The 114655-nt window shown below is 71.8% G+C and carries 98 protein-coding genes (2 of these 98 cut by a window edge); 43 read left to right on the top strand and 55 right to left on the bottom strand.

Going from position 1 to position 114655, the window contains the following annotated elements; translation table 11 throughout:
- From HNR67_RS20905 to HNR67_RS20895, 3 genes are all read left to right on the top strand, one after another.
- Positions 1-40 carry the end of a GOLPH3/VPS74 family protein gene (locus HNR67_RS20905; RefSeq protein ID WP_185003928.1) on the top strand. It extends 584 nt beyond the left edge of the window, so only the last 40 of its 624 coding nucleotides appear in the window; the start codon falls outside the window, past its left edge; its stop codon occupies positions 38-40.
- A complete protein-coding gene (locus HNR67_RS20900; RefSeq protein ID WP_312987724.1) occupies positions 41-3211 on the top strand; it encodes a BTAD domain-containing putative transcriptional regulator in 3171 nt (1056 codons plus the stop codon). It abuts the gene before it with no gap.
- A 63-nt stretch (positions 3212-3274) separates the two neighbouring features.
- Positions 3275-4438, top strand: a complete 1164-nt coding sequence (locus HNR67_RS20895; RefSeq protein ID WP_185003927.1) for a serine hydrolase domain-containing protein — start codon at positions 3275-3277, stop codon at positions 4436-4438.
- Positions 4439-4490: 52 nt separating this feature from the next.
- Here the strand turns inward: HNR67_RS20895 and HNR67_RS20890 are convergent, their stop codons facing one another.
- Both HNR67_RS20890 and HNR67_RS20885 read right to left on the bottom strand, forming a co-directional pair.
- The gene (locus HNR67_RS20890) at positions 4491-6932 is read right to left on the bottom strand and encodes a Tex family protein (protein ID WP_185003926.1); all 2442 of its coding nucleotides are present in this window, start codon (positions 6930-6932) and stop codon (positions 4491-4493) included.
- A 66-nt stretch (positions 6933-6998) separates the two neighbouring features.
- Positions 6999-7769, bottom strand: coding sequence for a siderophore-interacting protein (locus HNR67_RS20885; RefSeq protein WP_221489989.1), 771 nt, complete (start codon positions 7767-7769; stop codon positions 6999-7001).
- Between the two features lie 141 nt (positions 7770-7910).
- Between HNR67_RS20885 and HNR67_RS20880 the strand changes: the two genes are divergently transcribed.
- The 3 genes from HNR67_RS20880 (at position 7911) to HNR67_RS20870 (ending at position 10292) form a co-directional block, all read left to right on the top strand.
- On the top strand, positions 7911-8597 hold the full coding sequence (locus HNR67_RS20880) for a hypothetical protein (protein ID WP_185003925.1): 687 nt from the start codon (positions 7911-7913) through the stop codon (positions 8595-8597).
- 110 nt (positions 8598-8707) lie between these two features.
- Entirely contained in the window at positions 8708-9619 is a 912-nt protein-coding gene (locus HNR67_RS20875) for a phytoene/squalene synthase family protein (protein ID WP_185003924.1), read from the top strand.
- Positions 9620-9716: 97 nt separating this feature from the next.
- Positions 9717-10292 carry a hypothetical protein gene (locus tag HNR67_RS20870; protein WP_185003923.1) on the top strand — a complete coding sequence of 192 codons (576 nt, stop codon included), beginning with the start codon at positions 9717-9719 and terminating at the stop codon, positions 10290-10292.
- On the opposite strand, the gene HNR67_RS20865 is transcribed toward HNR67_RS20870, so the two are convergent.
- The 3 genes from HNR67_RS20865 to HNR67_RS20855 all read right to left on the bottom strand — a co-directional run bounded on the left by HNR67_RS20865 (position 10289) and on the right by HNR67_RS20855 (position 13338).
- Positions 10289-11515 carry a cytochrome P450 gene (locus HNR67_RS20865; RefSeq protein ID WP_185003922.1) on the bottom strand — a complete coding sequence of 409 codons (1227 nt, stop codon included), beginning with the start codon at positions 11513-11515 and terminating at the stop codon, positions 10289-10291. The two genes, HNR67_RS20870 and HNR67_RS20865, sit on opposite strands and share 4 nt — an antisense overlap.
- Positions 11512-12648 (bottom strand): zinc-dependent alcohol dehydrogenase family protein, encoded by a 1137-nt coding sequence (locus HNR67_RS20860; protein ID WP_185003921.1) that lies wholly within the window; start codon positions 12646-12648, stop codon positions 11512-11514. Before HNR67_RS20860 ends, HNR67_RS20865 begins: the two co-directional genes overlap by 4 nt.
- 273 nt (positions 12649-12921) lie before the next feature.
- A complete protein-coding gene (locus tag HNR67_RS20855; RefSeq protein WP_185003920.1) occupies positions 12922-13338 on the bottom strand; it encodes an acyl-CoA thioesterase in 417 nt (138 codons plus the stop codon).
- Positions 13339-13414: 76 nt separating this feature from the next.
- Between HNR67_RS20855 and HNR67_RS20850 the strand changes: the two genes are divergently transcribed.
- Both HNR67_RS20850 and HNR67_RS20845 read left to right on the top strand, forming a co-directional pair.
- Positions 13415-13600, top strand: a complete 186-nt coding sequence (locus tag HNR67_RS20850; protein WP_185003919.1) for a hypothetical protein — start codon at positions 13415-13417, stop codon at positions 13598-13600.
- Positions 13601-13866: 266 nt separating this feature from the next.
- Positions 13867-14520 (top strand): DUF4360 domain-containing protein, encoded by a 654-nt coding sequence (locus HNR67_RS20845; protein WP_185010910.1) that lies wholly within the window; start codon positions 13867-13869, stop codon positions 14518-14520.
- Positions 14521-14610: 90 nt separating this feature from the next.
- Here the strand turns inward: HNR67_RS20845 and HNR67_RS20840 are convergent, their stop codons facing one another.
- A complete protein-coding gene (locus HNR67_RS20840; RefSeq protein ID WP_185003918.1) occupies positions 14611-16125 on the bottom strand; it encodes a carboxylesterase/lipase family protein in 1515 nt (504 codons plus the stop codon).
- Positions 16115-17152 carry a LacI family DNA-binding transcriptional regulator gene (locus HNR67_RS20835; protein ID WP_312987721.1) on the bottom strand — a complete coding sequence of 346 codons (1038 nt, stop codon included), beginning with the start codon at positions 17150-17152 and terminating at the stop codon, positions 16115-16117. The genes HNR67_RS20840 and HNR67_RS20835 overlap by 11 nt, the downstream gene beginning before the upstream one ends.
- 73 nt (positions 17153-17225) lie before the next feature.
- On the opposite strand from HNR67_RS20835, the gene HNR67_RS20830 reads away from it, so the two are divergent.
- The 4 genes from HNR67_RS20830 (at position 17226) to HNR67_RS20820 (ending at position 20182) form a co-directional block, all read left to right on the top strand.
- Positions 17226-17894, top strand: a complete 669-nt coding sequence (locus tag HNR67_RS20830) for an MmyB family transcriptional regulator (protein WP_185010909.1) — start codon at positions 17226-17228, stop codon at positions 17892-17894.
- A gap of 28 nt (positions 17895-17922) precedes the next feature.
- Complete coding sequence (locus HNR67_RS20825) at positions 17923-18366, top strand: SDR family NAD(P)-dependent oxidoreductase (protein WP_281403245.1); 444 nt, start codon at positions 17923-17925, stop codon at positions 18364-18366.
- Between the two features lie 85 nt (positions 18367-18451).
- Positions 18452-18553: a hypothetical protein gene (locus HNR67_RS45740; RefSeq protein ID WP_281403244.1), complete on the top strand. Its 102-nt coding sequence runs from the start codon at positions 18452-18454 to the stop codon at positions 18551-18553.
- Between the two features lie 675 nt (positions 18554-19228).
- Positions 19229-20182 (top strand): asparaginase, encoded by a 954-nt coding sequence (locus HNR67_RS20820; protein WP_185003916.1) that lies wholly within the window; start codon positions 19229-19231, stop codon positions 20180-20182.
- Here HNR67_RS20820 and HNR67_RS20815 read toward each other — a convergent pair.
- The 4 genes from HNR67_RS20815 to HNR67_RS20800 form a co-directional block, all read right to left on the bottom strand.
- The gene (locus tag HNR67_RS20815; protein WP_185003915.1) at positions 20127-21467 is read right to left on the bottom strand and encodes an amidohydrolase family protein; all 1341 of its coding nucleotides are present in this window, start codon (positions 21465-21467) and stop codon (positions 20127-20129) included. The genes HNR67_RS20820 and HNR67_RS20815 overlap by 56 nt on opposite strands.
- A gap of 51 nt (positions 21468-21518) precedes the next feature.
- Positions 21519-22901 (bottom strand): serine/threonine-protein kinase, encoded by a 1383-nt coding sequence (locus HNR67_RS20810; protein ID WP_185003914.1) that lies wholly within the window; start codon positions 22899-22901, stop codon positions 21519-21521.
- Between the two features lie 64 nt (positions 22902-22965).
- On the bottom strand, positions 22966-23982 hold the full coding sequence (locus HNR67_RS20805) for an MBL fold metallo-hydrolase (RefSeq protein WP_185003913.1): 1017 nt from the start codon (positions 23980-23982) through the stop codon (positions 22966-22968).
- Positions 23983-24081: 99 nt separating this feature from the next.
- A complete protein-coding gene (locus HNR67_RS20800) occupies positions 24082-25041 on the bottom strand; it encodes a formylglycine-generating enzyme family protein (RefSeq protein ID WP_185003912.1) in 960 nt (319 codons plus the stop codon).
- A gap of 119 nt (positions 25042-25160) precedes the next feature.
- Here HNR67_RS20800 and HNR67_RS20795 point away from each other — a divergent pair, with 119 nt between their 5' ends.
- Positions 25161-25613, top strand: a complete 453-nt coding sequence (locus HNR67_RS20795; protein WP_185003911.1) for a nitroreductase/quinone reductase family protein — start codon at positions 25161-25163, stop codon at positions 25611-25613.
- 12 nt (positions 25614-25625) lie between these two features.
- Here the strand turns inward: HNR67_RS20795 and HNR67_RS20790 are convergent, their stop codons facing one another.
- On the bottom strand, positions 25626-26777 hold the full coding sequence (locus HNR67_RS20790; RefSeq protein WP_221489988.1) for an MFS transporter: 1152 nt from the start codon (positions 26775-26777) through the stop codon (positions 25626-25628).
- Between the two features lie 98 nt (positions 26778-26875).
- On the opposite strand from HNR67_RS20790, the gene HNR67_RS20785 reads away from it, so the two are divergent.
- Entirely contained in the window at positions 26876-29992 is a 3117-nt protein-coding gene (locus HNR67_RS20785) for a BTAD domain-containing putative transcriptional regulator (RefSeq protein WP_185003910.1), read from the top strand.
- Positions 29993-30005: 13 nt separating this feature from the next.
- Entirely contained in the window at positions 30006-31550 is a 1545-nt protein-coding gene (locus HNR67_RS20780; RefSeq protein ID WP_185003909.1) for a nucleotidyl transferase AbiEii/AbiGii toxin family protein, read from the top strand.
- Positions 31551-31552: 2 nt separating this feature from the next.
- Here the strand turns inward: HNR67_RS20780 and HNR67_RS20775 are convergent, their stop codons facing one another.
- From HNR67_RS20775 to HNR67_RS20750, 6 genes are read right to left on the bottom strand one after another with little or no spacing between them, the layout of a single operon-like run.
- Complete coding sequence (locus tag HNR67_RS20775; RefSeq protein ID WP_185003908.1) at positions 31553-33451, bottom strand: hypothetical protein; 1899 nt, start codon at positions 33449-33451, stop codon at positions 31553-31555.
- Complete coding sequence (locus HNR67_RS20770) at positions 33448-35628, bottom strand: hypothetical protein (protein ID WP_185003907.1); 2181 nt, start codon at positions 35626-35628, stop codon at positions 33448-33450. Before HNR67_RS20770 ends, HNR67_RS20775 begins: the two co-directional genes overlap by 4 nt.
- Positions 35625-38765: a tubulin-like doman-containing protein gene (locus HNR67_RS20765; RefSeq protein WP_185003906.1), complete on the bottom strand. Its 3141-nt coding sequence runs from the start codon at positions 38763-38765 to the stop codon at positions 35625-35627. Before HNR67_RS20765 ends, HNR67_RS20770 begins: the two co-directional genes overlap by 4 nt.
- Before the next feature lie 34 nt (positions 38766-38799).
- Positions 38800-40983: a vWA domain-containing protein gene (locus HNR67_RS20760; protein ID WP_185003905.1), complete on the bottom strand. Its 2184-nt coding sequence runs from the start codon at positions 40981-40983 to the stop codon at positions 38800-38802.
- Positions 40980-43511, bottom strand: a complete 2532-nt coding sequence (locus HNR67_RS20755; protein WP_185003904.1) for a CHAT domain-containing protein — start codon at positions 43509-43511, stop codon at positions 40980-40982. The genes HNR67_RS20760 and HNR67_RS20755 overlap by 4 nt, the downstream gene beginning before the upstream one ends.
- A complete protein-coding gene (locus tag HNR67_RS20750) occupies positions 43508-46249 on the bottom strand; it encodes a hypothetical protein (protein WP_185003903.1) in 2742 nt (913 codons plus the stop codon). The genes HNR67_RS20755 and HNR67_RS20750 overlap by 4 nt, the downstream gene beginning before the upstream one ends.
- A 312-nt stretch (positions 46250-46561) precedes the next feature.
- On the opposite strand from HNR67_RS20750, the gene HNR67_RS20745 reads away from it, so the two are divergent.
- A complete protein-coding gene (locus HNR67_RS20745; RefSeq protein WP_185003902.1) occupies positions 46562-47377 on the top strand; it encodes a hypothetical protein in 816 nt (271 codons plus the stop codon).
- Positions 47374-49056, top strand: a complete 1683-nt coding sequence (locus tag HNR67_RS20740) for a hypothetical protein (RefSeq protein WP_185003901.1) — start codon at positions 47374-47376, stop codon at positions 49054-49056. The genes HNR67_RS20745 and HNR67_RS20740 overlap by 4 nt, the downstream gene beginning before the upstream one ends.
- A gap of 81 nt (positions 49057-49137) precedes the next feature.
- Here the strand turns inward: HNR67_RS20740 and HNR67_RS20735 are convergent, their stop codons facing one another.
- Positions 49138-51408, bottom strand: a complete 2271-nt coding sequence (locus HNR67_RS20735) for a hypothetical protein (protein ID WP_185003900.1) — start codon at positions 51406-51408, stop codon at positions 49138-49140.
- Positions 51409-51508: 100 nt separating this feature from the next.
- Here HNR67_RS20735 and HNR67_RS20730 point away from each other — a divergent pair, with 100 nt between their 5' ends.
- A complete protein-coding gene (locus HNR67_RS20730) occupies positions 51509-52504 on the top strand; it encodes a hypothetical protein (RefSeq protein WP_185003899.1) in 996 nt (331 codons plus the stop codon).
- A gap of 37 nt (positions 52505-52541) precedes the next feature.
- Here HNR67_RS20730 and HNR67_RS20725 read toward each other — a convergent pair whose 3' ends face one another.
- The 3 genes from HNR67_RS20725 to HNR67_RS20715 all read right to left on the bottom strand — a co-directional run bounded on the left by HNR67_RS20725 (position 52542) and on the right by HNR67_RS20715 (position 55054).
- On the bottom strand, positions 52542-53120 hold the full coding sequence (locus tag HNR67_RS20725) for a DinB family protein (protein ID WP_185003898.1): 579 nt from the start codon (positions 53118-53120) through the stop codon (positions 52542-52544).
- 87 nt (positions 53121-53207) lie between these two features.
- Positions 53208-54641, bottom strand: coding sequence for a substrate-binding protein (locus HNR67_RS20720; RefSeq protein ID WP_185003897.1), 1434 nt, complete (start codon positions 54639-54641; stop codon positions 53208-53210).
- Positions 54623-55054, bottom strand: coding sequence for an ArsR/SmtB family transcription factor (locus HNR67_RS20715; RefSeq protein ID WP_185003896.1), 432 nt, complete (start codon positions 55052-55054; stop codon positions 54623-54625). The genes HNR67_RS20720 and HNR67_RS20715 overlap by 19 nt, the downstream gene beginning before the upstream one ends.
- A 143-nt stretch (positions 55055-55197) precedes the next feature.
- Between HNR67_RS20715 and HNR67_RS20710 the strand changes: the two genes are divergently transcribed.
- Positions 55198-56760: an amidase gene (locus HNR67_RS20710; protein ID WP_185003895.1), complete on the top strand. Its 1563-nt coding sequence runs from the start codon at positions 55198-55200 to the stop codon at positions 56758-56760.
- A complete protein-coding gene (locus HNR67_RS20705; protein ID WP_185003894.1) occupies positions 56757-57143 on the top strand; it encodes a zinc finger protein in 387 nt (128 codons plus the stop codon). Before HNR67_RS20710 ends, HNR67_RS20705 begins: the two co-directional genes overlap by 4 nt.
- A 282-nt stretch (positions 57144-57425) precedes the next feature.
- Here the strand turns inward: HNR67_RS20705 and HNR67_RS20700 are convergent, their stop codons facing one another.
- Positions 57426-57896, bottom strand: a complete 471-nt coding sequence (locus tag HNR67_RS20700) for a hypothetical protein (RefSeq protein WP_185003893.1) — start codon at positions 57894-57896, stop codon at positions 57426-57428.
- Between the two features lie 67 nt (positions 57897-57963).
- Between HNR67_RS20700 and HNR67_RS20695 the strand changes: the two genes are divergently transcribed.
- Positions 57964-58695 (top strand): class I SAM-dependent methyltransferase, encoded by a 732-nt coding sequence (locus tag HNR67_RS20695; protein ID WP_185003892.1) that lies wholly within the window; start codon positions 57964-57966, stop codon positions 58693-58695.
- Entirely contained in the window at positions 58692-60233 is a 1542-nt protein-coding gene (locus HNR67_RS20690; RefSeq protein WP_185003891.1) for an FAD-dependent oxidoreductase, read from the top strand. The genes HNR67_RS20695 and HNR67_RS20690 overlap by 4 nt, the downstream gene beginning before the upstream one ends.
- Before the next feature lie 5 nt (positions 60234-60238).
- On the opposite strand, the gene HNR67_RS20685 is transcribed toward HNR67_RS20690, so the two are convergent.
- Positions 60239-61210: a DUF5914 domain-containing protein gene (locus HNR67_RS20685; protein ID WP_185003890.1), complete on the bottom strand. Its 972-nt coding sequence runs from the start codon at positions 61208-61210 to the stop codon at positions 60239-60241.
- 134 nt (positions 61211-61344) lie between these two features.
- Between HNR67_RS20685 and HNR67_RS20680 the strand changes: the two genes are divergently transcribed.
- The 3 genes from HNR67_RS20680 to HNR67_RS20670 all read left to right on the top strand — a co-directional run bounded on the left by HNR67_RS20680 (position 61345) and on the right by HNR67_RS20670 (position 65405).
- Positions 61345-62100 (top strand): 3-hydroxybutyrate dehydrogenase, encoded by a 756-nt coding sequence (locus HNR67_RS20680; RefSeq protein ID WP_185003889.1) that lies wholly within the window; start codon positions 61345-61347, stop codon positions 62098-62100.
- A gap of 168 nt (positions 62101-62268) precedes the next feature.
- Positions 62269-63570 (top strand): MFS transporter, encoded by a 1302-nt coding sequence (locus HNR67_RS20675; protein WP_185003888.1) that lies wholly within the window; start codon positions 62269-62271, stop codon positions 63568-63570.
- Positions 63567-65405, top strand: coding sequence for a helix-turn-helix domain-containing protein (locus HNR67_RS20670; protein WP_185003887.1), 1839 nt, complete (start codon positions 63567-63569; stop codon positions 65403-65405). The genes HNR67_RS20675 and HNR67_RS20670 overlap by 4 nt, the downstream gene beginning before the upstream one ends.
- Here the strand turns inward: HNR67_RS20670 and HNR67_RS20665 are convergent.
- The 3 genes from HNR67_RS20665 to HNR67_RS20655 all read right to left on the bottom strand — a co-directional run bounded on the left by HNR67_RS20665 (position 65379) and on the right by HNR67_RS20655 (position 67638).
- Positions 65379-66107 (bottom strand): DUF2071 domain-containing protein, encoded by a 729-nt coding sequence (locus tag HNR67_RS20665; protein WP_185003886.1) that lies wholly within the window; start codon positions 66105-66107, stop codon positions 65379-65381. The two genes, HNR67_RS20670 and HNR67_RS20665, sit on opposite strands and share 27 nt — an antisense overlap.
- Positions 66104-66436: a metalloregulator ArsR/SmtB family transcription factor gene (locus HNR67_RS20660; RefSeq protein WP_185003885.1), complete on the bottom strand. Its 333-nt coding sequence runs from the start codon at positions 66434-66436 to the stop codon at positions 66104-66106. The genes HNR67_RS20665 and HNR67_RS20660 overlap by 4 nt, the downstream gene beginning before the upstream one ends.
- Before the next feature lie 173 nt (positions 66437-66609).
- On the bottom strand, positions 66610-67638 hold the full coding sequence (locus tag HNR67_RS20655) for a hypothetical protein (RefSeq protein ID WP_185003884.1): 1029 nt from the start codon (positions 67636-67638) through the stop codon (positions 66610-66612).
- A gap of 166 nt (positions 67639-67804) precedes the next feature.
- On the opposite strand from HNR67_RS20655, the gene HNR67_RS20650 reads away from it, so the two are divergent.
- Positions 67805-69019 carry a cytochrome P450 gene (locus HNR67_RS20650; protein ID WP_185003883.1) on the top strand — a complete coding sequence of 405 codons (1215 nt, stop codon included), beginning with the start codon at positions 67805-67807 and terminating at the stop codon, positions 69017-69019.
- On the opposite strand, the gene HNR67_RS20645 is transcribed toward HNR67_RS20650, so the two are convergent.
- Positions 69009-70088, bottom strand: a complete 1080-nt coding sequence (locus tag HNR67_RS20645; RefSeq protein WP_185003882.1) for a GNAT family N-acetyltransferase — start codon at positions 70086-70088, stop codon at positions 69009-69011. The genes HNR67_RS20650 and HNR67_RS20645 overlap by 11 nt on opposite strands.
- Before the next feature lie 117 nt (positions 70089-70205).
- Between HNR67_RS20645 and hrpA the strand changes: the two genes are divergently transcribed.
- Positions 70206-74090 (top strand): ATP-dependent RNA helicase HrpA, encoded by a 3885-nt coding sequence (gene hrpA, locus HNR67_RS20640; RefSeq protein ID WP_185003881.1) that lies wholly within the window; start codon positions 70206-70208, stop codon positions 74088-74090.
- An 857-nt stretch (positions 74091-74947) separates the two neighbouring features.
- On the opposite strand, the gene HNR67_RS20635 is transcribed toward hrpA, so the two are convergent.
- The 6 genes from HNR67_RS20635 to HNR67_RS20610 form a co-directional block, all read right to left on the bottom strand.
- On the bottom strand, positions 74948-76471 hold the full coding sequence (locus HNR67_RS20635) for a CYTH and CHAD domain-containing protein (protein ID WP_185003880.1): 1524 nt from the start codon (positions 76469-76471) through the stop codon (positions 74948-74950).
- 72 nt (positions 76472-76543) lie between these two features.
- Positions 76544-76948 (bottom strand): RidA family protein, encoded by a 405-nt coding sequence (locus tag HNR67_RS20630; protein WP_185003879.1) that lies wholly within the window; start codon positions 76946-76948, stop codon positions 76544-76546.
- Positions 76945-77604 (bottom strand): DNA-binding response regulator, encoded by a 660-nt coding sequence (locus HNR67_RS20625; protein ID WP_185003878.1) that lies wholly within the window; start codon positions 77602-77604, stop codon positions 76945-76947. The genes HNR67_RS20630 and HNR67_RS20625 overlap by 4 nt, the downstream gene beginning before the upstream one ends.
- Entirely contained in the window at positions 77586-78770 is a 1185-nt protein-coding gene (locus HNR67_RS20620) for a hypothetical protein (protein ID WP_185003877.1), read from the bottom strand. The genes HNR67_RS20625 and HNR67_RS20620 overlap by 19 nt, the downstream gene beginning before the upstream one ends.
- Positions 78767-79900, bottom strand: a complete 1134-nt coding sequence (locus tag HNR67_RS20615; RefSeq protein ID WP_185003876.1) for a sensor histidine kinase — start codon at positions 79898-79900, stop codon at positions 78767-78769. Before HNR67_RS20615 ends, HNR67_RS20620 begins: the two co-directional genes overlap by 4 nt.
- Before the next feature lie 10 nt (positions 79901-79910).
- The gene (locus tag HNR67_RS20610) at positions 79911-80837 is read right to left on the bottom strand and encodes a GlxA family transcriptional regulator (RefSeq protein WP_185003875.1); all 927 of its coding nucleotides are present in this window, start codon (positions 80835-80837) and stop codon (positions 79911-79913) included.
- Between the two features lie 91 nt (positions 80838-80928).
- Here HNR67_RS20610 and HNR67_RS20605 point away from each other — a divergent pair, with 91 nt between their 5' ends.
- A complete protein-coding gene (locus HNR67_RS20605; protein WP_185003874.1) occupies positions 80929-81351 on the top strand; it encodes a Rid family hydrolase in 423 nt (140 codons plus the stop codon).
- A gap of 160 nt (positions 81352-81511) precedes the next feature.
- On the opposite strand, the gene HNR67_RS20600 is transcribed toward HNR67_RS20605, so the two are convergent.
- Positions 81512-82465 carry a DMT family transporter gene (locus HNR67_RS20600; RefSeq protein ID WP_185003873.1) on the bottom strand — a complete coding sequence of 318 codons (954 nt, stop codon included), beginning with the start codon at positions 82463-82465 and terminating at the stop codon, positions 81512-81514.
- On the opposite strand from HNR67_RS20600, the gene HNR67_RS20595 reads away from it, so the two are divergent.
- A complete protein-coding gene (locus HNR67_RS20595; RefSeq protein ID WP_185003872.1) occupies positions 82464-83864 on the top strand; it encodes an aminotransferase-like domain-containing protein in 1401 nt (466 codons plus the stop codon). The two genes, HNR67_RS20600 and HNR67_RS20595, sit on opposite strands and share 2 nt — an antisense overlap.
- A 26-nt stretch (positions 83865-83890) precedes the next feature.
- On the opposite strand, the gene HNR67_RS20590 is transcribed toward HNR67_RS20595, so the two are convergent.
- Positions 83891-84067, bottom strand: coding sequence for a hypothetical protein (locus tag HNR67_RS20590; protein WP_185003871.1), 177 nt, complete (start codon positions 84065-84067; stop codon positions 83891-83893).
- Between the two features lie 121 nt (positions 84068-84188).
- Positions 84189-85145: a DUF3048 domain-containing protein gene (locus HNR67_RS20585; protein WP_185003870.1), complete on the bottom strand. Its 957-nt coding sequence runs from the start codon at positions 85143-85145 to the stop codon at positions 84189-84191.
- A gap of 115 nt (positions 85146-85260) precedes the next feature.
- Between HNR67_RS20585 and HNR67_RS20580 the strand changes: the two genes are divergently transcribed.
- Entirely contained in the window at positions 85261-85944 is a 684-nt protein-coding gene (locus HNR67_RS20580) for a DJ-1/PfpI family protein (protein WP_185003869.1), read from the top strand.
- Positions 85945-86792: 848 nt separating this feature from the next.
- On the opposite strand, the gene HNR67_RS20575 is transcribed toward HNR67_RS20580, so the two are convergent.
- The 6 genes from HNR67_RS20575 to HNR67_RS20550 are packed head-to-tail and all read right to left on the bottom strand — an operon-like array spanning position 86793 to position 91178.
- Entirely contained in the window at positions 86793-87233 is a 441-nt protein-coding gene (locus HNR67_RS20575) for a MarR family winged helix-turn-helix transcriptional regulator (RefSeq protein WP_221489987.1), read from the bottom strand.
- 13 nt (positions 87234-87246) lie between these two features.
- Complete coding sequence (locus tag HNR67_RS20570) at positions 87247-87579, bottom strand: hypothetical protein (protein WP_185003868.1); 333 nt, start codon at positions 87577-87579, stop codon at positions 87247-87249.
- A gap of 44 nt (positions 87580-87623) precedes the next feature.
- Positions 87624-88436 carry a class I SAM-dependent methyltransferase gene (locus tag HNR67_RS20565; protein ID WP_185003867.1) on the bottom strand — a complete coding sequence of 271 codons (813 nt, stop codon included), beginning with the start codon at positions 88434-88436 and terminating at the stop codon, positions 87624-87626.
- An 11-nt stretch (positions 88437-88447) separates the two neighbouring features.
- Entirely contained in the window at positions 88448-89821 is a 1374-nt protein-coding gene (locus HNR67_RS20560) for an NAD(P)(+) transhydrogenase (Re/Si-specific) subunit beta (RefSeq protein ID WP_185003866.1), read from the bottom strand.
- Positions 89818-90108 (bottom strand): NAD(P) transhydrogenase subunit alpha, encoded by a 291-nt coding sequence (locus HNR67_RS20555; protein ID WP_185003865.1) that lies wholly within the window; start codon positions 90106-90108, stop codon positions 89818-89820. The genes HNR67_RS20560 and HNR67_RS20555 overlap by 4 nt, the downstream gene beginning before the upstream one ends.
- Positions 90105-91178, bottom strand: coding sequence for an NAD(P) transhydrogenase subunit alpha (locus tag HNR67_RS20550; protein ID WP_185003864.1), 1074 nt, complete (start codon positions 91176-91178; stop codon positions 90105-90107). The genes HNR67_RS20555 and HNR67_RS20550 overlap by 4 nt, the downstream gene beginning before the upstream one ends.
- Positions 91179-91345: 167 nt before the next feature.
- On the opposite strand from HNR67_RS20550, the gene HNR67_RS20545 reads away from it, so the two are divergent.
- Both HNR67_RS20545 and HNR67_RS20540 read left to right on the top strand, forming a co-directional pair.
- Complete coding sequence (locus tag HNR67_RS20545; protein WP_185003863.1) at positions 91346-92104, top strand: SDR family NAD(P)-dependent oxidoreductase; 759 nt, start codon at positions 91346-91348, stop codon at positions 92102-92104.
- Positions 92105-92112: 8 nt separating this feature from the next.
- Complete coding sequence (locus HNR67_RS20540; RefSeq protein WP_185003862.1) at positions 92113-92565, top strand: cupin domain-containing protein; 453 nt, start codon at positions 92113-92115, stop codon at positions 92563-92565.
- Here HNR67_RS20540 and HNR67_RS20535 read toward each other — a convergent pair.
- Positions 92556-93695 (bottom strand): GDSL-type esterase/lipase family protein, encoded by a 1140-nt coding sequence (locus HNR67_RS20535; RefSeq protein ID WP_185003861.1) that lies wholly within the window; start codon positions 93693-93695, stop codon positions 92556-92558. The two genes, HNR67_RS20540 and HNR67_RS20535, sit on opposite strands and share 10 nt — an antisense overlap.
- Positions 93696-93869: 174 nt before the next feature.
- Between HNR67_RS20535 and HNR67_RS20530 the strand changes: the two genes are divergently transcribed.
- From HNR67_RS20530 to HNR67_RS20520, 3 genes are read left to right on the top strand one after another with little or no spacing between them, the layout of a single operon-like run.
- The gene (locus HNR67_RS20530; protein WP_185003860.1) at positions 93870-94286 is read left to right on the top strand and encodes a YciI family protein; all 417 of its coding nucleotides are present in this window, start codon (positions 93870-93872) and stop codon (positions 94284-94286) included.
- Between the two features lie 15 nt (positions 94287-94301).
- Positions 94302-95576: an RNA polymerase sigma factor gene (locus tag HNR67_RS20525; RefSeq protein ID WP_185003859.1), complete on the top strand. Its 1275-nt coding sequence runs from the start codon at positions 94302-94304 to the stop codon at positions 95574-95576.
- Between the two features lie 49 nt (positions 95577-95625).
- The gene (locus HNR67_RS20520; RefSeq protein ID WP_185003858.1) at positions 95626-96390 is read left to right on the top strand and encodes a class I SAM-dependent methyltransferase; all 765 of its coding nucleotides are present in this window, start codon (positions 95626-95628) and stop codon (positions 96388-96390) included.
- Here the strand turns inward: HNR67_RS20520 and HNR67_RS20515 are convergent.
- The 5 genes from HNR67_RS20515 to HNR67_RS20495 all read right to left on the bottom strand — a co-directional run bounded on the left by HNR67_RS20515 (position 96383) and on the right by HNR67_RS20495 (position 101256).
- The gene (locus tag HNR67_RS20515; protein WP_185003857.1) at positions 96383-96625 is read right to left on the bottom strand and encodes a response regulator transcription factor; all 243 of its coding nucleotides are present in this window, start codon (positions 96623-96625) and stop codon (positions 96383-96385) included. The genes HNR67_RS20520 and HNR67_RS20515 overlap by 8 nt on opposite strands.
- 605 nt (positions 96626-97230) lie before the next feature.
- On the bottom strand, positions 97231-98193 hold the full coding sequence (locus HNR67_RS20510) for a 2-hydroxyacid dehydrogenase (protein ID WP_185003856.1): 963 nt from the start codon (positions 98191-98193) through the stop codon (positions 97231-97233).
- Entirely contained in the window at positions 98190-99359 is a 1170-nt protein-coding gene (locus HNR67_RS20505) for a lactate 2-monooxygenase (protein WP_185003855.1), read from the bottom strand. The genes HNR67_RS20510 and HNR67_RS20505 overlap by 4 nt, the downstream gene beginning before the upstream one ends.
- Positions 99360-99374: 15 nt before the next feature.
- A complete protein-coding gene (locus HNR67_RS20500; RefSeq protein WP_185003854.1) occupies positions 99375-100022 on the bottom strand; it encodes a response regulator in 648 nt (215 codons plus the stop codon).
- 13 nt (positions 100023-100035) lie between these two features.
- Positions 100036-101256, bottom strand: a complete 1221-nt coding sequence (locus HNR67_RS20495; RefSeq protein WP_185003853.1) for a sensor histidine kinase — start codon at positions 101254-101256, stop codon at positions 100036-100038.
- Between the two features lie 89 nt (positions 101257-101345).
- Here HNR67_RS20495 and HNR67_RS20490 point away from each other — a divergent pair, with 89 nt between their 5' ends.
- Both HNR67_RS20490 and HNR67_RS20485 read left to right on the top strand, forming a co-directional pair.
- On the top strand, positions 101346-102071 hold the full coding sequence (locus HNR67_RS20490) for an ABC transporter ATP-binding protein (protein WP_185003852.1): 726 nt from the start codon (positions 101346-101348) through the stop codon (positions 102069-102071).
- Between the two features lie 3 nt (positions 102072-102074).
- The gene (locus HNR67_RS20485; protein ID WP_185003851.1) at positions 102075-104585 is read left to right on the top strand and encodes an ABC transporter permease; all 2511 of its coding nucleotides are present in this window, start codon (positions 102075-102077) and stop codon (positions 104583-104585) included.
- On the opposite strand, the gene HNR67_RS20480 is transcribed toward HNR67_RS20485, so the two are convergent.
- Both HNR67_RS20480 and HNR67_RS20475 read right to left on the bottom strand, forming a co-directional pair.
- The gene (locus HNR67_RS20480) at positions 104582-105160 is read right to left on the bottom strand and encodes a WD40 repeat domain-containing protein (protein ID WP_185003850.1); all 579 of its coding nucleotides are present in this window, start codon (positions 105158-105160) and stop codon (positions 104582-104584) included. The two genes, HNR67_RS20485 and HNR67_RS20480, sit on opposite strands and share 4 nt — an antisense overlap.
- Positions 105161-105257: 97 nt before the next feature.
- A complete protein-coding gene (locus tag HNR67_RS20475) occupies positions 105258-105836 on the bottom strand; it encodes an HD domain-containing protein (RefSeq protein WP_185003849.1) in 579 nt (192 codons plus the stop codon).
- Positions 105837-105892: 56 nt separating this feature from the next.
- Between HNR67_RS20475 and HNR67_RS20470 the strand changes: the two genes are divergently transcribed.
- The 4 genes from HNR67_RS20470 to HNR67_RS20455 are packed head-to-tail and all read left to right on the top strand — an operon-like array spanning position 105893 to position 109911.
- Positions 105893-106579 (top strand): FadR/GntR family transcriptional regulator, encoded by a 687-nt coding sequence (locus HNR67_RS20470; protein ID WP_185003848.1) that lies wholly within the window; start codon positions 105893-105895, stop codon positions 106577-106579.
- Positions 106576-107340: a creatininase family protein gene (locus HNR67_RS20465; protein ID WP_185003847.1), complete on the top strand. Its 765-nt coding sequence runs from the start codon at positions 106576-106578 to the stop codon at positions 107338-107340. Before HNR67_RS20470 ends, HNR67_RS20465 begins: the two co-directional genes overlap by 4 nt.
- Before the next feature lie 47 nt (positions 107341-107387).
- On the top strand, positions 107388-108356 hold the full coding sequence (locus tag HNR67_RS20460; RefSeq protein WP_185003846.1) for an alpha/beta hydrolase family esterase: 969 nt from the start codon (positions 107388-107390) through the stop codon (positions 108354-108356).
- Positions 108357-108372: 16 nt separating this feature from the next.
- Positions 108373-109911: an AbgT family transporter gene (locus HNR67_RS20455; protein ID WP_185003845.1), complete on the top strand. Its 1539-nt coding sequence runs from the start codon at positions 108373-108375 to the stop codon at positions 109909-109911.
- 45 nt (positions 109912-109956) lie between these two features.
- Here the strand turns inward: HNR67_RS20455 and HNR67_RS20450 are convergent, their stop codons facing one another.
- Complete coding sequence (locus tag HNR67_RS20450) at positions 109957-110376, bottom strand: nuclear transport factor 2 family protein (RefSeq protein ID WP_185003844.1); 420 nt, start codon at positions 110374-110376, stop codon at positions 109957-109959.
- A gap of 82 nt (positions 110377-110458) precedes the next feature.
- Between HNR67_RS20450 and HNR67_RS20445 the strand changes: the two genes are divergently transcribed.
- Positions 110459-110899: a MarR family winged helix-turn-helix transcriptional regulator gene (locus tag HNR67_RS20445; RefSeq protein ID WP_185003843.1), complete on the top strand. Its 441-nt coding sequence runs from the start codon at positions 110459-110461 to the stop codon at positions 110897-110899.
- Between the two features lie 689 nt (positions 110900-111588).
- Positions 111589-112434, top strand: a complete 846-nt coding sequence (locus HNR67_RS20440) for an alpha/beta fold hydrolase (RefSeq protein ID WP_185003842.1) — start codon at positions 111589-111591, stop codon at positions 112432-112434.
- Here HNR67_RS20440 and HNR67_RS20435 read toward each other — a convergent pair.
- The 3 genes from HNR67_RS20435 to HNR67_RS44595 all read right to left on the bottom strand — a co-directional run.
- A complete protein-coding gene (locus HNR67_RS20435) occupies positions 112431-113192 on the bottom strand; it encodes a dioxygenase family protein (protein ID WP_185010904.1) in 762 nt (253 codons plus the stop codon). The genes HNR67_RS20440 and HNR67_RS20435 overlap by 4 nt on opposite strands.
- A 5-nt stretch (positions 113193-113197) precedes the next feature.
- A complete protein-coding gene (locus HNR67_RS20430; protein ID WP_185003841.1) occupies positions 113198-113830 on the bottom strand; it encodes a GTP cyclohydrolase II in 633 nt (210 codons plus the stop codon).
- A 78-nt stretch (positions 113831-113908) separates the two neighbouring features.
- A protein-coding gene (locus tag HNR67_RS44595) for an IclR family transcriptional regulator domain-containing protein (RefSeq protein WP_185003840.1) crosses the window boundary here: on the bottom strand, positions 113909-114655 show its 3' portion. It continues 705 nt past the right edge of the window; the window shows 747 of its 1452 coding nt (coding positions 706-1452); its start codon lies off the right edge, out of view; it ends in the stop codon at positions 113909-113911.

Below are 114655 nucleotides of genomic sequence, written 5' to 3'. Positions count from 1 at the left end.
GGACCTCAAGGCCGCGGCCGCCAACAGCTCGAGCGGCTGAGTGGCACTCCGGGTCGAGCTGCTGGGACCGGTCCGGGCGGTCGCCGCGGACGGCACACCGGTGGCCATCGGCGGCGCCCGGCCGCGGATGCTGCTGGGCAGGCTCGCGCTCGCCGCGGGCCGGACGGTCGCCGCGGACACGCTGATCGAGGACATCTGGGGCGCCGAGCCGCTGACCGGGGCGGCGAACACGCTGCACGCGCTGGTGCACCGGCTGCGTCGGGCACTGCCGGTGGCCGGGCTGGTGGAGTCCTCGCCGGTGGGCTACCGGCTCGCGCTGGACGCGGACACCGTGGACGCGCACCGGTTCGAGGCCCTGGCCGCCCGCGGCAGGCGCGAACTCGCCGCGGGCGAGGCTGGGTTGGCCGCGGCCACCCTGGCCGACGCGCTCGCGCTCTGGCAGGGCGAGGCCCTGGCCGACGTGCGCGCGGCCCCCTACGCCGAGACCGCCGCGGCACGGCTGGCCGAACTGCGCGCGGCGGCCAGGGAAGACCGCTTCGACGCCGAACTGCGGCTGGGACGGCAGGCCGAGGTGCTCGCCGATCTGGAGGCGGCCCTGGCCGAGCACCCGCTGCGGGAACGCCTGGCCGCACTGCGGATGCGGGCGCTGTGCGCGGCCGGTCGCCAGTCCGAGGCCCTCGCTGTGCACGAGGAGATCCGGGCCCGGCTCGCGGACGAACTCGGCGTCGACCCCGGCGCCGAACTGCGCGAGACCCACCTGGCCGCGCTACGCGGCGAACTCGACCGGCCGGTGGCCCGCACCGGACCCGCACCCGGTCGGCTGCCCGCCCGGCTGACCTCCTTCCTCGGCCGCGCCGACGAGCTGAAACTCGTGGCCGAGCTGCTGGACACGGCCCGGCTGGTCACCCTGACCGGACCCGGCGGCGTCGGCAAGACCCGGCTGGCCACGGAGGCCGCCGCCGCGCACCGGGCCCACCGCGGCGGCCGGTTGTGGCTCGTCCCCCTGGCCGGGGTGGACCATCCGGACGGTGTGGCGGGCGCCATCCTCGGCACGCTCAGCACCGGACCGGGGCTGCACACCGGCGCGCCAACCGAACCCCTGGAGCGGGTGGCCGAACTGCTCGGTGGCGACGAGGCCGTGCTGGTGCTGGACAACTGCGAGCACGTGGTGGCCGAGGTCGCCCGGATCGCCCAGCACCTCCTGGAACACCGGCCCCGGCTGCGGATCCTGGCCACCAGCCGGGAATCCCTGGACATCCTCGGCGAGACACTGTGCCGCCTGGACCCGCTGCCCGTGCCACCCGAACACGCCGATGCCCACGACGTGGCCGAGTCCGTCGCGGTGCGGCTGTTCCTGGACCGCGCCGCCGCCGTCCGGCCCGGCTTCGCCCTCGATCCGTCCACAGTGGACTCGGTCGCGGAGGTGGTGCGCTGCCTGGACGGCCTGCCACTGGCCCTGGAACTGGCCGCGGCCCGGCTGCGCTCGATGACCATCGGCCAGATCGCCCGGCGCCTCGACGACCGATTCCGCTTGCTGGACAGTGGGAACCGGGCCGCCCAGCCCCGGCAGCGCACCCTGCGCGCGGTGATCGAGTGGAGCTGGGACCTGCTCACCGAACCGGAACGGGTCCTGGCCAGGCGACTGTCGATCTTCCCGGCGCACACCGAGGCCGAGGCGGTGGCGGCGATCTGCGCCGACGGAGACGCGCTCGTGCCAGGCGAGGTCGGCTACCTGCTCGGCTCGCTGGTGGAGAAATCCCTGCTGCAGCAACACGCCGAGGGCTACCGGATGCTGGCCAGCATCCGCGCCTTCGCCGCCGGGGAACTGACCGCGGCGGGCGAACGGGAGAGCATCCGGGACCGTTTCACCGCCCACTTCGCCGCGCTGGCCGCCGAGTACGAACCCCAGGCCCGCTCACACGGACAGCCCGCCGTGCTGGCCGGGATCGCCGCCGAGTACGACAACCTGGTCTTCGCCCTGCGCTGCGCCCTGGAGCGCCGGGACGGCGAGGCCACCGCGCGGCTGCTCGGCCTGCTGCACTGGTACTGGTACGCCGCCCGCTACGACGCCCGCACCGAATCCTTCCTCGCCGAGGCGCTCACCCTCGGCGACGCGCTGCCCGCCGCGGCCAGGGCCGCCTACACCGCCATCGACGCGCTGATCGGCCGGCACTCCCCCACCATCGACCCGGACCGGGTGCGCGCCCTGCTCGCCGACTGCACGCGCACCGGGGCCTACCAGCGTTATCCACTGCTGCTGACCGCCACCCTGCCGGTGGCCAGGCAACTCGGCCTGCACGACCTGGTGGCCGCCGAGATGGCCGTGGTGCGCGACGGCGGCGACCCCTGGGCCAACGCCTGCGTGTCCATCCTCGAAGCCGGCATCGCCGGGGAACGCGGCGACTGGGCCGGACTGGCCGCCGCCAGGGCACGGGCGGCCGAGCAGTTCGCCGCGGCCGGGGACCGGCTGTGGACGGCGGTGGCACTGGCCGCGCTGGCCGAGGTGCACGGCGTCGCGGGTGAGCAGGCCGCGGCCGTGGCCGGACTGGAACGGGCCATCGCGCTGACCGCCGGACTCGGCTCCCAGGACGAGGTCTCCTACCGGGTCGGCCTGGCCGTCCTGCGCGGCCGCACCGGCGACCTGACCGCCGCGGCCGGGGACCTGGACGCGGCCGAGCAGCTGACCAGAACCCGCGGCCTGGGCTACATGGAGATCGAGGTGCTGCGCGGCCGCGCCGAGATCCACCGCCGCACCGGCGAGTACCCGCGGTCGGCCCAGGCCCTGGACCGGCTGGCGGAACTGGTGGGGCAGTTGAGCATCGGGCAGCCCGACGGCCTGCTGGCCCCTGGCCGGATGGCATTGCTGCTGCGCACCGGCGAGATCACCGCCGCCCGCGCGCTGCTGCCCACCGTGATCACCGCGGCCCTGGCCGACAACGACCCGGCCCCGGCCGCCCAGCACCTCGCCTGGCTGCGCAGCCGGGAAGGCGACCATCCCGGCGCGGCCACCGCGCTGGGGCTGAGCCAGGTCCTGCGCGGCGCCTTCGACCAGGGCGACCCCGAACTGCGCGACCTGGTCGCCGACCTCACCGACCGGCTCGGCGAGTCCGGCTACGCCGCGGCCTACCGCGCGGGCGCCAAGCTGCCCAGGCCGGACGCCCTGCGTGAGCTGGCCTTACTCGGACCGTCAGCGGCTGTCAGCGCGCTATAAGCCGCCTGTCACCGCCGCCGCGCACAGTTGGCCCCAGCGAAGCCAACGGTGAGAGGACACGAGATGACTGAGTTCGAGAGCCCCGGCCGGGACGGGGTGCGGGCGGCCATGGACACCGTGGTGCGGGAGCTGGGCGCGCCCAGCATCGCCGTCCGGATCCAGGACGAGCACGGCGCCTGGTTCGGCTCCGCCGGATCGGCCGACACCGTCACCGGCGCGCCCCGGGTGCCGGGCGAGCGGCTGCACACCGGCAGCATCTCCAAGGCGTTCACCGCGGCCACCGTGCTGCGACTGGAAACCGAGGGCAGGCTGGACCTCGAGGACACCGTGCAGGACTGGCTGCCCGGCTCGATGGACGGCAGCGAGTACGACGCCGCCAAGATCACCATCCGGCACCTGCTGAACAACTCCAGCGGCCTGTTCGCCACCGGCATGGCCACCGAGATCCAGCGCCGCGCCATGTTCCGCTCCGCCTTCGACGCACACCGCTTCGAGGTGTGGCCGCCCGCGGAGGTGCTCCGGGTCGCCCTGTCCCAGCCGCCGGTCGGCGCGCCGGGTGAGCGATTCTGGTACTCCAACGGCGGTTTCGCCTTCGCCGCGGCCATCGTGGAGAAGGCCACCGGCAACAGCTTCGAGTCCGAAGTGGACCGCACCGTGATCGCACCGCTGGGGCTGCGGCACACCTTCACCCGGCACCGCGAGGAGACCGGGTACCGGGGCAGGCACCCCAGGGCCTACGCGAAGATCTTCCTCCGCGAGGGGGTGCGGCCGGAGGACGTGCGGCCGGACAACTGGGGTGAGCTGATGGAGGATGCCGGCCTGCCGCCGCTGGATGTCACCGAGGCCAACACCTCCTGGGGCTGGGGCGCGGCCAACGTGGTGTCTACATTGGACGATCTGACCACGTTCTTCCACGCCATGATCACCGGCGGTCTGCTGCCCGAGCGGCAGCACCGGGCGATGTGGACCACGATCCCCACCGCGGGTTCGCACTGGATCGCCAACACCGGCTACGGCCTCGGCCTGTACGAGCTGACCCTGTCCAACGGCCTGAAGCTGCGCGGCAGCGGCGGGCAGAGCTTCGGCACCTGCACCCTGGTGCTGGGCACGCCGGACGGCAGGCACACGATCGCCATGCACACCAACAACGACTGGGCGCCCTTCCCGATCCTGGACAAGATCATCGAGGCGGAGTTCGGCGCCTCGGGCTTCGCGTTGCAGGGCTGAGGAAAGGAGAACGGCCGGGCTCCCGAGGGGGGAGCCCGGCCGTTTGTCGTTGCTAGCGGCCGAGTTTCTTGTCCAGGCCCGCGCGGCGCAGGGCGTCGGCCATCGCGCCGCCCATACCGCCGCCGGAGCCACCGGAACCGCTGGAGCCACCGCCGTCGCGCCGGTTGCCGCCGCCGGAGCCGCCCTGGCGCTGACCGCCACCGGAGCCGCCACGCTGACCGCCGCCACCGCCGCCACGGTTTCCGCCACCCTGCGGACGGCCGCCGCCGCGCTGGCCACCGGCCTCGCGCGGGTTGCCGCCGCCGCCCTTCTCCGGCTCGTCCTCCAGCCGCAGGGTGAGCGAGATGCGCTTGCGGGCCGCGTCGACCTCCAGGACCTTGACCCGGACGATGTCGCCGGACTTGACCACGTCGCGCGGGTCCTTGACGAAGGTGTTCGACATGGCCGAGACGTGCACCAGGCCGTCCTGGTGCACACCGACGTCGACGAAGGCGCCGAACGCGGCCACGTTGGTGACCTGGCCCTCCAGGATCATGCCGGGCTGGAGGTCGCCGAGCTTCTCCACGCCCTCCTTGAACACCGCGGTCTGGAAGGCCGGTCGCGGGTCGCGGCCGGGCTTGTCCAGTTCCCTCAGGATGTCGGTGACGGTGGGCAGGCCGACGGTGTCGTCGACGAAGTCCTTGGGCTGCAAGGAGGTCAGCACCCGGGTGTTGCCGAGCAGTTCCTTCAGCTCCAGCTTGGCCGCGCCGGCGATCTTGCGCACCACCGGGTAGGACTCGGGGTGCACGCTGGAGGCGTCCAGGGGGTCGTCACCATCCGGGATGCGCAGGAAGCCCGCGCACTGCTCGAAGGCCTTGGGGCCCAGGCGGGCGACCTTCTTGAGCTGGCCGCGGGAGTTGAACGGCCCGTTCTCGTCCCGGTGCAGCACGATGTTCTCGGCCAGGCCCTCGCCGATGCCGGAGACCCTGGTCAGCAGCGGGGCGGAGGCGGTGTTGACGTCGACGCCGACGGCGTTCACACAGTCCTCGACCACCGCGTCCAGCGAGCGGGACAGCTTCACCTCGGACAGGTCGTGCTGGTACTGGCCGACGCCGATGGACTTCGGGTCGATCTTGACCAGCTCGGCCAGCGGGTCCTGCAGGCGGCGGGCGATGGAGACCGCGCCGCGGATGGACACGTCCAGCTCGGGCAGCTCCGCCGAGGCGTAGGCCGAGGCCGAGTACACCGACGCGCCCGCCTCGGACACGGTGGTCTTGGTGAGCTTGAGCTGCGGGAACTGCTTGATCAGGTCCCCGGCGAGCTTGTCGGTCTCCCGGGAGGCGGTGCCGTTGCCGATGGCGATCAGCTCGACCTTGTGCTTGTCCGCGAGCCGGGCCAGCACGGCCAGGGACTCGTCCCAGCGCTGCTGCGGCACGTGCGGGTAGATGGTGGCGTGTTCGACCACCTTGCCGGTGGCGTCGACCACCGCGACCTTGACACCGGTGCGGAAGCCGGGGTCCAGGCCCATGGTGGCGCGGGTGCCGGCTGGCGCGGCGAGCAGCAGGTCGCGCAGGTTGGCCGCGAAGACCCGGACGGCCTCGTCCTCGGCGGCCTGGCGCAGCCGCATCCGCAGGTCGATGCCCAGGTGCACCAGGATCTTGGTGCGCCAGGCCCAGCGCACGGTGTCGGTGAGCCACTTGTCCGCGGCCCGGCCCTTGTCCTCCACACCGAAGCGGGCGGCGATGGCGATCTCGAACCGGCTCGGCCCGGTGGGGGCGTCCTCGGCGAGTTCCTCCGGCTCCAGGGTGAGGTCGAGGACCTCTTCCTTCTCGCCGCGGAACATGGCCAGGATGCGGTGCGAGGGCAGCTTGGTGAACGGCTCGGCGAAGTCGAAGTAGTCGGCGAACTTGGCGCCGTCGGTCTCCTTGCCCTCGCGCACCTTGGCCAGCACCCGGCCACGGCCCCACATGTCCTCGCGCAGCGAGCCGATCAGGTCGGCGTCCTCGCCGAAGCGCTCGACCAGGATGGAGCGGGCGCCGTCCAGGGCGGCCTGCACGTCGGCCACGCCCTTGTCGGCGTCGACGAAGACCGCGGCGGCGGCCTTGGGGTCGGTCTCCGGGTTGTCCAGCAGGCCGTCGGCGAGGGGTTCCAGCCCGGCCTCGCGGGCGATCATGGCCTTGGTGCGGCGCTTGGGCTTGTACGGGAGGTAGATGTCCTCCAGCCGGGCCTTGGAGTCCGCGGCGAGGATCTGGGCTTCCAGCGCCTCGTCGAGTTTGCCCTGACTGCGCACGGATTCGAGTACGGCCGCGCGCCGTTCCTCCAGCTCGCGCAGGTAGCGCAGGCGCTCTTCGAGCGTGCGCAGCTGCGTGTCGTCGAGCATGCCGGTCGCTTCCTTGCGGTACCGGGCGATGAACGGCACGGTGGATCCGCCGTCGAGCAGCTCGACCGCCGATCGCACCTGCCCTTCCCGCACACCGATTTCCTCGGCGATCCGCTGATGAATCGAGGTGGTCACAGGGACAGCCTGCCTGACGACGGATCCGGGCGGCACAACTACCCCCCGTGACGTGCCCGGCGGGGCTCAGTCCAGCACGCCGCCGTGCCGCCAGTAGCCGGAGAAGTAGATCCGTCGCTTGTCGAGGCCACGGCCGTTGACCAGGTGCCGCCGCAACTGCTTGACCAGCGTGGATTCCCCGGCGATCCAGGCGTACGGCAGGCCGTCGGGCAACTCGGCGGCGGCCACCGCGGCCAGCAGCGCCGCACCCACCCCGGCACCTGCTTCACGCGGCAACCAGGTGATGTCGACGTCGCCGAGGGTGTTCAGCGGACGCACGTCGCCGGGGTCGGGCACCTCGGCGAAGACCACGGCGCGTTCACCGGGTCCGAGTGCGTCCACAATGGACATCATCGCGGGCAGTGCGGTCTCATCGCCGGCGAGCAGCCGGTAGCCGGTGTCGGCCGGCGGGTGGAATTCGTTGCCCAGCACCGGGAAGTGCCGCGCGTCCGGCCCGCAGACGGCGGCGTGGTCGCCGACGGCGGCGCGCAGGGCCCAGGCCGAGGCGGGGCCGGTGTCGCCGTGCAGCACGAACTCGATGTCGATCTCGGCGCGCTCGGGGTCGTGGCGCCGGATCGTGTAGGAGCGCATGGGTGGCCGGACCGAGGGGTCGAGGTTGAGGTACTCCTCGTACCAGTCGCCGCCGGTGGGCAGCTGGAAGTCGGTGCGCTCGGGGCGGGGGAAGAAGACCTTGCACCGCTGGTCGTTGCCGCCACTGGCGAAGCCGGCCAGGTCCGCTCCGCCGAAGGTGATCAGCCGGACACTGGGCGAGAGCTGGACGACACGGCGTACCACCACCTGGAAGATGGTGTACGGGCGAACCGCGGAACGCCCCAGGGCTTCAGTGCTCACAGAACCCCCACTTGGATTGCTTAGCCTAACCTTACCAAGATCACCTGTGCGGGGACAGCGTCAGAACTGTCGGTAGAATTCGGCGACATGCAGTGGCGACGTGGCGGATGGGAACGGGAAGCACCCCCCACCCAGGTGAATCCCGTGCTGACCGATCCGACCAAGCGGTCAGCGACCCGGCAGATGGCCGCACCCAAGGTGGCCAACCCGCTGGCCTACGACCTGGACTTCGGCGCGGCCAGCGCCCGCTGGCTGCTGCTGGCGGGCGCGGTGTTCGGACTGGCCACCGTGGCCTGCGCGGCGGTGATCGCCAACGGCGACGCCAAGGGCACCACCTGGCTGGCCCAGCTGATCTTCGCCGCGCTGTTCATCTGGAGCGTGTTCAGCATCCGCGGCACCCTGCGCGGCCGGGGCGTGATCGCCACCGGCGACGCGCTGTCCTGGCGCAGCGACGGCTCGGTGCACCGGATCCCCTGGTCGGAGATCGGCGCCATCGGCGTGGGCACCCTGCCCTGGTTCAACCACGCCAGCCTGGTGCACCCGGAACAACGCGAGGCCCTGGAGTTCTTCCCGGCCGACCCGTCCTTCCCGGCCCGCAACCCGGCACTGGACCGGTGGCGGGTGGAGGAGGAACCGCCCATGCCGGGCATGCCGGGCACCCGGTACCGGTTCCCGTTCCCGCCGTTCACCCGGCTGCCCAAGCGGATCGAGCAGGCGGTGCAGGAGATCCAGCCCAAGCGGTGGCACGGCAGGTACCCCAGGACGCACGCCTAGGCACAATCCAGTGAACATCGCCCGCGAGCCCGTACCCGGGGCGCGCGGGCGTTCTACTGTCGGAGGTAGCTGATCTTCGTTTCCCTCCTCACGCAAGGTGGTGACGAACGGTGTACCTGGACAGTCGGGCCCTGGACGCGGCCGGGGTCGAGAACAAGGTCCTGCGCGAGTCCTACGAGTTCTGCCGCCGGTTGCTGATCACCATGGACGGCCGGTCGTTCTGGGCGGCGAACCTGCTGCTGCCACCACGCAAGCGCCCGCACATGTGCGCGATATACGGCCTGGCCCGCTACGCCGACCAGATCGTGGACAGCGGCGATCCCCGACATCGGGCCGAGGAGTTCGAGACCTGGAGTTCCCGGCTGCTGGCCGATCTGCGATCCGGGGTGGGCGGCGACCCGATCGGCCGAGCGCTGGGGCACACCATGCGCACCTGGGGCATAGCCCTGGCTGATATCGAGGCGCTGCTGGCCGGCATGCGGATGGACCTGACCATCACCGAGTACGCCACCTACGCCGACCTGGACCGCTACCTGGAGACGCTCAACGGTTCCATCGCCCGGCTGATCCTGCCGATCATGGAGCCGGTGGACCCGAGGGCCGAGCAGCACACGGTGGCCACCAGCAAGGCCGCCCAGCTCACCAACTTCATCCGGGACATCGGCAAGGACCACCGCCGCCTCGGCCGCTGCTACCTGCCGCTGGAGGACCTGGAGCGCTTCGGCGTGCCCCGGTCGGACCTGGGTGAGCGCAGCACCAGCCCGGCCCTGCGCGAACTGGTCCGCTTCCAGATCGCGCGCGCCCGGGAGATGTGGGCGCTGGGCTCCGCCGGGGTGGAGTACCTGCCGGCGAGCAGCAGACCGGCCTCCCGGCTGGCCACCGCGCTGTACTCGGGCATCCTGGACGAGATCGAACGCCGTGACCACGAGGTCCTGGACACCAGGGCCAGGGTCAGCACCCGGCGCAAAGCCGCGCTGGTGCTGCGAGAGTACCTGCCCGCACCGCGGCCGATGGCCGCCTAGTCACGCACAGCGGCCGATGGCCGCCCAGTCACACGTCGTGGTGAACCGCTCCGGTGCGGGGTTGCCGGGCCGGAGCGGTCCCCCAAGGGTCGAAGGCATGGATCATGCTGGACTTCCATCCATCCCGCTGTTCGCCGCAACCGCCCTGCTGCTCCTGGGCACACCGGCCCTGGCGCACCCGGCCGACGCCGACATCACCTGTACCGCGGCGGCCGTGGCCGGCACGTCCACCGGCCTCACCATGGCCGGGCCGGCCAAGTTCGAGATCACCGTGGCGCCGACCACCGCGGGCTGCACCGACAAGCGCAAGGACCTCGCCCCCGGCAGCCGGATCACCGGCGCGCTGATCACCGTGCCCACCCCTGGCAGCGGCCGGGGCAACTGCGGGGAGCTGGACGCCAAGGTCTCCGCGCAGCTGGCCTGGCTGCACGCCGACGGCAGCACCGGCGCGGCCACCGAGCTGGACGCCGAACTGAGCCTGCGCGGCAGCGAGCTGAGCGCGGCGGCGGAGCTGTCCGGCGGCGAGCTGGCCGGGTACCGGGTCAGCGGCGACCTGGCCAACCGCTCGGAACTGCAGGAACACCTCACCGCGGCCTGCGCCACCGAGGCGGGCGCCGGCACCGCCACCGCGTTGCTGACCCTGGGTTTCAGCAACAAGCCCTGGGGCCGCTAGTCCACTGACCGGACCCGCAGCCGCAGCCCGCCCCTGGGCCGCATCGCGGTCAGGGTGATCGGGCGGACCGGCCCGGCGGGCGGGTCCAGTTCGGCGCGTTGCACCAGCCGGTCCAGCAACGCGGTCAGCTCCACCATGGCGAAACTCGCGCCGATGCAGCGGTGCACGCCACCGCCGAAGGGCAGGAACTCGGGCGGCCCCGGCCTGCGGAAGCCGGGGCGGTCCGGGTCCCAGCGGTCCGGGTCGAAGCGCAGCGGGTCCGGGTACAGCTCGGGCAGCCGGTGGGTGACGTACGGGCTGATCACCACCAGGCCGTCGGCGCTGATCCGCTGACCGGCGAAGTCGAAGGCGCGCACCGGTTTGCGGGCGCTGATCACCGCGGGCGGGTACAGCCGCAACGCCTCGGTGACCGCCCACTCCCGGTAGTCGGCGGAGGTCCTGGCCCGCGCCCAGGCCGCCGGGTCCCTGGCCAGTTCGAGGATCACCCAGGCCATGGCGGCGCTGGTGGTCTCGTACCCGGCCGCGATCAGGCTGATCACCTGGTCCACGATCTCGGTCTCGGTCAGCGTGGAGCCGTCCTCGTCCCTGGCCGCGACCAGCATGGCCAGCACGTCCCCGGCCGCGGTGTCCCGGCCGCGGCGGGCGATCTCCCCGCGTACCCGCTCGGCCACCTCGGCCCTCGCCCTGGCCGCGCGCCGCCTGGCCAGCGGCGAGAGCTGCTGGACCAGCGGCGGGCGTTCCACCAGCGACAACCCGATCTGCAGCAGCCTGCCCAACTCTGGTTCGTCGGCGGCCAGGTGCGGACCGAACAGGGCCTGGATGGTGCTGCGCCGCACCACGGTGCGAAAGGCCTGGTAGACGTCGACCACCTGGCCGGGTCGCCAGGTGTCCAGCTCGGCGTCGGCGTTGGCCCGCATCAGCTCGGCGTGCCCCTGCACCTGCCGGTGGTGGAAGGCGGGCTGGACGAGGCGCCGCCGACGCCGGTGCGGTTCCCCGTCGCTGACGATCAGCCCGGTCTCCCCGCTGACCGGGATCAGCACCTTGAAGGCCTCCCGCCAGCGGAACATCTCCGAGTTGGCGAAGACGAACCGGTTGGCCTCCGGCCCCAGTAGATAGGTCAGCCGCAACGGCGCGCCGACCTTGGTGACCGGCCCGTTCTCCCGGTGCAGGCGTTGCAGCTCACGGTAGGGATCGCGCCACATGGCCAGCATGTGCCTGATCACAAGGTCACCACCTGGCGCACGGCCTCGCCGCAGGCCAGCCGGTCGAAGCCGGTGTTGATCTCGTCCAGGGTGAGCCGGTGGCTGAGCAGCCGGTGCACCGGCAGGCGCCCGGCGGCGTGCAGTGCGATGAAGCGCGGGATGTCCCGGCCCGGCACGCTGGAGCCGAGGTAGCTGCCGCGCAGGGTGCGTTCCTCGGCGACCAGGCTGAGCGCGGGCAGGGTGAGCTGGTGGTCGGGGTGCGGCAGGCCGACGGTGACCGTGGTGCCCCCGGCGCGGGTGGCCGCGTAGGCCTGTTCGAGGACCCGCACGCTGCCGGTGGTGTCGATGACCTTGTCCGCGCCACCCCCGGTCAGCTCCCGCACCGCGGCGACCGCGTCCGGCCCACCCACCACAGTGTCACTGGCCCCCAGCTCGGCGGCGAGGCTCCGCTTGCCCTCCACCAGATCCACGGCGACCAACTGCCCGGCCCCCGCCACCAGCGCACCGAGTACCGCCGCCAGCCCAACCCCGCCAAGCCCGAACACCGCGACCCGCTCCCCCGGCTCGATCCGCGCCGAGTGAATGGCCGCCCCCGCCCCCGTCAGCACCGCACACCCGAACAACGCGGCGGTCTCGAACGGCAGTTCCTTGGGCACCAGCACCGCGGACCGCGCCGAGACCACGGTGTATTCGGCGAAGGCGGACACCCCGAGGTGGTGAAACGGCTGCTCGCCACCAGCGTCCCGCCACCGCCGAGCCCCGCTGAGCAGATGGCCACCCCGATTGGCCACCGCCCCCGGCTCGCACAACGCGGGCCGTCCGCCCAGGCAGCGCGGGCAGTAACCGCAGGCGGGCACGAAGGACAGCACGATGTGATCGCCCGGCGCGAACCCGGAGGTCTCCGGCCCCACCTCGACGATCTCCCCGGCGGCCTCGTGCCCGAGCACCATGGGCACCGGTCGCGGCCGGGAGCCGTTGATCACCGAGAGGTCGGAGTGGCAGAGCCCGGCGGCGCGGACGCGTACCAGCAGCTCACCGGGCCCGGGACCGTCCAGACCCAGCTCGACGACTTGCAGGGGCTGGGATTCCGCGTACGGCCCAGCGGCCCCGATCTCCCGCAACACCGCGGCCCGAACCCGACCGACTCCACTCATGCACCCTCCCCGCCTCGCCCAGCCCAGGTACGACAACGACCAACATGGCGTCCCACTCCGGCCAACACACCGTACGAGACCGGCCAACACACCGTCCCACAACGGCCAACACGCCGGTCGCCGACCAACGACGCCCAGTACGACAACGACCGACCTGCCGTACCGCAACGGCCAACGTGCCGTACGAGATCGGCCAAGACACCGTCCCACTTCGGCCAACACGCCGTACAAGAACGGCCAACACGCCGGGCGGGGGCTTCGCGGGCGGGGGGGCTAGGGGCGGAGGAGTTTTTCTAGGGCTGGGCGGAGGGGGGTGGTGATTTCGGCGGGGCGGCGGGTGTGGCGGTTGACGAAGACGTGGGTGAAGGTGCCCTCGGCCGCCGGTGTGTCCGTGCCGGGGGCGAACAGGCCGATCTCGTACCGCACGCTGGACCGGCCGAGGTGCGCCACTCGCAGCCCGGCCTCCACCGGCTCCGGGAAGGCCAGTGGCGCGCGGAACTCGCAGCTGGACTGCACGCACAGACCGATGTTCGCGCCGCCGTGGATGTCCAGGCCGCCCTCGGCGATCAGGTAGTTGTTGATCGCGGTGTCCATGAAGGCGTAGTAGACGACGTTGTTCACGTGCCCGTACACGTCGTTGTCGCCCCATCGGGTGGGGATGGTCAGCCACCGCACGTATCCGTCGCGCATGCGCCCAGTTTGCCCTGCGGTCCAGCCAGTCGTTATCGTGCGTCCGCATTGGAACGACGTCTTCTTGGGGGAAGTCATGATCGTGCTCGGCGTCCTGCTGATCTTCCAGGGTTTCGGCGGCGCGCTGGCGCCGGTGCTCTGGGGCGGCAATCTGGGGCTCATGCACCTGATCGACCTGCCGATGTGGTCGCGCTACGCGATCGGCGTGATCGGGGTGGCCTGCCTGCTCATGGGCCTGAACAAGCGCAAGGCCGTCAACTGATCAAGTAAACAACCTTGCCGAACTCGGTGGGCGGGGCTACCGTATCTGCACCGCCACCGATGTAATCCTTTGACCTTCCACGGCGCCCGAAAAATGCATTTCCGTGTACATGCATAGTGTTTACCAAATTTATACCGAAAACCGGTGAACATCCCACCTATGGAGTTCAGCCATTTAGCGGCCGATCCCCATAAACATATACGCTAGCCTATCCCAGACGCTCTCCCACATATAGCGTAGCATTGGGAAGGACCCCTATGTTCCGTATGATGGCTGCTGTCGGCGCGGCATTTGCGTTAATCACTTCGTTTACCCCTGCGGCATTTGCCGACGAGTCCGTGCCTCCGCCCACCGGGAAAATCACCATCGATCTGCTCACGGTGAACGGGTCGGGCTGCCCGCTCGGCACGGCCGCAGTGGCCGTCTCCCAGGACAACACTGCGTTCACCGTCACCTACAGCGAGTACCTCGCGCAGGTGGGTGTCGGCGCCAAGCCGACCGACATGCGCAAGAACTGCCAACTGAACATGCGTGTCAACGTGCCCTCCGGGTTCACCTACGCCATCGCGCAGGCGGACTATCGTGGGTACGCCAACCTCGCGGCCGGCGCCAAGGGCACCGAGCGCGCCAACTACTACTTCCAGGGAATGTCGCCCACGGCCTTTATCAGCCACAACTACAACGGGCCGTACGACGACAACTGGCAGTCGACGGACAAGGTCGATATCGCCTCCCTGGTCTACGCCCCCTGCGGCGAAAAACGCAACTTCAACATCAATACCGAGCTGCGCGTGGACAAGGGCACCTCGAATCCCTTGACCACGACCAGCTTCATGGCGATGGACTCCACCGATGGGGCCATCAACACCACGTATCACTTCGCCTGGCAGAAGTGCCCGAAGCCGTGGCGGCCGTGGTGATCACACCCTGACCGTTCTGCTCCCTGCGCAGCGCACGGCGACGCCTCAGGTCGCCGTGCGCTTGCCTGCCGCCGCCGGTCGATCGAACCGCTAGTCGAACCAGGTGCCCGAGGCCCAGGTGCGGCCATCCCACACCTTGCGCTCGGCCGCGCCCGGATCGGTCACCGCCCCGCGCTGCTCGTCGAAGATCCAGGTGGCCCGCTCGGTCTCGGTGTAGCCGGGCCATTCCGGCTGATCCGGCAGCTGGGGTGAGCCGGTGCGGGCGAAGGCGGCCCAGCGCGCGTGCATGTCCGCGGACAGCCCGGCCGCGACTGAATCGGTGTTCAGCGGACTGCCCCGGCGTTCGGCGCCGTGCGCCCACACGTAGGGCATCTCGGTCCCGTGCGCGGCGGCCAGCATCGGGGACAGCCAGGGCGCGGCGGCGGCGAAGCGGAACCGCCACACCGGCGCGTGCCTGCTCTGCGCGTCCAGCAACCGCACCGTGGGCACGCCGTAGCGCTCGTCGGTCATCACCGCGGCGTTGACCTCCCTGGTGGAGGCGGCGGGCCGGTTGGCCCGATAGGCCGAAAGCACCTCCTGCGCGCCGGTCTCACCGAAGGCCGCGGCGAGCACCTGCGGCGCCCGGTCGCCTGCCCACGGGTCCAGCGCCAGGTACAGCGCGGACTCCTCGGCGTTGCTGCCCGCCAGCAGCGGCACCCCGGCGGCCGAGCCGTCCGCGATCCGGCGCACCGGCACCTCGGGCAGCACCGAACCGTCCACGGTGGGCCGCCACACCCACAGGCCACGGCCGAACGGGCTCAGCTCGGTCTGCGCGGCCAGCAGTTCGGCGGCAGGCACCTGGCTGACCCGGTTGGCAGGCACCCCGAGCAGGCCCAGCAGCCGGGCCGCCAGCGCGGCGCTGACCTCCTCGGCCGCCACGTGGTCGCCGCCGCCGCTCTGCGAGATCACCCGGTGGAACAGCCCGGTCGCGGCCGGCGCGGACATCAGGTTGGCCACGCTCTTGGCGCCCGCGGAGTTGCCCGCGATGGTCACCCGGCCCGGATCGCCGCCGAACGCGGCGATGTTGTCCCGCACCCAGCGCAGCGCGGCGATCTGGTCCAGCAGCCCGCCGTTGGCCGCGTGCGGGTGCGTCTCGCCGAGGTTGAGGAAACCGAAGGCGCCCAGCCGGTAGTTGAGGGTGACCACGACCAGGTCGTCCCGGCGGGCGAAGGTGTCGCCGTCGCCGACGTTCTCCGGCCCGGCCCCGACCACGTACCCACCGCCGTGCAGCCACACCAGCACCGGGTGCGGGCCGGGGGTCACCGGCGCGCACACGTTGAGGTACAGGCAGTTCTCGCTGATCCGGCTGGGTTCGTCCATGGCCGCCGGGGTCGGCACCGGCACCGGGGCGGGCATCGCGGGCAGCACCGGCTGCATGGCGCGGGCGGCGAAACGGCGCGCGCCGCGCACCCCGGTCCATGCCTGCACGGGTTGCGGCGGGCGGTGCCGCAGTTCACCCAGCGGCGGTTCGGCATAGGGCAGGCCGCGCCAGGCCAGCACGCCGTCGAGGTCAAGGCCGCGGACGGTGCCGGTGGCGGTGTCGACAACGGTGCGGTCAGTGCTCACTGTGTTCCCCTCGCCGGTGGGCCAGTGCCTGATCAGGGCGGGCCGGGCTGGAGGCGCGCACCACCAGCTCGGGTCGCAGCCGGGCGGACTCGGCCGAGCCGCCGTCGAGCTGGTCCAGCAGCCGGGCCACCGCGGTCCGGCCCATCTCCCGCATCGGCGAGCGCACCGTGGTCAGCGGGACGGTCAGCGCGGAGACCATCGGGATGTCGTTGAAGCCGACCAGCGCGAAGTCCTCGCCGATCCGGCGGCCGTGATCGCGCAGCGCGCCCATCGCGCCGATCGCGGCCTCGTCGTTGACCGCGAACGCGGCGGTCACCGGGCGCCCGGTGCGCAACACGCGGTCCATGGCCAGGTAGCCGCCCGCGGAGTCGTAGCCGCTGTGCGCGATCAGTTCCTCCGGCACCGGGTGGCCCGCTTCGGCGCAGGCGCGGCGGAAGCCGGTGGTGCGGTCGGCGCAGGTGCTGGCGTAGGGCTGCCCGGCCAGCACCGCGATCCCGGTGTGCCCGCCGTCGAGGAGATGCCGGGCGGCCAGCGCGCCACCCGCCTCGTCGTCGCAAGTCACCGAGGGGTGGTTCGCGCAACGGCGGCTGACCAGCACGAACGGGGACTTGTCCTGCACCAGCCGGTCGAGTCCCTCATCGTCCAGCCGGGCGTCGCCCACGATCAGCCCGTCCACCCGGGAGGACAGCAGCGCGGCCAGCGCGGACTCGTGCTGCTCGGCGGAGTCGTGCGTGTTGGTCACGAAGGTCCGGTAACCGCGGGAGAGCGCGGCCTCCTGGATGCCCTCGTAGATCGCGGCCAGCACGTAGTCGGTCAGCGTCGGCACCAGCACCCCCAGGATCCGGGTGCGCTGGGTGCGCAGGCTGGCCGCGTACTCGTTGCGGATGTAGCCGAGCCGGTCCGCCGCCGCCCGCACCCGCGCCTCGGTGTCCGCGGTGACCTGGGCGGTGCCGTTGAGCACCCGCGCCACGGTCGAGATGTGCAGTCCGGTGGCCTCGGCCACTGCCCGCAGGGTCGCCCGCGCCACAAGCACCTCCTAGCCCGCCACGACCAGCCTAGTGGTCAACGGCTGCGCCATTAAGCTCAGTGAGGTGGACGCGATGCCTGTCCGGGACCGGCACGGCGAACTCCGGGACTTCCTGCGCTCCCGCCGGGCCCGCCTCACCCCCGCTGACGTGGGCTTACCAGCCATCGCCGGCGCGCTGCGGCTGGCCGAGCCCGAGCGCGCGCACCTGTACCGGCTGGCCGGGCTGAACCCGCCCGAGTCGGCGGCCGGGACGGTGGCGGTGGATCCGGCGCACCAGCGGTTGCTGGCGGGCTGGCTGCCCAACCCGGCCTACCTGCTGGACCGGCACTGGAACTTCCTGGCGCTCAACACCGCGGCGCGCGAGGTCTTCGGCTACCGGCCAGGACTCGCGCACAACTGCCTGATCACCTTCTTCACCTCGGCGGACTGCCGGGTGCGCTGGCCGGGCTGGGTCCCGGCGGCCGCGGACATGGTGGCCGACTTCCGCGCCCAGTCCGCCCGGTTCCCCGACGACGCGCGTTTCGCCGAACTGGCCGCGGACCTGGCCGGTGTGTCGCCGGAGTTCGCCGAGCTGTGGGCGCGGCACGAGGTGTGGGAACGGAGTCAGGGCAGCAAGACCGTGCTCACCCTGCCCGAACTGCCCGGCACCCGCCTGATCCTGCACCTGCCCGCCGCCGGCACCGCCACCGCGGACCGCCTCAGCCAGGTGTTGGCGGCACCCGTATCAGCCGACTCTGGTTGATCTTGAGGGCGGCACGCAGGATCGGATCATGAACCGATTCGCGAACAAGGTCGCGCTGATCACCGGCGGGGCGAGCGGGATGGGCCTGGCCACCGCGCGGCTGCTGCACGCCGAGGGCGCCACCGTGGTGCTCACCGGCCGCTGCGTCGAGGCCGAGTACGGCCGCCTGGACGTGCTCTTCGCCAACGCGGGCGCGGGGATCTTCAAACCCCCCGCCGAACTGACCGAGCAGGACGTCGACCAACTGCTCGGCGTCAACCTCAAGGGCCTGTTCTTCACCGTCACCAAGGCCCTTCCCCTGCTCTCCCGCGGCTCCGCGATCGTGCTCAACGCCACGTGGACCCAGTACCGCGGCCTGGGCCTGGCCTCGATGTACTCCGCCACCAAGGCCGCCGTCACCAACCTGACCCACACCCTGGGCGCCGACCTGGCCGCACGCGGCATCCGGATCAACTCGGTCAGCCCCGGCTAAATCCGCACCGACATGTTCACCAACGCCAGCCCCGACCTCCTACCGCCGCCAAGTCCCCCTCAGCACCCTCGGCCGCCCAGAACAGATGGCCGAAGCAGTCGCCTACCTAGCCTCCACCTCCGCCACCTACATCACCGCCACCGACCTAATCATCGACGGCGGCCTAACCCACACCCTCTCCCCCTAACCCCACCCCCCACCCAGCGTGTTGGCCGTTCTCGTACGCCATGTTGGCCGGTCTTGTACGCCACGTTGGCAGTTGTGGGACGGCTGCTTGGCCGAAGTGGCACATCGGGTTGGCCGAAATGCCAGGTCGGGCTGCCGCAGACTGGGCTCGGCTCGGGGCGGCGGACCGGAATGGCCAAGCTGGTGTCCCACAACAGCCAACACACCGTCCCAGTCCGGCAAACACACCGTCCCGGAGCGGCAAACACACCGTGCGAGAGCGGCAAACGCGCCGGGTTGGGTCGGCGGTTGCGGCGGGCCGAAACGTCAGCGCGGTGGCCGGACGGCCAGGCAGGCGAGCAAGCGAGCAGGCAGGCGAGCAGTTCGGGCGAGCGAACTGGCGGGCGACACGGCTGGCAGGCGGGCCGGTGGCTGGGCTGGGCCAGTTCGGTGTGCCGGACCGGCCAAGCCAGCGTCCCAGTCCGGCAAACACGCCGTACGAGAACGGCCAACACGCCGTCCCACTTCGGCCAACACGCCGTACGAGAACGGCCAACACGACGGGTGGGGTTGGGTGGGATGGGTGGGTTTGGTGGGGTGGCACTAAACACCACATTGACCTGGGGGTTCTGGATCTGTTCCTATGGAGACGAACGTTCGCGCGAACGTTCGTCTCGTGGGATCCAGGAGGTGGGCGATGGGCAGGCTTGTGGTTATCGCGACCGGGGGCACCATCTCCAGCACGCCTACCGAGGCGGGGCTGGCCGCCGCGTTGCCCGGTGGGACCGTGCTGGACGCCCTGCCCTCGCCGCAGCCGGTGCCGGTGGAGGTCGTCGACCTGTGCACCGTGGACAGTTCCGCGATCACCCTGGACCAGCAGCTCGGCCTGTTGCGGCAGGTGCGGGCGACGCTGGCCGATCCGCAGGTGCGCGGGATCGTGGTCACGCACGGCACCGACACCATGGAGGAGACCGCGTTCCTGCTCGACCTGCACCACGACGACCCGCGCCCGGTGGTCTTCACCGGCTCGCAGCGCCCGCTCGGCGCCCCCGGCTCGGACGCCCCCGGCAACCTGGCCGACGCCTTCGCGGTGGCGCGGCAGGCCCGTGACCACGGGGTTTTGATCGCCTTCGGCGGCAAGATCCACGCCGCCCGCGGCACGGTCAAGCACCACACCCTGAACCCGGACGCCTACCAGGACCCCAGCGCCGCCCCGGTCGGTCACCTGATCGGCGGCGAGGTGCTACTCCAGGCCCCGGCGCCGCGCCCGGCCGCGCTGCCCGTCCCGACCGTGACCGAGGCCCCGCGAGTCGACATCCTCACCCACCACACCGGCGGTGACGCGGTGCTGCTGCGGGCCGCGGTGGCCGCGGGCGCACGCGGATTGGTGCTGGTCGGCGCGGGTGCGGGCAACGTCAACCCGGAGGTGGTCGAGGCCGTCCGCGAGGCCACCGCGGCCGGGGTGCTGGTCGCGGTGACCTCGCGGACCGCGGCCGGTCCGGTGCTGCCGATCTACACCTCGGCCACCGAGCTGACCAGGGCGGGCGCGGTGCTCACCGGCACCCTGCGCGCCGCCCAGGCCCGGATCGCGGTGCTCAGCGCGCTGCTGGCCGGTCAGCCGGAGCGGCTGCCAGAACTGCTGGACTGCTGAGCACCATCCCGCCGAACAACACCGCCGCGACCCGCCGCGTGTGCGCGATGTCGGCGAGCGGATTGTCTTCCAGCACAACAAGATCCGCGATCCGACCCGGTGCCACCGCGCCGAAGCGGTCGGTGACGCCCAGGAACCGGGCCGGGTCCAGGGTGGCCGCGCGCAGGGCGGCCGCGGGGCTGAGTCCGGCGCGCACCAACAGTTCCAGCTCGTCGTGCAGGCTGAACCCGGGCACGAAGGTGTCGCTGCCCGCCAGCAGCGGCACCCCTGCCCGGTGCAGCTCGCCGGTCACCTCCAGGTAGCGCTCGAACAGCCGCTGCTCAGCCGCCGGATCGGGTGAGCGCCAGTCCGCGGCCCGCGCCCAGCCCTGCCGCAGCACGGGTTCGATGTGCGCCAGGTAGGGCCGCAGCGCGAACTCCGGGGTGCCCATGGTCGCCTTGGCCTGGTGCACGGCCAGGGTCGGCACGTGCCAGGTTCCGTTGGCCAGGAAGGAATCCCGCAGTTCGGCCAGCCGCGCCGGATCGGTGGTCCCGGCCGCGCGGTGGGTGAGTTCGGACAGCCGCCCGAACATGCCGGCCGGATCACCCGCGTCCAGCCCGGCGAACCCGGCGGTCAGCTCCTCCCGCTCGCTGGACGCCCCGACCAGCACCCCGTCCAGGTGCTCGATGCCGCGTTGCGCCGCGGCCAGCACCGGCACCTCGAACGGCACGTGCCCGACAACGTCGATCCCGGCCAGCTCCGCCTCGGCCAGCAACGCGAAGTAGGCATCCCGGGGCAGCTGCGAGTACACCTTGAGGAACTCGGCCCGCTCGCCAACGCAGGTGGTCACCGCCGCCCGCGCGTCCGCCGGGGTGGTCACCGCGATCGAGCCCGGTCTGCTGGGCCGCGGGCCGTCGATGATCCGGCTGCCGAAGACCATCCGCGGCCCGAAGACCTCGCCAGCGGCCAGCCGTCGCCGCCAGTCCGCGTGCACCGGCGCCCCGGCCATCTGCCGCACCCCGGTCACGCCGTTGCCGAGGAAGGCGGGCAGGTACGCCTCGTCGAAGCCGTGCACGTGCATGTCCCACAGGCCAGGGATCAGGAACCGGCCGCGCGCGTCCAGCACGCTCACCCCGGCCGGGGCCTCGAACCGCCCGACCGCGGTGATGCGATCGCGCTCGACCAGCACGTTCCGGCCGGTCAGCACCTTGCCGTCGGCCACGTCCACGACGTTGGCCCCATAAACGAAAACGGACCCGCTCGCGACGGGTCCGGCCAGTTCAGGCGACTTCCTGGATTCTGTCACCCCTCTCAGGATAACCCGGGGTCATCACCGTTCGCGGGCTTTCGGCCAGGCTCAGGCCGCGCCGCCGCCGGGTGGCGCGGCGGAGGTCCCGTTGGTCACCACGTTGCTGCTGGGCGGTGCCGACGGCGAGGTGGTCGTGGTCGGCGGCTTGGCGCTGGTGGGCTTCTCGCTGCTGGTCGGCGGGGTGGACGAACTCGGCGCGGTGCTGCTGCTGGGCGCGGTGGTCGAGGACTCGCCGGTGGTGCTGGTGGGGCTGCTGCTCGGCAGGGTCGAGCCCGGCGGCGGCAGCGGACGGCTGGTGCGGCTGGTCGGGCTGGTGGTGTCCTGCGGCGCGTTGATCGGCTGCTGCCCGCCGGGGCCGGTCGGGCCGCCGGGGTTGTCGGTGGGGCGCGGCATCAGGATCAGCGTGGCCGCGACCGCGCCGCCCGCCAGCACCGCGGCCCCAGCGGCCATCGCGGCCTTGCCTCGCGGCCGCTGCCACCACGGCGTGCCGGCCGCGGCCGCCGGCACGATCCGGGTGATCGCGGTGCGGGTCGGGTCGGCCCGGCTGACCCGCGCGGTGACCAGGGCGGAGGTGACGTCCGCGTCGGTGTCCGGGGTGTGCGCGATCAACCGCAGCGAGTGCTCGAACTCCGCCGCGCCGAGCCGGTCGCCTGGCTCCTTGCGGAGCATGGCCTCCAGCACCGGGGTCAGCGGACCGGCCAGCACCATCGGGTCCGGTTCCTCGGTGAGCACCGCGGTCAGCGTGGGCAGCACGCCGGTGCGGTCGAACGGGGCCTTGCCCTCCACCGCAGCGTAGAGCGTGGCGGCCAGCGCCCACAGGTCCGAGGCCGGGCCGAAGGGCAGGCCGCGGGCGCGTTCCGGGGCGATGTAGCCGGGGGCCCCGACCAGCACGCCGGAGACGGTCAGCGAGGAGTCGCCGTCGACCGAGGCGATGCCGAAGTCGGTGAGCACGGCCCGGTCGTCCGGGCAGACCAGCACGTTGCCGGGCTTGACGTCGCGGTGCAGGATGCCGTGCTCGTGCGCGGCCCGCAGCGCGCCCAGGATCTGCTCGCCGATGGCGGCCACCCGGCGCGGGGACATCGGGCCGTCGTCGTCGATGACCTTGGACAGCGCCCGGTTCTCGACCTTCTCCATGACGATCCATGGCCGGCCGTCCTCGGTGATCACGTCGAAGACGGTGACCACGTTGGGGTGGCTGATCCGCGCCGCGGCCCGCGCCTCACGCTGGGTGCGTTCGCACAGCGAGGCTTTCTCCTCCTCGCTGGCCCAGGTCGGCGCGAGCACCTCCTTGATCGCCACCGCGCGGTGCAGCACCTCGTCGTTGGCGGCCCAGACCGCGCCCATGCCGCCCCGCCCGATCAGCTCGCCCAGGCGGTATCGCCCGCCGAGCAGATCAGGTCGCGAATCCCCCGCGGAGGTCGGCGTCGTCATGTCCATCCCAATTCCACAACCAGGCGCCGCCCACACCGGGCACGGCGTCTTCCGTCCGCAAACCCTAGTCGTTCGTGGCGGGTGGGGTAGTGGCGTTGGTCCCACCGTTGCCGCGCACGGCGTCCCACTGGGCCATCGCGGCCAGCATGCCCAGCGGATCCACTGTGGACAGGCCGGGTTCGAGTTCGCGGTATGCCTGGTACATGTTCGGCGCCACCCGCTCGGACTCGCCCAGTCCCGCGTACTCCCCCAGGTCCGCGGCCAGTGCGGCGTCCGTCCAGGACAGCCCCTTGCCGTGCGCCTCGCGGGCGAGTTCGCGGATGTGCCGCCAGTAGCCCTGCACCGCGCGCACTCCGTCGCAGTCGGTGACCGGCCCGTGACCAGGCACGATGTACTCCGGCGAGAGTGCGATCATCTCGTCGCAGGCCCGCAGCCAGTTGTCGATCGGCCCCGCCCACATGATCGGCGCGCCGCCGATGAAGAGCAGATCGCCGGTGAAGAGCACGCCCGCGTCCGGCACCCAGGCCACCGCGTCACCGCCGGTGTGCGCCGGGCCGAGGTTGCGCAACTCGACCGAGCGACCGCCGACGGAGAGCGTCAGCTCCTGGTCGAAGGTGACATCGGGGTTGCGCTGGGTGATCCCGCCGAACTCGTACTTGCCGAAGGCCCGCTGGATCCAGTCCGCCAGCACCGGCCCCAGCCCCTCGGCCGCGGCGGGTGAGAGCAGCGCGGCCATCACCTCCGGCGGGGCGTCGTGCGCCATCTCGTGCGCGGTCTCGGTCACCGCGTGGATGCGCACCTCGGGCGCGAGCAGTTCGTTGCCGTAGCAGTGATCCCCGTTGGCGTGCGTGTTCAGCGCGACGGTGATCGGGTGTGCGGCGGTCACCGGGGCCATCGCGTCCAGCATGGTCCGGGTGAGGTTGAGGTCGTAGAGGGTGTCCACCAGCAGCGACTCGCCGTCACCGCTGATCAGCCCCGCGTTGCTCAGGCCCCAGCTGCCGTCGGGGGCCAGCCAGGCCCGCACGCCGGGGGCGATCTCGTGCAGTCCCGTGGTGTAGGGGATCTCAGCGGCTGCGCTCACCGGGTGATCTTCTCAGGCGACCGGCCGGGACGAGCAGGGCATCCGCCCAGTGGACAGTGGGCTGCGCCGACCGGCATCGGCCCCGACCGATCGGTCGGTTCAGGCGTCGGCGGCACAGCGGAACCCGATGTGGTGATGACCGGCGAAGGGGTCCCGGGAGTAGCCGTCACGGTCGGTGGCGCGCAGGTTCGCGGCGCGCTCGTCGTGCGAGCTGCCCCTGGTGATCCGCAGTTTCTGGGACTGCGGGTCCTCCCGGCCGTCGTCGGCGGCGTACGGGTAGGGGCGGTCCAGCGAACTGGTCCACTCGTAGAGGTTGCCGACCAGGTCCCGCACGCCCTCCGGGGTGGCGCCAGCGGGGTGCGCGGTGACCGGGCTGGTCTCGTCGTAGGCCTTGCCGTACTGGGCGCGGGTGGCATCCGGCGCGGCGTTGCCCCACGGGTAGGTGCGGCCCTCGGTGCCCCTGGCGGTGGCCTCCCATTCCGCCTCGGTGGGCAGCCGCGCGCCACGGGCCTGGCAGTACTGCAGCGCGCCCCACCAGTAGACCTCGTTGACCGGGTGCTCGGCCACGTCACCCTCCACCGCGAACCGGCCGTCCTGGCGCAGAACCCGGGAGTCCTCGTCGGTGTCGTTGGTGGTGAAGACCTCCCGGCCGGACTGGTCCCGCACCGCGTCCCGTTCCAGCCTGCTGACCGGCCCGGTCCACCGCCGCGGATCGCCGCCGCGGGCGTTGACGAGGTTCCCGACCGATCGGTTGGCCCAGTCGACGAACTGCCGGGTGGTGACCGGGTAGACGTCGATGTGGAAGGCGTTGAGGGTGACCCGGTGCGCGGGGCCCTCCTCATCCGGGCCGTCGTCACGACCCAGCGGGTAGGAACCAGCAGGGATCCGCACCATGCCTTCCGGCCGCTGACCTGGGGGGATGGTGGTGATCGAGGTGGGGGTGCTCGGCGCGGGCAGCGGGGGCAGGTCGGACGGCGCGGCCTCGGGGACGGCGCAGCCCGCGGCGGTGAGGACGGCCGCGGCGAGGGCGATGACCCGCAGGTTCCGGTGCTTGCTCATAGTTCGGACCGTACATGTATCTCTAGAACCATTGAAGTGGTGACAGCAGGTCAACAGCTAGCCGACAGGTCGAGGGCTATGTTGCGCACCTGACCGCAGGCCAAGAGCAAGGAGTCCCGGTGTCCGACCACCCCACCGCCGAGCCGACCCCGCGCGAGCGCAACGAGATGATGATCGCCAGGATCCGCGCGGGCGAGCCCCAGGACTACGTCGAAGGCCGCCACGTGCTGCGGATCCTGCACGTCCCCGGCCGCCGCACCGGTGAGCCGCGCACCACCCCGATCGCGGTCACCCAGCTCGACGGCAGGCACTACGTCTGCTCCCCCAACCGCACCAGGGACTGGACCGCCAACCTGCTCGCCGCCGGGCACTGCCGCCTCGAACAGGACCCCGACCACACCTACCGCGCCGAACTCCTGGAGGACGAGCACGCGGCGACCGTGCTGGCGACCTACCTCGGCAACGTCCGGCCGGGCGGGGTGAACATGTGGCCCTTCCCCAAGGACGCCCCGGCCGCGGTGATCCGGGAGCACCTGGGTGAGATCGCGGTCATCCGGCTCACTCCCGCCTGACCGGTCGGTAGGTCAGCGCGCACCAGTTCTCGTCCGCCTACCGACCGTTTGGTTGACGAGCAGGCCGAGCACGCTCACCACCGCCGCGAGCAACCCCAGCCGCGCCGGGGTGAGCTGGTCCTGCAGCAGTCCGCCGAGCGCTCCGCCCAATGCCACGCCCAGGTAGATAGCTGAGTTGTTCAGGCCAAGCAAGACCGCGGAGGCGCTGGGGGCGTACTCGACGAAGCGGCTCTGCTGGGGCACCACCGGCAGGGACACCGACACGCCCCACGCCACCGCCCACACCACGGCCGCGATCAGGTTGCCGACGACCAGGGGGCTCAGGGCCAGCAGCACCGCCGCGATGGCCAGGCCCGCGGTGACGACGTCGCGGGGTGGGTGGCGGTCGGCGAGGCGGCCCGCGACGGTGTTGCCGATCATGTTGCCCACGCCCCAGGCCAGCAGGACCACGGTCAGCGCGGTGGCCGAACCGCCGGTGGCGCCGGTCAGCGCGGGGGCGATGTAGGTGTAGAGGACGTGTGTGCCCGCCAGGGTCAGGGTGGTGACGGTGAGCATGGCCAGCACGGTGAGTTCGCGCAGTGGGGCCAGGCGGGCGCGCAGTGGGTCGGCGGGCAGGGTGATCGGGGGCAGGGACACGGCCACGCCGATCGCGGCGACCACTCCGAGACCGGCGACCGCCCACAGGGTGAGGCGCCAGTCCGCGCCGCCGATGAGGGTGCCGGCTGGCAGGCCGAAGGCGATGGCCAGGGTCAGGCCGCCCATCACGGTGGCCAGGGCGCGGCCGCGGCGTTCGGGTGGGGCGATCGCGGCGGCGGCGCTGAAGGCGGCCGCGCCGATCAGGCCGGCGCCGGCCGCGGTGGCGATCCGGGCGAGCAGCACGGTGGTGTAGTCGGGGCCAAGGGCGGTGGCCGCGTTGCCCACGATGAACACCGCCAGCCCCAGCAGCAGGGCGGCGCGGCGGGTCATCGCGCTGGTCAGGGCGCCCAGGATGGGGGCGGAGACGGCGAAGGCCAGCGCGAAGGCGGTGACCAGCTGGCCGGCGGCGGCCAGGCCCACGTCCAGATCGGTGGCGATCTGGGGTAGCAGGCCGGCGATGATGAAGCCGTCGGTGCCCACCGCGAACATCGCGGTGGCCAGCGGCAGCAGGGCTCTCTGGGTGCTCAAGTCCTCACGTCCTTCTCCGGCGGTGCTTGCCCGCTCACCCTCGGCGCGCCCACTTGCCGGCCGCTGTCCGTCCGCTGTCCGGCGGTACTGTGGGCCCGGTGCGGTTCGGGGTGCTGGGTCCACTCGTGGTGTGGAACGCCGAGGACGCGCCGATCCCGGTGCCCGGTCCCGAGGTCCGCGCGTTGCTGGCCGTACTCCTGACCCATGAGGGCGCCTGGGTGCCGGTGGAGACGCTGATCGGCGAGTTGTGGCCGGAGCGGCTGCCCGCGAACCCTGGCAACGCGTTGCAGATCCGGGTGTCCCGGTTGCGGCGGGCACTGGGTGTGCGGGATCTGGTGGAGTACCGGGCGAACGCCTACCGGTTGGTCGGGGACTGCGATGCCGTGATGTTCCAAGGGTTGTTGCGGCGGGCTCGGTCCACTGTGGACCCGTGGCCGCGGGTCGCGTTGCTGTCCGAGGCACTCGGGTTGTGGCGGGGGCCCGCGCTGGTCGAGTTCGGCGCGGAATCCTTTGCCCAGCCGGTGATCCGGCGCTGGCAGGAGTTGCGGTTGACCGCGGTGGCCGAACTGGCCGAGACCCGGCTGGCCCTGGGTGAGCACGACACGGTGCTGGCGGAGCTGGCCGAGTGGGTGCAGCGGTTTCCGGGGCAGGAACGTCTGCGCGCGGCACAACTCCAGGCCCTCTACCGGGCTGGACGGCAGCCCGAGGCCCTGGCCGCCTACGCCGAGTTCCGGGCGCACCTGGCCGCGGAGCAGGGCCTGGACCCGGGGCCCGAACTTGCCGCCCTGCACCAGGCGATCCTGACCCGCGACCCCGCCCTGGACGCCTCCCCCGCGCGCCGGCCGGGCAACCTGCCGACGCCGGTCACCGAGTTGATCGGCCGGGAGGCCGAGCTGGCCGGGACCGGGAAGGCGCTGGCCGCGGCGCGCCTGGTCACGTTGACCGGGCCGGGCGGGGTGGGCAAGACCCGGCTGGCCATCGCCGCCGCGGCCCAGCTCGCCGAGGACTTCCCGGACGGGACCTGGCTGGTCGAGCTGGCCGGACTGGGCGGGCCGCACGCCGCCGACGCGCTGGCCGAGGCGGTGATGACGGTGCTGGGCATCCGGGAGAACGCGATGCTCGGCCCGATCCCGGCCAGCGGCGCGCTCGGCCACCGCGAGCGGCTGATCGCCTACCTGGCAGGCAAGAAACTGTTGCTGGTGCTGGACAACTGCGAGCACATCGTCACCGAGGTGGCCACCCTGGCCATGGCGCTGCTGACCGCGGTGCCGGGGCTGCGGATCCTGAGCACCAGCCGCGAACCACTGTCCACCCCCGGCGAATCCGTGCACCCGGTGCCACCACTGGACCTGCCCGCGGACCCGGCCGATCCGCACGGCTCGGGCGCGGTCCGGCTGTTCTGCGCCCGCGCCCGCGACGCCGACCCCGCCTTCGCGCTCACCGCCGACAACGCGGCCGCGGTGACCGCCCTGGTCAGCGGCCTGGACGGGTTGCCGCTGGCCCTGGAACTGGCCGCCGCCCGGGTGCGGGCGCTGGGTGTGCGGGAACTCGCCGACCGCCTCGACGACCGGTTCCGCCTGCTGTCCGCCGGCAACCGGGGCGCGCCCGCCCGGCAGCGCACCCTGCACGCGCTGCTGGACTGGAGCTGGGAGCTGCTCACCACCCCCGAACGGGTGGTGCTGCGCCGTCTAGCGGTACTGGACGGGGGCACGCTCACCGCGATCGAGGCGATCTGCGGTGACCCGGAGCTGCCGGTGGCCGAGGTGCTGGCCCGACTGGTGGACCGGTCGATGGTGATCGTGCTGCCGGGGCACCGGCGGTACCGGCTGCTGGAGACGGTGGCCGCCTACGCCCGCGACCGGCTGACCGAGTCCGGCGAGGCGGAAACGTTGCGCGCCAGGCAGTCCCGCCACTACCTGAGCCTGGCCGAGGCCGCCGCGCCCGAGCTGCACGGCCCGCGCCAGCACGCGGCACTGTCCGAATTGGACACCGAACACGGCAACCTCCACCGCGCACTGGAGCACGCCAGCCCCGAGGACGCGTCGCGGCTGGTGGATTCCCTTGCCTGGTACTGGATGCTGCGTGGCCGGGTCCGCCAGGCCCAGCGCTGGGCCGGGCACGCGCTCGCCGCCGCCGGGCCCGGGATCCGGACCGCGCGGGTGCGCTGCTGGGCGGCCGGGATCGCGATCGTCGCCGACCCGGATCCGGCCGCGGCCGCCAGTGCCCGTACCGCGCTGACCGGCTTCGACGGGCTGGACGACCCGCTGGGCGCGGCCATGGCGCACTGGTTCCTGGCCTACGTCCTGCTGCACGCCGGCGACCTGGACACCAGCGAGGAACTCGCCGCGCACGCCGCCAGTGCCTTCCGCGCGCTGGAACACCCATGGGGCCTGGCGGTGACCACCTGCGTGCAGGCCAACCACGCGCTCACCCGCGGCGACCTGAGCACCGCGCACAGCCACGCCGAAGCCGCCGTGACGTTGTTCCGCGCACTCGGCGACCGTGGCGGCGAACTGCTCACCACCTACCCGCGCGCGGCCCTGGCCGAACTGCACGGCGAGTACCACCGGGCCGAGCAGCTGCACCGGGACGGCCTGGTGCTGGCCGAGGAGCTGGGCATGTGGGCCGAGGCCGCCGACCGGTTGTGCGGACTCGGCCGGATCGCGCTGCTCCGCGGCGAGTACCCCACCGCGCACGATCACCTTGCCAGGGCACGGGAACTGGCCGCCGAACGCGGGTTCCGGCCGGGCGGGATCCACGCCACCATCACCCTGGGCCAGCTCGCCCGCCGCACCGGCGACCTGGCCACCGCCGCGGCCTGCCTGACCGAGGCCGCCGACTGGTACCGCCGCACCGGCCGCGCCCCCGGCTACACGATCGTGCACACCGAACTCGGCCACCTCGCCCAGCTCCAGGGCAACCCGGCCCAGGCCCGGCTGCACCACGGAGAAGCCCTGGCCTTCGCCCACCGTCTGGGCAACCCGCATGCCGAGGCCACCGCCCTTGAGGGCCTGGCCTGGACCCAACTCCCTGACAACGCAACGGAATCCGCCCGCCTGCTCGGCGCCGCACACGCCCTGCGCGCTACCACCGGTGTTCCGCTGGCCGACCGCGCCGACCTTGCTCACATTCTCGACGTGACGCGGGACACCCTGGGCGACAAGGCTTTCGACGCTGAATTCACTATTGGCGCGCTGAGCCGACCGACGCTGTGACAGGATCCGCAACATGTTCTCCGGCGACTTCGAGGTACACCTGACCGGCTCCGAATGGGAGGCGGACCGGCTGGCGGCGTTCGCGCGGCAGCGTGGCGCCAAGTTCAGCGACATCAAGCTCGACCGCGGCGCGACGCCGTTGCAGCCGATGCTGACCGTCGCAGGCAGCGGCACCCTCGCCGAACTACACGAGCTGGCCGAGCGCTGGCGGGCCGAGCTGATCGCGGCCGATCTGCACGTGCTGCGGGTGAAAATCGAGGCCGCGCCGTGGAACCAGGGCGTCCCACAGTCCGATGTGGACGCTCGCGCGGACCTGTACTTCGAGCACCACGTGAAGCTGCTGCTGCCCAACGACAAGTACGGCACGATCAAGGCCGTGGACGAGGTGATCCACGGGCACGACGCCCGGCTCTCCCGCAACGCCCGCCGCGAGCGCGCCGACGGCGAGGAACGCTTCGTCACCCAGCGCTGCCACGGTGTCGGCCGCGACACCGCCCGCGCCCGGCTGGACGCACTGCTGACCGCGTTGCGCGGCAACGGGCACACCGTGCTGGAGGTCGAGGAGGAGTACGTCGTGCACGATGACGCGCTCGGCGTCGACAAGGGCTGGCTGGAGCCGGATCCGGCCACCGAATGGATCAACCCGCGGGAGAACCGGCTGCGCACCGCGCCCGTGGACGCCGACGGCTTCCCGTCCACCTACCATCCGCTGACGGTGCGGCCGGGGCAGGACATCCGGCAGCGGGCCGCCTTCGACCCGGCGCTCAAGCAGTTCGGGAACGCCTACCGGGCAGGCGAACCGGTGTTCGGCGACCCCGCCGAGGGACAGCGCTGGCTGATAGCCCGGCGCGCGGCCATGGCACACGTGCTCGCGGTGGTGGCCGCCTCGCCGTGGGCGGAGAACCTGGTGCTGCGCGGCAGCATCGTGTTGCGGGCCTGGCTCGGCGCGGCCGCCCGCGAACCGGGGGACCTGGACTTCGTGGTGGTACCGCCCGGTTTCGCCTTCGACGGCCCGGAAGCCAAGGCCATGCTGGACGGGCTGATCGCCGCCCTGGCCGGCGATCCCGGCCCCGGCCTGCGCGCGGACCAGGTGCGTTCGGAGCACATCTGGACCTACGAACGCGTGCCGGGCCGACGGCTGGTGTTCCCCTTCGACGTCGACGGCCTGCCGCAGGGCGCGATCCAGCTCGATCTGGTGTTCAACGAGCCACTGCCCGAACCCCCGGTCACGGTGGCGATCCCGCCGCTGGGCACGCCGATGCGCACCGCCTCCGCGAGCCTGTCCCTGGCCTGGAAGTTGCAGTGGCTGATGACCGATCTCTACCCGCAGGGCAAGGACCTCTACGACGCGGTGCTGCTCGCCGAGTACACCACCGTATCCCTCGACCTCGTCCGCGAGCTGCTGCGCCCGGAACTGGGCCGGGAGGCCGAGGACTTCACCCCGGACTCCGTGCTCGGCCTCCCGGTCGACTGGATCAACTTCCGCGACGAGCAGCCCGGGGTCGAGGGTGAGGTCAGGCCCTGGCTGGACCGGCTCGCCGCGGCGCTGGCCCGCTGACCTCACCCGCCGACCGCACCCCGTTCCCCGCCGAGCACCCCGGCCATGGCCAGGATCGACACCAGCGGCTGCAACACCCGCGACGGCGCGAACCCGCGTGGGAACACGGGTTCCCCTGGTGCGGCCTCGGTGCCGGTGGCCGAGACGAAGTGCAGGGTGCAGCGGTCGAACACGCCGAACGGGGCCAGTGCGCCGAATTCCTGGCGCTGGTGCAGGAAGGCGTAGACGTCCCGGCTCTCCCGCCAGATCAACTCGGGGTCCACTGTGGTCAGTCGCTGGTTGCCCTCGCGCAGCCAGTGACTCACCGGCGGCTGGTAGCGCAGCCGATCCGCTTTGGTGGCCACGATCGCGGCGGGCAACCGCTCCAGCTCGGGCACGGCCTGGAAACGGGCCAGGGACATCTCCAGCGCCTGGTTCCCGCCGCGTTCCGGCGCCGGGTCGAGGCCATGCACGAACAGCACCGCGTCGGTGCCGATCAGGAACCGGGCGGATTCGTTGTCCCCCACCGCTTCCAGGTCCTCCCCGGCCACGTCGAAGAGCACCAGCGGCCGGGTCAGGTGCGGACCGCGGATCAGCAGGATCTCGGCCGGACCGGTGACCTGCTTGGGTGTTCGGGGCAGCCGGGCGCCGCGACCGGCCGGTTCCAGCACGGCGGTGCGGTACTCGTCGTGCCGGTGCAGGTCCAGCGGCACCACGGTCAGCCCGTACGGCGCGAGGCCGTCCCGCTCCACGAGTTCGCGGACCAGCGCGGCCAGCAGATGGGTCTTGCCCGCGGTCGGCCTGCCGATCATGGCCACCACGAACGGCGGCTCGTGCGCGAAGTAGGTGGCGGGCAGGTAGTGCTCGTCGGTGTCGCCGGAGGGGTTGGGGCAGCGGCGGTAGGTGTTGACCAGGTTCAGGCCGCCCTTCACTGGATCCCGGCCGTTGACCTTCAGCTCGTGGTGGGTGCCGTCCGGATCGCGCCGCCACAACCCGTTCTCCGGCGGCGGGTAGCGGTCCAGGCACACCGGACAGCGCACCAGCGGCGGCAGCTCGTCCTCCGCAGGCCGCATCCGGCGCCACATTTCCCTGAGCCTGGGCCAGATCTGCCCGTCCTGGTCCTGTTCGGCCGCGGCCCGATCCCGTTTGCGGCGCAGGGCCAGGTCGAAGGCGTGCTGACCGGGCGCCAGCCGCGCGCCGAGGTCGATCACCTTGGGGTGCACCGGTTCCCGGAGCCTGGACAGTAGCTCGGCCGGGCCTGGCCGGGCGGTGGGCGGGTCGGTGAACACGCCGTCGAGCAGCACCCGCAACGCGCCGCCGTTGGCGTGCAGGTCCGGTGCGGAGCGGCCGAGGTGGCCGGGGTAGGCGGCGCGCCAGATGACCAGTCCGGCGTCCCAGATGTCCGTCCGGATGTCGCCGGGTGTGGCGCGGTGGAAGTCGAGCAGCTGTACCGACCGGGTGGTCGGGTCCCAGCGCAGCACGTCCAGGTCCACGCCGCCGTGGGTCAGTCCGGCCACCTCGGCCAGGTGCAGGGCGCGCAGCAGTCCGGCCTGGAACCGGTGCCGCTCCTGGGCGGACAACCGCGGCAGCGCCTCGGCCGCCGGCACTCCCCTGGCCGGGTCCAGCAGGAGGAACGGGTCCTCGCTGTCCACGTCGTAGTAGCGCAGGCGCGGCAGTTCCGGGGGATATTCTTCTTCCTGGAAGAGCTGGGCGAAGCGGTGGGTGGCCCGGATCTCCCGGTCCAGTGCTTCCAACGGTCCCGGCGCACCCGCGGGATCACGCGGAACCTGCTTGTGCAGCAACGTGATCCCGTTGACCGCGACCAGTCTCGACCGCAACGGGCCGGTCACCGCGTCCGCGAGCGGGTGCAGGGTGAGCGTGTGCACGGTGCCGTCCACGGCCCGGCAGCGGACCTGGTTCATTCGAAAACCCCTTGCCGCAGTGGGACGAAACGCATCGACCCGGCCAGTTCCGAGTCCCCGGTCCAGGCCACCTCGCGGCCGGGACCGCTGCTCTCCCTGGTCAGTTCGCGCACCGCGGTGGAGGCGAAGCGCACCAGCCCGGCGCCCGCGGCCAGCGCGCTGACCACGCCGAGATGCCGGTGGTGGCAGAGCTGGGTCATCTCGTCCCCTGCGGTCCTGGACAGCGCCTCGGTGACCCTGGAGGCCGCCCACAGTTTGGTGGCCAGGGTGTCCCGGTGCGCGCGGTCGCCGTTGAAGGCGAACGGCGGCGCGGGCAGCAGGCCGTGCCGCCGCACGTGCTCGTGGTAGCTCTCCAGCAGCCGGGCGCAGGTCCTGGTGTACTCGGCCGGATCGACCGGCCTGCCCGCCTCGATCCCGGCCCAGCAGGGGCGCAGCGCGGCCAGGGTCAGGTCCACCAGGTCGGTCAGCACCACTTCCCGCACCTCCTCGTAGACATCCCGGTCCGGCGGCGGTTCGGGCTCGCCTTCCTCGGCGAGCGCGATCTCCTTGCCGGGCAACGGGGTGAACAGGTCCTCGGTACGATCGGCGAGGGCGGCCTGGATGGCGGTCAGGCCCAGCACGGCCTGGCCGAGCCCGTCGGCGAACAGCGCCCGCCGGGTCGAGGGCCGCCAGTCCGCCCGCGCCACCCGGTGCACCAGCCGGTCGATCTGCTCGACCTGGTCGGACAGCTTCGCCAGGCCCACCTCGGTCCGCCACCGCCGGGCGCTGAGCCACCAGCTGCTGGCCACCACCGCGAGCAGCAGCAGCCAGGCCAGCACGGTCGGCGCGAACGCCAAGGGCAGCGGCGGCGGACTCAGGATCGCCACCGCCGCCCAGCTGCCCAGCGCCGGTCCGCCCCAGCACAGGGCGGCGGGCAGCAGCGCGCCCCTGATCCCGAGTTCACCGCGGTCGGTGGGCTGCCGGGCGTGCAGCAGCAGTCCGCTGCCGAACCAGGCCAGTGCCAGCAGCGGGGTGAACAGCCAGGGCAGCACGCCGATCGCGGCCAGCACCCCGGTCAGCACGGACAACAGCGCCGCGCCCAGGGGTGTCGGGCGGAGGTCGAACTCGGGCAGCTGCTGTCGCGGGGCGAGCGCGGTCAGGGTGTCCAGTGCCGCTAGACAGCCCTGCGGTTCGCGTTCGATCTTGACCGCGTTGAGGTCGGGCAGCAGCCTGCCGATGGAGCGGTAGCGCCGCAGCCAGGTCTCCACCAGCTCGCGCACCTCGTCCCTGGCCTGGCGGCGGCTGCCCTGTTCCGGTCCGCGCAATCCGCGTTCGGCCACGGACAGGTCGCCGGTCTGCTGGCCGAGCAGGCGGTCGTTGACGTGGGTGAGCTGGCGTTGTGCCTCCCGGTGGTAGGCGTCCGCGCTGACGAATGCCTGCCGCACCGCCGCCCCCGCCGCCGATCCCGGTCGCTGCGCGGCCAGTGCGGCCAGGGGGTGGTCCAGGCGGTTGAGTTCGAGTGCGGCGTCCCCGACCGCTCGGTTGGCGGCCGTGCGGGCGCGGTCCAGTGGACCACCGGCGACCAGCACCGGTTCGGTCTCCTCGGACTCGATGAACCGGCCGATCGCCGCCCGGAACTCGGCCCTCGGTGGTTCCGGCGCGCTCACCCCACCGGCGTCCGGGTCGGTGAACAGGCTGATCGCCTCCTCCTGCACCCGGCGCCGCTCGGCCTCGTGCAGGCTGGTCCGTTCCAGGGCGAGCCCGACGCTGGCGGTGCTGTACGGCAGCGTGTTCACCGTGTGCACCACCGCGTCGAAGACCACCGGCTCGGACAGCGCGGCGATGAGCTGGTCCAGATTGGACGGTGCACTCGGCCGCACCCCGCGCACCAGGTGATCAGCGGGTCGCCAGTGCACGCCGTGCTCGTCGCTGACCCACAGCGTGGCCGCCCGGTCCACCGGACCGAGCGCGGGCGCGGGCCGGATCCGCACCCCGTCCCTGGCCGCGCCGTCCCCGACGGCCAGGCAGATCACCCCGGCGACCAGCGGACTGCCCAGCAGCTCCTGGTACAGCTCATCGTGGTCGGCCGCGGTGCCTGCCCCGTCGATGACCAGCACCGAGCCCTCGATCCGGTCCACCTCGACCGCACCCGCGCGCAGATCGAGGATGACTACCGACCGTTCGGTAGGCGCGTTCACCGGTCCACCGCCGGGGACTGGCAGGCGAAGTACTCGGTCATGCCGCGCAGGTTGGGGAAGGGCGCCTGCACCCCGCGGAAGGGCAGGTCCAGCGCGGCGGGCAGGGTCTCCTGCCAGAACTCCTCGATCAGGTCGATCTGCCGGGCGGCGTCGAGGCCCGGCCGGGCGCGTAGCTCGTCCACCAGCCGGAGTTCCTTGGCAGGCAACTCGTACAGCGTGCTGAACAGCGGCGCCGGCGGGCCGGGATTGCGGTCGATGTCCAGCGGCACCGCGGCGATGAGCTGCGCGGCCAGGCTGCTGCGGGCCCCGCTGCCGTCGCTGAGCGCCCACTCCTCATATGCCTGCAACAGGCTCGCCCAGGAGGACAGTCCACCGAACGGGGTCAGCTCCAGCACCAGCGGGGTGGCCTCGGCCCGGCCGGTCCGCACCCGCACCCCGGTGGGGCTGCGGTCCTGACCCGGCGCCTCGACCGCCACCCAGCCGTTCCACATCGCGTTCAGGAAGGACTGCAGGATCAGCGCCCGGTCGGCCGGGGTGGACACCGGGTAGCCCTGGTCCGCGCCCAGCCGCTGCCGCCAGGACAGCCGGTCTCCCGGCCGTTCGTGCCGTTGTGCCGCGCTGCGCAACCGGATCGCCTCGCGCACCTCCGGCACCTGGGTGATGCTCATCGAACTGCGGAACAGCACCACCACCAGCGAGTCGGAGTCGTTGGGGCGGAACTCCACCGCCTGCTGTTCCACCTGCGGCGTCCGCAGCAGCTCCCGCCCCAGGCATGCCTCCACCTCGAGATCGGGCGCACCGGCCGGGTAGGAGATGAGCACCTTCAGGGTGCCCTCGCCGGAGGGGGCGTAGCCGCTGGGCACCATGCCGGCCAGCTGGTTGCGGAAGTGCGCCACATCCCCGTCGTCGAGCATGCTGCTGGGCCTGCCCGCCGCCGCGGTCAGCAGATCCCGCATCGCCGGGATGATCGCCCGCTCACCGCCGCCGGGCCGCAGGCATTCCGACACCGCGCGCCGGATCCGTTGCCGCACCCGGTGCACCGCAGCCTCGGGCCGTTCCCGCCCGGCCTGGTATGCCTCCCGCCAGCCGTCCGTGCCCAGGATCACCGAGACCAGATCGGCCGCGGCCGGGTTGACGGGCAGGCGATCCCGGTAGCGGTTGACCAGGTTGACCTTCACCCGCTGGTAGAAGGACTGCATCTGGCCGTCATCGGGCGGCAGCAGGTAGGACACGCCCAGCCGCCGCTCGTACAGCTCGGCCGAGCGCTGGGTGAACTGGCGCTCCTCGGTGGCGAGGTAGTCGGTCAGCTCCCCGGTCACCGCGGCCAGCTGCGCGCAGAACCCCTGCCAACGCGGTTCCCAGATCCGTTGACTGCGGGCCCACGCCTCATGCCACTGCCGCCGCAATCGCCAGTGATACCAGGCGTTCTGCTCCTTGACCACGTTCTGCACGGCGTCATCGCCCCAGCGCGGCCGACGCAGCACGGCCCGCCTGCGCAGTGCCTCCGGCTGTGGCGCCTGCAACCCGAAGTCGTAGCCGGGCGGGACCTTGGCCGATTCCGTCCGGCTCTTGAGGATCCGCTCGAAACCGCCCTTGTCCAGCGATTCGGCATAGCCGGGATCGCCCTGCACCACCCGGCGCAGGTGGAACGGGTCGATCGCGCGCAGCAGCTCCTCGGCCGCCCGCACCGGGGTGAAGTCCTTGGCCAGTCCGCCGATCCGGGTGTCGAGCAGCCTTTCGTTGCGCTCCAACGAGTCCTGCATGCTCCGGATCCTGGTGTTGAGCGCGCGCAGGATGGCGTCGTGGCCGACCGGGGCGTCCTCCACCTCGGCGAAACCCTCCAGCGGCGCGCAGGCCAGGAACCCGCCCAGTCCGCAGTCGGTGTCGAACCGCTCGATGTGCGGGCGGTTCTGCACCCCTGGAGTGGCCGGGGTGGCCCGCATGTCCCGCACGGCTTCGGCCAGCAGCCGGGAGCCGACCAGGTCGGCCAGCTCGCCGAGCGGGATGCTCAGCGAGGCGACCGAGGCGGTGGACAGTCCGCACCGCCCGATCCCGGTGTCGGACAACGCAGCGCGCGCGGTGTTGCCGTTGACGAAACGGTCGGCGAACGGGACACCGGCCTCGGACCCGGCGCTGACCAGCGCGGTGATCAAGGAGACCATGGACCGGATCAGGTCCGCCCGGCCCACCCCGTTGTCCGGGCGGCCGAACAGGAACGCGGTCTGCACGGTAGCCGGTTGCAAGCCGATCGGATTCGGCTCACCTGGCACCCGGATCGTGCTGCGCCCGTAGGCTTCCCGCCCGTCCCGCAGCGCGTCCTCGACGCCCTGGGCGTTCTGGTCGTCGATCAGCCGGAACAGGTCGACCAGCGCGGAGGCCGCGTTGAGCACCGCGGGCCTGCCACCGCCCATGCCCTCCGGGAACGCCGATGGCAACAGCACCAACGGGTAGATCCTGGGTTGCAAACCGTTCTGCCGCACCAGATCGCCGATCAGGTAGAGGTAGTCCAGGAACAGCCCGCAGCCGGTGCCCCCGGCCACCGAGAAGACCACGAACACGTCCAGGGTGTTGTCCAGGGTCCCGCCGAGTTCCCGCAACACCGGGCCCGCGGCGCCGATCCGTTGCAGTGCGGTGGTCACCCCGTGCAGCACGGCGTTCGGGCCGCCGCCCTGGCGCATCGTCTCGAACAACGCCGCCCGCGCCACCGTCGGCAGCTGACCGGCGCCCGCGTCCAGCGGCGCGACCCTGGGGTCGGATTCCGGGCTGGGCAACCAGTGGATCACCTCCGGTTCGGTGCTGATCCGCAGTGATCGCTGCACCTGCGCGCTGTTGTGGTGGTTGGGCGGCACCAGGTTGGCGATGAGGTTGGTGGTGCACTGGGCCGCGGCGTGGTGTTCGGCGCTGGGCACCACGTTGGTCAGCACCTTGCTCAGCTCGTTCATGTTGAGGTCGATGTAGGCGAACTGCACGCAGGTCGGCAGCTGGTAGGGCCGGTAGTCGTGGCCCCGCATCCGGCTGATCAGATCGGTGCCGTCCGGACCGCAGAACTGGGCGCGTAGCACGCGTTCCAGTTCCTGACCGGTGCTCAGGCCGGTGCCGCCGATGCCGACCAGCAGCATTGCTCGATCTAGAGGCATTCCGTTTCCTCACCTGGGTTTCGCATGACTGGGTTCAGGAATAGGGGTCGTACCGCGGGGCGACCGGTGGCTGTGGTTCGGCGCGGGTGGCCGAGCGGTCGTGCAGCACGAGTTCGAGGCCGTCCCGCAGCTCGTGCCTGCCACCGGGGCCGAGGGTCAGTCGATCACCGGCCGGGCCGGTCAGGGTGAGTCCGCCTGCGCCGCGACGCACGGTGTACCGGTCGCCGGATCCGTTGTGGCCCAGGCTCATGCCCAGCCCTGGCTCGTCTCGCAGCACGAAGCCGAACCGCTCGCCGGTGATCTGGGCGCGCAGGGTGTCCAGGCTCTGGCCGTGGCGGGTCAGTTCCACCGACACGCCACGCACGTCCCGTCCGGATCGCTGTTTCCTGCGCTGCCAAAGGAATCCGACCAGCAGCGCCACCAGCGCGATGGTCAGCGTGACCCACAGCCACCACAGTTTCTCGAACCAGGAAGGCTCGGCCACCACAACCCGGGAGATCAGCAGCTCACCGGCGACCGTGCCGTTGGCCTCGTCGACCAGCCGCAGCCGGGCCTGGTTGGGCCCCAGCGCGGTACCGGGTGCGAACCGCAGTGCGAAGTCGTGTGTCCTGGCACCCGCCGCCGGAACGTCCACTCTGGACGGTTCGGCCGAGATCGCCGCGCCAGGACTGGGTTCGGCGACCTCGATCCGCAGTGTGCGCGGCTGCCCGGTGGAGTTGGTGACCTGGGCCTGGCCGGGCAGCGCATCACCCGCGGTCACCTCGGTGTCCACCCCGTCCAGGGTCAGCGCGCCACTGATTCCGGCTGCACCAAGGGCGATCCTGGTCGGGAAGGGCCGCCGGTCGCCGCTGACCCCGATCCCGGTGACGCTGCCGAAGAAATCCAGCCGGCCGCTCGCGCTGCCGGGCACCGCGACCCCGCCGGTGTACTGGCCGTCGCCGTCCTGGTCGGTCAGCTCCACCGCGGGTTGTGCGCCGAAGCCCTCGCCGGTGAGTTCGGCCAGGAAGGTGAGTCCCTTCAGCTGGGCCGGATTGGTGACCGCGCCACGGGAGCCGCGGACCTGCATGGTGACCTGCGCCGTGGCACCCGGTTGCGGCGCGGGCGGGACCACTCCGATCACCGCGCGCACCGCGCCCTGGAAGATGGCCACCGCGCTGACGTTGTGCGGCCGCACCCCTGGCGGCGCGGACAGGCTCACCGTCCAGTCCCCCGGTTCCGGGTTGACGATGCGCAGCACCTCGGCCTCGGTGCCCTGCCCACTGATCTCGAATCTGGACTCGCCGAACGTGCCGTGTGATGGCGCGGTTCTGCCCTGCGGATCGCGGTAGGCCACCACCACCCGCGGATCCCGTTTGTGCACGACGAACGCGCCCTCGCTGGCGATCGCGGGCACGGTCAGCGGCAGATCCAGGGTGCCGCCCGCCGGCAGTTCGCCGGTGGCCGGATCGCTCACCCCGGCACAGCGCGCGGACCGGGAGGCCGCACCGATGGCCCGCAGCAGATCCGCCGAGGTGGTGATCACCGTCGCACTAGGCGGCGAAGTCCTGGCCCCGCAACGGTCCTGACTGGCCCCGGTGGCCAGTGCGTTGAGCTGCGTCAGGTCCGCCTGACCGAATCCCAATGGCCACACCGAAACCTTGGCCTGGTTCAACTCGGCGAGCAGTCCGGGCAGCGCTCCCCTGGCCGCGGCGTTGCGGGCCTCGGGGTTGTCGCCGTAGGCGGGACTGCCGCTGACATCCAGTTTGCCGTCACTGAGCAGGTAGACGATCTTGCGTTCCTCGGCGGAGCCGGGTGTGTTGAGGTGGCTCAGCGCGGCCCGCAACGCGGTGACGTGATCCGTGCCGTCGCCCTCGTTCCCGGCCCGGCGGCGGAGCTTGCCCACACAGTCGGCCAGTGCCTGGTGCTTCTGCGGGGTGTCCACTGTGGTCGGTGGGCAGACCGGGTCGATCGGCGACTGACCGGAGGCGTCCGCACTGGCGAACCCGATCACCGACACGGTGGATTTTGGCGAGGGCTCGCCCTGCACGATGACCCGCACGGCGTCGCGTTCCCTGGCGATGTCCTCTTCGGACAGACTGCCCGACTCGTCCACCAGCACCACGATCCGCACCGGCCGCAACTCCGGCGGCGGCTCCTGCGCCCCGGCCGGTACGGGGGAAAAGCCGGACAGCGCAAGGATGATCGCCACTGTCCAGGCGGCCCATCGGTGCGTGCTCATCGCTGTGCTCCAGTTGTCGGCTCGGGCTGGGTGATACGGGTCAGCCATCGCAGCAGCGGTCCGCGACGGGTCTGGAAACCGGTGTCGCCGCACAGGCTGAGCGCGGCCCACCGGGTGGGGTGCTGACCCGGGGAATCCAGCTCGCGTTGCGCGCGGAAGAGGGCGACATCCCGCGGATAGCGCCGCAGGAGTCGCTCGAACCGGTCGATGGTCCGGGTGGCAAGGAGATCCACGGTCTCCCAGCGCGCGGCGAGCACCGCCGAGGCCCCGGCGGCGAGTGCGACCCGGACGAATCCGAGGTGCTCATCGCGCCCGATCCGCTTGCCCATGGCCGATTCGCACACACCCAGCGCGATCGTGCCGGTCCGGCTGAGGTCCAGGTCCTGACACTGGGCCGGACTGACCCGGCCTTCGGCCAGCAGCATGGCCGCGTTGGCCGGATCGCCGCTGTAGTCGCCGTGACTGTCGACGCGCACCACGCGGTACGCCCTCGCGGCCAGTGCCGCGCGCAGTTCGGTCGCGGTGGCCCGCGCACCGTCCAGGACCACCCGGCCCTTGATCGTGGCGGCCGGGGTCACCGGCTGGTCCGGCAGGTTCGGGCCGTGCAGCACCAGCATGTCCTTCGGGCGCAGCCCGCGCTGGGTACGGGATCGCCGGTGCAGTGGGGCGCGCGCGGCCAGGCAGGGCAGGGTGGACAGCGCGTACCGACGGCCGAGCATCGCCGCCGACTCGCCATACCTGAGCAACCCGAACGGAATCTCGGCCAGCTCGCCACCGGCCACCACGGTGATCCGCCGGACGTGCGCGGGCAGCTCCGGCCTGCCGGGCAACCCCAGCAGCTGCTCCAGTTCGGGCAACAGCCGGTCCAGCTCGGTGCTGCCCGGCGGCGCCTCGGCCAGTCGCCGGGCGCCCCGGTTCCGCCAGCACCCGGCCAGCGCGTCGATCGTGCTGATCAGCCGGGTCCGTTGGCAGCCAACGGAATAATACTGAGTCGACACGCCACGCCAGGTTCGTCCAATGAGGACGGAGTGCAGGGTGTCCGGGCCACTGTGCAGCAGCCAGATCCACTGGTCCCGTGGCAGCCCGCGGACCGCCCGGCGGATCCACCGCCGGGCCCCGACGCGGTCGCCGGGCGCGGGCAGCGCGCGGGTGACGCCCCAGTCGAGCTGGGGCAGGATGGCCGCGCCGCGGGCGGCCTCGATGGCCACCGCCACCAGGTCGTCGACCCGGTCGCCCTGTTCGGCCGCCCACTGGATCTGCTCGTCGAACTCGGTGGCGGCGGCGTGCAGCATCCGCAGCCGCACCGCGTCACTCGGTTGCCGGGCGGCCAGTTCCTCCTCGGCCCGGTGCGCCCTGGCCAGGGCCCTGACCACCCGCTCGCGGTGCAGTCCCGGGTCCAGTTCGAGGTAGGCGTGCCCCTGCACCCGCCAGGCCGCGATCCGCAGCACCGGCGAGACCTCCGCCGCGTCCAGGCAGTCCCGGCTGTGCGCGACCGCCTGCCCGGCCACCGCGGCGTTGCCGGAATGCCGGGCGGTGGCCAGCAGGAACTCGGCCATCGCCAGGTTCCATTCGGCGTTCTCGGCTCCGCTCGACAGCGACTGCTCGGCCTCGGCGAGCCGGTCGTTCCTGATCAGCCAGCGCACCCGGAACAGCCAGTGCTCCCCCGCCGCCAGCAACTCGACCGGAAACCTGTCCCCACCGGCAAACCTTTGTGCCGCAATAATATTCTCCTCCGGGCGAGCCGAAGCCTCCGCTGCCGCGTACAACTCCGGCAGTGCGGCGGCGGCCTCCTCGTCGGCCCGGACCAACCGCAGCAACCGGACCCGCGCCTCCAAGTAGAAGTAGCGCAGCGCAGCATCCAGGGGCCCGGCCAGTGCGGGCGCCAGTTCGGCCAGTGCCTCCTCGTAGCGCCCGGCGATCCGCAGTTCCTCGGCCCGGCCCAACCGGTCCTGCGGCGACCGCGTCCCACCGGCCAGCCGCAGCACCACCGGCCTGCCTTCGGTCAGCGCGAGCAGCCGCAGGTCCTCGGCCAGCACCGCCTCCGCCGCCGTGTTCCCCAGTGCCGCATAGGCTTTGCGCGCGGACCGCAGCCGTTCCCGAGCCCGCTCGTACCGGCCTTCCTGCCTGGCCGCCAGCCCTTCCAGACGGCACAGCAACGCGTGGTCCGCCGCGTCCAGACCACCCTGGCGGGCCTCGGCCGCGTCCCTACCGACCGTTCGGTAGTCACCCCGGCCGACGTTGGTCTCCGCCCGCAGCAGCACCAGCTTCGGTTGCGTGCCGTACCTGCTCAGGTAGTCCGCGCACCAGGTCAGCGCCGCCGAACTGTCGCCAAGCCCGCGCAACCGGCTGACGTGCTCGGCGGCCAGCGCGGTCCGCAGCTCCGCCGACTCGGCGTCGGCCAGCTCGACCGCCCACAGGTAGGCCTGGTCGAGGGCCGACCGGTCGGTCGCCTCCCTGGCCGCGATCAGGGCGAGTGCGAACGGCGAATCCGAGTCGACGGTGAACTCCCCGCCCGGTCCCGCGGTCATGGGCAGCTCTCCGCGTTCGGTTCCCGCTCGGTGGGTTCCTGGCACACGCTGAGCAGCACCAGCAGCCCGCCGATGCCACGCCAGTCGTCCTCGACCCGGACCCCACCACCGCTGCCGAGGGGGCCGACACCGCCGGTGACCGCGGCGCCGGGACGTTCCTGGTTGCTCAGCCGCCAGCTCCGGTTCGGCCCACCAGGCAGTCCGGGCGAGCCCGCCTCGCCGGTCACCCGGACCACCCGGATCCTGATCTTGGCCTCGACCGGGATCGCGACCGGTGGCGCACCCGGCTTGTCCGTGCCCACTAGCGCGGCCGTATCAGCCTGGTACACCAGGGCGTCGGCAGGCTGGACGTCCTTGAGCGTGCCGGTCTTCTCCGACACCACGCGAACCGCCGATACGTCCACTTCGGACAGTCGAGAGGGCACCACCAGGCGCACCTGCCGCGGCCCGGCCGGAGTGGCCACAGTGGACTCGGCGAGCACCCGGGAGGAGGTCGGCCCGACGCCCACCTCGATCCACCCGTTGCCGTACCGGTAGATCGTCTGCCCCTCCGGCCCCTGATACTGGTAACGCACCCCGGGCGCGCCGGTCAGGCCCTGTGCCGGATCCCCGCTCACCCGCTTGATCGCCTCGCGCAGGTGCGCGGCCTGACCGGGCGAGGCGATGATCTCCCGCTCGGGCCGCGCGCCGCTGCTCGGCGTCTCCTTCACCCGCACCGTGCCGGTGGACACCTGCTGGTACGAACCCTCGACCACCAGGTCCTTGCCCTCGGTCTGGAAGGTGGTCCGGTACTCGCGGTTCGGGTGCTCGCCACGCAGCGGGGCGCCGGCGAAGGGCAGTGATTCCCTTGGCGCGCCGGTGATCCGCACCGAGCTGCCGTCCGGTCCGCGCCTCAGGTCCACGGTGGTGCGGTCGGCGATCTCGCCCTGGTTGTCCCGGCTGACCCGGTCGAAGCGGGCCGAGCCGGTTGCCGGGTCGACCTGTGTCTTGGCCGGGTCCACCGGACTCGCCCGCCGGATGCCCTCGGGCAGTGCCTCGGTCCCGGAGGGCTTGCCGCGGCTGCGGGTGAGCCCGTCGGCGAGGGAGACCCCGCCGGAAATCCGGTACAGGCCACAGCTTTGGGTGGTTTCCGAGGGGATCGGCAGCACCGACTCCCCGGTCGCCGACGGCGGCGCGACCAGGGCCAGCGGACCGCGTTCCCGCAACTCGCCGTGCCGGGCGTACCAGTCGGCGAAACTGCCCGGCTCGGCCTCCGGCGCGGTCACCGCGAGCCGGCCACGTCCCTGAGTGGTCAGCCACTCCAGGGCCGCCGACCACCGCATGAGCTGATCGGCGCGGCTGAACTGGGGTTCATAGTCGGCGACCTGGAGGTAGTTGCGATCCCACCAGTTCAGCCCCCTGGCGAAGCTGTGGCTGGGTTCCACCTCGGTGCCGTCCGCACCGGTCACCCGGGAGAACAGGCGGGTGGCCTTGGCGCCGATGGCCAGCCCGGTCGGTGAGTGGGTCAGCGCCGCGTCGTTGACACCGAACCAGAGTCGGCCGGACTCCTCCTTCGGCTTGTCCACGCAGAGGCTGGGCGGCACCGGCGCCTTCGGGTTCGGCACGAAGCCCGGTACCGCCTGCACCGGCACGCCCTGGCCGACCCCGGTGGTCCAGGACTTGGCGACGAGGTCGACATAGAACAAGGTGAAACCCGCTTCGGTGCCTGCCAGTCCACCGTCGAATCTGGCCTGGCTGAAGACCGGCCCGCCGTCCAGCGCACTGCGCAGCGCCCACAACTGGGTCCGGTCCGCGGGCAGTCCGGGCGCGGGTTCGCTCTCCGCCTCGGGCTGGAACAGCCGGACCGAGACCGCCCAGCGCAGCTCGGCCACCGAGGCGTACCCGGTGCCGGCGAAGTTCCCGGTGAAGATCGCCGCGACCAGCCGAGGATCGAGTCCGGGCACGGTGGCACGCAGGTCGGCCGGATCGGCCACCGGCCGCGGATCGAGGGAGAACCCGGGCAGCGGGCCGCTGGTGCGCAGGTATCCGCGTTGCAGCACCGCCACATCGGCGGCCGAGACCCGGGCGCCGGGTGCCCCCGGCCAGCGCCACCCGGACGCCCAGACCTCCTCCCCCCGCTTCTCCAGCCGGGCCAGGTGGCTGGTGTCGCCGAGGAACCCGGCCAGCCCCTCGGCCTGGTCGACCCGCGCCTCCCGCCACCCGTTGGCCGCCCGGACCTCCCCCGCGCCAGCGGCCGGTTCGCTGGCCACCTCGATCCGGTGCTGCTCCTGGGCGATCCGGTAGCGGTGCACCTGGACCTTGCCCGGATCGGACCCGGCGTCCGCGCGATGCTGGTCCAGGGCCAGGCCGATGGTGCGTGACCGGTGCGGATCGTCCTGCGGCACCAGCACATGCAGGGTGCCGCCGTCGAACAGGCCGCGCCCCGGACCGGTCTGCTGGTCGAGCAGTTCGGCGAAGGCCCCGTCCCGGATCGGCGGGGACTCGTAGGTGGCGGCCGCGGTCCGGTCCGCGCCCAGCCCGAGCGCGGCGGCCAGCCCGAGCCGCGCCCAGTCCCGTAGCTGCTCGGTGACCTCGGGTCCGTCGAGCGCGGCCAGCGCGGCCGTGCTCGCCCGGTAGGAGACCGTCAGCTCCGCCGCGGTGTCCCGGTCTGTGTCCTCTGGCCCCGAGCAACCCGCTGTGACCAGCAGGAGCGCGGCCAGAGCCGCGGCCAACGACCGCGGCCTAGCTGCTGCGAGCATCCTTACCCCTTCGCTGTGCGCGTTCGGCCTGCTTCGACACGTTCTGTGCCACAACCACTGACGGACGGTCACCCGGCTGGCGGGAGTCTTGGCGAACCGCGGCGGGAACCCTCCCGCGATGGCCGTGGTCAGCTACGGGTTGTCGTCGGATCCACCGGCCATGACTGCTCCCTTCGGGTTCGGCCCGGCGGACTGCGGCGACCGTGCTGGTCACCGGAGCCGGACACCCCCACGCCGGGTTGTCACGGACCCGTGGACAGCGCGGTGGTCCGTCAGTGCGGGGACAAGCAGTCGAGGAGGCCGGAGGCTCACATGGTTTTGACCACCTGGGACGGTCACCTGCGCATCGACCACCTCGCCGAGGACGCCACGGTCGCGCTGACCCTGGTCACCGTGGAATCCGCGACCGAGCTGCGGTTGCGCGAGGGGTTGCGGGCCGGGTTCGTCACGGTCGACCGGCAGGGGCCACCCGCCTACGTCGAGGTCGAGATCCGCGAGGGCGGGCTGCCCGCGGACATCGCGCAACTCCTCGGTCCGCGGGTGGCCGCGGCGGTGGCCGAGCTGATCGCCACCGGCCGGGCGGGCCGCTGGCTGCAGCTCGACCTCCGCGAGATCGACGGCCTGGCCGCGGCCTGGGCGCCCTACCGGCTGGTCACCCTCGCCGCCGAGCAGCCGGTCCGGGAGAGCCGGGGTGCGCTGGGTGCGTGGGCCGGGGAGCTGTGGACCTGCCTTGGCCTGCCCGACTGGCGCGAGGTGCTGCGGGCGCTGGCCGCGCCGCCGCCCACGGTCGAGGTCCGCGGCACCGGGGAACCGGAGTCCACCCGGGCGGATCGCACCGAGGTTGAGGGTGCCTGGCAGTTGCCCGCGGAGCTGGCCGGCGCGGTCGGGGTGGGACCCGAGGTGCGCTGGATCGTGCGTCCGCTCGCGGGCGCGGAGTTCGAGATCGAGCTGCGGGCCCGGCGCACCGGGCCGCCGGGCGGGGCCGTGTTGCAGGCGGGTCTGGACGACGGCGCGCAGCGGTGGATCTCCTTCACCGCCGGGGAAGGCGGCGAGCCGCGGGCGCGGCTGATCGGCACGGGTGAGCCGGTGAGTGTGCGATTTCGGTCCGAGAGCAGGGGGTTGGGATGAGTGCGGCCGGGGACTCGACGCCGGATCGACAGCGGCTGGCGGACTGTGCCGAGGGGGTGTTCGACGCGCTGTACCGGGCCGAGCTGGACAGCCTGCTGGCCCGCTGCGGCCCGCGGGCGAAGCTGCGGGAGAAGGTGGTGCGCCGGGCGGACAAGCTGCTCGCCAAGCTCGCCGGCAGTGCGGAGGCGGTCCGGCCGGGCGAGGGCCCGCTGCTCATCGCGGCCTGCCTGACCTGGGGCCGCAACCAGGCCGGGATCGCCACCAGCACCGCCAACGCCGTGCGCAAGTTCCTGCGCTACCGGCGATTCGCCCAGCTGCCGCTGGAAATCCTGGTCCGCACCGACCGCACCGTGCCCGATGACGACCGGGTGATCTCGGTGCTGGCCCGCACTTTGCGCCTGCGCACCCGGGTGAGCGAGGCGGCCTCGGGCCAGGAACCCGAACTGATCCTCAACATGGTGCTGCCCGCCATCGTCGCCGCCCTGGGCCCGGCCCATCCCACCGAGGAGGCGCTGACCGAGGTCGCCCTGGACGTGCTGGACCGGGGCGCCGAACTGGCCGCCGCGCACCTGCTGGCCCGCCGCCGCGCCGGTGTCCGCGAACCCGGCCTACCGGTGCTGGGCAACGCCGACTTCCTGATCCGCATCGCCGCCTACCGGGTCGCCATCCAGGAACGGCACGGCCAGGAAACGACCCCGCTGGCCGAGTCGGTGGGTGAGCTGTCCGCGTTGCTGTGCAAGGCGATGACCAAGACCGAGAACCGCCCGAACCGCCGCAGCGCGGGTGAGCCGGACGTGGCCATCGCGCTGCACCGGTACGCCGACCACCTCGGCGCGGTAGCCGGTGAGCAGGCCCGCGAGGCGGTCCGCGCGGTGCACGCGGTGCTCAACCACCGCCTCGGCCTGGCCGAACCCCCACACCAGGCCCTGGCCGACCTCAGCGACCTGCCCGCCCCCGCCGCCCACCACCCCGGCCGCCGGCTGGAGGCCGAACACCTGGTCGGCTGGCTGATCGCGGGCCTGTTCCGCGGGGCAGGCCCGGAAGCCCGCGGCCCCCTGCTGAACTGGCTGGACGGCAAGCAAACCCCGGACGAGCCAAGGCACCTGCCGCTGCTCCTCCGCCGACTGCGCATCGCGATCAAGATCCTGGAACAGCTCCCGGAAACCGCCCCACCACGTCCCGCGGGCCTGTCCCCCAGCCGTTTCCAGGCCCTGCTCGCCCAGCTCACCGCCAGGATCGACCCCGGCCAACTCACCGGACAGTCCACTGTGGACGCCCACTATGTACCACTGGCCGCCCTCCCTCCACTGTGGACAGAACGCCATCCGGCAAGGGAGCTGGTCGCCGCCCACCTCCGGATCCAGCTCGGCACCCGCCCCGGCAGCGAGGTCCAGGCCGCGTTGGTGGCCGGTCACGGGGTGCGCGCGCCACAGCAGTTCGTGTACAAATCACTGGCGCCACAAGCGGATCCCTGCTGCCCGGACCCACAACCGGCGCCCGGCGACCACCCGCGGGAACCGGTCCCGGACACGGAGGTCTGCCCACACCGCCCGTGGGGCGAGGTCGGCCGGGTCGAGACCTACCACACCCTCGGCCACCCAATCGACTGCAGCGCGGATGCGACGCGTCAGCAACTCCGGCGCTACCAAGGGCCGTGGCCGGAACTGCTCTGGCCCTAGGCCACCGGCCCGAATTCCGCCGGGCCAAGCCCGCCGCCCGAACCGCGCCGACCCAAACCCACTGGCCCGCCCTTGCTGTCCCTACCCAAGCAGTGCCAGCCTGGCCCGCAAGCCGACCAGCCGATCGTGGTGGCTGTAACTGCTCTCGTCCCCCTCGGTGACCAGCCGCGCCCACTGCTCCGCGATCCCCAGCAACCGCCCGGCCACCGCCACTTCGTCCGCCCCCGCGACCCCGTGCTCCACCGCGGTCAGCAACGCGGGCACCGCGAGCAGGCAGAAATGCGCCGCTGGCTCACTCACCTGTGCCAGCAACGCAACGGTCTCCTCCTCCGCCAGCGCCCGCGAAATCCAGTCGAACCCCATCCCCGCCCACTGCCGGGCCTGCTCTGCCCGCCCACTCCCGGCGGCCAGCCCGCTCAACGTGGTGGTCGCCCGGGAGGCGATCTGCAGGGACTGCCGCAACGGCAGGAAACTCCGGGTCCGCTGCCAGTACCGCTGTCTGGCCGGGATCACGGTCTGGGCGAAAAGCTCGACCCCCGCGACCAGATCGGCCTCCCGGTCCGGATGGGTAGTCAGGTAGGAGGCGTAGTTGTGCAGGTGATGTCCCACTGACAACTCGGCATCCCCTTCGCCGCCAACGGGTTCCAGCACCCGCCGGTACGCGGCCCAGGTTTCCTGCAACCAGTCGTCCAACTCCTCCGGCGGTGGCAATTTGCCGTCCGGGTCGGTCGCGTTCGTCCGCCGGACAATGTTGATCTCCACATTGGCCGAGGAGATCGCCTCCGCCGCCGCCCCCCGGTCCACCACCCCGGCCTCGGCCAGCTGTACGCACCGCTCGACCTGGCTCATCAACTCGGCCAGGGGTTCGGCCAGGTCATGCCGCCGGTCGTGCCGCAGGGTGTGCACGGTCATGTCGGCCACCCGGCAGCGCCCCAGCACGGTCACCGGATCGTCCGCGCCCAGGCTCTCGGTGGCCAGCAACGCCACCTGGGCCAGCGACGGCACGATCCCGGCCCGGGTAAGTTCCCGCGCCCGCACGTCGAACCGGACCTGCCGCAACACCGCGAGCAACCCGATCACCACCGCCCGCCGCGCCAGCACCGGCAACCCGCTCACCTCGGTGGCACTGGGGACGCGTGGCAGGACGTCGACGCCGTCGGGCTCGCCGTCCAGGAGGTGTCCGAGCTGTTCGACGTAGCGGCCCAGCACCTCGGTGGGGGGCACCAGGGCTTCGACGGCGAGTTGGCCGGGGGCGCGTTCGCTGAGCCAGAGGTGGCTGGAACTCTGCCGGGTGCCGATGGCCATGAGCTGTCGCAACAACCGGTCCACGAGGTCATCGGGTGCGCTGACGCCGAGCCCGCGGACGGTCCGGTCGGCGAGATCCAGCTCGCGGGGCCGCGACGCGGATGCGGTATCCCGGCCGCGCGCCGCGCCACCACGCTCCGCCGCACCACGATCCGCAGCACCCGCCGCGCCACCACGCTCCGCCGCACCACGATCCGCCGCGCCCGTCACCCCGCCGCTCTCGGCCGCGCCCCTGTCCGCAGCGCCCCTGTCCGCAAGACCCGCCACCCCACCACGGTCCGCCACACCACGATCGGCCGCTCCCGCCACCCCACCACGATCCGCCCCACCACGGTCCGCAGCGCCCCAATCCACAGCGCCCGCCACCCCACCACGGTCCGCCGCGCCACCGTCCTTCGCGCGGGAACCGGCACCCTCGACCACCGGCTGTGGCCTGCCCACCTCGCTCCGGGTCAGCGGCAGCGCGGCGATCGACTCGGCCAGCGGCAACTGCCACTCCACGAGAAGTTCGCGCTGGATGGTGCGGGCCCGGATGGCCGCGGCGACCAGCGCGGGCTGGGTGCGGAACGCCTCCAGCACCAGCGCGGCCCAGGCCACCACGCGCAACCGGGCGGGCAGGGGTGTGCCGTCGGCGGACACCAGCCGGGCCAGGGCGGTCTCGATCGCGTCGGTGACCGGGTCCAGCAGGCGGTTGGCCGCGGTCAGCACCACGGCGGCCTTGGTGTCGGGGCCGAAGCGGTTGAGGGTGGCGTTGGGGATCTCATTCGGCAGGGCGCCGCCGGGGCGGGTGACCGCGACCCGGTCGACGATGGCCCAGTCGGCCTCGCCGGCCACCGCGGTGTCCGACCGCCTGCCGGGCATCGGCGCGCCGCGGGCGATCTCGGAGAGCGTGAGCTTGTTGTAGTCGCAGACCCAGGTGCGAGTGCCGAAGGGGCCCCTCGGCCATGGAACGCCGAAGAGCGGGGCGAGCTTACGAGCCAGCCGGGCCGGCACGATCTCGGCCCTGACCTCGGGGATGTCCGGAATCTCGGCGGGAAGCAGGCCCATCCGCACTCCTTGACTCGGGTAGCACTTTGTGGATCTTACGACACAGTCTTTCGTACTCAGTCGTTCGCGACTTTTTTGCGTTCCCGTAAGATTACGAGTTATGGAACACACTGACGGACCGGCGCAGCGCGAACCCGCCTGTGTTGATGTTGCCGCGGTGCTGGCTGCCATCTGGCATGAAGCGCTCCCACACCGCGCCGCGATCCACCGCGCCCTGGCCATCACCCGGTGCGATCTGCGGCTGCGCTCCCCCGGTTTCGGCCTGGACGGCGACTGCGCCTGCCGGGACTTCCTGGTCGACATGCTCGTCGAGTGCGACCAGGTGCTGACCGAGCGGGCCACCGAACTCCGCAACCCGCTCGGCGCGGCCCGGGTGCACATGCGCCTGCGCGCCGCCCCGGACTGGATCCGCCGTCGCCGGACCGCCATGGGCGCCCAGGCCAGGGTCGACCGGATCCGGCTCGGCGCCAGGGCCCGCACCCTGCCCGATGAGTTCCACCGCGCCCTGCTGGAGTACCTGGTCGACGAGGCGGGCTCGATGGCCCCACTGGACAACCAGGCCGAACTGATCCAGCGCCTGTCCTACCGCTGTGCCCAGGAGTTCGGCGGCAGCACCGAAGACCACCTGCCCCTGGTCGCCGCCGGTCTGGCGCTGGTCGAACGCCACTGCCGGTCCGGGCCCAGGGTCAACATCGGCACCAGGGACCAGCCCGACCACGTGACCTGGTGGGACCGCTACATAGACCGCCCACTGGGCCGCCGCCCGCGCCGCGCCCTGCTCTCGACCTCCACCACCCAGGACGGGCCCGACACCAGGGCCGACCCGCACGGCGCCGACCTGACCGGGGACCACACCGCCCACACCGACGACGCGGTCCTGACCGTCCTGCACGAGGCCCTGCTCCGCCAGCCCGAGGACCCCGCCGCCGCCCTGCGCACCGGCATCGCCGCCCTGGTCGCGCACGACCTGCTCGCCGAACCCACCGCCGCGGCCCTGCTCACCGATCGCTCGCGCTTCGCCACCGCGACCCGGGAACTGGTCGGCCTGTGGCTCCGGCAGGCGGCCAGGTTCCGGCCGCCGCTGACCGGCCACTGACCCAGTCCCGCCGTTCGCCGCGGGATGGGCGGCGCGATCAGTTGGTGGCTAAGGGTTTCCAGGGTTGCAGCCAGGGCGTGGGTGCCCAGCCTTCCACCGCGGCCTGCAGTGGGAAGAAGGTGGCGCCGTCCACGGACTCACGGACGATGTCGGCGTGGCCCGCGTGTTTGGCGGTTTCCTCGATCAGGTGAAGCAAGACCCAGCGGACGGTCCAGCAGGGCAGGTCCTTGGGGAAGAACGGGATGTGCGGTGGGACGGGGACCTCGTCGTCGAGCTTGACGCCGGCGATGAGGGACTCGGTTTCCGCGCCGACCTTCTCGTAGGCGCTCAGCAGGTCGGCCAGGGTCTCGCCGGGGCCCATGGTGTAGGCGTCCTGGTATGCCGACGGGTCGCCCCAGTCGTGGCCGGGGTCGCTGATGATCGCGACCCAGTTGTGCTCGGTGCTGGTCAGGTGCTTGATCAGGCCGCCGATGGTGAGCGAACTCGCCGAGGCGGCGGTGCGGGCCTGGTCGTCGGTGAGGCCGTGCGCGGCAATGCGCACGGCGTGGCGCTGGGCCTCGAGAAAGGCCAGTAGCTGGGCGGCTTCCTCGTGGTGCAGGGGCGGTAGGGGTGGCATGCGGAAATCGTTGCATGATCATCGGAAAAGGGCCCATCAGTTATCCACAGGCCCGAGTTATCCACAGGGCGGGGCCGAGCGGGTTGCTCAGCGCTCGACGATGGTGAAACCGTGGGGCACGGCCTTGGCGAGGAACAGCGGCGCCTTGCCCTGGGCCGGACGTGCGGACCGCCAGAGGGTGGACTCACGTTGCTCACGCATCGCCGCCGACAGCGAGCCCAGGTCGAACTCCCGGCGCAGGGCACCGCTGGAGGCGAGCATGTGAATGGCCTCGTAGACCGATTCGGTGATGCTGGACAACGGAGCGGCGCCGGCCCCGAAGCGGTCCCGGTAACGATGGAGAAAGGCGGTGTTGGTAGCGGAGTCGACCTCTTGGAAGTAGCTGAAGGCGCTGTACACGCCCTGCGCGGCGATGCCGCCGGTCAGCTCCCGGGTGGACTCGTCGAAGGCCATGGACAGCGTCCGGCAGCGGGACCGCAGCCCCGCGGCGTGGCTCTGGCGCTCGAAGTGGGCTTCGTCGGAGCCGACGAAGGTGGAGATCACCAGGCTGGCGCCGGTGCTGATGATCTCCTCGACGATGTCGCCGAAGTCCTTGGTGCCCAAGGGTTTGTACCGTTCGGCGACGACCGAGCCACCGAGCTGTTCGATGATCCGGCGGGCCTCGCGGTTGCACACCCGCGGCCAGACGTAGTCATCGCCGCACAGGAAGGTGCGGCCGCCGGTCTCGGCGACCAGCGAGGGCAGCGCGGCGCGCAGCTGGGCGGAGGGTCGTTCGCCCAGGCGCACCACGCTGGGTGAGAACCGGCCGCCCTCGTTGATCGGCGTGTGCACCAGGAGAACACCCAGTTTCCTGGCCCACTTGGCCAGGACCGGAAACACCGCGGAGGTGCAGTTGGTGACCACGACCCGGCAGCCGTCGGCGCGGACCAGGCGCTGGAACTGCTCGGCGCCGATGTCCGGTGAGCTGGCGTCGTCGCGGATGACGACCTGGAGGCGGCAGCCGTCCACGCCGCCGTCGGCGTTGACCTCGTCGGCGGCCATCCGGGCCAGGTTCTCGGTGGTCCCGCCGAAGATGCTGGCCGGGCCCGATTTGCTGACCAGTACACCGATCCGGATCGTGCTCGGTCCGGCCAGCTCCTCAAGGGGGTCATAGCCACGTTGCCGGAGTAACCAGGTGACCGCGTCATCCGGCACCTCGACGCCCAGCCGCACGGTGGTGCCGCGACCGCCGTTGGTCAGCGTCATGGTGCAGGAGACCCGGCCGGGCCAGGGCACCTGCTGCTCGATGACGATCTTGTGCGGCGGGTTGAGGTAGGCGATGCGACCCACGGCCTCGATGGTCGGGCTCTGCGGATCGGCGGGATTGACCGGAAGCTCGAAGCGGACCAGGCCGCCGACCATGAACGCGTCGTAGTCGGCGCCGAAGAGCCAGCCGGCTTCCTTGTCCTGTCCCAGCAGTCCGAAGACGTCCCCCGGTGGCAGGGCGACGTCCCGCTGCTGAGTCAGTACGAGGTTCCCCACCTGCGCTGTTCCGCCTCCGGATCGCGGTGCTTCGCCGTGATCGTAGCGAGTCCGTCCAGCGACGCTCCGTACAGGGTGCTCAGAAACGCCACCACGTCATTGATCGGCTCGACCCGCAGGGAGTAATAGCGATATTTGCCGGCCCGGCGCTCCTGCACCATGCCTGCCTCACGCAACACCTTGAGCTGCATCGACACCGCGGTGCGGCCGATGTGCTCGATGTGTCCGGCCAACTCGGTCACGGTCAGCTCGCCGTGCTCGCGCAGGAGAGTGAGCACGGTCCGACGGGTGTCGTCGGCCAACGCGTCGAATGCGGACGCACCACCGCCCACAGAAACCACCCACCAAGCTCGTTCGGCCCCCACGACCGCCCCAATTTGATCACTGTAGGCGATCCACCGGGAAAGCAGCAAGACGAGTGGGTGATTCTCCGCCACTCGCCCGGACCAGACTGGACAGACGTTCGCGTCAAGATCCATTGACACGTAACGGGAAGGTCAATACGCTTCGGTAACTCGGATTTTCCACTATCGCACGCTGGAGGGGATTTTCGGCCATGGGAACAGTCCCTCCCACTATCGAAGATCTCCGCGCCCTGGCCGAGCGTTACAACCTGACCCTGGACGACGCCGCACTGTCCTCCTTCCGCGGGCTGATGATCCCCACCCTGGCCTCCTACGACGTGGTGGAGAAGCTCTACGCCGAGCACGCCCCGCCGATGCCGACGCGCAACCACGCCGTGCCCAGTGCCGCGGAGAACCCGCTCAACGCCTGGCAGGTCTACACCGAGCTGTCCACGCAGGCGGACGGCCCGCTGGCCGGCCGGCGCGTGGTGGTCAAGGACAACATCGCGGTGGCCGGTGTGCCGATGGGTAACGGCTCCCGCTCGTTACAGGGTTTCGTGCCGCGCGAGGACGCCACCGCGGTGCGCCGCCTGCTGGACGCGGGCGCGACCATCGTCGGCAAGGGCACCTGCGAGGACCTCTGCTACTCCGCGGGCAGCCACACCGCGATCTCCGGCCCGGTGCGCAACCCGTGGGACCCGACCCGCACCTCCGGCGGTTCCTCCTCGGGCCCGGCCGTGCTGGTGGCCACCGGCGAGGCCGATCTGGGCCTTGGCGGCGACCAGGGCGGCTCGATCCGGATCCCGGCGGCCTTCTGCGGCGTGGTCGGGCACAAGCCGACCTACGGCCTGGTGCCCTGCACCGGCGCGTTCTCCATGGACAACACCCTGGACCACCTCGGCCCGATCACCCGCACCGTGCGCGATGCCGCGCTGATGCTGACCGCGCTGGCTGGCTACGACGCCGACGACCCGCGCCAGGACTCCGCGCTGCGCCCGCCGGACTACCTCAGGCACCTCGACGACGGCGTCAAGGGCCTGCGGATCGGCCTGCTCACCGAGGGCTTCGACATCCCGGGGCTGTCGCAGGCGTGCGTGGACGACACCGTGCGCAACGCCGCCCACGCGCTGGAACAGGCAGGCGCCAAGGTCACCCCGATCTCGGTGCCCTGGCACCGCACCGGCATGGACGTCTGGAAGGTCATCGCCACCGACGGCATCGCCTGGCAGATGATCGAGGGCAACGCGATCGGCCGGAACTGGGCCGGGCGCTACGACCCCGAGCTGATCGCGCACTTCGGGCGCGGCCGGGCCGAGCACGCCGACGCCTTCTCCGAGACGGTCAAGCTGGTCACGCTCAACGGCGGCTACACCCTGGGCAAGTACCACGGCGCGCACTACGGCATGGCCCAGAACCTGGTGCCGCAGCTGATCAAGGGCTACGACCGGGCGCTGGCCGAGGTCGACGTGCTGGTGCTGCCCACCGCCCCGCACGTGGCCACCCCGCTGCCCGGCCCGGAGGCCAGCCGCGAGGAGTACGTGATCGCCGCGCTGGGCCTGGTGCCCAACGTGGCCCCGTTCGACGCCAGCGGCCACCCCGCGATCGCCGTGCCGGCGGGCCGGGTGGACGGGCTGCCGGTGAGCATGATGATCGTCGGCCCGCACCACCGCGACGACCTGTGCCTGCGGGTGGCCAGGGCCGTGGAGACCGCACTGGGTGGCTTCCCACCCGCACCCGCGCACGCCCCCCTCGCCGCGACCCGGGAGCAGTCATGACCATCGCACCGGAGCCCGGCCTGCCCATCGCACTCGGCGGCCCGGCCGCACGCGAGGAGCGCGCCAGGCCCGGCGAGCACACCGGACTCGACGAGCCCGGCCGCACCGCCGCGCTCAGCGACTACGCCGCGCTGGACCGGCCGGCCGGCTTCGGCAACCCCAGCCCCGAGCAGCTGCTCTTCTACTGGATGCCGGTGGACGGCCGCAGGCACGCCATCTGCGGCGCGCACGGCTCGCACCACCCCGGCCAGCCCGCCGACACCCTCTGCGGCCGCCAGGTCGTCACCCGCACCGCCTCCGAACGCGAGTGGATCCTGTGGACCACCTGCGACGAGTGCTGGCACATCGCCAAGTCGGCGCAGCACGCGAGCATCTCTCGCTGAAGGTCTCGAAAATGCCGTTGCGGGCCGCGATCACCGCGGATTAGCGTGGCGGTACACGAGAGAGGAGGTGGTCCAGCGTTGGATATCAACAGGACTCGTGAGGTGGCTGTCCGCTAGGACCGCCTTCGGCTTCACTGAGCGAATTCAAGACAGCTACCCGGCCCCCGGACCTCCGAGTACAGTCCGACTCGGCCCACCAAGCTACCGGTGGGAACAGGTCCGGGGGTTGCTGTTTGTCCGGCGGCGCCCAAGGTCCGGCAGCGCCGCCTCTCCAGAACCGCCTCAGCCGCCCAGCGCGGCCGCGACCACCAGCACCGCCGCGGCGATCGCGCGGAACAGCCAGGGCACCGTCTTCTCCGTGAGCAGCGCCGCCAGCAGGTAGGACACCGCGGCCAGCACCGCCGTCTGCACCGAGGGCAGCGCCGGGGTGTAGCCGACCAGGCCGCCGATCCGGATCAGGCCCAGCACCAGCACCGGGCCGAGCAGCGCGATCAGGCCGTTGCCCGCCACCTGGAGCAGGCCCAGCAGCCACCAGCCCACCGCCACCGCCAGCAGTGCCACCACCCCGACCACCACGCCGGGGCTGGTCAGCGTCTCGACCGGCACCCAACCCCTCGGTTGGTCGCAGGGTTGTTCCGGACACGAGGAAGGCAGCAAGGGCAGTACCGCCAGCCACAGCAGGACCACCGAGGCGCCGACGGCCGCCGCGGCGGCGCACCGGATCACCAGGCGCATGGGTTGGGCTTCGACCATGAACAAATCGTGGCAGAGTCCGGGCGTCGGCGTGCGCGAGTGGGGCTGCTCCGGCAGGGTTGAATTCATGAACCGAGCGCTGGACGCCGATGAACTGCAGAGCGAGTTCGACGCGCACGCCCGGCGGTATGACCTGCTGGTCGGCGCCAACCTCGGTTACCACCGCGATCTGCGCCGCGCCGCGGCCCGGCTGGGCCTGCGCGAACAGGGCGGCGGGCAGCGGGTGCTGGACCTGGGCTGCGGCACCGGGGCCTCCACCGCCGCCATCCTGGCCGCCTACCCGCTGGCCACCGTGGTCGGCGCGGACGCCTCCGGCGGCATGCTGGCGGCCGCGCGGGGCAAACCCTGGCCGGGCAGCGTGACCTTCGTCCAGGCCAGGGCCGAGCGGCTGGCCGCGGCCGGGGTGCGTGGGCCGTTCGACGCGATCTTCGCCGGGTACCTGCTGCGCAACGTGGCCGACCCGGACGCCGTGCTGGCCGACCTGCGCACGCTGCTGCGTCCCGGCGGCCACCTGGTGCTGCACGACTACACCCTGGACGGCCGCCCGCTCAGCCGCGCGGTGTGGACCGCGGTGTGCTGGGGCGTGATCATCCCGGCCGGGCTGCTGGCCACCGGCCGCACCGGGCTCTACCGCTACCTGTGGCGCAGCGTGCTGGACTTCGACCGGGTCGGCGCCCTGCGGGAACGGTTGCGCGACAACGGGTTCACCGAGGTCAGGGCCGGATCGGCCGGGGGCTGGCAACGCGGGGTCACGCACACCGTGCGCGGGCGCAGGCAACTCGACGGAGGCACCGCATGATCCCGCTGGGCACCGATCGCCGCGCGGTGAAACACCTGCCGCGCGGCACCCGCCCCGACGTCAGCCACCTGTCCGCGCCGCCAAGGGTGGTGGTGATCGGCGGCGGGATCGCCGGACTGGCCGCGGCCACCGCGCTGTCCGACCGCGGCGTCGAGGTGGTGCTGCTGGAACGGGAGGACTACCTGGGCGGGCGGGTCGGCGGCTGGCCGGTGACCCTGTCCGACGGCAGCCGGGTGACCATGACCCGCGGCTTCCACGCCTTCTTCCGCCAGTACTACAACCTGCGCCAGCTGCTCCGCCGCGCCGACCCTGACCTGCGCGCGCTCACCCCGCTGACCGACTACCCGCTGCTGCACAGCAACGGCCACGCCGACACCTTCGCCGGACTGCCCAGGACCCCGCCGCTCAACGCCGCCGCGTTCGTGTTGCGCAGCCCCACCTTCTCCTGGGCCGAACTGTCCACAGTGGACGCGCGCAGGGCGATGACGCTGCTGGACGTGCGGGTGCCGGAGACCTACGCCGAACTCGACCACCTGGACGCGGTGGAGTTCCTGGACCGCATCGGATTCCCCGCCGCTGCAAGGGATCTGGCCTTCGAGGTGTTCTCCCGCAGCTTCTTCAGCGACCCGCGGCTGCTGTCCGCGGCCGAACTGGCGGTGATGTTCCACATCTACTTCCTCGGCTCCAGCGAGGGCCTGGTCTTCGACGTGGCCGCCGACCCGTTCCCACACGGCCTGTGGGAACCGCTGGGCCGCTACCTGTCCGGGCGCGGCGTGGAGATCCGCACCGGCGTGCGGGTCGGCGCGGTGGAACCCAGCGCCCGCCGCCGCTACGCCGTGCACCTGGCCGACGCGCTGGCTCCCCTGGAGGCCGACGCGGTGGTGCTGGCCACCGATGTCGGCGGCCTGCGCACCATTGTCGGCGACTCCCCCGGCATCGCCACCGCCGACTGGCGCGGCGCGGTCAGCAGGCTGCGCACCGCACCCCGATTCGGTGTGCTGCGGCTGTGGCTGGACCGGCCGGTGCGCGCCGACCGGGCCGGATTCCTGGGCACCGCGGGCTTCGGGCCGCTGGACAACATCAGCGTGCTGGACCGCTACGAGCACCAGGCCCGCGACTGGGCCGCCCGGCGGGACGGCTCGGTGGTCGAACTGCACGCCTACGCGCTGCCGGTGGACGCGGTGCTCGGCGATGTGCGGGCGGAACTGCTGGCCCAACTGGGCAAGGTGTACCCGGAGACGGTGGACGCCCGGATCGTGGACGAGCGCTTCGAGATCCGCTCGGACTGCCCGCTGTTCCTGCCCGGCACCTACCAGGACCGCCTCGAGGTGCGCACTCCCGAGGACTACCTGGTGGTGGCCGGGGATCACGTGCGCACCGGGCTGCCGGTGGCGCTGATGGAACGGGCCGCCACCGCCGGGTTCCAGGCAGCGAATGCCTTGCTGGGCAACTGGGACGTGCAGGGCCGGACACTGTGGACGGTGCCGACCCAGGGCCGCAGCCCACTGTTACGAACCATCGCCCGCCGCTTGCGCTAAGAAACTCAACCGGGGAAAAGACCCTTGCGGCGCAACGCGTACCGCCGTTCGGCGTAGTCGAGGTCGTCCCGCCACAACCGTTCCGCCGCCCACCGCATCAGCGGCCGCACCACCGGCGCGGCGGCCTTGGCGAACCGGAAACCGGGCCGGTCGGAGTGCGCGATGGTCGCCTCGATCACCGCGGTGCGGCCCGGACCCAGTGGCGTGGCATGGGTTTCCACCACGCTGCCCTGCCCCTCGCCCTCGACGATGTGCATCACCACCGTGCGTGGTTCCGGGCAGGTGAACGCGGCCAGCACCGGCACGCCGAACCGTCCGCCCAGTTTGAAGGTCACCTCGACCAGGAACCGGTCCTCCTCGGTCTCCTGCTCCGGCGCGGAGACCACCCGCAGGTTGGCGAAGGAGTAGGGGTGGAACCAGGCGCCGTGCCAGGGATCGAGGCGGTTGGCCACCACGTCCTCCGGTTCGCAGCGGCCGATCACGGTGGCCACCGCGGCCAGCGAACCGGGCGCGGGGCGTTGCGGCAGCACGGGTTCCGGCAGCGGGTCCTCGCCGCCGACCGAGTCCAGGCGGACCCAGGCCAGCACGCCGTCGTCGTGTGCCGGGAAGGGCCGCCAGCCGGGGAAGCCCGCCGGGCCAAGGGCCAGGCCGTGCCAGCGGCACAACAACTTCCCGCCGTGCACCGCGGCCTGGCACAGCGGCGCGCCCAGGTGCGGGCAGGCCCCTGGTCCGGCGTGCAGGCGGCCGTCGGTACCGCGCCAGGCCACCACCTCGACCCCGGCGATGGTGCGGCCGAACGGCGCGGTCGCCGGGACCTCGCCGCTGGCCGAGAGCACGAACCAGTTCCCGGCCGGGCGGGCCTGGGCACGTTTGAGCGCGGCGGCGATCAGGGCGGGCTTGGCCTCGCGCCAGGTCGGCTCCTGGTCCGGCCAGGCTGGGGTGGACAGCAACCGCAACGGCAGACCACGGCGAGGCATGTCACCCACGCTAGCCCTGACCGTGACGGACAGCGACCGCACCGGCGCATGTGGGTGGAATCCACTGTTTCTGTGGTAGGTGTGGTGCCCCAGCACATGGTCAGCGGGCCCGGACTTGCCTACCTTCGGAGTCCATGACCACTCAACCAGGGCTGATCGGGCGCACCGCACTGGTCACCGGCGCCGCCAGCGGCATCGGACTGGCCATCTCCAAGATGCTGGCCGGCGCGGGCGCGACCGTGCACCTGGTCGACAAGAACGGTCCGGCGGTGCACACCGCGGCCGAGGACTACGGCGGGGTGGCGCACGAGATCGATCTGAGCGACCCGGCCGCGATCGACACCCTTCCGTCCACAGTGGACATCCTGGTGAACAACGCAGGCATGCAGCACGTGGCCGGGATCAGCGAGTTCCCGCCGGAGGTGTTCCGGCTGATGCAGGACGTGATGGTCACCGCGCCGTTCCTCATCCTGCGCCGGGTGCTGCCGCACATGTACGCCCGCCGCTGGGGCCGGGTGGTCAACATCTCCTCGGTGCACGGCCTGCGCGCCAGCCCGTTCAAATCCGCCTACGTCGCGGCCAAGCACGGCCTGGAGGGGCTGAGCAAGGTGGTCGCGCTGGAGGGCGCGCCGTACGGGGTGACCAGCAACTGCCTCAACCCCGCCTACGTGCGCACCCCCCTGGTGGAGAAGCAGGTCACCGACCTCTCGCACGCCCACCGGATCAGCGAGAAGGAGGTCCTCACCGACATCCTGCTGGACCGAACAGCGGTGAAACGACTCCTGGAACCAGTGCAGGTAGCCGAAGCGGTCCTATGGCTCTGCGAACAACAAAGCGGCCACCTGACCGGCATCTCCATCCCCATCGACGGCGGCTGGACCGCCAGATGAGCACACCACCACAACATCGTGTTGGCCGTTCTCGTACGGTGTGTTGGCCGTTATGGACGGTGTCTTGGCCGGATGGGCGTACCAGTTCGGCCAACACCCTGTACGACAACGGCCAACACGCCGGTGAGTTTCAGTCTTCCTGCCCTCCCGATGACGTGAGGTACTCCCATGTCCGTCCCCACCGCCACCAGCCGCTCCTCGATCACCCGGATCGTCGGCGCGAGCATGATCGGCACCACCATCGAGTGGTACGACTTCTTCCTCTACGGCTCGGCCGCCGCGCTGGTGTTCAACACGCTGTTCTTCCCCACCTCCGACCCGCTCACCGGCACCCTGCTGGCCTTCGTCACCTACGCCATCGGCTTCATCGCCCGGCCGTTGGGCGGCATCGTCTTCGGGCACTACGGTGACCGGCTGGGCCGGAAGAAACTGCTGGTGATCAGCCTGCTGATGATGGGAGGGGCGACCTTCCTGATCGGCCTGCTGCCCACCTACGCCACCATCGGCGCGGCCGCGCCACTGCTGCTCACCCTGCTGCGGCTGATCCAGGGCTTCGCGCTGGGCGGCGAATGGGGCGGGGCGGTGCTGATCGTCTCCGAGCACGGTGACGCGAAACGGCGTGGCTACTGGGCGTCCTGGCCGCAGGCCGGGGTGCCCGCTGGCAACCTGCTGGCCACCGCGGTGCTGGCGGTGCTGGCCGCGGTGCAGCCGGAGGCCGACTTCCTGGAGTGGGGCTGGCGGATCCCGTTCCTGCTCTCCGGCGCGCTGGTCGCGGTCGGGCTGTGGATCCGGCTGGCCGTGTCCGAGTCGCCGGTGTTCCTGGAGGCCCAGGCCAAGGCCGAGCAGACCGGCGAACGCGAGGCCCCGCCGATCATCCGGGTGCTGCGCGAGCACCGGCGCGAGGTGCTGGTGGCCATGGGCGCCCGCTTCGCCGAGAACGTCTGCTACTACATCCTGACCGCGTTCATCCTGGTCTACCTCACCGGACCGCTGGGCCTGCCCAAGTCCACCGGGCTCAACGCGGTGCTGATCGCCTCGGCCATCCACTTCATCTCGATCCCGTTGTGGGGCGCGCTGTCCGACCGGCTCGGCCGCAAACCGGTGTACCTGTTCGGCGCGATCGGCACCGGCCTGTGGGGCTTCGCCTTCTTCGCCCTGCTGGACACCAAATCGTTCTGGCTGATCACCCTGGGCACCACGATCGGGCTGGTGCTGCACGGCGCGATGTACGGGCCGCAGGCGGCGTTCTTCTCCGAACTCTTCGGCACCAGGGTCCGCTACTCGGGGGCCTCGATCGGCTACCAGCTGGCCTCGATCTTCGCCGGGGCGCTGGCGCCGCTGATCGCCACCGCGTTGCTGCAGCAGTTCGGCACCTCCTTCCCGATCTCGGTGTACCTGTTCCTGGCCGCGGTGCTCACCACCGTCGCGGTGCTGCTCTCCCGTGAGACCAGGGGCGAAGAACTCGGGTGAGCGGCTCCGCCCTTGCCAGGTTGCTCGGCCTGCTGGCGAGTCACGCCGAGGCCGGGCAACTCACCGAACCCCTTGCCCAGGCCAGGGAAACCGGGCTGCCCTCGGCCGAGTTGCGGGTGCTGGCCGAGGCCACCGAGCACGCGTTGCGCATCCACCGCACGCTCGGCCAGCACCGGCGGCGGGAGGCCGAACTGGCCGCGTTGTTCGACACCGCGGGCGATCTGGCCGCGCTGCGCGATGTGGACGCGGTGCTGCGTTCGATCGTGCGGCGGGCCAGGTTGTTGCTGGGCACCGATCTGGCCTACCTGAGCCTCAACGACGAGACCGTCGGCGACACCTACATGCGGGTCACCGACGGCTCGATCTCCACCGCGTTCCAACGGGTCCGGCTCGGCATGGGCGAGGGGCTGGGCGGGCGGGTCGCGCACACCGCCGAGCCAGCGGCCACCTCCGGCTACCTTGGCGACACCCAGTTCGCGCACACCCCGGCCATCGACGCCGCGGTGGCCGATGAGGGCCTGGTGTCCATCCTCGGCGTGCCGCTTCGCCTGGCCGACACCGTGATCGGCGTGCTGTACGCGGGTGAGCGGGATGCCCGTTCGTTCACCCCGGAGGAGATCGCGCTGCTGGCCAGCCTGGCCGACCACGCCGCGATCGCACTGGACAACGCCCGGCTGCTGGAGGAGACCCGCGCCCACCACGAGTCGCTGCGCCGGGCCGAGGCCGCGCACGACCGGCTCACCGACCTGGTGCTGCGCGGCGGCGACGTGCACGACGTGGCCATCGCGGTGGCCGAGGTGCTCGGCGGCGGCATCGCGGTCCGCGACGCCGAGGGCGCGGTGCTGGCCCGCACCGGCACCGCCCCGCCCCGGGTGCCCGCGCAGGCGGTGGCACAGGCCAGATCCAGCGGGCGGGCGGTGCGCTGCGGGCGGCGCTGGGTGTGCGCGGTGCTGGCCGGGTCGGAACTGCTGGGCACGGTGGTGCTGACCGGGCGGCCCGAACTGGCCGAGGCCGATCAGCGGCTGTTCGAGCGGGCCGGGGTGGTGACCGCGCTGGTGCTGTTGCTGCGCCGCTCGGTGGCCGAGGCGGAGAACCGGGTGCGCGGCGAACTGCTCACGGATCTCCTTACCGCCACGGCGGATCCGGACGCGTTGCTGGCGCGGGCGGCCCGGCTGGGTGTGGACCTGGGGCGTGGGCACGTGCTGCTGGTGGCGGAGAGCGCGCGCGGACGGCTGGGCGTGGCGGCGGCCAGGGTGGCGCGGGCGGCGCAGGGGCTGGCCGCGGGCGCGGTGCTACTGGTGCCCGGGGCCGATCCGGGTGCGGTGGCCAGGGCGGTGGCCGCGGAACTGGGCACGGCGGTCGGTGGACCGGTCACGGTCGGCGGGGCCGGACCGGTGGCCCTGGAAGGCTCCCGCGCACAGGCCGCCAACGGCGACGGCCTGGCCGGGATCGCGGCGGCACACCAGGAAGCCGGGCGATGCCTGCGCGCGCTGACCGCGCTGGGTCGGCGGGGCGAGGGCGCGGCCATCGGCGAACTGGGTTTCGTCGGCGTGCTGTTGGGCGACCGGGCCGACGTGGCCGGCTTCGTCCGCGACACCCTGGGCGCCGTGCTGGACTACGACGCGCGCCGCGGCACCGAACTGGTGCGCACGCTCACCGAGTACTTCGCGCACGGCTGCTCCCCCGCGCGCACCAGGGAAGCCCTGCACGTGCACGTCAACACGGTCACCCAGCGCCTGGAACGGGTCGCCGACCTGCTCGGCGCGGACTGGCCGGAACCCGCCCGCGCACTGGAGATCCAGCTCGCGCTACGCCTGCACCGGCTGTCCGGCTGAGCTGACCCGCAGCGAGGGCAGCGGCGTCCAGGTGGCCGGGGTGTCGCGCAGCAGCAGGGCGTGGTCCAGGGCGGCCGAACCGGCGGGCAGGCTGTCGAAGAAGGTGGAGCGGGCGCCGATCAGGTCCACCGGCTCGAACCGCCATTGCTCGGCCTGCATGGCCACCCCGTCCAGGCGGTGCGGGTCGCGGGTGGCGGAATAGCCGCTGCCGCAGGTGAAGAAGTCGGCTGCCTGGTCGAGTTCGCCGAACAGCTCACTGCGCCCGAACCGCCCGGACAGTCGCACGTCCGCCCACACCCGGGTCCGCCGATCCCCGCTGACACAGCCGATTTCCAGCTCCCTGGCGGTCTCCCGCACGGTGAACTTCGCGAGCCGGTGCCTGCCGGGGAACAGCCGTCCCCCGACCAGCGCGGCGATCGCCGAGTCGGTGTGCCGCCGCGGCAGGTAAACCCCGGTGCGGACGCCGTCGGGGGTGTCCCACTCGACGGCGAAGCGGTGCGCCGCGTTCTCCGACCGCAGTCCGAGCGCCGCGGGCAACCCCACCGGCCGCACCTGGGCGAGCCGGACCAGGCAGATCCCCGCCACCGCCCAGCCCCCGGCCAGCCGCGGCCGCAACGGATCGGGCAGCAGCCTGGCCACCACAGCCGGGTCGACGCGGTAGTTCACCAGCAACCGCCGCGCCACCACACTGGCCATCCTCATGGCTGGTCCTCCAGGTTCGATCGGCGGCGATGGCGGACCAGCGCCTGCTCCGGGCACACCGCGCTGAGAAACCGGTTCACGCCGAGGGCGAGCCGCTCCTCGACCAGGGCGTAGAAGATCCGGTTCGCCTGCCGCCGCTCCCGGACCAGCCCGGCCGCCTTGAGCACGCCCAGGTGCCGGGAGATCGACGGGCCGCTGATGGTGAACCGGGCGGCGATCTCGCCTGCGGTGAGTTCACCGGCGCGGAGGTCTTCCAGGATCTGGCGGCGGGTGGAGTCGGCCAGCGCGCGGAAGACGCTGGCCTCGGTGTCGGGGTCCGGGTGGGACATGGTTCCTTTTTAGCACAGGAGCTAATTAGCGCAAAGGCTAAACGGATAGGCGGCGGCCGCCAGCCCTGGCAGCCCTGGCAGCCCTGGCAGCCCTGGCAGCCCTGGCAGCCCTGGCCCCCTCCCGGCGTTTGCCTTCTCTCGCTCGCGCCCCTTTTTTTCGGTCGACACTGAAATCACAGATCAACCAAAACACGATCTTCATGCCGACCGCACTCCACCCGCCGCCGCAGGAAATACGCCACCGTCGCCGCCCCCAGCGCCAGCCCCCAGAACGGGAAGAACGTCATCGGGTTCACGATGAACTCGCTGAACCCCACCCGCCCCACCAGCCCGACGAACACACCCATCCCCGCCGCCGTCACGATCACCGCGACCACGCTCGCCGGGATGATCGCGCTCAACGGCGACACCCGCTTGCCCCGCAACCCCGGCACCCAGAACGGATAGACCTCGCCCCACCGGTACACCAGCCCCAGCGTCAGCAACCCGCCCGCCGCGGCGAAGGTGCCCAGCCCGGCCCCCGCGATCCACAGCCCGTTCTGCTGTCCCTCGCGCAGGAACTCCTCGCTGATCAGCCCCAGGGTGAACCCGCCGAACCAGGCCCACCGGGTCACCGCGTAGGCCAGCGGCACCAGGAAGGCCAGGTAGGCGCACCACTTGCCCCAGCGGGCCGCGACCTCCGGCCGGGCCCAGCGGGGCATCGGGCGTGGGCCGACGCCGCAGCTCAGGCAGGCGTCCGCGGTGCGCCGCTGGTAGTCCAGCGTCGCGGCCAGCCACAGCAACACGCCCAGGACCAGGGCGAACTGGTTGAGGTTGGGGCCGTCGAACTTGTCGAGGTAGGCCGAGACCGGCAGCAGGCCCAGTGGGCCGCCGACGAGCACGATCGGCAGGTAGCCGATCAGCATCAGCACCCGGCCGTCGTTGAGCACCAGGGCCAGCACCGCAGTGATCAGCCAGGCCAGGGTGAGCAGCACCGGACGGCCCGTGCGGACGCCGCGGGACATCAGCAGGGCGATCGCGGCGGCCAGCGCCATGCCGATGGCCAGCAGCGGGGCGCTGGTCGAGGCGGGGACGCCGCCCAGCGGGGACAGGTGCGCGGCGGGGTCGGACGGCCCGAAAGGGTAGCCGGGCGCGCCGAGAACCCAGCCCAAAGCGACCAGCGCGTACAGCGCTGACCAGAGGGTCGCCGACCAGCGGATCATGACTTCTCCCAGGGTGTTCGCGGTGTCTCCGCCACGGTGTCGCGGATCCGGCGGCCGGGGCTCACCCGCTGGCACGACACCCTTCCCTCCCGAGATGGAGAGACAGCTCCCCCAAAACGTGGCACCTTAGGTAGCCAGACAACGTAATGACATTTGGGGGCAAGGCATGACCAACGCGGTGGAGATCCCGCTGTTCATGACGCGGGACGGACTCTCACCCTCGGCCGAACTGACCGGGGTGCGCAGGGACGAGGCGGTCCGCAAGATCCAGCTGGACATGTTCGGGGTCCGGGGCGATGCCTGGATCATCACCCGGCACGAGGACGTGCGGGCCGGGCTGGCCGATCACACCAAGTTCAGCAACGACCCGCGGACCAGGGGCGAGCGGAACACGCCGCCGGTGGGCATGACCGCCGAGGAGGCCGCCCGGCTCCGCAAGGCCAACATCCTGGTGATGGACCCGCCGGACCACACCCAGGTGCGCAGGCTGCTGATGCCGGAGTTCACCATGCGCCGGATGCGGCGGCTGGAGGACCGGATCACCGCGATCGTCCAGGAGCACCTGGACCTGCTGGAGAAGCTCGGCCGCGGCGCCGACCTGGTGGCCAACTTCGCGCTGCCCATCCCCTCGCTGGTGATCTGCGAACTGCTCGGCGTGCCCTACGCCGACCGGGCCGAGTTCCAGGCCCGCTCCGAGCGGCAGATGGACACCATGGTGCCGCCGGCCGAGCGGGCCGAGCTGACCAGGGAGAGCCAGGCGTACATGCGCTCGCTGGTCACCAGGGCGCGGGTGGACCCCGGCGAGGACCTGATCGGCATGCTCGTCCGCGAGCACGGCGCCACCGTCGACGACGACGAGCTGGTCAACATCGCCGCGCTGCTGCTGCTCGCCGGGCACGAGACCACCTCGAACATGCTCGGCATCGGCACCTACGCGCTGCTCACCCACCCCGAGCAGCTCGCCTGGCTGCGCGCCAACCCGGACAAGACCGACAGCGCGGTCGAGGAGCTGATGCGCTACCTCAGCGTGGTGGCCGCCGGGGTGCCGCGGATCGCCGCCCAGGACATCGAGCTGCACGGCCACCAGATCAAGACCGGGGACATGGTCATGTTCGTGCTCTCCAGCGCCAACCGGGACCCGGAGCTGCTGGACCGCCCGGACGAGCTGATCCTGGACCGCCCGGCCCGCCCGCACCTGGCCTTCGGGCACGGCGCGCACCACTGCCTGGGCGCACCGCTGGCCAGGGCGGAGATGCGCACCGCCTTCCGCGCGCTGCTGGACCGCTTTCCCAACCTGGCGCTGGCCGTGCCTGCCGAGCAGATCCGGTTCCGGCCCTACCAGGCCGTGTACGGGGTGGCGGAGCTGCCGATCACCTGGTGACCGCGGCCGCCGGGGCCAGTTCGAGGGTGAGCACCCCGTCGGCGATGCTGCGCCGCACCGGGTGGCCCAGCAGGCGTGCGAGGTGCAGCACGGCGGTGTTGTCGGCGTAGGTGTGCAGGCAGATCGAGCGCACCTGACCGGCCACCGCCGTGTCCACCAGCCGCCGCAGCAGTTCCCGGCCCAGGCCGCGGTTCTGCCAGTCGTCGCGGACCAGGAAGGCCACCTCGGCGCTGTCGCCGTCCCAGAACACGCTGCCGGTGCCGACCACCTCGGTGTCGCACAGGGCCAGCAGGGTGTGCGTGGACCAGCGGCTGACCAGGGTGCGCAGTGCTCGCCTGCTGGTCTGCGGCGCGCCGAGGTAGCGGCGGCGCAGGGTCTCCGGCGAGCAGCGGGCGTGCAGGTCGAGCAGGCCGTCCAGGTCCTGCGGGCGGGCCCGGCGCAGCACCGCGGTGCGCTCGCCCAGCTGCACCATCCGGCCAGGCGGGGGCGGCAGCCGGTGCGCGAGGGTGATCATCGCGCGGGCCCTGGCGAACTCGGCAGGGGTGAAGGCCAGCCCTGGGCGTTCGGCCAGGAAGGTGCCGCCGTCGGGGTGCCGCAACCGCAGGCTGCCGCCGTCGAGGGCCTCGGTGTGCTCGTGCTCCACCCAGCTCAGCTCGGCGCCGCTGAGCAGCTGGTGCAGCACCCTGGGCAGGTCGTCGGGATCCTCGGCCAGCCAGGTCGCCAGCAGCACCGCCCTGGTCGGTTCGTCGGCCAGCGCGCTGACCGCGGCCGGGGCCACCCGCACATCGCCGCCGCCACCCTCGATCAGGGCGTTGACCAGCGTGTTCTCCGCGAGATCGGCGGGTGCGCGGATGACCAGCTCGTCCACCGCGCCCTCAGCCAGCGGATGCACGTCCAGGGCCAGGATGTTGACCCGCAGCCTGCCCAGCCGGGCGGTCAGCCGGGCCAGCGCGCCAGGGGTGTCCGGCACGGTGACCCGGATCCGCCACAGCGTCTCGGCGAGCGGGGGCGGCGAGCCACGGCGGAACGGCCAGCGGCCGGTGCGGCGCGGGGCCGGGATGTCCTGCATGCCCCCGATCCTGGGCCCGCCGCGTGACGTGCGGGTTACCCGGTCGCGTGGGTTTCGCCACCGTGCGCCGGGTGAGCGGGGAAAACCGTTTGCCGGGCACTTAAACTGGGTCCCAGTATGGGTACGCCGCTTGTGAGCCCTTCGCTCACCGAACTCCACGACCGCCTTCCCGAGCTGATGCTGCGTGATCAGCGTCGGTTGCGCCGTCGTGTCGAGAACGCCCGCAAGCTGCGGGACACCGGGAAACGCGCCGCGGTCACCGCGGAACTCGCCGCCGAGGTCGCCGCCGCGGAGATCCGGATCGAGAACCGGCGCAACTCCCGGCCGAAGATCCGCTATCCGGAGCTGCTGCCGGTCAGCCAGCGCAAGGACGAGATCCTGGCCGCGGTCCGGGACAACCAGGTGGTGATCGTCGCCGGGGAGACCGGGTCCGGCAAGACCACCCAGCTGCCCAAGATCTGCCTGGAGCTGGGGCGCGGGGTGCAGGGGCTGATCGGGCACACCCAGCCGCGGCGGCTGGCCGCGCGCACGGTGGCCGAGCGGATCGCCGAGGAACTGGGCACCTCACTGGGCGAGACCGTGGGCTACCAGGTCCGCTTCACCGACCAGTCCAGCACGGACACCCTGGTCAAGCTGATGACCGACGGCATCCTGCTGGCCGAGATCCAGAACGACCGGACGCTGTCCCGCTACGACACGCTGATCATCGACGAGGCGCACGAGCGCAGCCTCAACGTGGACTTCCTGCTCGGCTACCTGGCCCAGCTGCTGCCCCGCCGCCCCGACCTCAAGGTGATCATCACCTCCGCGACCATCGACCCGGAGCGCTTCTCCCGGCACTTCGGCGACGCGCCGATCATCGAGGTCTCCGGCCGCACCTACCCGGTGGAGACGCGGTACCGGCCGATCATCGACCCGGACAGCGAGGCCGACGACAGCGACCGGGACCAGGTCACCGCGATCTCCGACGCGGTGGACGAGCTGCTGCTGGAGGGGCCGGGCGACATCCTGGTCTTCCTCAGCGGCGAGCGGGAGATCCGGGACACCGCGGACGCGCTGGAGAAGCGGGAGCTGCGCAACACCGAGGTGGTGCCGCTGTACGCGCGGCTGTCCGCGGCCGAGCAGCACCGGGTGTTCCAGTCCCACACCGGACGGCGGATCGTGCTGGCCACCAACGTGGCCGAGACCTCGCTGACCGTGCCCGGCATCAAGTACGTGATCGACCCCGGCACCGCGCGGATCTCCCGGTACTCCCACCGCACCAAGGTGCAGCGGCTGCCGATCGAACCGGTCTCGCAGGCATCGGCCAACCAGCGCAAGGGTCGCTGCGGCCGGGTGTCGGAGGGCATCTGCATCCGGCTGTACAGCGAGGAGGACTTCGAGGCGCGCCCGGAGTTCACCGACCCGGAGATCCTGCGCACCAACCTGGCCTCGGTCATCCTGCAGATGACCTCGCTGGGGCTTGGCGACCTGGCCGCGTTCCCGTTCATCGACCCGCCGGACCCGCGCAACATCACCGCGGGCGTGCAGCTGTTGCAGGAACTCGGCGCGCTCGACCCGGAGCAGGACGATCACAAGAAGCGGCTGACCCCGTTGGGGCGCAAGCTGTCCCAGCTCCCGGTGGACCCCCGGCTGGCCAGGATGGTGCTGGCCGCGGACGACCTGGGCTGTGTGCGCGAGGTGTTGGTGATCACCGCCGCACTGTCCATTCAGGACCCACGCGAACGCCCGGTGGACAAGCAGCAGGACGCCGACAGCAAGCACGCCCGCTTCAGCGATCCGACCTCGGACTTCCTGGCCTACCTCAAGCTGTGGGAGTACCTGCGGGAGCAGCAGCAGGAGTTGTCCAGCAACAGGTTCCGCAAGCAGTGCCGCGCGGAGTACCTGAACTACCTGCGGGTGCGGGAGTGGCAGGACATCCACAGCCAGCTGCGCCAGGTGATCAAACAGCTCGGCATCACCCCGAACAGCAACCCCGCGCCCGAGCAGCAGGTGCACATCGCGCTGCTGTCCGGGCTGTTGTCGCACATCGGGTTGCAGGAGGAACGCAAGAAGGAGTACCTGGGCGCGCGCAGTGCCCGCTTCGCGATCTTCCCGGGTTCGGCGCTGTTCAAGAAGCCCCCGCGCTGGGTGATGGCCGCCGAACTGGTCGAGACCTCCCGGCTGTGGGGCCGGATCGCGGCCCGGATCGAACCCGAGTGGGTGGAGCCGCTGGCGGGCCACCTGGTCAAGCGAACCCACAGCGAACCGCACTGGGAGAAGAAGCAGGGCGCGGTCATGGCCGTGGAACGCGTTACCCTGTACGGAATCCCCCTGGTCGTCGACCGCAAGGTCAACTACGGCCGCATCGACCCGGACCTGAGCCGCGAACTGTTCATCCGGCACGCCCTGGTCGAAGGCGATTGGCACACCACACACAAGTTCTTCCACGCCAACCGAGCCCTACTCGGCGAGGTCGAGGCCCTGGAGGACCGGGCCCGCCGCCGCGACATCCTGGTCGACGACGAAACCCTGTTCGCCTTCTACGACGAACGCATCGGCAAGGAAGTCGTCTCCGGCAGGCACTTCGACAGCTGGTGGAAGAAAACCCGCCGGGACACTCCCGAACTCCTGACCTTCGACAAACAAGCCCTGATCAACGAAACCGCCGGCGCCATCACCGAGAAGGACTACCCCGACGACTGGCGCCAGGGCGGCGTCCGACTCCCCCTGACCTACCGCTTCGAACCGGGCACCCGCGACGACGGCGTCACCGCGCACATCCCGGTCGGCGTGCTGAACCAGGTCCGCGGCGACGGCTTCGCCTGGCACATTCCCGGACTGCGCAAGGACATCGTCGTAGCCCTGCTGAAGTCGCTGCCCAAGAACCTGCGCCGCAACTTCGTCCCCGTCCCCGACGTGGCCGAGGCCCTGCTGGCCCGCATCACCGCCGAAGACGGCAACCTGCTCGACGCCATCGAGGACATCCTCTACGAACTCACCAAGATCGAGGTCCCCAGGGAAGCCTGGCAACTCGACCAGGTCCCCGACCACCTCAAAACCACCTACCGAGTGGTAGACGAGCACGACAAGGTCCTCGCCGAAGGCAAAGACCTGTCCGCCCTCAAACGAAAACTCACCGCCCAGGTCCGCAAAACCCTGTCCAAGGCGGGCAACGAGCTGGAACGCAAGGGCCTGCGCGACTGGACCATCGGCACCCTCCCCAAAACCTTCTCCCAGGAACAAAACGGCTTCACCGTCACCGCCTACCCCGCCCTGGTCGACGAAACCGACAGCGTCGCGGTCCGAATGCTCGACAGCGCGGCCGAACAACGCCGAGCGATGTGGCGAGGAACCCGCCGCCTACTCCTGCTAACGGTGCCCTCGCCCGTAAAACAGCTCCAACGCGGCCTGACCAACCAGGCCAAACTAACCCTGAGCCGCAACCCCCACGGCGGCGTGGCGGACCTGCTGACCGACTGCATCAACGCGGCCTCGGACAAACTGATCGCCGCAGGCGGCGGCCCAGCCTGGGACGAGCCAGGCTTCACCAAGCTCCGCGAAGGCGTCCGCTCCGGCCTGCAACTGGCCACCTTCGAGGTGGTAGGCCACGTAGAAGCCACCCTGCTCGCCTGGCACGAGGCAGAGGCCGTACTGGAAACGGTGCCCTCGCCCGACGTCCGCAAACAGGTAACAGGCTTGGTATACAAGGGTTTCGTCACCGCCACCGGCTGGTCCCGCCTGGCCCACCTCCCCCGCTACCTGCGAGCAGCCAAACACCGCCTGGAAAAACTCCGCGAAAACCCCCGCCGAGACGCCGAACTCGAAGCCCAGATCGCCGAAGTCCATCGCGCCTACCTGGAGCTACGCAAGGAAGCCCCCCAGGCCGCAGCCGGCCTCGCCAAGATCCGCTGGATGATCGAAGAACTCCGCGTAAGCTACTTCGCCCAATCCATGGGAACGGCTTATCCGGTGTCAGACAAGCGAATCTACCGAGCCATGGACGACCTCCTAACGCCGTAAGCAACCGCAGGGCGAAGCCCGCGTACAGACAGCGGGGCTGGCTTTTCGAAAACCCAATCCGAGCGGTTCCCCCATCCCCGTCAACCTGGAGAGGACACACCACATCCCGGCAAGCGGCCGCTCAACCTGCCGCCGCCGATACTGCCCAACGTGACGGCGGTCGCTTGCCGGGATGTGGTTTGGTATCGGAAGGTTGACGGGGATGGGGGAACCGCACGAGCACTGCTCTTTGCCCTTGTCTTTGACTTTCCCCCCCCATCCTTTGATTCCTGCCCGTCCGGCGAGGACGATCTTGATCTTCGCTCGGGTACCTCAGCAACAGAGGCGCCCAGCGCAAAAGTCAAGATCAAAAAAGGATGGCCTCGCCGGCCGGGCAGACCGCCGGAGGGGGTGGACAGATCAAGAGCCGGCATGAGCAGGTTGCGGGGCGGGGTTTGGGCTGCCGGGGCCAATTCCAGCGTGGCTCCGAGGGCTCGCGTGTTCTCCGCATGGCCTTCCACCAGCCAACCACACCTCACCGAGCGGCCCCCGTTGCGGATTCGTGGGCACGCGGCGGCAGGTTGCAGGGGCCACTCGGCGAGGCGCGGTCTGCAGGTTCCAGGCCATACGGAGAACACGCGAGAGCCCTCGTCGTGGGGTTTACCCCCAACCCCAACCCCCGCCCCGTCCCACAACGGCCAACCCGGCGTACAACAACGGCCAACACACCGTCCATTCCGGCCAACACACCGACAAGCCCCAACCCTCGCCGGCGTGTTGGCCGTTGTCGTACGGTGTGTTGGCCGTTCTGGGACGGTGTGTTGGCCGTTATGGACGGTGTGTTGGCGGTTATGGGACGGCTCGTTGGCCGTTGTGGGCTAGGTGAGCCAGCGGTGGAGCTTTTTCTGGGTGGCGGCGCGCCATGTCTCGGGGAGGTCCGCTCGGGACTGCTGGGCGCGGGCTTCATCCCGCCCCAGGAACACCCCATACGTGAACCCGTTCTCCCCCGCCAGATGCGCCTGCACGCCCAGCTCCCGCAACGCCACCCCGCTGACCACCGCGTCCTGATGGTCGCCGAGCAACGTCTGGATCGCCTTCATCCGCTTGCCGAACCGCTTCGCCTCCGGCCCGAAGACCGGCTCCACCGCCTCCGCCGCGTACCGGGCCCGCTTCGCCGCCTTGCGGGCCTCGTGCAAAGCCAGTTCCTGTTCAGCCCCGGACTTGCTCGCCGCCGCGGACATCGCCCCGGCCACCTTCCGGTACGCCCGCCGCACCTGCTGCGGCAACACATCCTTCGCCGGATGCGTGGCCAACCGGGTGGGCGGCGGCTCGGACAACACGTGCTCCAGCAAGCACAACAGGTCCAGATACCGCTGCCCGTCCAGCTCGGCGAGCACCTTCTTGCGCGCCGCGGCGCGCTCCTGCAGATAGTGGCCGTCCACCCGGGCACGCACCGGGCCCAGCACCAACTCGGCCGGCGTCTCCTCGATGTGCTCGACCAACCGCTCGTGCAGGACCTCCAGATCCCTGGCCACCCCCAGCACCCCGGCCAGCCACTTCAGTTCCTCGCCGAGCCGCCGCGTGTGTTCACGGTCGATCACCCGGCCGAAGGCCCGCAACGTGCTGCGCAGCTTCCGGGTGGCCACCCGCATCTGGTGGATGGAATCCGGTTTGTCCCTGCGTACCAGCACATCCCCGGCGATCATCGCCGCCGCCTGCGCGCGCAGGTAGGCCAGCACCACCGTGATCGCGGAGGACTTCCTGGTCAGGGTCCGGGCCGGGGTCTGGCCGAACACCGGGCGGGGCGGGGTGCCCAGCAGGCGGCCGATCTTGGACTTGGCGGTGCTGCGGCGGGCGCCCGCGGCGTGGAAGCGTTCGTCCACTGTGGACAGTAGGTCCAGTTCGCCGTTGACCAGTTCCACCTCGGCTTCCTGCCAGGAGTCCAGGGTGCTCGACTCGCCCATGGTCTGGGCGCTCACGTCGTCCAGGACGACCTCGGCGAGCACCGCGCCGTCGGCGTCGACGAGTTGCCAGCGGCGGCGGGTGGTGCGCAACCGGCCCACCGGGACCAGGTCGCCGCCGCGGGAGTACGCGCGGACCAGCTTCGCCATGGCCGCCGGGACCTTGCGGGTCCGGCCCAATGGCTGGCGGATCTCCTCGCGGGTGTCGGCGTCCAGGGGCAGTTTGACGTGCCAGCCCGCGTCGTCGCCGCCGGTGCGCCTGCGCAGGGTGATCCCGGCGGCGAGCAGTCGGCGGTCGGCGGTGTCGAAGTAGGTCGCGTCCAGTGCCAGCTCGTCCGGGCCGAGCTGGGCGGCCACCCCTGGCAGGCCATCCAGGTCCGGCAGGGCCAGCGGCTGCTCCGCCTCGTACTTTCGCTCGATCTCCCGCGTTTCGGTCGCCATCTTGCATGCTTACCCGAGTTCATCGCGTTCAGCACCTGATGTTCACCAAACGGCACGAATCGGGCAGCGCGGCTAACGCGGGATCGCCGCGACCGCCTCCACCTCGATGAGGATGTGCGGCGCGGCCAGACCGGCCACCACGATCAGCGAGTGCGCCGGCCAGTCCTTCTCCGGGAACCACTTCTCGAACAGCTCCACCCGCCCGGCGCGCACCGCGGGCAGGTGCTCGGTCCCGGCCACCATGGTGAACATCTTCACCAGGTGCTCCGGCCCGCCACCGGCCTCGGCGAGCAGGGCGGCCAGGTTCTCGTGCGCCTGGCGGGACTGCGTCTCGGCGTCGGCGGCCATGGTGCCGTCCAGCCGGGAGCCGATCTGGCCGGAGACGAACAGCAGCTCGTGATCGGCCGGGGCGCTGGCCAGGTGGCTGTACTGACCCACCGGCGGTCCGATGACCGAGGGGTTCCAACGCTGGATCACAGGTCCTCCAAGGCAACCAGGCCGTCCTGGATGGCGCGGGCCACCAGCGCCGCCTTGGTCGGGGCAGCCCGTCCCACGTTGGCGTACTTGATCCGCACCCGGTCGATGTAGGTGTTCACGGTACGCGCGGACAGCCCGAGCTTCTGCGCGACCATCTCCTTGGACTCGCAGGTGAACCACTCGATCAGCACGTCCTCCTCGCGCGGGGCCAGCCTCGGCCTGCTGCTGCGGGTGTCCGCGCCGATCGCACCCGCCAGTGCGGGCGGGGTGTACGGCAGGTTGTTCGCCGCCGCCCGGATGGCCGCGACCAGGTGCGTCTGCCCCTCGGCCTTGGTCAGGTAGGCGAACGCGCCGATGTCCACACAGGACAGTGCGGTCTCCGCGTCGTCGCGCATGGTGTAGACGATCACCTGGCGGCCCGCGTCGACCAGCCTGGTCAGGTCGCCGTAACCGGGCTGGGCGGTCTGGCCGAGGTGCAGGTCCAGCACCACCACGTCCGCCCTGGCACCCGGATCGGTCCAGGCGGCGGCCGGGGTCGGCCCGGTCGCCAGCACCTCGATCGGCGGGTCGGCCAGGGTGCACCACGCCTGCACCCCCGCCACGATCGCGGGGTGGTCGTCCACCACCACCGCGGTGATCAGTTCTGCGCTCGCCACTTGGCTTCCACCCACACCCGATCCGCGTTCACCAGGTTCGTCACCACGACCCCGTCGGCCTGCGCGACCGGAACGGGCTCCGGCGCGTCGGCGACCACACTTACCGTAACGGCGTTAGCCGAACCGACCACGGTCACCCTGGCGGTACTGGCCGCGGCCACCAGCGCGGCCAGCGCCGGTTCGGTCAGCGCCCGCCGCACCGCCAGGTCCAGCGGCGGCCGCGGCCCGCGCACCGCCAGCTGCACGCTCACCCCGCCACGCTGCGCGCTGTCGATGCAGGCGGCCAGCTCGTGCAGCAGCGGATCGTCCACGTCATCGCCCTCGGCGAACAGCCGCCGCATCCGCGCCGCCTCCACCGCCGCCAGCCGCCGCACCCGCTCCTCGCCGGGATCGGCCCGCCCGGTGGCCAGGTCCACCAGCAGCGGCAACGCGGTCCGGGACAGCGCCGCGTAGCGCTCCTCGTGATCACGCTGCAGCTCCCTGGTGATCACCGCCGCGGTCCGCCGCCGGGCCTCGGCCCGCGCGGTCTCGGCGGCCACCCTGGCGATCCGGTGCAGCATCCCGGCGGCGAAGGCCACCGCGAGCTGATACCCGAACACGGTGACCCCCGCGATCAGCAGCCCGACCAGCGCGGCCCGGTCCGCCTGCCCGACCAGCACCAGCTGCCCCACGTTGATCACCGCGTGCACCAGCAGGAACGCCAGCACCGCGCCGATCCCCTTGTCCAGCAACAGCAGCACGCCGAACCAGCCGAGCAGCATGAAGGACCACTCGGCCCGGCTCACGATCAGCTCCGGCGGCACCCCGGTCAGCGCGAGCAGCGCCGCGCCGAACACCAGGACCAGCAGCGGCCAGCGCCAGCGGCCCGGATCGGCGCGGACGGCGCAGAAGACCGCGACCGCGAGCAGGATGCCGAAGGCGACCAGCTCCAGGGTCAGCGACCGGTAGACCTCGGCGTGCGCCACGATCACCGGCAGGGCCAGGCCGAACAGCCCGGCGAAGGTGATCAGCACGGTGGCCAGCCGCAGCCCGCGCAGGTACACCGCGGCCGTGCCCCGCCGCCGACCCGGCCGCGCGGCCGCACCATCCGGCCCCGCCACCGCATCGCCCGCGCGCGCCGCCGCGCGGTCCGGCCGCGCCGACTCCGCCCCGTCGCCCCGCCTCACCCGGGCCACTCCAACCGCACCGTCGTGCCCTCCCCCGGCGCCGAACGCACACTCCCCCGCCCACCGGCCCGGTCCATCCGCGCCACCACCGACCCGGTCAGCCCGCGCCGCTGCGCCGAGGTCTCCCCCACCGCGAACCCGGCCCCCGAGTCCCGCACCTCCACCACCACCCGCGCCGCGTCCCCGGTCACCACCAGCGCCGCCCGGTCCACCCCGGCGTGCCGGTGCACGTTCCGCAACGCCTCGGCCACCCCGCCCTCCAGCGCCGCCGCCACCGCCGCGGTCACCACCGGCTGGTACTCGAACCGCACGTCCACCGCGACCGGGGCCGCCTCGGCCGCCCGCACCAGGATCGCGGCCAGCTGGACCGGTTCGTGGTCGGGTTCGGGGCGGGTGGCCAGCGCGGCGACGTCCCTGGCCGCCTGTTCGGCCAGCCAGGGTTCGGGGCGGTCGGCCACGCCCATGCCGACCATCAGCAGGGTGGCCGCGCCGGTGTCGTGCAGGGTGGCCAGGTACTCGCGGTGCTCGCGGTTGCGGGCCGCCTCGACCTCGGCCGCGCGCTCGGCCGCCGCGGCCTCGGCGGTGGCCGTGTCGGCCGCCCGCGCACCCCGGCACACCAGCACGAACAGCAGCCTGGCCAGTCCGGCCTCGACGAAGAGCCAGAGCCCGTAGGGAATCCCGGTCTCCCAGTCGGCGACCAGCGCGACCCCGAAGGAGTAGGCCACGAACAGCACCAGCACCACCGCGACCAGCGCACCGGGCGCGGGCGGGACCCGCCACTGCCAGCTCACCGCGACCACCGACACCATGACCAGCACCCAGCTGGTCCCGTCGGAGAGCGCGGCCGCGGGCTCGATCTGCCCCTGGGCCAGGCACAACGCGGTCAGCACCGCCAGGTCCACCGGCAACACCCAGCGCCCCCGCGCCCGCCACAGCACCAGGTTCCACGCGTTGACCACCAGGACGGCGGCGATGGTGGCGGTGAGGTTCTCCGGCGCGGACAGCGGGGCGAGCACCCCGGCGCAGGCCAGCACGACTGTGCGCACAAGCAAGGAGAATCGGAGGGCCGAGCGGCGGAACTCGCGTTCGATCGCCCAGTCCGGGGCCGGACCCGGCCGGTTGCCCTCCATGTTCAGCAGATTAGCCCCTGAGAGCCACCCGCGAGCGCCGGTAGCCGCTGGGAGTGAGGCCGACCTCACGCCGGAAGATGACCCGGAAGTTGGCCGCGGTGCCGAACCCGGTCGCGGCGGCGATCCGCTCCACCGGCCAGTCCGAGCGCTCCAGCAGCCTGCGCGCGCCGAACAGTCGTTGCAGCGTCACCCAGCGCATCGGCGGCAGCCCGGTCTCCTGCTCGAAGTGCCGGACGAAGGTCCGCCGGGACAGGTTGCTGCGCTCGGCCAGCCGCGCCACGGTGATCGGCTCGCCCAGGTTGGCCAGCACCCAGTCCCTGGTCGGCGACAGATCCGCCCGCGCGGGCGTGCGCGCCTCGACGTACTGCGGCTGCTCGCCACCGCGGGCGGGTGCGGCGACCACGCCCTTGCCCGCCTCGTCCGCGGCTGCCACGCCGAAGTCGGCGCTGATCAGGTGCAGGCAGGCGTCGATGGCCGCGCCACCGCCGGCCGAGGTCAGGATCCGCCCGTCCTGCACGAACAACCGGTTCTCCCGCACCCGCACCCCGGGGTGCAGCTCGCGGAGCCGGTCCAGGAACTGCCAGTGCGTGGTGGCCTCCCGTCCGTCGAGGACACCAGCGTCGGCCAGCGCGAACGCGCCGGTGCAGATGGCGACCACCCTGGCGCCGCGGTCGGCGGCGGCGCGGACGGTGTCGAGGAACGCCGCGGGCAGCGGCAGTTCCGGGTCGTCGTAGCCCGGCACGATCAGGATGTCGGCCTCGTCAGCGGCGGAGAGGTCATGGGTCGGGGTGACGCCCGCGACCGGGTCGGCGCCGCAGATCAGCACCCGGTAGCCGGGGTGGCTGCCCAGCATGTGCGCCGGGATGCTGAGGTCCAGCGCGATGAGCCGGGGCATCGCCAGGATGGCCGCGGTCAGCTCGCCGGTGTCGGGCACCATGGGCCGAGATTACCGGGGCTGGCACGATCCTTTCCGTCTGTGGCCGCATCACCGCTGGTGAGGGCTTCGGCCCGGAAATAGCGTTCGGGGCATGCGAAAGACGGAAACCTTCGGTGTCCCGTGGGAAAGCGGCTACGGCTACGTCCAGGCGGTCCAGCACGGCGACACGATCTACCTCTCCGGGCAGCTCGGCCACCGCGGCCCGGACCTCCACGCGCCCGCGCCGGTGGACGAGTCCGGCCGGATCACCGATTTCAGCGCGATGGGCGAGCAGATGCGCCAGGCCTACGCCAACGCCGCGGAACTGCTGGGCCGCTTCGGCGCCAGCCTGGCCGACGTGGTCGAGGAGGTGGTCTACGTGCTCGACATCCCGGCCGCCTTCGCGGTCGCCGGCCCGGTGCGCAAGGCCGCCTACGGCCGGGAGGACCCGCAGGTGGCCAGCACCATCCTGGGCACCACCGGACTGGCCTTCCCGGAACAGCTCGTCGAGATCAAGTTCATCGCCCGGATCTGAACACCCCCGCGGATGGTGCCGCGTGCGCCCTTCGCCAAGGGCACACGCGGACACCGCCGCCGTCTCGTCGTGCGTCCCGCCCGGACCCACGACGTCTCAGCGGCTCTCGGCGAAGAAAACCCCCAGTCGCCTCTTCGCTCCCCACCCGCTGAGAGCAACCCTAGAACCGTTGTGCCACCTGTGGTGACGGTCGATCGACCCGCACCGAAGGAGTAATCGCACGGCTCCTTTGGGTGAGTACCACGCACAACAGCACCAGTACGGCCATGCCAGCGGTGAACACGCCGATCTCCTCACCCAGCAGCAACGCCGCCCAGCCAAGGCCGAGCACCGGCTGGGCGAGCTGCACCTGACCGACCCTGGCCACCCCGCCGCGGGCGAGTCCGGCGTACCAGGCGAAGAAGCCGAGGAACATCGACACCATGCTGACGTAGCCGAAACTCGCCCAGGCCTGCCAGCTCACCGCGCCGGGCACGATCGGCAGCGCGGCGAGCACGGTGGCGGGCAGGGTCAGCGGCAGTGAGACGACCAGGGCCCAGCAGATCGTGCGCGCGCCGCCGAGATCGCGGGCCAGCGCGCCGCCCTCGGCGTAACCCAGTCCGCACAACACCACCGCGGCCAGCAGCAACAGATCCGCGACCTCGAAGCCGCCGCTGAGCCCGCCCGCGGTGGCCACGAACACCAGCACCGCGAGCAGGCCCGCGCCGCTGGAGAGCCAGAACCGCCGGGTCGGCCGCTCGCCCGCGCGCAGCACCGCCCAGACCGCGGTGGCGGCGGGCAGCACCGCGATGACCACCGCGCCGTGCGAGGCGGTCTGCACGGTCAGCGCGAGCGAGGTGAACAGCGGGAAGCCGACCACCACACCGAGTCCGACCAGCAGCAATCGCTTGACCTGGGCCCGGTTCAGCCGCTGCCAGCCGGTGATCCACAGATAGCCGAGGGCCAGCGTGCCTGCCACCGCGGCCCGGCCGAAGGCCACGAACCAGGGGTTCAGCTCGGCCACCGCGAGCCGGGTCAGCGGCAACGACAGGCTGAAGGCCAGCACGCCCAGCGCGCCGAGCAGGAAGCCGCCCGTTATCCGGTTCTTGCCGATAACGTTACTCTTGTCCCTCATGAATGACGATAACGCCGCGCGTCGTGTTATCCAAGAGCTGCGGGCGCACGTCACTGCCGCCGCGCCGGGCGCGCGACTGCCGTCAGTGCGGGATCTCATGGCCAGGCACCACATCTCGCCGGTCACCGCACAACGGGCGATTCGCCGGCTGGCCAGTGAGGGCCTGGTCGAGGTGCGGCCCGGCAAGGGCAGTTACGTGGCCGCCCGCGTCACCGGCGTTACCGAGGTGGCCGACCTGTCCTGGCAGGCGGTGGCCCTGGGCGAACGCCGCTCCGGCGAGGACGCGCTGCCCGAACTCCTGGCCATGCCCCGCCCCGAACTGATCGCGCTCACCGCCGGCTACCTCGACGCCTCCCTGCAACCGGTCAACGCGCTCGGCGCGGCCCTGTCCAGGGCGGCCCGGCGGCCCTCAGCCTGGGAACGCGGACCAGTGGAGGGGCGGGTCGAACTACGGGCCTGGTTCGCCCGGCAGGCCGGCGGCGCGTTGCGTGCCGGGGACATGGTGGTCTGCCCCGGCGGCCAGTCCGGACTGGGCACCGCGTTGCGCGCGCTGTGCGTGCCCGGCGACACCGTCCTGGTCGAGGCCCCGACCTACCTCGGCGTGATGGCCGCCGCGCGCACCTTCGGGCTGCGCGTGGTCGGCGTGCCGGTCGACGCCGACGGCGTGCGCCCCGACCTGCTGGCCGCCGCGTTCGAGCGCACCGGCGCCAAGGTGTTCTACTGCCAGCCCGCCTACGCCAACCCGCACGGCGCCATCCTCGCCCCGCACCGCCGCGCCGAGGTGCTCGCCGCCGCCCGCGCCGCCAGGGCGTTCATCCTGGAGGACGATTGGGCCAGGGACCTGGTCCTGGAAGGCGAACACCCGCCGCCACTGGTCGCCGAGGACCTCCACGGCCACGTGGTGCACCTGCGCTCGCTCACCAAGGCCGGCGCGCCCGGACTGCGGGTGGCCGCGATCGGTGCCCGCGGCGCGGCGGGCGCGCGGATCCGCAGCGCCAGGGTCGCCGACGACTTCTTCGTCTCCGGCCCGCTACAGGAGGCCGCGCTGGAGTTCGTCGCCTCGCCGGCCTGGGCCAGGCACCAGCGCACCCTGCGCACCGAACTGCTGGCCCGCCGGGACGCGCTGCTGTCCGCGCTGGCCCAGCACCTGCCCGAGTTCACCCTGGCCGTGGTACCGCGCGGCGGCCTGCACCTGTGGGCCCGGCTGCCCGACGGCGTGGACGACCAGGCACTGACCACCGCGGCCGCCGCGCACGGCGTCGTGGTGTTCCCCGGCCGACCCTGGTACCCCGCCGAACCACCGGCCCCGCACCTGCGGCTGACCTTCGGCGCGGCAGCGCCAGAGGTGCTCGGCGAGGGGGTGCGGCGGCTCGCGGCCGCCTACGCGACGTTGCGCTGAAACCGTTGCGCGGAAACGAGATCCGGTCAGTCCCGGGCCGTGGCCTGAGTCGGCACGGCCGGGTTGTGCGCGCGGTGCTGGATCTCGTCCAGCATCTCGGCGATGGTGTCCGGCACGAACAACTCCACCACCTTCCTGGCCGCGGCCAGGAGTTCCTCGCGGGTGGCCATCCCGTCCTGCTGGGCCACACTGTGCTGCATCACGACCTACCCATCCTCCACCGGCCGCCCCGACTTCCTTTGCCGGACAACACATCTACCCGCCAGCCTGGAGTTACCGGCCAGTCATCGCCCGATCGGCCTCATAGGTGCTGCGTCACACGGTTCATGCTGGTACAAGCAACACCAGGATTGGTCCAGTAGCGAAGGGCAGCGGCTGACCGCCCGGTTGGGTGAACGTGGTCCCACCGTCGGCGGCGGGGCGTGACCACCGGCCCGGGTAGGACCGCCCGTCCCGCAACACGGTCACGTCACCGGAGCCGACCGTCTGGGCGAACGGCGACCCACTCCCCCGGCTGTCCTGCGAACCCGAGCTGCGCACGATCACCTTCTGCACCACCACGGTGCGCACGCTGACCGCCCCGCCCTCGGCCGCGGCCAGCGGCGCGCCGTCCAGGCCGACCCGCCAGCGCTGGTCCTGCGGGTTGTAGTCCAGCGCGACCACGGCGGCCGGATAACGCACCACGTGCTGAGAGGTCTCCGCACCACCCTCGGGCGCCGGCCCGAACCGGAACCCGATGTCCCGCACCGCGCCCGCGCCGGGAGCGGCGGCGAGCAGCTTCGCCGGATCGGCGTAGGTGTTGTGCGGGGCGCTGCGCCGGGAGTCCCGGGTGTACGCGCCGGGTGCCTTGTCCGGCGGCACCGGGATCAGCGGTGCGGCGGCCACCCGCTGCGCGACCTCGGCCGCCGCACCGGAGTAGGCCAGCGCGGGTCGCTGAAAGTGTTGCAGCAGTTCGAGATCGGTCTCCCGGGCGCTGCGCACCGGCCCGACCGAGGCAGGCAGCCGGGAACTGAACACCGCGACAAACCGGGTCAGCCCACCCTCCACCGGTTCGAGGTAGAGCAGATCGGCCTGGGTGAGCCCGGTCTGTGGCCGGGCAGCCGCCAGATTGTCGATCTTGACCGCGAGCACCGGTTTGCCGGCGGCCACCGGCAGTCCGGTGAGTGGAGAGGGCGCCTCGGTCACCGCACTGGTCGTGCTGGACCCGGGTCCGGGCGGGGCGGGGTCCGAGCAGGCCGCCACGGCGAACAGCAGCAGGATCGGGACGGTCAGTCTGCGCACGGAACCTCCCGGAAGCCGGTGCCGCGAGGCTAGCGAGTTCAGGGGGTGCCAGCGACTCCACTTTCAGGCTAACTTACAGTCTGACTGATAGATCCCGTCGGCCCCGGAGGACTCCTTGCCCAAGAAACTCACCGTTGGCATCCTCGTTTCCCCTGGTTACTTCGTGTGCGACATCCTCGGCGTGCACACCGTGCTCGGCATCCAGCCGGACGTGGAACTGCACCTGCTGTGGAAGGACCGCGAGCCAGTCATCGGCCTGCCGACCTTCCCCACCACCCCCACCACCACCTTCGCCGACTGCCCGGAGGACCTGGACGTGCTGGCCGTCGGCGCGATCAGCGGCGAGGTCCTCGGCGACCCAGAGGTGATCGACTTCTTCGCCAAGGCAGCCGGCCGCGCCAAGCACGTGATCGCCATCTGCGGCGGCACCTTCCTGCCCGGCCTCGCCGGCCTGCTCAACGGAAAACGAGCCACCACGAACTTCCACCTCACCGACATGTTGCCGCTGATCGGCGCGATCCCGGTCGAGGGCGGCCAGGTCGTCCGCGACGGCAACCTGTGGACCGCGGGCCCCGTGACCGGTTCGTTCGAGGCCGGGTTGCAGGTGCTGGCCGAGTTGCGCGGGGTCGAGGTGGCGCGGCGGACCGAGCTGGATCTGGAGTTCGCGCCGCGTCCGCCGTTCGGCACGGGCAGCCCGGAACTGGCCGGGCCGGAACTGACCGCGGCGTCGATGGCGGAGTTCGAGCCGATGCGGGCGGAGTTGCGGAACCTGCTCTCGGTGGCGGCGCGCACCGGGTGATCGGGTGACTCGGTGACCGGCCCCGGCGGATCGCGACCGCTGGGACTGGTCGGCCGAGGGTCACGCGCGCCAACCACCCGGTCGGTCGGCGTGCTGCGTGCTGCGTGCGGGGCGGCGATCAGCAGCCCCTACCGACCATTCGGTCGGCACACGGAACAGTCCCCAACGCCCCGACCGACCGTTCGGTTGATGAACGGGGCGGTAGTCAACACCCCAACCAACCATTCGGTCGGCAAGCGAGGCAGCGGTCAACACCCCCACCGCCCGGTCGATCGGCAAGCGGGGCCGCGATCAACACCCGACCAACCAACCGCTCGGTCGCTCGGTCGCTCGGTCGCTCGGTCGCTCGGTCGCTCGGTCGAAGAGCGAAACGGTCGCCAGCACCCCAACCAACCGTTCGGTCGGCAAGCAGCACAGCGGTCAGCAACCTCTACCAACCATTCGGTCGGCGAGCAAAACAGCGACCACCATCCCGACCAACCGTTCGGTCGACGAGCGGGATCACGGTCTGCGTCCCAACCAACCGGTCGGTCGACGAGCGGAGTGGCAGCTAGCCGCCCGACCAACCGTTCGGTCGGCGCGCGGAACAGCGACCAACACGCCAACCAACCATTCGGTCGGCGAACGGAACGGTGGTCAGCAGCCCAACCAACCGTTCGGTCGGTGAGCAGATACGGCAGCCAGCGCCACTACCGACCGGTCGGTAGACAGCCAGAACCGCAGCCAACAAGCACAACCGGGCGGGCGAGCGAGCAGGAGGGTGAGCGGGCGAACCAGCAGGCGAGCCGAGCCGTCAGCCGAACCAGCAGACGAGTCGAGCCGTCTGCGAGCGCGCCCCGGTCAAGCGATCACAGCCCCAACCGCCGCGGCACCGTCGCCAGCGCCGCCAACCCCGCCCGCAACCCCGCCACCTGCTCCGCGCTCAACTCCCCCAACAACTCCTCATCCAACCGCACCGCCGCCTCCGCCATCCGCGCGAGCATCCCCCGCCCATGCTCGGTGATCTCCAGCCGAGCCGCGTGCCCATGCCCCGCCAGCACCCGCACCACCGCCCCCTGCTCCTCCAGCGCGCGCACCGTCGTATGCATGCTCTGCGTGGTGACCCCGGCCCGACGAGCCAGGTCCGAATAGGACAGATCAGGCCGATGCGACAGGTGACCCAGCGCGCCGAGGTGGCGCAGGGTGAGGCCTTGGGTGGCTAGTTCTTCGTCTACTCGGCGGCTCAGGAGGCGGCCGACTGTCACCAGCATCAGGGTGGTGGAGTCCGCCACCGTCGGCTGCTCGGCCATACCCAAGTATGGATCACGGCCATTTGGCGATGACCAGCTGCGGGGCCAGGCGGGTGTGGGGGGCGGGCAGGGCGATCAGTTCCGCCACTACTTCGCGCAGGCTGCCGGAGAAGTCCCAGACCACGCCGCCCTTGGCGCCGGGTTGGTCGGCCAGTAGGCGGACTGCTCGGGCGTCGTCGCGGTCGGCGATGAAGACCGCGTCGGTGTAGTCGCGGTCGGTGAACGAGCCTGCCAGGCCCAGGGTGTGGCCTGCTTCCACCCAGGGTCGGAAGACCCAGCCGGCGTCGCGCAGGGCGGCGAGCACGATCAGTTCCGGATCGTCCTCGGCCTGCTCTGGCCTGGTCACAGCTCACCCCGTTTCCAGCTTGCTTGCGGAGCGTACCCTCCTGCTCACCCAGTGAAACTATGGGGGGCGAAGGTCACGGCCAGGTGGAGGTTCATCGCGCAGGGCACCCGGCCGTCGGCCAGCACGGTGACGGTGTGGTCGAAACAGCGGCGCAGGGTGGCCAGCGCGGCCGGGTCCAGGGGGTCCAGGTCGTAGATCTCGATCATGCGGGTCCAGACCTCGTCCAGGGTGCCGGTGAGGTCAAGGCGGATGGTGCGCCAGTCCACCGGGCCGAAGCCGGTCGCGCCGAGCACCTGGTCCAGGCCCGCCCTGGTGCGGGTGCGGCGGTCGCCGAGCACGGGCTGCCTGCGGTCGGCCGGCACCTCGTCCAGCACCGAGCGGGTGAGGTCGTTGAACACCTCGTAGGCGGTGCCGGGCACGGCCGCGCCGCCGAGCACCACCGCGAGCACGCCGCCGGGTTCGAGCACCCTGGCCAGTTCGGCGGCCACCCGGTCGATGTCGGTGAGCTGGGCCAGGGCCAGGTGGGACACGCAGGCGTCGAAGCTGTCCGCCGGGAAGGGCAGTTCGTGCGCGCTGGCCAGGGCGAGCGCGGCGCGGCTGAGCGCGGGTCGTTCGCGGGCCTGGGCCAGGGGTTCCTCGGTGAGGTCGATCCCGGCCAGGCGGCGGTGGCGGTCGCCGGCGAGCAGGTCGAGCAGGTGGCCGTCGCCGCAGCCCAGGTCCAGGATCCGGCGGCGGCCGGTGACGGTGTCGCGGAGCACCTGGTAGCTGGTGCGGCCGTCGGGCACCCGGCCGGCGTCGACGGTGAGCCGCCCGAGGTGGATCGGGCCCAGCGACGCCTCCCGGGCGGCAACCATCATGGGCGGTGAATTTACGCGAGCTGTTTCACCGCGGTCACCAGGCTGCTCAGCGAGTCCTTCGCGTCACCGAAAAGGAGCGTGGTCCTGGGGTTGAACAGCAGCTCGTTCTCGATCCCGGCGAACCCCGGCCGCATCGAGCGTTTGAGGAAGACCACCGAGTCGGCCTTGTCCACGTCCAGGATCGGCATGCCGTAGATCGGGCTCTCCGGCTGGTCCCTGGCGGCCGGGTTGACCACGTCGTTGGCGCCGATCACCAGGGCGACGTCGGTGCTGGCCAGCCGCGGGTTGACCTCCTCCATCTCCTTGAGCTGGGCGTAGGGCACATCGGCCTCGGCCAGCAGCACGTTCATGTGCCCCGGCATCCGCCCGGCGACCGGGTGGATGCCGTAGGCGACCTCCACGCCGCGCCCGGCGAGCAGGTCGGCGAGTTCGCGCACCACGTGCTGGGCCTGGGCCACGGCCAGGCCGTAGCCGGGGATGACCACCACGGTGCGGGCGTAGCCGAGCATGATCGCGATGTCCTCAGGGGTGCCGGTGCGGACCGTCCTGGACTCGGCCGGTCCGCCGTCACCGCCGATCGCGGCCGGGGTGAACGCGCCGAAGAGGATATTGGTCAGCGAGCGGCCCATGGCCTTGGCCATCATCCGGGTGAGCAGCGTGCCGGAGGCGCCGACCAGGGTGCCCGCCACGATCAGCAGGGTGTTGCCGAGCACGTAGCCGGAGGCGGCCACGGCCAGGCCGGTGAAGGCGTTGAGCAGCGAGATCGCGATCGGCACGTCCGCGCCACCCACCGGCAGCACGAACAGCACGCCGAGCAGCAATCCGGCCACCGACAACGTGATCACCAGCGCGGTGGAGGCGGTGGGCACCACGGCCACGGCCAAGCCCAGGCACAGCACCGAGACGCCGATCGCGGTGGACCGTCCATAAGGGAGGATCACCGGCCGGGTGGTCATCAGTTCCTGGAGTTTGAGGAAGGTGACCAGGCTGCCGGAGAAGCTGACGCAGCCGACCAGCACACCGAACACGGTGGCCGCGCGCATGCCCGCGTTCCCGGTGGTGGCAAGGAATTCGGTCAGCGCGACCAGGGCCGCCGCCGCGCCGCCGACGCCGTTGAACAGGGCCACCATCTGCGGGATCGCGGTCATCTTCACCGCGCGGGCTGCCGGGATGCCGATGATCACGCCGAGTGCGATGGCGGCCAGGATCCAGCCCACGTTGCCGATCCGGCCGTCGCCGAAGGCGATCGCCACCGCGAACACCATGCCGAGGGCGCCGACCAGGTTGGCCGTGCGGGCGTGCCGGGGTGTGCTCAATCCCTTGAGCGCCAGGATGAAGCACAGTGCGGCGAGCAGGTAGACGAGGTGCACCAGGTCCTGGCTCATCGCCTGCGCTCCTTGCCGCTGAACATGCTCAGCATCCGGTCGGTGGCCACGAAACCGCCGACCACGTTGACGGTGGCGAAGACCACCGCGAGCAGTGCGAGGACCAGTTCCACGGTGCTCTCCGCCTTGCCCGCCACCAGGATCGCGCCGACCAGGATGACGCCGTGGATGGCGTTCGCGCCGGACATCAGCGGGGTGTGCAGGATGGCGGCCACCTTGGAGACCACCTCGAACCCGACGAAGACCGACAGCACGAAGATGGTCAGCAGACTGATCTCGCCCGTCATGTCGCCTCCCTGGTCCCGGTGACGCGGCAACTGCCCAGGATCTCGTCGTCGAGGGCTTCGGTGCGCAGCTCGCCGTCGGCGATCAGGTGCCGGACGAAGTTGGCCATGTTGCGCGCGTAGAGCGCACTGGCGTGCGCGGGCATGCCGCTGGGCAGGTTGAGCGCGCCGAGCACGGTCACCTCGCCGTGCCGGATCTCCTGCCCGGCGACGGAAAGCTCGCAGTTGCCGCCGGATTCCGCGGCCAGGTCCACCAGCACCGAGCCGGGGGTCATCCCGGCCACCATGTCCGCGGTGACCAGCACCGGCGCGCGTTTGCCCGGCACGGCCGCGGTGGTGAGCACCACGTCCGCGGCGGCGACCGCGGTGGTGAGCAGTTCCCGTTGCCTGGTCAGGAAATCCTCGGACTGGGCCTTGGCGTAGCCGCCCGCGCCGTCCTGGCTGCCGAGGTCGAGTTCGAGGAATCTGGCGCCCAGGCTGCGCACCTCCTCGGCCGCGGCGGCGCGCACGTCGTAGGCGGAGACCACCGCCCCCAGCCGGCGCGCGGTCGCGATCGCCTGCAGACCGGCGACCCCGGCGCCCAGCACCAGGACCTTGGCCGGGGCGATGGTGCCGGCGGCGGTGGTGAACATGGGCAGGAAGCGCGGAAGTCGTTCCGCGGCGAGCAGAACCGCCCGATACCCGGCCACCAGTGCCTGGGAGGACAGGGCGTCCATGCCCTGGGCCCTGGTGATGCGCGGCAGCAGGGCGAGGCTGTAGGCGGTGATGCCCTTGTCCCGCAACGCCTCCAGCGCCTCCGGTGCCGGCGCGGACAGGCTGACGGTGGTGATCCCGGCCCGGGTGTCGGCGGGATCGGGGGGTTGCACGCCGATCAGCAGGTCGGCCGCGCCGAGGTCGTCGGCGATCTGGGCGCCTGCGGCGCGGTAGTCATCGTCGGATGCGCAGGCATGGTGGCCGGCGCCGGACTGCACGAGCACGGTGAGTCCCGCGCCGGTGAGCAGGGGAACCGTCCCTGGAAGACAGGCGACCCTGCGTTCGCCGGCCCGCGACTCTGCGGGTACGCCGACCTTCACGCGGCCAACCGTAACGGACGTACGGTGATCTGGACCACATTGTGCTCTTCACCGTATTGACCCTTGACGACCGCCAGAACCCCCCTGGTCAGCGACTTCCAGGCCTGTCGGCGATCACTGAGGGCAACCGGATCCACTCGGACGGCCGTAGCCGATACGGTCGGTTCGTGACCCTTCCCGATCTCTCCGGCACCGCCGTCCTGATCACCGGCGCGGCCGGCGGCCTCGGCCACGGACTGGCCAGGCGCTTCGCCGAGGCGGGTGCCGCGGTGGCCGTGCACTACCGCGCCAGTGTCGGGGCCGCGCACGCGCTGGTCGCCGAACTCCGCGAGCTGGGCACGGAGGCACTGGCACTGCCGGCCGACCTGTTGTCGCCCGAGCAGGTGGGCCACCTGGTCGAGTCCACTGTGGACCATTTCGGACGGCTGGACACGCTGGTGAACAACGCGGCCGTGCAACCGGTGCAACCGTTGCCGGAGATGACTTTCGAGCAGTGGCGCGAGGTGCTGGGCACCAACCTGGACGCGGTGTTCCTGACCACCAGCCTCGCGGTGAAACACATGGAACCCGGGAGTTCGGTGATCAACATCGCCTCGATCGAGGGCAGTCAGCCCGCGTTCGGGCACGCGCACTACAGCACCGCCAAGGCCGGGCTGCTGATGCAGACCAGGGCCGCCGCGCTGGAGTACGGGCCGCTCGGGGTGCGGGTGAACGCGGTCAGCCCCGGCCTGCTGCACCGGGACGGACTCGCCGAGCAGTGGCCGGAGGGTGTGGCACGGTGGGAACAGGCCGCGCCGCTGACCCGCCTGGGGCAGGCCGAGGACGTGGGCAACGCCTGCGTGTTCCTGGCCTCACGGTTGGCGTCCTGGATTTCCGGGCAGAATCTCGTTGTCGACGGCGGAATGTCCGCTCACCCGAACTGGTAAGGACTCAGGTGCTCACTCCGGAACAGATCATCGCGGAACTCGGGCTGCGGCCGCTGCCGGTGGAGGGTGGTTTCTGGGCGCAGACCTGGCGGACCGAGAACGGCACCGGCATCTACTACCTGATGAGCGGCGGCGGATTCTCCGCGCTGCACCGGCTCAAACACCCGGAGGTGTTCAGCTACCACGCCGGTTCGCCGGCGCGGATGTTGCTGCTGCACCCCGGCGGCCGGGTCGAGCAACCGGTGCTCGGCCTGGACCTGGCCGCCGGGCAGCGACCGCAGGTGGTGGTGCCGGCCGGGGTGTGGCAGGCCAGCGAGCCGATCGGCGACTGGTCGCTGCTGGGCACGTTCATGGCCCCGCCCTACACCGACGACGTCATCGACTTCCCCTCCGGCGACGAACTCCTGGTGGCCTACCCGGAGTTCGCCGAGGAGATCCGGCGGCTCTCACCTCAGGAGTGATCGCCCGCCCAGGCTGAGTCGAAGGCGAGCTTGCCGAAGCGGTCGCCGATGCGCTGGTGGGTGGCGGCGTCCGGGTGCAGGTCATCCGGCAGCGGCAGTTCGGCCAGATCGGCCTCGCCGTACAGCTCGCGGCCGTCCAGGTAGTACAGGTTCGGGTCCGTGGCGGCGCGCTCGGTGGTGATGCGGGCCAGTTCCTCCCGGATGACGGTCAGGGTCAGTTTGCCGGGACCGGGTTCGCCGGTGGCCCGGAACTTCAGCTCCCCGTCGCTGACCTCCGGCAGGCAGGGGCCGGGGGTGTGCTCGTGGATCGGGCACAGGATCGGCGAGACCACCAGCAGCGGGGTGTCCGGCTGCCCCTCGCGGATGGTGTCCAGGAACCCGTGCACCGCCGGTCCGAAGGCCCGCAGCCGCATCACGTCGTGGTTGACCAGGTTGATGCCGAGCTTGAGGCTGATCAGCGCGGCCGGGGTGTCCCGGATGGTCCTGGCCACGAACGGGTCCAGCAGCGCGCTGCCGCTGAAACCCAGGTTGATCAGCTCGACCCGGCCGTGCGCCGCGGCCACCGCGGGCCAGGTGGTGCTGGGACTGGCCGCGTCCGAGCCGTGGCTGATCGAACTGCCGTGGTGCAGCCAGGTCCGGCGGGTGCTCGAACTGGGCTCGACCGGGGCGTTGGCGCGCAGCGCGACCAGCTCGGTGCGCTCCCGGTGCGGCAGCCAGATCTCGACCTGCTTCGGCTCCGCGGCCAGGCCGGTGATGTGCACGGTGCCGACCGGGCCGGGGACGAGTTGCGCCGCGCCGGTGAGCATGTCCAGGGTCAGCAGGTTGCCGCCGGAGGCGCTGACCTGCGCCGCGAGTGCGCCGTTGACCAGCAGGTCGTACACGCCGTCCGGCCGCGGCGGCGCGCCCTCGGCGACGACCTGGGTGCGCAGCACGTCCAGTTCGATCTCGGTGGCCGCGGTGCGGAAGACCAGGCGCACCCCGGACGGCTGGGACTGCGCCATGGCCAGCTGACCGTCGGTGTTCTGCGCGCGGGCCCAGGCGGGCAGGCGGTGCGGCAGCAGACCGTGCGCGGTGCGCTCCAGGTCCAGCGCGCCGCGGAGCAGTTCGGCGGTGATCGGGATGGTGACCATGGGTCCTATCCTCGCCCAGCGGCCTGCCGGGCCAGGTCAGCGGGCCCGTCGTAGGCTGCGGAGAAGTTTTTTGGGAAAAGTTCGGCGGGTCTGTCGATCCGTGGCCCGAGCCGTTCGACCTAGGGGTGAACGGGCCCGGCAGGCGGGCCCGGAGCGACCAGGGAGCACACCACCATGAAGTACATGCTGATCATGCGGGCCACCGACGAGACCGTCGCCGCGTTCGAGAACATCGACTTCACCGAGATCATGGAATCGATGGGCAAGTTCAACGACGACATGGTCCGGGCCGGGATCCTGGTCGCGGCCGAGGGGCTAGACCCCGAGGGCGGCGTGGTGGTGGACTACTCGGCCGAGCCGCCGGTGGTCACCGACGGGCCGTACGGGGAGACCAAGGAGCTGTTCGGCGGGTTCTGGATCCTCAACGTGGCCTCCCGCGAGGAGGCCGTGGAGTGGGCGCGGCGGGCCCCGCTGGCCGGGCCGGGCGCCAAGGCCGAGATCCGCCGGGTGACCTCGATCGATGAGTTCCCGCAGGACAACGAGTGGATCCAGAAGGAGCGGGCGTGGCGCGAGGCCACCGGCCAGCTCTGATCGGGACGACCCGACATGGCTGATCCGACCGGTCGCGAGGCCGTGGCGGCGGTCTGGCGGATCGAGTCGGCGCGGATCGTCGGTGCCCTTGCCAGGAGCACCGGCGATTTCGCGCTGGCCGAGGACCTCGCCCAGGAAGCACTGGCCGAGGCGCTGGTGACCTGGCCGCGCGAGGGCGTGCCGCGCAACCCGGCCGGGTGGCTGCTCACCGTGGGCAAGCGCCGGGCCATCGACGGCTACCGGCGGCGCTCCGCCCTGGACGAGCGCTACGCCGCCCTCGCGCACGGCCTCGGCGAGGGCGGGGCGTACGCGGGCACCACGGTCGAGCAGGGCCAGGACGTGCTGTGGGATCCGGACCAGATCGACGACGACGTGCTCGCGCTGATGTTCATCTCCTGCCACCCGGTGCTGTCCAGGGAGGCCAGGGTGACCCTGACCCTGCGTGTGGTCGGCGGTCTGACCAGCGACGAGATCGCCAAGGCGTTCCTGGTGCCGACCGCGACCGTGCAGGCCAGGATCACCAGGGCGAAGAAGACCCTCGCCGCGGCCAGGGTGCCCTTCGAGGTGCCGCCCGCGCAGGAGTGGCCCGCGCGGATCGGGTCGGTGCTCAACGTGGTCTACCTGATCTTCACCGAGGGCTCCTCGGCCAGTTCCGGGGACGAGGTGATCCGGTTCGACCTGGCCGGTGAGGCACAGCGGCTGGCCCGGGTGCTGGCCCGGCTGATGCCGCAGGCCCCCGAGGTGCACGGGCTGCTGGCCCTGCTCGAACTGACCGCGGCCCGTTTCCCCGCGCGCACCGGCCCGGACGGCGAACCGGTGCTGCTGGAGCAGCAGAACCGGCGGCGCTGGGACCACGCCGCGATCCGCCGCGGCCGGGCCGCGCTGGCCCGCGCCGAACAGGCCGGGCGGGGGCTGGGCGCCTACGGGTTGCAGGCCGCGATCGCCGAATGCCACGCCGTGGCCGACTCGGTCGCGGCCACCGACTGGGAACGGATCGTGCTGCTCTACGAGGCACTCGGGCAGCTCACGCCCTCCCCCGTGGTCGACCTCAACCGGGCCGCCGCGGTGGCCATGGCGCAGGGCCCGGAGGCGGCACTGTCCATCGTGGACGACCTGGTCGCCGGTGCGGCCCTGGCCCACTCGCACCTGCTGCCGAGCGTGCGCGGCGAACTGCTCAGCCGGTTGGGGCGTGCCGCGGAGGCACGCGAGGAACTCAAACGGGCGGTCGAGTTGTGCGGCAACGAACGGGAACGGGCGGTGCTGGCAGGCAAACTCACCGCACTGGGCTGAGCCGGGTTATCCGGTCGCCGAATCCCGGAACCGATGACAGGCTGCCGACATGGACCGGAGTTTCGACGAACTGGTGGCCGAGGCGGCCGAGGTCTCGGTGGACGGCTGGGATTTCTCCTGGCTCGACGGCCGGGCCAGTGAGCAGCGCCCGTCCTGGGGCTACCAGCGCGCCATGGGTGACCGGATGGCGGCCGCGCGCACCGCACTGGACATCCAGACCGGCGGCGGCGAGGTCCTGGCCGGGGTGCCGCGGCTGGCCGAGCGGACCTTCGCCACCGAGTCCTGGGAACCCAACCTGGCCAAGGCACGGGACCTGCTCGAACCACGCGGCGTGCGGGTGCTGCTGGATGCCGACGAACCGCCGCTGCCGTTCGCGGACAACACCTTCGACCTGGTGGTCAGCCGGCATCCGGTGACGACCTGGTGGACCGACATCGCCAGGGTGCTGGCCCCCGGCGGGACCTACTTCTCCCAGCAGGTCGGACCGGCCAGCGTGTTCGAGCTGGTGGAGTACTTCCTCGGCCCGCAACCGGAATCAGTGCGCAGCGGCCGGAACCCCGATGACGCCAAGGCCGCGGCGGAGGCCGCCGGACTGGTGGTGCGCGAACTGCGACTGGAGTCGCTGCGCACCGAGTTCCGCGACATCGGCGCGGTGATCTACTTCCTGCGCAAGGTGATCTGGATGGTGCCCGGGTTCACCGTCACCGGCTACCTGCCGGCACTGCGGCGGCTGCACGAGCGGATCCAGGAGCAGGGACCGTTCCTGGCGCACACCACCCGATTCCTGATCGAGGCGGCCAAACCGATCAGGTGAGCCAGCCCCGCCGCTGGGCGTGACAACCTAGCTGGAACCGGGTGGTACAGCCCGCCCGGTCCATCAGGGTGCGGATCCGGCGCAACACCGTGCGCGGGCTGATGCCCAGCTGGCGGGCGATCGACTCGTCCGTGCAGCCCGACCGCATCAGCGACAGCAGCGCCCGCGCCTGTGCGTCCAGCAGCTCCTCGGTCAGCTCCGCCGGACGTTGTGCCTGGCTCGTCTGCAACATCATCTCAGGGCCTCCTCGCACCACGGACACGACCGCCCAAATGGTCTATACCAGGGACCGGTCGGGCGTCACCACGTCCTGTGGTGGGGATCTGCGATCCCGCACGGACAATGCGCCGCAGCTCAGCCCCCCTTCGCCTGGCCAGTCTCCCATCAGGTCGTCCAGATCGGCAGCGACCGACTTGCGGGGAGTTGCGATCTTGCCGGGCACACTTTGTGGTTCGTTCGGGCATCAACACGAGTGGATTCGTGCGGTATTGGAAAACGCTTACCTCTCCGGGCGGGCGGAAATCGGGCAGTCGGTCGCCGTCCGCGGGCCGGATGGGTCGTGCGATCGAGGCCGGGTGGTCTACGACCCGCGGCGGGGGCGCACCGCGTTTGTCCACTGTGTACCGGGGTGCCCGGATGAGAAAACGTTGTCTGGAACGGGCGTGAAACGGGCATGGTTCACCCGGGGAGCGGGCATGCGGATGTGCCGGATTGGTGCGAGCGAGGGACCGTCAGGGGTTGTCCAGCGGCGGTGGTTGCCTGACTTTTCCTTTGCTTGACATCAAAAACCCTTTTGCCCAGCGTGGTCACGCTGGCGTTGTTGTCCGCTGTAGCGGGCAGTCAGCTCACGATGTCCGCCGGGGTCCGGCCGGTGGCGTAGCGGCGGACGTTGTCCAGGGCCGCGGCGGCGATGCGCAGCATGGATTCCCTGGTGACCCCGCCCGCGTGCGGGGACAGGGCCACGTTGGGCGCGCGCAGCAGCGGCAGGTCGGCGGGTGGCGGTTCGGGGTCGAAGACGTCCAGACCGGCTCCGCCGAGGCGGCCGGCGGTGAGCGCGGCGGCCAGGGCGTCCTGGTCGACCAGGGCGCCGCGGGAGGTGTTGATCAGGATCGCGGTGGGTTTCATCAGCGCCAGCCGCTCGGCGTTGATCAGGTGCCGGGTGCCCTCGGACAGCGGCAGGTGCAGCGAGACGTAGTCGGACTCGGCGAGCAGGTCCTCGAGCGGGCGCTCGGTGATGTCGAACCGGGCGGCCAGTTCCGGGTCGAGCGGACGTCGGGTGGCGCACAGCAGGCGCAGGTCGAATGCCTTGGCGCGCTTGGCGAGTTCGCGGCCGATGGCGCCGAAGCCGACGATGCCCAGGGTCTTGCCGAAGAGTTCGGTGATGCTGAACTGGAGCCGGGGCAGCGCCCAGTCGCCCTTGGCGAGGGCGTTGTGGCCGGGGATGAGTTGTTTGGCCAGCGCGAGCATCAGGCACAGCGCCTGTTCGGCCACGTCCTGGGATTCGGCGTCGCTGGAGCCGATGTTGCACACGGTGATGCCGCGGGCGCGGGCGGCGGCCAGGTCGACGTGGTCGAAGCCGTGGCTGGAGACCTGCACGAACCTGACGTTGTCCGCCTTGGCCAGGTGTTCGGCGGTGAGCGGGGCCAGCGCGCTGAGGATGATCTCGGCCTCGCGCAGCGCGACCGGGTCGGCCCCGGTCTCCTCCACCGCGGTCAGCTCGAAGCCCTCGCCGAGCGCGGCGCCGATCATGCCGCTGAGTTTCACCCCGCCGACGTGCGGGGACAGCACGGCCAGGACCTTCATCGGGTGACCTCCGCGAGCGCGTCCCTGCCGAGTGCGCCGGGGGTGCGGTGCCCGGCCAGGCCGAGGGTGAGTTCGGTGTCGGCCAGGATGGAACGCAGCACGTGCCGCACGCCCGCCTCGCCGCTGTGCGCAAGCCCGTACACCCACGGCCGCCCCAGCAGCACCGCCTTGGCGCCCAGCGCGATGGCCTTGAGCACGTCGGCGCCGGTGCGCACGCCCGAGTCGAACAGCACGTCCAGGCGGTCCCCGACGGCCTCGGCGATGCCGGGCAGCGCGTCCAGGGAGGCGATCGCGCCGTCCACCTGGCGACCGCCGTGGTTGGACACCACGATGCCCTCGATGCCGGCGTCGGCGGCCCGGCGCGCGTCGTCCACGTGCTGGATGCCCTTGAGCACGATCGGCCCGTCCCAGTGCTCGCGCAGGAAAGCGAGGCGGTCCCAGCTCTTGTCCTGCCCGGTGAACAGCCCGACCCAGCGCAGGATCGCCATCTGCGGGTCTTCCTCGGGCGTTTTCTCCAGTCCGGCCCGGAAGGCGGGGTCGGAGAACGGGATCGCGGTGCCGATGCCACGCAGGAACGGCAGGTACGCCTGGTCGAGGTCGGTGGGCCGCCAGGCCAGGGTCCAGGTGTCCAGGGTGACCACCAGCGCGGTGTACCCGGCGGCCTTGGCCCGGCGCAGCAGGCTGGCGCAGACCTCGTCGTCGTTGGGCCAGTACAGCTGGTACCAGCGCGGCCCCTCGCCACTGGCCGCGGCGACCTCCTCGATGCTGGTGGAGGAGGCGGTGGACAGGATCATCGGCAGGCCCAGTCCGGCGGCGGCGCGGGCGGTGGCCGATTCGGCGTCGGGGTGCACGATCGCCTGCACGCCAACGGGTGCGAGCAGGATCGGCGCCGGGAGCTGCTGGCCGAGCACGGTGGTGCTGAGGTCGCGGTCGGTGGCATCGCGCAGCATCCGGGGCACCAGGCGCCAGCGGTCGAATGCCTCCCGGTTGGCCCGCACGGTGGCCCCGGAACCGGCGCCGCCCGCGACGTAGCCGAACGGGCCCGAGTCCAGGAGGCCCTTGGCCATGGATTCCAGGGTGGTGGGGTCGGTGCTCATCGGCGGCCGGACGTCACCGAGGCCCTGGAGGTAGATCTCGTTCTGGTACTGCCCGTACTGAGCTGGCATGGACATTCTCCTTACTCAGGCACGCAGGTAGGCGAGCACGGCCTGCACCCGCCGGTGTCCCGCCCCGTCCGTGCTGGGCAGGTCGAGCTTGGTGAAGATGTTGCCGATGTGCTTGTGCACCGCGCCCGCGCTGATCACCAGCAGCTCGCCGATGGTGGTGTTGGAGTGCCCCTCGGCCATCAGCGCCAGGACCTCGCGTTCGCGGGCGGTCAGGGTGCGGATCGGGTCGTCGGCGCGGCGGCGGACCAGCAGCTGGGAGACCACCTCGGGGTCCAGCGCGGTGCCGCCGGCGGCGACCCGGTTGAGCGCGTCCAGGAAGTCGGCGACCTTGCCGACCCGTTCCTTGAGCAGGTAGCCGACCCCGCCGCCGGGGCTGGCCAGCAGCTCCCCCGCGTAGCTGTCCTCGACGTAGGCCGAGAGCACCAGCACGGCCAGTCCGGGGTGCCTGCGCCGGGCCTCCACGGCGGCGCGCAGGCCCTCGTCGGTGAAGGTGGGCGGCAGCCGGACGTCGACCACGGCCACATCCGGGGACTCGGCCGCGATCGCCTCGAGCAGGGCGTCCGGGTGCTCCACCGCGGTGACCACGTCCATGCCCTCGCTGCGCAGCAACAGGGTCAGGCCCTCGCGCAGCAGGGCGTCGTCCTCGGCGATCACGATCCGCACGGGGGTGGTCCTCTCAGGTTCCGGTGGGCAGGCGGACGCCCAGGACGGTGGGGCCGCCCTCGGGACTGGACAGGGTGGTCCGGCCGTCGAAGGCCTCGACCCGGCGGCGGATCCCGGTCAGCCCGGTGCCACCCGCCTCCTCGGCGCCGCCGAGGCCGTCGTCGCGGACCTCGATCACCAGGTGATCTCCTCGCACGGCAAGGGAAACCTGGGCTGACTCGGCGCCGCTGTGCTTGGCCACGTTGGTCAGCGCCTCGGCGATGACGAAGTAGGCTGCCGCCTCCACCGCGGCGGGCAGCCTGCGCAGGTCGGTGACGGTGAGCGTGCACGGGATGGGGCAGCGGGCGACCACCGCGTCCACCGCGCCGTCCAGGCCGCGGTCGGCCAGCACCGGCGGGTAGATGCTGCGCACCACCTCGCGCAGTTCGGTGAGCGCGTCGGTGGCCGCGTTCTGCGCGGTGAGCACCGAGGACAGCGCCACCGCCGGATCGCGCCGCAGCGCGCGTTCCACGATGCCCAGGTGCATGACCACCGCGACCAGCCGGTTCTGCGTGCCGTCGTGCAGGTCGCGTTCGATCCGGCGCAGCTCGGCGCCGTGCGCCTCCAGCGCGGCTGCCCTGGTCGCGGTCAGCTCGGCGACCCGCTGCACCAGGCTGGCCCGGCCGGGCGCGAGCAGGTTCGGCGCCCAGCGCGCCTCCCAGTCGGCGGCCCTGGGCACCAGGAACCAGGCCAGGGCCGCGGCGAGCAGGCCGGTGCCCGCGCACAGGGCCGCGGTCGGCCAGGAGTCCACGTGCACCCCGTAGGAGCCGTCCACGCCGCCGGGCACCGCCCACCAGAACAGCGGCACGATCACCAGGTTCTGCGGCACCGAGGCCGGGATCCCGAAGCCGATCATGCCCAGCACCATGCCCGCCGGCAGGTGCACCGCCTGCCAGAGCAGGTCCCGGCGGGTGGCCGGGTCGGTGATCACCGTGATGATCTGCTGGAACAGCGGGCCGGACAGCTCGGCGTAGCGCACCGGGATGGGTGTGCCGGTGCGGGCGGCGATCCGGCGGCGGTCCACCTCGACCAGCCTGCGCTGGGCCCGCGCCACGATCGGCAGCAGAGGCAGGGTGACCACGAGCAGCGCGCAGATCAGCAGTCCGCACAGGACGACGATCCCGGCCATCGCGGTGACGAAACCCAGCGACAGGCTGATCACCGCCCGGCCGAAGCGCAGCAGCGCGGCCCGCATCTCGCCTCCCGTGGTGGAGCCTGCTCCACCCTTGATCCGGCACCCCGCGGGATGTCGCGGCGCACCTGGGCAAACCTACCGTCGTGGCCATGACAGCAGTACGACTGGACTCGGTCACCAAGGTGTACGGCAACGGTGACAGCTCCACCACCGCACTGGACCGGGTGAGCCGGTCCATCCCGCGTGGACGGTTCACCGCCGTGATGGGACCGTCCGGTTCGGGCAAGAGCACCTTCCTGCAGTGCGCGGCCGGACTCGACCGTCCCACATCCGGTTCGGTGCGCCTGGGCGAGACCGAGCTGACCGGGCTCAAGGAGACCAAGCTGACCGAGTTGCGCCGGGAGCGGATCGGGTTCGTCTTCCAGGGCTACAACCTGTTGCCCGCGCTCAGCGTCACCGACAACATCACCCTGCCGCTGCGCTTCGCCGGGCGGGCCGCGGACCGGGCCTGGCTGGCCGAGATCATCCGCCGGGTCGGGCTGGACGGTCTGCTGCACCGGCGGCCGAACCAGCTCTCCGGCGGCCAGCAGCAGCGGGTGGCGATCGCCCGCGCGCTGGTCACCCGGCCCGAGGTGGTCTTCGCCGACGAGCCGACCGGCGCGCTGGACTCGCGGACCGGCGCCCAGGTGCTGGCCCTGCTCCGCCAGCTGGTGGACGAGCTGGGCCAGACCGTGGTGATGGTCACCCACGATCCGGTGGCCGCCGCGCACGCGCACAGCGTGCTGTTCCTGGCCGACGGCCGGTTCGTGGACGAGCTGCTCGCGCCCACCGCGGACCAGGTCGCCGCCCGGATGACCCACCTCGGGGAGTGGTGAGCCGTGTTCTCCTTCGCCTGGAAGACCATTCGCGCCCGCAAGGCCGGTTTCGCCGCGGCGTTCCTGGCCCTGTTCGGCGGTGCGATCCTGCTGACGGCCTGCGGGGTGCTGCTGGAGTCGGGCCTGTTCGGCGGGGTGGCCGCGCAGCGCTACTCGGCCGCGCCAGCGGTACTCGGCGCGGACCGTTCGATCACCGTGGAGCTGGAGAAGAAGTCCGACAAGAGCGAGGACCTGGCCGAGAAGGTCCCGCTGCCCGCCGCGCTGGTCGGTGAGGTGGCCCGGATCCCCGGGGTGACCAGGGCGGTCGGTGAGATCAGCTTCCCGGCCACCGTGGTCGGCAGGGACAACCAGGTGCTCTCGGGCGCGGACGGGGGACGGTCCCTCGGCCACGGCTGGGCCAGCGCCGAACTGACCCCGTTCACGCTCAGCGGCGGCACGGCGCCGGGTCCGAACGAGGTGGTCCTGGACGCCGAACTCGCCCAGCGCTCCCGCTTCTCCGTCGGCGACCAGGTGCGGATCATGGTCGACTCGGCCCCGCGCGCCTACCGGGTCAGCGGCATCGCCGCGCCATCGGGCCGGGACCGGCTGATCCGGCAGTCCGCGGTGTTCTTCCACGACAGCACCGCGAAAACCCTCTCCGGCAGTCCCGATCAGGTGGCCGCGATCGGCGTGTTCGGCAAGGTGGACAACCTCGACGGCAAGCTGCCACCTGGCGTGCTCGTCCATACCGGACTCGACCGCGGCGAGGCGGAGAACCTCGACGGCGCGCAGTCCCGGTTCGTGCTGACGATGGTCTCCGGCTCGTTCTCCGGCTTCGTGCTGATGATCGTGATCTTCGTGACCGCGAGCACCCTGGCCCTGGTGCTCAACCAGCGCCGCCGCGAACTGGCCCTGCTGCGTGCCATCGCGGCCACCCCGCGCCAGGTGCGCAGGCTGATCGGCGCGGAAACCCTGCTGGTCTCCGGTGTGGCCGCACTGCTGGGCGTGGCGCCGGGCCTGTACGTCGCGCACTGGCTGCGGGACTTCTTCGTCACCATCGGCGTGATCTCCCCGGACTTCACCCTCTCGCTCAGCCCGGTGCCCGCGCTGGCCACCGTGCTGCTGTGCGTGGGCGCGGCCCAGCTCGCGGCCTGGTCCTCGGCCGGGCGGATGCTGCGGCTCAAGCCGACCGAGGCCCTCGGCGAGGCCGCGGTGGAACCGGCCAGGCTGGGCCGGGGCCGCAAGATCACCGGCGCGGCGCTGCTCGCGGTGGCGGGTGCGGGCGTGGTGTCCACCCTGTTCCTGCCCGGCGAACTGGCCATGGTCCCGGCCGGTTCCTCGGTGCTGGTCGCGATCATCGGCATCGGCCTGCTCGGCCCGGTGATCACCGGCCTCGCGACCAGGGTGGCCGCCGGGGTGTTCCTGCGATCACGGCGGGCGGAGAGGTTCCTGGCCGCGCACAACAGCACCGCCAACTCCCGCAGACTGGCCGCCGCGGTGACTCCCCTGGTGCTCACCATCGGCTTCGCGGTCACCCAGTTCTACAGCGGCACCACACTGAGCGAGGCCACCCAGCACCAGGCCCGCGCCGCCACCGTGGCCGACTACGTGCTCACCGCCCCACAGGGCGTGCCAGCCGAAGTGGCCGCCGCGGCCCGCCGCATCCCCGGCGTCACCGCGTCCACCCCGCTGATCGGCACCGAGATCATCGCCGAGGACAAGAACGCCGCCGAGGAACCGCTGTCCAAGTCCAAAGCCTATGGCGTGGAAGGAAACCAGCTCACCGGCACGCTGAAGCTGACCGGCGTCACCGGCAACCTGTCCGACCTGCGCGGCGACACCGTGGCCCTGAGCAGCACCGAGGCGTCCTGGCTGGGCAAGAAGATCGGCGACCGCGTCGAGCTGTACCTGGGCGACCGCACCAAGGTCACCCCGAAACTCATCGCCACCTTCGACCGCAACCTGGGCTACGGCGACGCCCTGTTCCCCCAGGACGTCCTGCTCCCGCACACCACCGACCGGCTGGCCGACTCCATCCTGGTCGCAGGCAACCCGTCCGTCCACAAAGCACTGTCCGAACTGGCCGGTCATTACCCCGGCCTCCAGGTACGTGACAAGGCCGAACTCACCGTGGCCACCGACGCCCAGCAGGAGGCCAACCTCTGGCTGAACCGCATCCTGCTCGGCGTGATCCTGCTCTACGTGGCCCTGTCGGTGGTCAACAGCCTGGTGACCTCCACCCTGGACCGCCTCGGCGAGGTCCGGCTGCTCCGTCTGCTCGGCGGCACCCGGCGACAGGTGCTGCGGATGTTCCGGGCCGAATCGGTACTGGTGGTCTCGATCGCGGTGCTCATCGGCTCCGCGGTGCCGGTGCTGCCACTGGCCTTCCTCAGCCTCAACCTCACCGGCACCCCCATCCCGGCCGGTCCGCTGTGGGTGTACCTGGGGATCGTGGGGGTGTCCGTCCTGATCGGACTGTGCTCGATCCGGCTGCCCGCGCGCAGGCTCAGCCGGGTGGCCCGGCGGCAGCCCTAGCCACAGCGGTCCCGGTGGTCCACCTCCGGGAAGTGCCGGGCCCGCTCGGCCGCCGGCAACGCGCAGCCCCGCGCCTCGGCTCTGGCCAGGTCGGTCTCCCGGAGCTGCGCGGACCGGTCGTGGCTCGCGGTGACCAGGGTGTGCCCGTCCGGGGCGAAGACGATCGCGCTGACCGCGCCGATGTGGCCGGTCAGCGCGAGCCTGGATTCGCTGCCCTGCCACAGCCGGACGGTGTGGTCGTGGCTGCCGGAAGCCAGCCACCTACCGTCCGGTCGGTAGGCGAGGGAGAACACGGCGCCGGTATGCCCGGTCAGGACGGTCGGCGGCCGCGACCGGTCGGCCAGGTCCCAGAGCCGGACGGTATTGCCGAGGCCCGCACATGGGGCCAGCGTCACCGCCAGGCTCGGCAACCGCCGCCCGCCCGCGGCCTCCGACAGCGTGCTTGCGGCGAAGTGCACCCGGCGACCCAGCTCCCGATAGGCCGGGCTGCCCGCCTCGCGCCGTACCCGCCGCAGGTAGGCGGCCAGCCGCGACAACGGCCCGTCACCCGCGTCGAGGGGTCGTTCGCCACGCACTCTCCCGGTCCCCGCGCTCCCGGGATCGGTCCACGAGCGTCCCCGCGCCCACATCCTCCGATGCCGGCCGGGTCAGGTGCGGCCAACCCCGCGGGGGTCAGTCCACCGGGTAGCGGTTCTGGAAGGCCAGCCGCTCGTCCGCGTCCGCGCCGATCCGGGTCAGCTCCTCGTCCAGGTCCAGGAACACCTGCCACGGCGGCTGCCCCAGTGCGGCAAGGTGATCGACCACCAGCTGCTCCAGTTCCGGCACCCGCTTGGCCTTCCACACCTTGTCCGCCAGGCTCACCACCAGGTCGGCGAACCCGATGTCCGGCTGGGTCCAGTCGCCGTGGGTGCGGGCGAAGCGGGCGAACTCCTCCGGCACGCCGAAGGTCAGCAGCAGCTCGTACCCGGCCTGCTCGTGCCGCGAGCCGGGTCCGGACAGCTCCTCGACGTGCTCGGTCTTGCCGATGTCGTGGGTGGCCGCGCCGAAGAGCACGGCGGTGCGGTCGAAGCCGGCGGCCGGGTGCGCGAGGGCCAGCCAGTCGGTGAGCCGGGCGGCGACCTCGTGCACCAGGCGCAGGTGCGCGGCCAGCCTCGGCGGGGCGTCCAGGCTGGTCAGCAGGTCCGCGGCCGGGCCGGGCAGCGGGCGGGGGCCGGGGTCGGTGAGCGCGCGGCGCAGCAGGTCACGAGTCATCACTCGACAGTATGAGCCCTCTTGACCGGCCACTGACCAAGTGATTTAGTCACTTTATGAGCCGCCGCGAACAAACGCTTTCCGAGCGACTGGCCGACGACATCGTCGAGATCATTCGCAGTGAGCGGCTGGCGCCCGGCGAGGCGCTGGCCTCCTCCCGCGACCTCGCGCGCAGGCTCGACGTCACCACCCCCACCGTGCGCGAGGCGTTGCGCCGCCTGGAGGCCACCGGCGTGGTCGAGCTGCGGCACGGCTCGGGCACCTACGTCGGCCCCGGCCTGGACCGGCGACTGCTGGCCAACCCGCACCGCCCGCCGGTGACCCGCGACTCCGTGCTCGAACTGGTCGACGCCCGCCTGGTACTGGAACCGGCCATCGCCGCCGAGGCGGCCCGCGCCCGGGTCCCGGAAGCCCTGGCCGCACTGGAATCCGCCGCGGACAACGCGTTGCACCCGCCGGTGAGCGATGTCCGGCCCGCACTGACCTTCCACGTCGCACTGGCCGCGGTGACCGGCAACGGGTTACTGCGGGAGATGGTGGAGGCGTTGCTGCACATGCGGTCCCGGGAACAGATCGAGATCCGGCACCGCTACCACGATCGAGACCGGGACCACGCCGAGCACCGCGAGATCGTCGCCGCGGTCCGGGACGGAGAGGCCGACCTTGCCGAACAACTGGTGCGCGTACACCTCCTGTCCATCCGCGCGGCTGTCGCCGCCGAGCCGATCGGCGGCCAGGAATGACCAGCCACCGGCTTGGTGAACTGACCACCGAACAGGCCGCGGCCGCGGTCAGGGACAGCCCGGTCGTGCTGCTGCCCGCCGGCGCCTTCGAGCAGCACGGGCCGGGGCTGCCGATGGCCACCGACCTCATCCGGGCCGAACGGGTGGCCGATCTGGTCGCGGCCAAGCTTGATGGCCGGGCGGTCATCGGGCCCTCGCTGCCGGTCGGCGTCTCGCCGCACCACCTGGCCTTCGCCGGCACCATCTCCTTGTCCACCACCACCTTCGCCACCCTGGTGCGCGAGTACACCGACAGCCTGTACCGGCACGGCTGGCGCAAGATCCTGGTGATCACCGGGCACGGCGGCAACAACGCCGCGCTCGGCACGGTCGCCCAGGACTACCTGGCCACCCATCCCGACCTCGAGTTCGCCTGGACCCCGCTGACCGCGCTGGCCGGTCAGGTGGTGGCCGGCATGGGCGTCAGCGAGGTGCACGGGCACAGCGGCGAGGCCGAGACCGCGCAGATGCTGCACCTGGCGCCGGAACTGGTGCGCACCAGCCATCTGCGCCCCGGCACCACCACCCTCGACGAACTCTCCCCCTTGGCTCGACTGTCCCGAAAGGACGGTCACCCCAAGCTCGCACTACGCTACGACCGGCTCAGCCCCAACGGGGTGCTGGGCGATCCGCGCCGCGCCACCGCGCAGGCCGGTGAGTCCATTGTGGACACCGTGGTGAACCGGATCGTCGGTTACGTCGACGACTGGCTGGCCACCTGATCAATCCCGCACCACCCCTCGTCAGGGTCGACGAAAGGGATAGCACCATGTCTCGCCTGTCCAGGCTGCGCCTCGCAGCCCTGTTGTGCACCGCGCTCGCGGCAATCCTCCCCAGTGTTGCCGGGACCGCGGCCGGGTCCGAGCCCCCCACTCGGACCGCGATCCCCGGCGGCTGCGGCAAACCATCGCCGCAGTCGCCGGGCACCAGCGCCCTGCACCACCTCGGCAGCGGCGGCCGGGACCGCACCTACCAGCTGCACCTGCCCGCGAACTACGAGTCCACTTCGGACTGGCCGCTGATCCTTGCCTACCACGGGCGCGGCAACACCGGCGCGGGCACCGAGGAGTTCTCCAAGCTGTCCACCCTGCCCGCGGTGGTGGTCTACCCCAACGGCGTCATCGGCACCGGCGAGGGCGATCGCCAGGCCTGGCAGGGCGCGCCGTACTCCGCCCCCGGCGTGGACGACGTGGCCTTCACCAAGGACCTCCTCGATTCGCTGAAAACCACGCTGTGCCTGGACATGCGGCGGGTCTACGCCACCGGCAAGTCCAACGGCAGCGGCTTCATCGACATCCTGGCCTGCACCATGGCCGACCGGATCACCGCCATCGCGCCGATCGCGGGCGCCTTCTACCCCAACGGGATCAACTGCAAGCCCTCCCGCCCGGTACCGGTGATCGACTTCCACGGCACCGCCGACGTGACCATCCCCTACACCGGCGACGAGGACCGCGGCCTGCCCCCGATCCAGAGCTGGGTGAAGCGGTGGGCCGATCGCGACAAGTGCACGCAAACGTTGCCATCACAGCAGATCGGCAGCGACATCACCGTCACCGGCTGGACCCGGTGCAAGGACGGGGCCGAGGTGAAGCACGTCGCGGTGACCGGCGGCGGGCACACCTGGCCGGGCGCCGACAGCTACAGCGGCGGCGGCGTGACCACCCAGACCATCGAGGCGCACGAGGTGCTGTGGAACTTCGTCCGCCAGCACCGCCTGCCCCGCCTCCCCTGCTGACCACCGGGATCCCGACATGACCAACTCCCCTGCCACCGAGCAGACCAAACTGCCCAGGGTGCTCCGCCTGCTGGCCGTGATCGAACGCGCGGGCAACGCGCTGCCGCACCCGTTCTGGTTGTTCTGGCTGTTGTCCCTGCTGCTGGGCGTGATCAGCGCGGTGCTGGCCGGGTTCGGCGTGTCCGTGATCTCGCCCAGCAACGGCAAGACCGTCACCGTGCGGAACCTGTTCAGCGGCGACGGCCTGGCCATGGCACTGTCCACAATGGTCGAGAACTTCGCCAAGTTCCCGCCGATGGCCACCATCGTGGTGGTGATCATGGGTGTGGCGGTGGCCGAACGCAGCGGATTCCTGGGCACGCTGATGAAGGTCGGCGTGTCCAGGGTGCCCGCCTCCTGGGTGGTCTTCGCGGTCGCCTTCGCCGGCACCGTGGCGCACGTGGCCTCCGCGGCCGCCTACATCATCCTGGTCCCGTTGGGCGGCCTGGCTTTCCGCGCGGTCGGCAAATCGCCGATCCTGGGCATCGTGGTGGCCTACACCGCCATCGCCTCCGGTTATGACGCCAGTCCGGTGCCCACCCCCAACGACGCGATCTTCGCCGGCATCACCACCGCGGCGGCCCGGCTGATCAGCCCGGAGATCACCGTCTCCCCGCTGAGCAACTGGTTCTTCAACATCGCCTCCTCACTGCTGCTGGCCCTGGTGATCACCCTGGTCACCAAGCTGGTGCTGAACAAACGCACCGACCTGGACCCCGACCCGGACGCCGACCTCACCGACATCGGCGATCTGGTTGTCGCCCAACGGGAACGCCTGGCCCTGCGGCTGTCCCTGGCCACCCTGGTGCTCTCCCTCGGTGTGCTGACCGCGCTCACCCTGCCGAGCTGGTCCCCGTTGCGGGGCAAGGGCGGCAGCATCATCGACTCCCCGCTGCTGGACGGCATCGCCGCGGTGGTCGCGCTGTTGTTCGGCGTGGTCGGCATCGTCTACGGCGTCACCGCCGGAACCATCCGCAAGGCGGGCGACGTGCCCAAGCTGATGGTCGAGGGCCTCAAGCAGATGGCCCCGGTGCTGGTGCTGTTCTTCGCCATCGCCCAGTTCCTGGCCTACTTCGAGTGGACCAAACTCGGCGACGTGCTCGCGGTGAACGCGGCCGAGGTCTTCCGCAACAGCGGCCTGCCCATCCCAGTGATCTTCCTGCTGGTGCTGGTCCTGCTGACCCTGGTCAACGTGATGGTCACCAGCGGCTCGGCGATGTGGTCGATCGCGGCCCCGGTGCTGGTGCCGATGCTGATGCTGGTGCACATCTCACCGGAGACCACCCAGGCGTTGTTCCGCATCGCCGACTCCGGCTCCACCGCGATCACCCCGATGAGCCCGTACTTCATCATGGCGCTCGGTTTCATGCAGCGATACCGCAAGAACGCGGGCATCGGCACCCTGGCCTCCTACACATTGCCACTGGCGGTGGCGATGACCCTGAGCTGGACGCTGTTGTTCCTGACCTGGTGGGGCCTGGGCATTCCCTGGGGACCGGGCGCCCCCTCACGCTGAGCCCCATCACACCCACCGAGCCCCGTAACCGCCCACCGAGCCCCGTCACGCCGACAGCGGCAACTCCCCGATGATCCACTCCAACCGGATCTCTGAGGACACCAGCCGCCACCCTCCCGGCCTGCGCGCCACCGTGTAGGTGACGCGCAGGCCGGAGGTGCGATGCGGAGCCGCGCCCTGTAGGTAGAAGTGCACAACCTGGTTGGCGTGCACCACACCCCGATCCCCGTCCACCTCGATCAGCACATCACTGTGGAAGTGCTGAAACCGATCCCCCTGATCCGAACCCCGGACGAACTCCACCACCCGCGCCAGCCCACGGAACTCCCCACGCGGACTCCGCACCACCACATCCCGGTCATAGATCTCCGCCGGATCCCCACCCAGCCCATCCAGCCACCGCCCCAGCCTCGCCAGCAGGTCGGCGATCTCATTGCGGTCCAACAACTTCCCTAGCTCGCCCATAACCCCTCAGCTCATTTCGTTGGCGAGACCAACGCTAACACAGAACGTTGGTGACACCAACAATCCTGCTAGGCTGCGCCCCATGTCCGAGGCCCCACACCGCCTGAGCAGCCGCCCCAGCTACCTGCTGACCCAGACCGCCACCCACGCCCGGCGCCTGGTCACCGAGGCGTTCACCAGCGAGGGCGCCCGCGGCTACCAGTACCGCCTGCTGGCCACGCTGCACGAGTTCGGCCCAGCCAGTCAGGCGGACCTGGGCCGCCGAGGCAACATGGACCGCAGCGACGTCGTAGGCACCCTCAACGAACTCGTCGCCCAAGGCCACGCCGACCGCACCCCGGACCCGGCCGACGCCCGCCGCAACATCATCCACCTCACCGCGGCAGGCGAAGCCCACCTACGCCGCCTGGACACCGCCCTGGACACCGCCCAGAACCAACTTACCGCGCCCCTGTCCGCGGCCGAACGCACCCAGCTGGTCGACCTGCTGACCCGCCTGCTCGCCCACCACACCCCGGACTGACACCCCGGCGACCAACGACGGCCCCGCACCAGCACACCACATCAACCGGCCCGGCAAGCCCCGGCCCCGCCCCGACTCTGGCCACCCAGCTCGCGCCACCCGGCTCGAACCCCGGATCGCGCGCCCGGCTCGGGCCTCCTGGCTCGCGCCTCGACTCTGCCAGCCCCGGTCAGCGCCGTGCTGAGCCACGCCAGCCCGGCCTGGCCCTGCCTGACCAGCGCTGTCCCGATCGCCACCCGGAAGCTCCGACCCACGCCATCCAGGCCGACGCCGTCCCGATCCCGACCGGACGCTCCAACTCCCGTCCTCCCGGCCCGCACGCCCCGTTTCCGGCCCGCGCGCTCCGACCGACGCCATCCCGGTCAGCGCCGTCCCGACCCGGCCCGGACGCTCCGACTCACGCCATCCCGGCCCGCGTCTTCCCCGCCCCGCCCGCCGCTTCCTCTGCGGAACGCTTTTCAAGCCGAAAAGGTTGCCTTCAGCCCCCGACCAACTCACCAACCGCAGGTCACCGGCCCGCAACAGCCTAAACCGGCGCAGACCCCCGGCCCGCGACAAGCCCATCCGCCGCAGTTCCCCCGGCCACCGGCCCGCCTCAACACCCGCGTCGATCCCTGGTCTCCGCCGCCGCCGCACCAGCCCGGTCAAAACCCTCACCACCGCCCCCACCAGCGTCTACCCTGCCGATCATGCCGACCTTCCTCGCCCCCGATGGCACCAAGCTGACCTACCACGTCGAGGGCACGGGCGCCCCGCTGATCTGCCTGCCCGGCGGTCCGATGGTCGCCTCGGGCTACCTCGGCGATCTGGCCGGCCTGACCGCGCACCGCACCCTGATCCGGCTGGACCTGCGTGGCACCGGCGAGTCCGCGATCCCGGCCGATCTGGCCACCTACCGCTGCGACCGCCAGGTCGCCGATGTCGAGGCTCTTCGTGTGCACCTCGGTCTGGACCGGATCGACGTGCTCGCGCACTCCGCGGGCGGCGACCTCACCCTGTCCTACGCGGGGGCGTACCCGGAGCGGATCTCCTCGCTGGTGCTGCTCAACGCGCGGGCTCGCGCGGTGGGCATCGAGTTCCCGCAGTCCGATCGGGACGAGGCCATCGCGCTGCGCGTCGACGAGCCCTGGTACCCGGCGGCCATCGCCGCGCTGGCGAAGATCCGCGCGGGTGAGGCGAGCCCGGAGTTGTGGGACAAGTTGCAGCCGTTCACCTACCGCCGCTGGAACGCCGACAGCCGGGCCGACGCCGAGTACTGCGCCGCGCACCGCAATGTCGAGGCGGCCGCCGCCTACCCTGGCGAGGGCGCGTTCGATCCGGAGGCCACCCGTGCCGGGCTTGCCCGGCTGAGCGCCCCGGTGCTGCTCGTCTCCGGCAGTCTGGACAGCGGTCCTCGGCCCAAGGTGGTCGAGTCGATGGTCCCGCTGTTCGGCAACGCCACCCACGTGGAACTGCCGCAGGTCGCGCACATCCCGTGGCTGGACAACCCGGAAGCCTTCCGCGCCACCGTGATTCCCTTCCTCACCGCCTCCTAACCGAGCTGCGTTGATCGTTTGGCCAGCCCGTACCAGAACCCGTCGATCACCGTGCGCTGCCCGGCCAGTTCGTCCAGACCCGCGCCCAGGGTGACGAACAGTGGGGCGAAGTGCTCGGTGCGAGGGTGTGCCAGCCGGGCGGCCGGGGCCTTGTGCTCGAAGTCCAGCAACGCGTCCAGGTCGGCCGCGGCCAGCGTCCGCGCGCCCCAGTCGTCGAACTCGGTCATCACCGACTGCGGCACGCCGGTGGTCATCGCGCGCAGGTTGTGCGTGAAGAACCCGCTGCCCACGATCAGCACACCCTCCTCCCGCAGTGGCGCGAGTTTGCGGCCGACCTCGAGCAACCGCCGCGGGTCCAGCGCGGGCAGGGACACCTGCAGCACCGGGATGTCCGCGTCGGGGTACATCTCCACCAGCGGCACGTACGCGCCGTGGTCCAGGCCCCGGTCCGGCACCTGCTGGACCGGGGTTCCCGGGCCACGCAACAACTTGGTGACCTGCGCGGCGAGTTCCGGCGCGCCCGGCGCCGGGTAGGTCACCTGGTAGAAGCGCTGTTCGAAGCCGGTGAAGTCGTAGACCAGCGGCACCGTGGTGGTGGCGCCCAGCGCGAGCGGGGCCTCCTCCCAGTGCGCGGAGACCATCAGGATCGCCTTGGGGCGCGGCAGGTTCGCCGACCAGTCGGCCAGTTCCTTGGTCCACAGTGGATCGTCGGCGAGCATCGGCGCGCCGTGCGAGAGATAGAGCGTGGGCATCCTCATCGCGGTCACACCGCCAATCCGTGCAGGGCGATGGTGTGCCCGGTGTGGTCGACCTTGGCCCGCAGGTAACGCAGGTTGGTCTCGGTGGCGAACACGCCGGTGGGCGTCGTGTGCCGGATCCGCACGCCCAGCGCGCGCAGCTGTCCGGCCTTGTCCGGGTTGTTGGACAGCAGGTCCACCTCGCCAAGGCCCAGGGCGTGCAGCATCTGCGCGGCCGGGGTGTAGTCCCGGTCGTCCTCTGGCAGGCCCAGCGCGGTGTTGGCCGCGTAGGTGTCCAGGCCGGCCTCCTGCAGCGCGTAGGCGTCCAGCTTGTTGTACAGGCCGATGCCTCGACCCTCCTGGCGCAGGTAGAGCAGCACGCCGCCACGCTCCTGGATCCGCTCGACCGCCTCGCGCAGCTGCGGTCCGCAGTCACAGCGGGCCGAGCCGAACACATCGCCGGTCAGGCACTCCGAGTGCAGGCGCACCAACGGATCCGGCGTGCGGGCGGGGTCGCCGAAGACCAGCGCCAGGTGCTCCAGACCGTCGACGAGGCCGCGGAAGGTGACCGCGGTCGCGGTCACCGAGAAACCGTCGCCGAAGCGCAACGGGATCCGCACCCTGGTGCGTACCGTGGCCTGGGGCCGGGGGTGTGCCATGGGAACCTCCGAGCAGGTGGTTCAAACTCTAACTATCTTGGACCCTACGCTCCATTTCAAATTTGAACAACTAGTTTTTCAGCAGTGCTCGACCAGGGCGAGTTCGGCTCCGACCCAGCGCGCGGTCTCCCGCAGCGTCCGCGCCAGCAGCTCCACCCGGGCCTCGCCCATGCCGGGGAACAGGACCAGCGCGAGCGGCGCCGCCCCGCCCACCGGCACGGCCAGGCAGCGCAGCCCGCCGGGTAACTCGGTGTCCAGCCACTCCCACTCCCCGCCGAGCAGGGCCCGGCCCAGCGCGGAGTCCGCGGCGGGCAGGCGCGAGCCCACGGCCAGGTCCAGCCGGACCACCCGCCCGGTGCCCACCACCGCGACGCAGCGCAGGTCAGCGCCCTCCAGCAGCAACGCGGCCACCGGCGCGCCCGCCGCCGCGGCCAGCTGGGCGATCCTGGGCTGCACCACCTCGGGCAGGGTGAGCGCGGACAGCTTGGCGTAGCCCAGGTCGAGCACCGAGGGCAGCAGCCGGTACACGCCCTCGTCCTCGGTGGCGTAGCCGTTCTCGTGCAGGGTCAGCAGCGCCCGCCGGGCGGTGGCCCTGGTCAGCCCGGCGACCCTGGCCGCGGTGGCCACGGTCAGCCCGCCCGTGCGGAAGGCGGCGAGCACGGCCAGGCCGCGGGCCAGCGATTCCAGGTACTCCATGCCCAGCCCGTTCTTCGCCGAGGCCACCTCGGCGGTCGGCAGTTCGACCGGCGGCTCCGGCTGGGCGAGCACGGCCTCCATCTCCCGCACCGCGGCCCGCAACCGCGGCAGCACGGTGGCCCGCAGGCT

Origin of the sequence: Crossiella cryophila, from assembly GCF_014204915.1 — a bacterium.
Lineage (GTDB): Bacteria > Actinomycetota > Actinomycetes > Mycobacteriales > Pseudonocardiaceae > Crossiella > Crossiella cryophila.
Note: the sequence above shows the minus strand (reverse complement) of the source record. Positions and strands in the feature narration are given on the sequence as shown.

Excerpts from the sequence above, each read along its gene's own strand:
- HNR67_RS20575 (WP_221489987.1), bottom strand. The coding sequence starts at position 87,233 with ATGGCCGAGCAGCCGACGGTGGCGGACTCCACCACCCTGATGCTGGTG.
- HNR67_RS20705 (WP_185003894.1), top strand. The coding sequence starts at position 56,757 with ATGACCATCGCACCGGAGCCCGGCCTGCCCATCGCACTCGGCGGCCCG.
- HNR67_RS20845 (WP_185010910.1), top strand. The coding sequence starts at position 13,867 with ATGATGGCTGCTGTCGGCGCGGCATTTGCGTTAATCACTTCGTTTACC.
- HNR67_RS20635 (WP_185003880.1), bottom strand. The coding sequence starts at position 76,471 with ATGGCGACCGAAACGCGGGAGATCGAGCGAAAGTACGAGGCGGAGCAG.
- HNR67_RS20700 (WP_185003893.1), bottom strand. The coding sequence starts at position 57,896 with ATGGTCGAAGCCCAACCCATGCGCCTGGTGATCCGGTGCGCCGCCGCG.
- HNR67_RS20680 (WP_185003889.1), top strand. The coding sequence starts at position 61,345 with ATGACCACTCAACCAGGGCTGATCGGGCGCACCGCACTGGTCACCGGC.
- HNR67_RS20745 (WP_185003902.1), top strand. The coding sequence starts at position 46,562 with ATGGTTTTGACCACCTGGGACGGTCACCTGCGCATCGACCACCTCGCC.
- HNR67_RS20510 (WP_185003856.1), bottom strand. The coding sequence starts at position 98,193 with ATGAAGGTCCTGGCCGTGCTGTCCCCGCACGTCGGCGGGGTGAAACTC.
- HNR67_RS20645 (WP_185003882.1), bottom strand. The coding sequence starts at position 70,088 with ATGCAGGACATCCCGGCCCCGCGCCGCACCGGCCGCTGGCCGTTCCGC.
- HNR67_RS20650 (WP_185003883.1), top strand. The coding sequence starts at position 67,805 with ATGACCAACGCGGTGGAGATCCCGCTGTTCATGACGCGGGACGGACTC.
- HNR67_RS20775 (WP_185003908.1), bottom strand. The coding sequence starts at position 33,451 with ATGAACCAGGTCCGCTGCCGGGCCGTGGACGGCACCGTGCACACGCTC.
- HNR67_RS20895 (WP_185003927.1), top strand. The coding sequence starts at position 3,275 with ATGACTGAGTTCGAGAGCCCCGGCCGGGACGGGGTGCGGGCGGCCATG.
- HNR67_RS20820 (WP_185003916.1), top strand. The coding sequence starts at position 19,229 with ATGGGCAGGCTTGTGGTTATCGCGACCGGGGGCACCATCTCCAGCACG.
- hrpA (WP_185003881.1), top strand. The coding sequence starts at position 70,206 with ATGGGTACGCCGCTTGTGAGCCCTTCGCTCACCGAACTCCACGACCGC.
- HNR67_RS20660 (WP_185003885.1), bottom strand. The coding sequence starts at position 66,436 with ATGTCCCACCCGGACCCCGACACCGAGGCCAGCGTCTTCCGCGCGCTG.
- HNR67_RS20605 (WP_185003874.1), top strand. The coding sequence starts at position 80,929 with ATGCGAAAGACGGAAACCTTCGGTGTCCCGTGGGAAAGCGGCTACGGC.
- HNR67_RS20465 (WP_185003847.1), top strand. The coding sequence starts at position 106,576 with ATGACCAGCCACCGGCTTGGTGAACTGACCACCGAACAGGCCGCGGCC.
- HNR67_RS20525 (WP_185003859.1), top strand. The coding sequence starts at position 94,302 with ATGGCTGATCCGACCGGTCGCGAGGCCGTGGCGGCGGTCTGGCGGATC.
- HNR67_RS20535 (WP_185003861.1), bottom strand. The coding sequence starts at position 93,695 with ATGGTCACCATCCCGATCACCGCCGAACTGCTCCGCGGCGCGCTGGAC.
- HNR67_RS20450 (WP_185003844.1), bottom strand. The coding sequence starts at position 110,376 with ATGGGCGAGCTAGGGAAGTTGTTGGACCGCAATGAGATCGCCGACCTG.
- HNR67_RS20435 (WP_185010904.1), bottom strand. The coding sequence starts at position 113,192 with ATGAGGATGCCCACGCTCTATCTCTCGCACGGCGCGCCGATGCTCGCC.
- HNR67_RS20760 (WP_185003905.1), bottom strand. The coding sequence starts at position 40,983 with ATGAGCACGCACCGATGGGCCGCCTGGACAGTGGCGATCATCCTTGCG.
- HNR67_RS20735 (WP_185003900.1), bottom strand. The coding sequence starts at position 51,408 with ATGGGCCTGCTTCCCGCCGAGATTCCGGACATCCCCGAGGTCAGGGCC.
- HNR67_RS20555 (WP_185003865.1), bottom strand. The coding sequence starts at position 90,108 with ATGACGGGCGAGATCAGTCTGCTGACCATCTTCGTGCTGTCGGTCTTC.
- HNR67_RS20445 (WP_185003843.1), top strand. The coding sequence starts at position 110,459 with ATGTCCGAGGCCCCACACCGCCTGAGCAGCCGCCCCAGCTACCTGCTG.
- HNR67_RS20730 (WP_185003899.1), top strand. The coding sequence starts at position 51,509 with ATGGAACACACTGACGGACCGGCGCAGCGCGAACCCGCCTGTGTTGAT.
- HNR67_RS20475 (WP_185003849.1), bottom strand. The coding sequence starts at position 105,836 with ATGACTCGTGACCTGCTGCGCCGCGCGCTCACCGACCCCGGCCCCCGC.
- HNR67_RS20595 (WP_185003872.1), top strand. The coding sequence starts at position 82,464 with ATGAATGACGATAACGCCGCGCGTCGTGTTATCCAAGAGCTGCGGGCG.
- HNR67_RS20470 (WP_185003848.1), top strand. The coding sequence starts at position 105,893 with ATGAGCCGCCGCGAACAAACGCTTTCCGAGCGACTGGCCGACGACATC.
- HNR67_RS20685 (WP_185003890.1), bottom strand. The coding sequence starts at position 61,210 with ATGCCTCGCCGTGGTCTGCCGTTGCGGTTGCTGTCCACCCCAGCCTGG.
- HNR67_RS20855 (WP_185003920.1), bottom strand. The coding sequence starts at position 13,338 with ATGCGCGACGGATACGTGCGGTGGCTGACCATCCCCACCCGATGGGGC.
- HNR67_RS20665 (WP_185003886.1), bottom strand. The coding sequence starts at position 66,107 with ATGAGGATGGCCAGTGTGGTGGCGCGGCGGTTGCTGGTGAACTACCGC.
- HNR67_RS20530 (WP_185003860.1), top strand. The coding sequence starts at position 93,870 with ATGAAGTACATGCTGATCATGCGGGCCACCGACGAGACCGTCGCCGCG.
- HNR67_RS20740 (WP_185003901.1), top strand. The coding sequence starts at position 47,374 with ATGAGTGCGGCCGGGGACTCGACGCCGGATCGACAGCGGCTGGCGGAC.
- HNR67_RS20515 (WP_185003857.1), bottom strand. The coding sequence starts at position 96,625 with ATGATGTTGCAGACGAGCCAGGCACAACGTCCGGCGGAGCTGACCGAG.
- HNR67_RS20870 (WP_185003923.1), top strand. The coding sequence starts at position 9,717 with ATGGATCATGCTGGACTTCCATCCATCCCGCTGTTCGCCGCAACCGCC.
- HNR67_RS20455 (WP_185003845.1), top strand. The coding sequence starts at position 108,373 with ATGACCAACTCCCCTGCCACCGAGCAGACCAAACTGCCCAGGGTGCTC.
- HNR67_RS20725 (WP_185003898.1), bottom strand. The coding sequence starts at position 53,120 with ATGCCACCCCTACCGCCCCTGCACCACGAGGAAGCCGCCCAGCTACTG.
- HNR67_RS20610 (WP_185003875.1), bottom strand. The coding sequence starts at position 80,837 with ATGGTGCCCGACACCGGCGAGCTGACCGCGGCCATCCTGGCGATGCCC.
- HNR67_RS20560 (WP_185003866.1), bottom strand. The coding sequence starts at position 89,821 with ATGAGCCAGGACCTGGTGCACCTCGTCTACCTGCTCGCCGCACTGTGC.
- HNR67_RS20600 (WP_185003873.1), bottom strand. The coding sequence starts at position 82,465 with ATGAGGGACAAGAGTAACGTTATCGGCAAGAACCGGATAACGGGCGGC.
- HNR67_RS20710 (WP_185003895.1), top strand. The coding sequence starts at position 55,198 with ATGGGAACAGTCCCTCCCACTATCGAAGATCTCCGCGCCCTGGCCGAG.
- HNR67_RS20860 (WP_185003921.1), bottom strand. The coding sequence starts at position 12,648 with ATGAGTGGAGTCGGTCGGGTTCGGGCCGCGGTGTTGCGGGAGATCGGG.
- HNR67_RS20505 (WP_185003855.1), bottom strand. The coding sequence starts at position 99,359 with ATGCCAGCTCAGTACGGGCAGTACCAGAACGAGATCTACCTCCAGGGC.
- HNR67_RS20520 (WP_185003858.1), top strand. The coding sequence starts at position 95,626 with ATGGACCGGAGTTTCGACGAACTGGTGGCCGAGGCGGCCGAGGTCTCG.
- HNR67_RS20780 (WP_185003909.1), top strand. The coding sequence starts at position 30,006 with ATGTTCTCCGGCGACTTCGAGGTACACCTGACCGGCTCCGAATGGGAG.
- HNR67_RS20800 (WP_185003912.1), bottom strand. The coding sequence starts at position 25,041 with ATGAGCAAGCACCGGAACCTGCGGGTCATCGCCCTCGCCGCGGCCGTC.
- HNR67_RS20750 (WP_185003903.1), bottom strand. The coding sequence starts at position 46,249 with ATGCTCGCAGCAGCTAGGCCGCGGTCGTTGGCCGCGGCTCTGGCCGCG.
- HNR67_RS20565 (WP_185003867.1), bottom strand. The coding sequence starts at position 88,436 with ATGATGGTTGCCGCCCGGGAGGCGTCGCTGGGCCCGATCCACCTCGGG.
- HNR67_RS20810 (WP_185003914.1), bottom strand. The coding sequence starts at position 22,901 with ATGACGACGCCGACCTCCGCGGGGGATTCGCGACCTGATCTGCTCGGC.
- HNR67_RS20825 (WP_281403245.1), top strand. The coding sequence starts at position 17,923 with ATGAACCGATTCGCGAACAAGGTCGCGCTGATCACCGGCGGGGCGAGC.
- HNR67_RS20765 (WP_185003906.1), bottom strand. The coding sequence starts at position 38,765 with ATGCCTCTAGATCGAGCAATGCTGCTGGTCGGCATCGGCGGCACCGGC.
- HNR67_RS20615 (WP_185003876.1), bottom strand. The coding sequence starts at position 79,900 with ATGGAGGGCAACCGGCCGGGTCCGGCCCCGGACTGGGCGATCGAACGC.
- HNR67_RS20695 (WP_185003892.1), top strand. The coding sequence starts at position 57,964 with ATGAACCGAGCGCTGGACGCCGATGAACTGCAGAGCGAGTTCGACGCG.
- HNR67_RS20495 (WP_185003853.1), bottom strand. The coding sequence starts at position 101,256 with ATGCGGGCCGCGCTGCTGCGCTTCGGCCGGGCGGTGATCAGCCTGTCG.
- HNR67_RS20830 (WP_185010909.1), top strand. The coding sequence starts at position 17,226 with ATGCCTGTCCGGGACCGGCACGGCGAACTCCGGGACTTCCTGCGCTCC.
- HNR67_RS20850 (WP_185003919.1), top strand. The coding sequence starts at position 13,415 with ATGATCGTGCTCGGCGTCCTGCTGATCTTCCAGGGTTTCGGCGGCGCG.
- HNR67_RS20460 (WP_185003846.1), top strand. The coding sequence starts at position 107,388 with ATGTCTCGCCTGTCCAGGCTGCGCCTCGCAGCCCTGTTGTGCACCGCG.
- HNR67_RS20440 (WP_185003842.1), top strand. The coding sequence starts at position 111,589 with ATGCCGACCTTCCTCGCCCCCGATGGCACCAAGCTGACCTACCACGTC.
- HNR67_RS20755 (WP_185003904.1), bottom strand. The coding sequence starts at position 43,511 with ATGACCGCGGGACCGGGCGGGGAGTTCACCGTCGACTCGGATTCGCCG.
- HNR67_RS20490 (WP_185003852.1), top strand. The coding sequence starts at position 101,346 with ATGACAGCAGTACGACTGGACTCGGTCACCAAGGTGTACGGCAACGGT.
- HNR67_RS20880 (WP_185003925.1), top strand. The coding sequence starts at position 7,911 with ATGCAGTGGCGACGTGGCGGATGGGAACGGGAAGCACCCCCCACCCAG.
- HNR67_RS20690 (WP_185003891.1), top strand. The coding sequence starts at position 58,692 with ATGATCCCGCTGGGCACCGATCGCCGCGCGGTGAAACACCTGCCGCGC.
- HNR67_RS20655 (WP_185003884.1), bottom strand. The coding sequence starts at position 67,638 with ATGATCCGCTGGTCGGCGACCCTCTGGTCAGCGCTGTACGCGCTGGTC.
- HNR67_RS20430 (WP_185003841.1), bottom strand. The coding sequence starts at position 113,830 with ATGGCACACCCCCGGCCCCAGGCCACGGTACGCACCAGGGTGCGGATC.
- HNR67_RS20675 (WP_185003888.1), top strand. The coding sequence starts at position 62,269 with ATGTCCGTCCCCACCGCCACCAGCCGCTCCTCGATCACCCGGATCGTC.
- HNR67_RS45740 (WP_281403244.1), top strand. The coding sequence starts at position 18,452 with ATGGCCGAAGCAGTCGCCTACCTAGCCTCCACCTCCGCCACCTACATC.